This window comes from Luteibacter sp. NPDC104163 (assembly GCF_055584245.1).
In genome coordinates this window covers 124,568-234,127 of sequence record NZ_JBVJMK010000007.1, presented here as the reverse complement: position 1 = coordinate 234,127, position 109,560 = coordinate 124,568, and the positions used below count along the sequence as shown (strand labels likewise).

Below are 109,560 nucleotides of genomic sequence, written 5' to 3'. Positions count from 1 at the left end.
GCGAGGATGCCGTTCACGACCGCCGACCAGAACAGGGATTTGGCCGGGTCGATGTCGAGCACATCGACAGCGCCCCCGCCTCGTGCCGGGCACCCCGGAAGCGTTCATCGCATGGTCGACGTAGCGTGAACGGCTTTCGACTCGGACTCGACGCAGTCCTTGCATCGCGGGGTTCATGGTCGGCGCTTAGCCAGTGGAGAAGCCCATGGGCCAGGAAAACCGGAAGACGAAATCCGATAAGCCGGGGGCGGCCGACACGTCACCCCTTCGATACGACGAAGCCACGGCGAATCGCGTGGAAAAGAAGCCGGCGGGGAAGGAGTCGCCGCAGCAAGAGCATGACAACGAGGACCAAGGCTGAGGAGATTTCCATGACCGACCAGAAGCACAGCGTGGAATCCGGCGATCGCAACCTCAATTACGTCGCCAAGCAGGACAAGCCCCAGCAGGACAAACGCGACGCACAGATTAAAAAAGGCGAGGTGAAAATGGACAAGGCGTCCACGCGCGACGAAGGCGTGCGCTAGGAGGGGGCGCCGATGACACCGCCCAGCGATGAGGTCGCCGCCATCCCGCGCGAGGAAACGGCCGGCGGATGGGGTTCTGTATCCGGCATGGGCAAGGTCTACGCCAGGGAACACCCAAACGGTGCTCTGGAAACCCTAAGGCGGCAGAACAAGCCGCGGGGATTCATGTGCACCTCGTGCGCCTGGGGCAAGCCCGCAAGCCCGCATCTTTTTGAATTTTGTGAGAACGGCGCCAAGTCGACGATATGGGAGCTGACTACGGATCGCTGCACGCCGGCGTTGTTCCAGGCTCATACCGTCAGCGAACTACGCACCTGGACGGACCACGACCTCGAAATGGTTGGCCGACTGACCGAGCCGCTACGCTACGACGCGTCGGCCGACCGGTACGTGGCCTGCACGTGGGACGAGGCGTTCGAAGGCATCGGTCAGGCACTCAAGAAGCTGTCGCCCCCGGAAGCGGTATTTTATGCATCGGGCAAGGCGTCGCTCGAAGCATCGTACCTTTACGCACTCATGGCGCGCGTCTATGGCAACAACAACCTTCCCGACAGCTCGAACATGTGTCACGAGACGACATCGGTGGGCCTCAAGAAGGTGACCGGCTCGCCCGTGGGAACGTGCGTCCTTGAAGATTTCGAACATTGCGATGCCATCTTCTACTTTGGGCAGGACCCAGGCTCCAATAGCCCACGCTTCCTTCATCCACTGCAGGACGCCGTGAGGCGCGGTTGCAAGATCATCACCTTCAATCCGGTGCGCGAAGCCGGCCTGCTGCATTTCATCAATCCGCAAAATCCAATGCAGATGGTGGCCCAGACGCCAACGGAGCTATCGCACATGTACCTCCAGGTGCGGCCCGGCGGTGACATTTCTGCACTGATGGGCATCTGCAAGCACGTGTTGGCGCGGGACGCTGCGCTACGTGACTCGGGCGGCGAAGGGCTTCTCGATCGCGCTTTCATCGAAGAACATACCTCGGGGTTTCATACCTTCGCCGAGGCAGCCGCGCAGGCATCGTGGGAAGACATCGAACGGCACTCGGGACTCAGCCAGTCCGACCTCGAGGCCGCGGCGGACGTCTACTGCGAGGCGGGGAATGTCATCGGTGTCTACGGCATGGGACTGACCCAGCATGTCCATGGATCGCAAAGTATCGGCATGCTGGTCAACCTGCTACTGCTGCGAGGCAATATCGGGCGCGAGGGCGCCGGGATCTGTCCGGTGCGCGGCCATTCCAATGTGCAGGGTCAGCGCACGGTCGGCATTTCCGAAAAGCCCGAGTTGGTGCCGCTGGATCGCCTCGCGGAACTATTCGCGTTCGAGCCGCCGCGCGAGAAAGGTCGGACCACCGTCGAGGTGTGCGAGGGCGTGAAAGACGGGTCGGTTAAGGCGTTCGTCAGCCTCGGCGGCAACTTTGTGCGCGCGATACCCGACCGTGATGCCATGGAACCGGCCTGGCGGAGCCTTGACCTCACCGTCTACGTCGCCACCAAGCTTAACCGTAGCCACGTGGTGCACGGCAAGGCCAGTTACCTGCTGCCGTGCCTTGCCCGCGCCGAGACCGACGTCCAGGCGGGTGTTCCGCAAGCCGTGTCCATCGAGGACAGTTTCAGTCACATCCACGGTTCCATGGGACACGCCACACCGGCGAGCCCGCACCTGCGTTCCGAGACAGCCATCGTGGCCGGTATCGCGAACGCTGTACTGCCTGCGCATCCGAAGCGCCCCTGGCTGACCTGGAGCGGCGATTACGCGCGCATCCGGACATTGATCGAGGCGACCTACCCGGATATGTTCCGCGACTACTCGGCGCGGATGTTTCATAACGGCGGCTTCTACCGGGGCAACCCCGCCCACGAGCGCCAGTGGAAAACGGAAAGCGGCAAGGCGGAATTCACCACGCCCACTGTCCAGACCGCCCTGGGCATCGGTGATGCGGAAGGCAGGCTGCACCTCATCACTATGCGTTCAAATGACCAGTTCAACACCACAATCTATGGATTCAGCGATCGCCTGCGTGGGCTGGACGGCTCGCGCATGGTACTTCTGATGTCGCCGGACGATATCGCCGGTCAGGGCCTGCGGCCCGGCGACGTGGTGGCCCTGGTCACCGATGCAGGCGATGGCGTGACGAGGGAAGTCGAGGGCCTAACGGTGACGGCGTTTAATCTTCCCAGGGGCTGCGTCGGCGGCTACTACCCCGAGATGAATCCCCTGGTCCCGCTCTGGTATCACGACGAGGCGTCGAAGACGCCAGCGGCGAAGGGCGTGCCGGTACGGATTCGTCGCGCGGGCTAATTCGTCCGGAGCAGAAAGTCACTGAGCGTCAGCATGACCAGGATGCCGACCCAGATGAGGCCAAAGGCGAGCGCAAAGCGGGCGCTCGGCCCGCCTTCGCCGGGGCGCATGAATACGATCACCACAATCGCAGCCTTCGCCCCGGCGATCCCTACGGCCAGCACGGGATTCCATGGTCCCAACCGCATGCGTGACAGCACGACGCTGGCCGTGAGCAGGGCCGCCAACGCCAGGAGGGCAACGACGAACCGCCGTACCTTCGGCACGACCGCGCTCACGATCGACCCACCTGGTAGTAGAGCGGGAAGACAAAAATCCACACGATGTCTACGAGGTGCCAGTACAAGCCCACCATGTCGAGCGGCGTGTAGTATCCGGGGCCGAAGGCGTCACGCCGGACGCGGACGGCCATCACCGTCACTAGCACGACGCCGATGAAGACGTGCAGCCCGTGGAAGAGCGTGGTCACGTAATACAAGAGGAAGAACAGTTTCTCGTGCACGCCGGTGACACCGGGTTCGTCATAGCGCACACCCGGGATGACGCCCGCATGATAATCGTCGGCGTACTCGACGCTGTGGATGACAAGGAAGGCCATCCCAAGCAGCGCGGTGGCGAGCAATAGCATCGATGCCCCCCGAGGTTGCGCGAGCTGCACCGCCCGGATCGCCATCACCATGGTAAAGCTGCTCACCAGCAATATGCCGGTCTCGAGGGCGCCCAGCTCCAGGTCCGTATGCCGGCTCGCGGCGGCGAACACATCCCCCCACAGAAGGCGCATCACCGCGTAACCGGCGAAGAGCACCCCGAAGAAAAGAATTTCCGTTGCCAGAAACGCCCACATGCCCAGCGTCGACGCCTCGCGTTGCTGCGAGGCGTCGTCGAACTGCTCAGCGAGGTGGCTGGGACGGGGTGTCATGGATGCTTATACGCATAGGGTCCGTCGGTGACGACGACGGGAATGTCGAAGTTGTGCGTGGGCGGCGGTGACGCTGTCTCCCACTCCAGACCCGCCGCCTCCCAGGGGTTCGCCGTGGCCTTCTCCCCGTAGCGCAACGACCACAGGAAATATCCTATCGGCAGAAGGTACGCCGCGGCCAGCAACACGGAGCCGGCGGACGAGAGCACGTTGAGCAGGGCATACTCGGGTGGGTACTGGTAGTAGCGCCGCGGCATCCCTTCGGCGCCCGCGATGAACTGCGGAAAGAACGTCAGGTTGAAGCCCAGGAACATCAGGATCGCGGCGAACCGGGCCCACGCCTCGGAATACATCCGACCGGTGACCTTTGGCCACCAGAAGTGGATGCCACCCAGGTAGGCCATCACCGCGCCACCGACCATGATGTAATGGAAGTGGGCCACCACGAAGTAGGTGTCGGTCAAGGTGACGTCGAGCGCGGTGGCCGCCAGGAAGAGGCCCGTGAGCCCGCCGATCATGAACAGGCCGACAAAGCCCAGGGCATAGATCATGGGCGCTCCAAAGGCGATATCGCCCTTGTAGAGCGTCGCCGTCCAGTTGAACACCTTGATGGCGGAGGGCACGGCAATGATGAAACTGAGGATCGAGAACACGATGCTGGCATACATGGACTGGCCGGCCACGAACATGTGGTGTCCCCAAACGAGGAACCCGACCACGGCAATGCCGATGATTGAGTACACCATGAAACGGTAGCCAAAGATGCGGCGACGCACGCTGGCGGTGATGAGTTCGCTCACGACGCCCATGGACGGCAGCACCATGATGTACACCGCCGGGTGGGAGTAGAACCAGAAGAAGTGCTGGAAGAGGACCGGGTCACCCCCGAGGGACGGGTCGAAGATCCCGACACCGAAGAGCCGCTCGGCCGCGAGCAGGGCCAGGGTCATGGCGAGCACAGGCGTGGCCAGCATCATGACCAGGGACACACCATACATCGACCAGACGAAGAGGGGCAGCCGGAACCAGGTCATGCCGCGGGTACGCATCGTATGGATGGTGACAATGAAGTTCAGGCCCGTGAGGATCGACGAGAACCCCACGATAAACACGCCGACGACGGCCAGGACGACATGGGAATTGGAGAACAGGGTCGAGAAGGGCGTATAAAACGTCCAGCCGGTATCCACCCCTCCCAAGAGCAGACACGCGACGGTGAACAAGCCGCCGACCATGTACAGGTACCAGCTGAACAGGTTCAACCTCGGGAAGGCGACATCGCGCGCACCGATCATCAGGGGCAGGAGAAAGTTTCCCAGCGTGTTGGGAATCGAGGGAATCAGGAAGAACCAGACCATCACCACACCGTGGAAGGTAAAGGTCTTGTTGTAGGTTTCCGCACTGATGACGTCGCCCTGCGGCGTCGCCAGTTCCAGGCGAATCAGCGCGGCGGCCAGGCCACCGAGGATGAAGAAGAACGTAATCGCCACCGCGTAGAGGATGGCGATGCGTTTGTGATCGTGTGTAAAGAGCCACGAGCGCAACGTCGAGCCATCCACCAGGTAGCTAGGTGCAGCGTGTTCAGCGGGCATGGGCAGGCTCCTGATCCATGCCGCGGACTTTCAGGTACGCGATGAGGGCGAGGATGTCTGCCTCGCTGATGCGGTTCTGATAACTGGGCATGATAGGCGCATAACCTGCCGCCACCTCGCTGGCAGGCAGGGTAATGCTGTCGTGCAGGTAACGGTCGTCGGCACGGACCTGGCGGCCATCGGCAATCGGCACAGTGCTGCCGAACAGGCCATTCAGTGCCGGCGCATGCACGGTTGCCCCTTCATCGTGGCAGCCGGCGCAGCCGTAGCGCGTGAACAGCGCGCGGCCCTGCATCGCCAACGTCTGTGATCCGTGGCCGGCCAGCCAGGCGGCGTGATCCTCGGGGCTTTGCACGACCACGGTTCCGCCCATGTGCGAATGATCGGTCCCGCAATATTCGGCGCAGAACAGGTCGTAGGTTCCGGCGCGGGTGGGCGTGAACCACTGGTCCGTGTACCGCCCCGGCAGCACGTCCTGTTTGACGCGAAAGGCTGGAATGGACACGTCGTGGATCACGTCCTGAGAGGTCATCACCAAGCGGACCGGCTGGCCACTGGCCAGATGCAGCGTATTGATTTCCCGCTGGCCACCGGGATGTTCGAACTCCCACATCCACTGTTTGCCGATGACGTACACCACCTCGGCATCGCGGGGCGGTGTGCGCAAGTCGACCCAGAGTCGAATGCTCCAGACGAAAATACCGACGAAGAGCGCAAAGGGGATCAGTGTCCAGGCCAGTTCGATGCCCAGCTGGCGGTGCGACTCGCCGCTTCGATCCACGTCACGGCCCCTTCGGAATCGCACGGTGAAGACGAGCATGGTGATAAACACGGCCAGGATGACGACGACGCTCAGCCCAAGCAAGGCATTAAACAGCAAATCGATCTCCGTGCCGAAGTTGGATGCACGCGGCAGCAGCATCATGCCGATCTCCTGCGCAACCCCCACCACAGCCAAGCCATGGCGATGACAAACCCGGAGCCCAGCAGCATCATCAATCGTGACACCAGCAGGCTGTAGCGACCCGTCGCGGGGTCATACCCGCAGCAGAAGAGCACCAACTGGTCGATGACCGTGCCGAGCTGGCCTTGCGAGGCTTCGATCAGAGCGAGCGACAGCGAACGCGGCGGGTAACTCACTCCGAAGAAATACTGTGCAATGCGCCCCTGGCCTGTAAGGATGATGGCCCCCGCAGGGTGGGCGAACTGATCGTTTCGCGCGTCGTAGAAATAGCGAAAGCCGGCGGCATCGGTGAGCTGGCGGATCGCTGCGTCCCCTGCCGTGGCGAACGTCCAGTCCTCGACGTGACCGCCGGGTCCCATGGCGGCGAGCATGTGCCGCGCCTTGCGCGCGTCAGCTGGCGTTTCACGAGGATCGATGCTGATGAAGAGGACGCGGTAGTCGTCAGCCGGTGATAGCTGCATTCCTGCCACCGCGCGAGCGAGGGCATGCAAGGTGACATCGCACAAGTTCGGGCAGCGGTAGTAGCCGAAGGCCACGACAAGTGGCTTCCCGTCCGCTATCGCGGCGACGTTGGTGGGGTGTCCTTCCGCATCGACCAGTGGCGCATCGACGGGCATGCGGGTCCCAAGGTGCTGCTCGAAGGCGACGCGCTGTTTGAGGTCCGCCGGCGGCGGCAGTGGCTCCGCGTGGGCGGCGAGGGCGGCCAGAGCGAAGACCCCCCAAGCCAGAAGGCGACAGCTGATCACGGCCGTTTCTCCCTGGCCAGGAGTGCCATGGCGCGCTCCACCGGAACGCGCGCCACCGTGTGCTGCGCGTTGACCCAGCCATAGCCATCCGCACGAGCCTGATTCGCCCTGACCGCCGCAAGGTCGGCGGCCGGATGGGCTTGCAGCCGCGGCGAAGGGACGGGGGGAATGGCTTGAAAGGGCGCCTGGGCGTATCCGTGCCAAAGGAACCAGCACAGCGTCATGACGACCAGCACGCCTGCGCCGAGGGCGCCGCCGATCACCGTCAGCGCGCGGGCAGCAATGTGATTGGGTTGGTGATTCATGGCAGGACCATCCAGGCGACGTAGCAGGTCTGGCCTAACAGCATCGATGTGGCGGCAAGGCGTAGTCCTCGGGCCTGCATGCGCCACCGGGCCGGAAGCACGGCAAGGATCGGCAGAATCACGTGGAGCACGAGCGCCGCGTACGCGAGGGCCGCCCACGGCCCTCGCGTACGCGGAAGGTACCAGCGCGCTTCGTTGGGAAGGTCGGCCACCCAGGCGGTGAGGTAGTCCATGCCGGCAAGGTAGACCCAGGCCACCGCCAGGCAGACCATGAGGCCAGCCGCATCGGTTGCAAGCGCCTTTCCGCACTCCCTCGTCCTGGGCAAAATGCTGGCGACCGACAGGGCGAATGCCGATGCCAATTGAGCCGTCGCCACGATCATCCCGATCGCCGTGGACGACCACGGTATCTGGGGCGCCACGATCCAGTCGGTCGCAAAGAGAAGACAAGCAAAGCCCCAAGCGATCAGGACAGGTCCTGGCATGCGAGACGCGAACACCGCGCCGGCACCCCACACGACAAAGACTCCGACCGTGCGACCTACCAGCCACGTCACGGAGACGTGCGCCTCCGCCGGGAAGAGTCCGCCAGAGCACGCCAGGCAGCCCGCCGCAGACACGGCGCCGGGAACCAGTAGCCATGTCATCCGACGCCAGGCGTCGTTAAAGGAGGCGCCCCAGGCGCCGCCCGCTACGGCGGCGATTGCCCGCCAGGCCACGCTGCCAGCGCCCATGCCCGCGAAGAGCACCATCGCAACGATGAGCAGACGCTCGGTCATCGGCGGGTCTCCGCGGCATCCAGGGCCTTGAGCCGTTGGAGATCTCGCGGTTCAAGACGGTCCACGGGCACCTCGCGACTGAACTGCAGTGCGCGGATATAGGCAACGATCGCCACGCGGTCCGACGGCTCGACGCGATCGCCGTAGGGATACATGATGCCCCACCCGTGCGCGATCACATCCTCGAGATGCTGATCGTCCGCTTGGCGAAGCCGGGGTTGGTGATACGACGGCGGGGCGGGGAAGCCGCGCCGCACCACCATGCCGTCACCGTCGCCCGCGGTGCCGTGGCAGGGCGCGCAGTAAATCGTGTACCGCTCGCGCCCCCGTTCCAGTCGTGCAAGCGGCGACGGCACCGGATCGGATGGCTGACTCACCGGAACGGCACCCGCCGGCACCTCTCGCGCCGCGACGGCGTCCTTAAAGAGCGGCGCCTCGGCACCTCGCTTATAGCGAGGCTGGTCATACATGTCGTGCATGCCGCGTTCGCAGGCCGCCAGTGCAAGCAGTACGCCAAGCAGCATCAGGCGAGGCGCAGTCATGCGGGCACCAGCGCGTAGCGCATCGGCTGCAACGCGGCGATGTCCCGGGTGCAGCGGTGCTCATCCCAGAGTGGGTCGTTCGCTCGCACGAGCAGGAGAAAGCCGGCGCGGCTGGCTTCGTCGAACCAGGCGACGTTGAACTCCGGTCGATAGAGCCGTGGAAGGCCGGTGCGAAGGCAGAACGTCGCCAGCGCCGCCAGCGCGGCGAAGAGCATGCCCATTTCAACGGCCGCAGGCGCAAACGCCGGCCAGCTGGCCGGCGGCCGGCCGCCGGCATCGATAGGGTACGCGTGGACGGCAGCGATGTACTGCATGCCCAATCCCAAAGCGATGCCAGCGATGAACGCGACAAGCACGGCGCGTGACATGGCGTCCGTGCGCCGCACCGGCGCATCGTCGACGGGCCACGGGGTAAACGATTCCAGGGAGCGATAGCCTTGGGTCGATAGGGCGGCCCGCGCCGACCGTAGCGCGTCGACCGTCGGGAACTCGGCGAGCATCCCGTAGGTTTTCATGGCGCCCGCTCCCTGCGCAGTTCGGCCAGCGATACCACTGGAAGCAGGCGCATGAATACGAGGAAGAGCAGCGCGAAAAGCCCGCATGAGCCGAACAGGAAGACGAAGTCCCAAACCGAGGGATGGAAACTTCCCCATGCAGGTGGCAGACCGCTGCGATAGAGCACGGTGACGATTAGCATGAAACGCTCCATCCACATCCCGACCAGGACAAGCGCCGACACGGCCCCCAGCGTCCACGGCGAACGTCGCAGGCGCCGCGACCACAGCAACTGGATGGCGAGCACGTTGCACCCCATCGTCAGCCAGAACGTCCACGCGTACGAGCCCGTCATACGGTTGTGTATCACGGCCAGCTCGTCCGGGGCGCCTCGATAGAAAGCGAGGAATATCTCGCTGGCATAGCCGTAGATGACGACCCAGCCGGCCGCGAGCAGCAGTTTGCCCAGCTTGTCCAGGTGATCATCGGTGATGACGTCCCGCAGGCCGTAGCCATGGCGCAATGGCAGGCTGAGCAGGGCGACCATCGCCGTGCCGGAGAAGAGGGCGCCGGCGACAAAGAAGGGCGGGAAGACGGTAGAGTGCCAGCCCGGCAGGTAGCCTTCGGAGAAATCCAGCGCCACCATGCTATGGACCGAGAACACCAAGGGCACCGCGATGATCGCGAGCAGTCGACTGAGCTGGCCGTGCACGCGCCATTCGCGTGCCTCGCCGCGCCAGCCCATGGCCAGCAACGCGTAGAACACCTGTTTGCCCCGTGTGGTTGCCCGATCGCGCACGGCCGCGGCATCGGGCACCAGCGAGACAAAGAAATAGATCACCGAGACGATCACATACGTGCCGATGGCGAAGAAGTCCCACGTGAGCGCGCTGCGCCACTGCGGCCACAGGCCCATCTTGTCCGGGTAGGGCGCGAGCCAGTAGGCGAAGTAAGGCCGTCCCAGATGCAGGACCGGGAACAGGCTGGAGACGAAAAGCGCAAACAGCGTCATGGCCTCGGCATGCCGAGCCAGGGCGGCGCGCCACGGTTGCGAGGTAAGGTAGAGCGCGGCGGAAATAAATGTGCCCGCCATGGCGATGCCGATCCACCAGACATAGTTGGTGATGTCGAAGGCCCACGCCACGGGCATGTTATTGCCCCAGATGCCGACCCCTTCGTGCAGGAGGACGACGATGCCTGCGACCAACGCCAGAGTAAGGGCGAGTGCCACGGCGAAGACCGACCACCACACCTTCCCGGCGCGTCGGCGTAGAAGCAGGCCGGTCACGTGGTCGGTGAGAGCGGCGGGGCCCATGAATGCGAAACGGCTCATGTCGCGGGCCACTCAGGGTGACGCTGCCGGATGGCAGCTAGATACGTGGTTCGCGGGCGCGTATTGAGCTCTTCAAGCAGCACATAGTGTCGGTCCGACGCGCGTGCCCCGGCCAGCTCGGGGTTGGGCTTCTCCAGATCGCCGAAGCTGATCGCGCGCGTGGGGCAAGCGTCCTGGCAGGCGGTCGTCACCTCGGCGACATCGCGATGATCGCGGCTCGCCGAGGCATGCGCCCGCTCGATGCGCTGGACACAGTAGGTGCATTTCTCCATCACCCCTTTATTGCGCACCGTGACCTCCGGATTGCGCATCGCCTTCAGGCTTTCGCTGACCAGGTCCGCATACTGCAGGAAATTGAACCGACGGACCTTGTACGGACAGTTATTCGCACAGAAGCGCGTACCGATGCAGCGGTTATAGACCTGCAGGTTGAGGCCCTCGCTGTCATGCACGGTGGCCTCCACCGGACACACGACCTCGCACGGCGCGTGCTCGCAATGCATGCACGGCACGGGCTGGTGGAACGCCTCGGGCGCGACAGCGCTTCCCTGGAAGTAGGCGTCCACGCGAATCCAGTGCATGCGTCGTCCACGCGACACCTCTTCCTTGCCCACGACGGGAATATTGTTTTCGGCTTGGCAGGCGACCGTACAGGCATTGCATCCGATGCACGCGGCGAGGTCGATGGTCATGGCCCACCGAGGCCCGGCCGGCGCGGCGTCGGTGTACAGCGTCGGTGGCGTGTGCGCGGGCTCGGTGGCTTCACCGAAAGCGACCGCCCGGATGGCGTCGCGGGTTCCCATGTCCTGAAGCACTTGCGTGACCGCCAGCAAGTCGCGCCGGCCCACCTTCTGCAATGAGGCACCTGTCGCTTGCCACTGGTCATCGCGCCCACGGAACGCGAAGCCGTTATATCCGTAGCCACTTCCGAGCCCCTCCGTGCGCCCGTTACCCAGTACCACGGTCACCGTCCGGCGGGCCTGCCCGGGAACGACGAGGACCGGCCCTTCCAGCGATCGACCGTCCAGGCTCAGGCGGATCACATCGCCGTCGCGAAGGTCGCGGCCGGCGGCGAGCTGTGGCGAAACGAGCAGCGCGTTGCCCCAGGTGATCGCGGTGATGGCGCGTGGCAGCTCCTGTAGCCAGGCATTTCCCGCCTGGCGGCCATCCCAGAGATTGGGGTCGGGGCGGAAGACAATATCAATCGAGGTGTCGCTCGACGCACCCGGTGACGGCATCGACGGCCCGGGAGACAACGGTTCGTCACGAGGCGCTGGCGTGCTGACCGTCTCCAACGCAATGACACCGTTCTGAAGCGATTGACGCCAGCTCGCATCGTCGAGGCCGGGCCACGTCTGCTTCACGCGCGTGAGGGCGTCGGTGGCCACCGCGCCGGTCATCAGATCAAGCACATCATGGATGCTTCGCCCGTCGACGATGGGTGCGATGACCGGTTGCACGATGGTTGCCGTGCCATCAGCGGCGCGCAGGTCAGACCACGTCTCCAGCGGATGGAGCGCCGGAAGGTGCCATGCAGCCAGTCCGGCCGTTTCGTCGCGGTAGCGGCCCAGGTGAATGAGGGTGGCAGCTCGCGAGGCGGCGTCAGCAAAACCGGGTAGCGTATAGGCGGGGTTGCCATCCAGGACCAGCAGGGTGTCAACGAGGCCGGCGCGCAGGTCGTCAACCAGTGACGGCGTCACGGCGGTGCCGGCGAAGGGCAGGATGGGCTGGCCGAGTGCGGCACGTATGAGGTCGACGTGCCGGCGAACGTCGGGGCTCGCCCATGGGCCAGCGACGACCAGCGAGCGGTCGCGGTGCGCGCGCAGGTCGTCGGCCATGACGTGGATGCGGTGCCGATCCGCATCAGCCAGGCCGGGCGCCTTGTCGCCTGTCAGCGCCGCGAGTAGCGCCGCGCTTATCGACGCCATGGCGGACACATCGACGGGCCAGGCATGGTCAGCGTTGCGGCCGGTCAGCGAGGGTGTGGACTCGATGGCGTATACGCGCGCGCCGCGCTTTCGCGCCGCGGCGAAATCGCGCGCGACGCCCACGTGGCCAGGCAGGGTGCCGAGGACATCTGCGTCGAAGGCGATGACGATGTCGCGGTCGGCGAGCGAAAGGGGTAACCAGGCATTGTCCACGGGTTCGTGGATGTGCCATGTGGCAGCGGGGAATGCGCGCATGAAAGCATCGCGTTGGCGCGAAAGCGTCGGTGAGCCAACGCGGCCGGTAACCACGTGTAGCCCATGGGCATCGCTTGCAAAGCTATCGCGAAGACCCGCCATCGCCTGTTCGAAAGCACTCCAGCTCCCGGGCACGCCGTGCCGCCGCGGCGCGTCGGATCGCTGGGGATCCCACAGATCGAGGATCACCGCTTGCAGCCTTGGGCTGCTTCCTCCGCGCGTTAGCGGGTGGCGCGGATTGCCGTCCAGCTTGATGGGTCGGCCGTCGCGTAGGGTCGCTACCACCCCGACAATATCGCCGCCGACGTCGAGGGCCGTGGCATAGCGTGCTTCCTCCGGTACGCCCCTGCCATCACGGTCCGGCTCGGCCACGATGTTCTCCGGCGGCGGCCCAGAGCAGGCGGCCAGTCCGGCGAAGGCCAGGGAGGCGCCGAGCAGCCGGAGGAATCCGCGGCGATCCATGCCCGGTTCCATGAGTGCAAACTGGGGGAGGGCGTCCGCGAGCCGCTGCCGCTGCACCGGATCATCGGTAAGTTCATCCAGCGCACGCCAGAAGCGTGGGCTTCCTGCTGCCGGCAGCGCTATTCGCGATGCGTTCCAGTCGTTCATCGGTGGCATACCGAGCAATCGGTGAGATGCTGCCGGTCGATTCGGAATGCCTCCACCAGATGCATTCCGAGCCCATCGTCTTTTGGATCCACCGGCTGCATGGCAAACACCAGGCCAGGCGTCCGGACAGCACGCTCAGGATGGCGGTGGCAGTCCAGGCACCACTTCATGGTGAGCGGTGCTTCGCGACGCATCAGCGGCATGTGCGCCACATCGCCGTGGCACGAGATGCAGCCGACGCCGTTGGCCACATGCGCGGCATGATTGAAATAGACGAAATCCGGCAGATCGTGGACTCGCGTCCAACGCAGTGGAACGCCCACCTGCCACGCGTCACGAAGCGGCGCGAAGAGGGGCTGGTCCGCAAATAATTGCGAGTGACAGGTCATGCATGTCGATAGTGGCGGCATGCCGGCAAACGCGGAGGTTTCGACGCTTGCGTGGCAGTAGCGACAGTCGAGGCCGACCTCGCCCACGTGATGTTGGTGGCTAAAGGGGATCGGCTGTTCCACGGCTTCGTCCATCGCATTCGGTTCGGCGATGATGCCCCGCCAGATAGCGGCGCCGGCCACGATCACCACGACCACCGCCAGACACGCCAGCACCGCGTAGAGGCCAGAACGTGGGCGGAAAACCTGGGCCATGTCCCTCGATGCATCGCCTTAACAGATTCACGCTAGCGGCCATTGCGTGCGCTACGCGTGAAACCCACTCCGCCCTCGGTCTCGCGCGTCTACCCCAAACAAGGCTGCCGTCCAGGAGGCGGGCTGCTGGTCTATCGCAGGACATATCGCCGATAAACCTGTGAGCTGATCTTCTGAAGGCCCGCGTGCATTTTGGCCGGGCAGCCGACCCGATTACGGCACGATCGCAGCGTTCTGCCGCGGACGTGCGCGTACTTCCTGCCGCGCATGCCTGGCGTTCGCCCGGCAGTAAGCAGGGCTTAGCGTGCGTTTACGCCACGAGGCTCGCGTTGGCCAACGGCTCTAAGCGACTCACCGGCAAGGCCGCGCCTCTCGGCATCCATCTCGAGAGGCGGGCGCGTGATCAAGACGCTATGTCGCTGCCAAAGCGTCCGTGGTCCGGGTAGAGGGGCACCACGTTCGCCCTAGGGCCCACCATGCTGCTCCGTGACCTGACGCCGGGCAAACGTCCTTCGTGGCTCGGGCGCCTCGCTGTCGCGCCATAGGGGCATTGCAACAGCGGCCGGGTTACGGGGTAAGAACGACCTTTCGGCAATCTTCTTCCAGACCGGCGCGCATTCGACCGGCTGCCCGGGGCGCTTGAGGGGCACCTGCGAGCCGAAATCCTTGAGCTTCTCCATGGGCTGCGGTCGTTGTCGCCCGCGCTGGCGTCCAGCGCCCGTTCGAAAGTCACAGTCGGTGGCCACCTTGGCGGGGTCGACCTCGGGCTGGTCTGCAGTCTGGGCGATGGCGCCCGGCCATCCGGTCAGCCATTTCCGCCAGTGAAAGATACTTGCAGTACGCCGTGCTCGGTAAAGCCAAAGGTTCGGGTAGGCCAATCCATCGCGAGCACGTCGCGTTAGCGACGCAACCATCGAGGCCGCCTGCATACAGGCCCATTCACTCAATGGATCTTATGAAGCGTACCCACAGACGAATACGGCAGAATTTCCCACTCTGGCCGAGTGGATGGGACAGCGCGTCCCGTCCGTTCTGCGCTTTCGTCAGTGGCACTGTAAATGACCTCCCTCGCAAAATGACGTCAAGCGCAGCCCCTGCACAGGAGCGAGACGGGCTCGTTGATTCCCAAGCGGGGTCAACGGCAAGCCAGCGCTACATCAACAAGCTCGATACTTCACGCCTATGCGTTGGGAAGGGAGCGGGATGCGGCATAGCCACCCAGGGCGTCACCGAGACACGCGACGGCATCGATGCGCACCTCTACAGCGCCCACGATGCGGCGTCGGTGGTCCATTGCTCGCTCTGCCGACGCGCGCATCGATGCCGTGCAGGGGACGATTTGAAGATTCCGCCGGCAACCCGGGTCGCATCCCTGGGTTCATCCCCAGCCGGGCGGCCAAGACGTCGTCAGGAACGGCGTAGAAAGGTGATTTTCCCGTTGGGCTCAAGACGGGCCAGGAGGATGCTGGCCTCTGACTCCAACCCTGCGGCGTGGAGTGCACGGTCCAGGGCAGCATCCGGGATGTTCTCCCGTCTCATGGTCTCCGTTTGCCGCTTTCCGTTTCTTACAAGCAGGGCAGGATAACCTTCCATCATGCGGTTGAGCCACGCCGACCGTGTGCACAGCCACGCCACCATCCGGTCCGTGGCGAGGATGGCCGCGACCCCGATGAAGGGGCCAAGTGCGCCTTTGTCGTCCCCGATGATGGCGGTCCGGAGTGCACCACCGGCCAGGACAAGTACGATGACGTCAAACGCGGTCATCTCGCCAAACGCCCGTTTGCCTGCAAGGCGCATGAGGACAAGCAAGCCGACGTAGGTGGCCACGCCACGACACGCGTAGGCGTACCACGGCATCGACAATTCAAGAATATCGTTCATGGGAGCCTCACGTGCCGGTCTTGGAGTTGGGTTCGTCCATTTTTTTCGATTGCGGGGAGTCCTTTTGGCGCAGGAAAATCGACAGCACAATGAGTGAGAAAACCGCCAGGAACTCAGACTGCCAGTTCTGGAAACTTTCGAACCAGAACGAAGCGTCCACAGCGTATTGGCCCAGGGTTTCCGCAGGCTGATGGTGCAGTTGAGCGGTCTCAAGGGATTTTCGCCAGCTGCCCAGAAGATGCCCGCAAAAACACAACAAAAACAAAAACAGGAACGCGAGCGACAGGGAATTGGCATACAGCCATCGCACGATGCCGCCTTTGCGCCAGGCATTGGGGTAGAGGTGTGCTGGCGCCTCGCTCTTTTCCTCCCCGTCGTCATCCAAAGGCCGGGATTCAGCAGAGCCTTTCTGTCGCAGCCAGACAGTAAGGAGGACATAGACACCCATCTGAAGGAATTCCGATTCCCAGTTCTCGAGGGTGGCAGACCAGAAATCCCCACTGACAAGGTACGCAGCAAATTCGATGGATGGTCGCCCGTGCTCAGTGAGTTCCTCGTTGTGGGCAGCAAAGCCGGTGACGCACTGAGCCGACCATGCCGCAAGCATCATGAGCAAGACCACGATGCCCAGGCCATTTTTGCGAAAGAAGGAATCATGCATGTCGGGCTTTCCGCCTGAGGGTTTCAATGAGCGATGCACCATGGATGGGCGTCGCGACACCATACGATTCCCGAAGGTGCAAAAGGGTCCGCTGCGTGCGCTCTCCCGATTGCGACGCCGTGGTATCGGCCGGCACCACGGTGGAAAAGCCCCGAACGTGGGCGTCGAGCACGGTGGCAAGCACGCAGGAGTCCGTTGCAACCCCGCACACCACCAAGGTCCTTGCACCGAGGTGCGTCAGAAGGGAGGGGAGGGGTGTTTCGAAAAAGGCCGAATGCCTGGGCTTGAGCATGCGGAAATCCGACGGCACGGGAGATAATGCGTCGACCACGTCCCTACCCCGTGGACCGGACCGCTTGACGTGGCCGAGCATGTGGTCAAAGTCGTCTTGCCATCTGCCGAAGTTGTCGTTGGCAAAGACCACAGGGCGCGCATTGGCACGGAACGACTTCAGCGCTGCCGAAATGGCCGGGGTGGCCGCCATGAGCTCCGAATGGAGGTCTTCCCCACCGGGAAAGTCAAACGTGGAGAACACATCGAGCACCAGAAGTGCGTGGTTTTCAATGGTGGTCGTGTCTAAACGCCTGTTTGTCATGGGCTGCCTCCTTCCCGCCGGAGTCAATGGATCGCCTGCGTGCGCCACAGTCAATGCATGCCTGAGTCTCGCCCCGGAATGTTGAAGAAGAGGTGTGCGCTCACAGATGTTGTATCGCTTTCACGTCCCTCAGGATGTCTCTCGACGCGCGAGTTCCAAGCTGGTCGGAGCCATCTCCCGCGGAGCTCTCCCATGGCTGGGCGGCGTCGAAGGCCTGTTAATCCATCAACTGCCGGACATGTACAGTGCCGAAGGACAGCTGATCAGGGTCCTGCCGTGTCTGGCACGTGCTTCATCGAGTCCCGACCTTGCTGCAGCATTCGAATCGCACCTGGAGGAGAGTCAAGGTCAGGTTGAGCGAATTGATGAAATCGTCGAAGTCCTCAGCATCCGTCTCAACCGCATGAAATGCGCCGCGATGGAGGGACTCGTTGAGGTAGGCAAGGAGGTCATCGATGAAATCGAGAAGGGTCCGCTGCGCGACGTCGCCCTTATCGGGGCGGCAACAAAGTGGAGCATTGCGAAACCGCTTCCTACGGCACCTTCGCGGGCCTGGCCAACCGGCTGGGTTACGTCAGGGCTGTGCCCCTGCTGCAGGCCACGCTCAAGGAAGAAAGCGGCGGACGAGAAGCTGACCTTGCTTGGCGAGCAGCTGGCCAAGCAGCAATCCGCCGAAGCGCACTGACCTGGACTCGGCAGCACCGTGGCCCGGGCGCGGACGCTCACCACTGCCGCGGTTGGCACCCGCTGGCCTCGCGGGGAAGCGGCTCGCGTGTTACGGGAAGCGTTCGTCTGCGAGAGACATGGGCGCTGTGACGGTATCGGGCCGTGCAATGCCGAAGCTTTGCGTTGACGATTGCGGCTGCTCACGGACGACGGAAAATTCCTCATCTTGTGGGGTGAAAACAGCAGGGCGACTTCGCTCCGGTGCCCCCAGCTTCACGTCAGTGAAGACCCTCACCCTGCTGTAACGTTCGGAACCCGGCACCGTCACGGCCCTCGGCGCCTCAATACCTTCCCTACAGCGGCGGAGATGTGCCATGGGTGAGCAACAAGGGTCGCGCGACAACCAGCAGGGTCAGGAGCAATCGGGCCAGGGAAACCAACCCGACAAGGGCCAGCAACCGGGTCAGGGCGGTCAACCCGGCAGGGACACGGGGCAGGACAAGCCGGGCCGGGAAGACCAGTCCGGGGGCGGTCAGAAAGGGAAAGAGCCTGGCCAGGAAAACCGGTGAGGTCACGAGCGCCCGCGGAAGCGGGCGCCTTCTTTCGTCGCTGTCCCAAGACTGGGCGTCGGCCCTTGATCGACTCGATGCTACGCACAGGGTGAACGCCCGGACGGGCATCGATTGTCCCAATCGGGGGGGGCAGGCGGCGTCGAGGACCGAGTGCCACTCGACGTCGTAGGGCCCGGGTCCCCTATACCGTGGCGAGCGCCTTCAGGAATGGTCGCAGGACCCGCAGCGCTGGACGGTTTGCCAAAGCGCGCACCATGGGAACGCTCGGGCAGGCGAGGGCAACGACAGGGGCCGGATTCGGATGGCATGTGATCCATCGTATGGCATGCCGCGACTGTGGCGCGTGCGATTGCCAGGGTTGCCGCAGACGGCGTGTACAGGCGCGCTGCATGGCTGATCTTTGCAAGTACCGTTCACTCCGGCGGGTTGACGCCTGGGAAACTGCCGTCTCCTCGCGATCGGTCCCGCCTCGCGCCAGCGCCGGTCGGGGGCCGCAAGTTCAGCGGCAAGGCCACCGCCGCGGGATGCGCTCGACGGTGTAGCGCATCGCACCCCGCGGAACCTGATCTTGACCCGGATCCCGATGGCAGCCTCGTCGCGGCTGGCCACGCACGGCACTTCCATCAGGAAGACGCGCCATGAGCGGGAGCCCATCCAATCCCATGAGATGGCCCGCCCCCGTTTCCGGGCGCGGGCCGGTGCACTCCATTGCCAATAGGGGGAGCCTCTAGAGAGGCCCGGCGATTCTCACGAATGGCAAGAATAGCTTACCAGGGTCGCTGTCACGAAAAGGTGTGGCGAGGCTTGATGAACCGGCGATCGCATTTCGGCTCCTCAGTGGAAGCGAAACGTGTGCTGAACGTTCCCCCTTGAAGAACCCATGGCGATCCCTATCTGCTCATCGCCGGGGCATCCCGGCCTGGCCTGGACGACAGGCGAGCACCCATTCCATTTCCTTGCGCAGTTGGAGGATTTGTCATGCGTACTCTTCTCAACATCAACCCCCTCGACCGTTCCAACACGGGTCTGGATCGTGTCTTTGACCTCCTTGAGGCAACGGCGCAGCGCCACGGCGATGACTTTCCACCGTATGACGCCATCCGTCTTTCGGACGACCGGTTCCGCCTGCGCATCGCGGTTCCCGGGTTCCAGCAAGATGAGCTGGCGGTGAGTCGGCTCAAGGGTACGCTTATTGTCAGTGGTGAGCGGAAGGAAGAGCCTGAGGGCGAGGTTCTCCACCAGGGCATCCCGCGCCGCGTGTTCAGCCGCCGGTTCCAGCTCGCCGAGCACACCGAGGTCACCGGTGCAACGCTGGCCCATGGCCTCTTGTCCATCGATCTTGCACGGGAAATTCCCGAGGCCGACAAGCCCCGGATCATCCCGGTCAGCGTCTCGCCGGATCGGACCGAGCCAATGCGCCAGATCGAGCGCGACGTTGCCTGAAAAGGCATGCCCGCCCCCGCCCGGGGGGGCGGGCCCTGTCCGATGAAACATCCCACGGAAGCAACACAGCAATGGCTTGTCACGGCGGCGGACCTTGGTTGGGCGGAGAACTGGCGTCCGCCGCCGAGTCCCGCGCCCCGGGAATGCGTTGCCTGCATCTATTTTATCCCCGATACCGTCAATCCAGAGGGCGGACTCGGCCGGTGCCGCAGGCGGCCGGACGTAAGCGTGTTTCCCGGCGTCGACATGCGGTGTCCATCGTGGAAAGGTTCGGGGTAGGCAGGGAATAAGGGAGGTTGGAACTTGTCCCTCCTTCTTTACCCGCGGTGTCCTGCCCTGCATGCTGTCGTGTCAACAGGCCGCACCAATTGGGAGACGCCATGGAACAACGCATCGTGGTCAGTGACGAGCACGGCCAGCATCTGGTGGCCCTCGTCACGCATGACTGGCTCGGTCGCGAGGTGATCTGGTCTGCAGAAATCGAAGGGAACGTCCTGAGCGTTCCCCTGACCGGCACCGCCGCGGACGAGGGGAGCGTCGCTGCGGCTGTCCAGATGACCGTCCTGCGCTGGGGCATCCGCGCGCTTGACGCTTCTTAGCCAGCCCGCTACGACAGTTGCCAGGCGGAAACCGTCGGACTTTGCGATATCACAGGCTATCCTTTGCAGTTACGCCTGTACGAATCCGTCTTTCTCGTGTTGCAACCCGCTGTGGCCGGCTCGGGACGGAAATCGCAGGCCGGCATGTCCTTCGTTTCTTGGAGCTTGACGGTCATGGCCGGCAGTCCAGGACGGACGACAATCCGGATACAGGCGGCCAAGGGGTTGACGCGCTCGACCGGCTGGAAGGACGCCCACTCAACGGCGCGACAAAGCGGCGAACACGTGTCATACCGTCTTGTCGCAAGCAGGCCCATCTGAATTGTCAGGGTCGACACCATCAGGCGCAGAGCGTGCAGATACGCACGTCAGGCACGTCTTCCGGACTTGTCCTTCTCCGCCTTCGGCGTTGTTGGTGTCGCAACGTCGCGGGGCGCCACACTCCGCCTCTTGTGGGTTCGATGGTCGATGCCGGCTTCGAGGTCCGCACAACCGGGACACAGGCGGTTTCCTTCGATCAGGTCGCCGAGGGGCGCTCCACAACGGGAGCATATGCCGGTTGCTTCGATCATTGGATGGGATGCCTTTGAGGGAGTCAGATTGCCTTGGTGATGGTGGACATCTGCTTTGCGATCGCGAGTCCACAGGTAGATGCAGTCCCGGCCTGCACCGGTCACGCTCCAGGCACACCAAGCGCCAATTGCCGAGCCAGCGACCTTTTATGGTGCACAGCCGGAGACAAGGGCGCGTGGAGAGCGACTGCAAGGTCCACAATCACGAATGTGAAAGAACGGCTCCTCAAGCATTGGTGCGGGACGCCGAAACGATGAGGGCTGGCGCTCGCCGGCGCAGCGGGGCTCATTGATGTTCGGAAAGGTCATCTGGTTTCACAAGGATCTCGGGATGGGGCTGATCGAGCGCGCTGGTGGATTTACCGTGGGTTCGGTGGAAAGCGGCACGCTGACGCTTGGCGGCCGGGTGGAAGGAGATTTTCTCGGTGAAGGGATGACGGTGATTCAAGACCTCGAATCGTGCGCGCAGGTGACGTTTTTCGTGGAAGCGGACGCGGTCACGGAAGAGGAGGCCAACGAGTTGCTGGGCATCGTTCGGGGCTGAACGTGTCGCCCAGCGTTGATCTACGGAGGCACGCTAAGCCGGCGTCCAGGCCCCTGCTGCCAGAGCCATCCGCGTTCGCCCGCAGGACATGGCAGGCCCCCACTGGCAATCGGCGGAGCAACGGCTTGCCCGTCCGCGCCCGCCGCCTCCCGGCGCACAGTCCCGTCTCGGGTCGTGGAGCATCAGACGCGATGCTGCACATCGTCCTGTGCCCCGAGCGAATCCAGGATGAGCCGCCCGGCCTCGGTAATGCGCCACCACCCCTCGCCATCGTCAAGTGCAAGGCCGTGGGCCTGCAGGTCGCGGCAGGGCGCCTTGTCCAGCGTCCGAACGGCGAGGAAGGCGGTGTCGGCAAGCTGCCGCAGCGTGAGCAACTGCGTTGGGGTGAGCTTCGGCGACATGGAGAATGCCCTTGGTGTGGCGTCCATCGAATCATGACGGGCAAGTCAGCGACTAGGGCGTTTTTCGGCAAATTGCCGCTCTGGAGCTAGGGTAAACGGGTCGCAGGACGGGGCAAGGCAAGGATGGGCAACCCGTCCTGGAGTCACCTGGTCGGCCGTTGCGCCTGCCTGTCCTGGGGGCCTTGTCGGGATCCCGCCGGTAACGGCCAGACCGCTGGCAACCGCCTCTTGGAACTGGGCCAGGCCGCCTGTCGGGCGATATGTTCCTCCGGCCGACAAAGTCGTCGACGAAGTGGCAATGTGCCGCCGACGTATTGTTGATGCCCGGCCCCGTTAACTGGCTCCCCAAGGTGGAGCATGCCATGAGCGACGACACGAAAAAGCGCGGCCCCGCGGACGCAAAGCGCATCAATGTCAACGAGGATTATGAACTCGAGTACTGGACCAGAGCCCTCGGCGTTTCCCCCGAACAGCTCAGGCGTGCCGTCCAGCGAGTCGGGCCCATGGCTGACGACGTCAAAGCCGAGCTGCGGCGCCGCCGCTGAGGCGGTGTGCCCATATCATTGCCGCGGTTTTCGTCCTCGGCGGACGCAATGTAGAGTCGCTCGTCGCGAAGGCACAGCGCAGCTGTCGGCCGGCCAAACGGGATGGGTTGACGCATCCCATGCGGCCTCGGCCGATGGTGAATGCAGGCGGGGGTGACCCTCACCGTTTCTAGGAGCGCTGCCTCACGTCCTGCACCCGGTGGCCGCAGGTACGGCTGCCGTGCAGAAATGGACGTGGACTCAAGGTTTCCGGAGCGCTGCCGACAACGATAGGGTGGTCGGCGGTGCACCAGCTGCCATCCCGGCTGAGCGTGGGGCGCGAACACTTGCCGCAACCCGCGTCAGGCAAGGAGTGGGATGGCACCCCGTATCCCGTGAGGGGAAGCCCTGGCCCAACCGGTGCGGCTCTTGGGGACGCAGAAAAACTGAAGGGCTGGGCGACTCGCTTCTCGGCTTGCCGGGGCGCTGGTGGGCGCCCTTAAACAGGAAAGCGCAGTGCACGAACTCAGGTTAAGGCTTCAGAATCCGGTGATTGAAGGCATCAATGACCGGGGGCGACAGACGTACCAGATTTCCTTCAACGGCACGTTGGCCGACGGAACAGCCATCCGGACCACCAGGGCGCTGCGAACATTCCACGTCACCGCGCACCACGCGCACTCAGATGGGGTGGTGCATCCGAACGGCATCAGTGTTGAAGACCACCGGACGGATGAGGCTTGCGTGGACGTCACATTTGCACCGGCCGTCGTCGCCCGGCTGATGGCAATGAGTGGCGTCGAGGAAGCGATGCTGACCCTCCGCTTCAATGACGGCGGAACGCGCGATGAGCGTGGGCCGGTCTTCGAGTCGAGCGCTTCGCCGGGCGGCATTGAGTGGAATGCAACGCGCATCACAAGGGTCGAACCGGCCGCATCCACGGTCCGCATCGCCCGCGTGCAGAGTCCTGACGGAGCCTGATCAGAGCCACCGCTTAGCGGGGCCATCCTCATCGGATTCCAGCGTCCTGGCTCTCAGAGCCCTGGCTGAGGCGACACCGTTGTCGCGCGCGACGTTGACGGGAGAACAGGCGAGACGCAATCGCTGGGGCCACTTCGCCCCGCTCACGCGACGGCTTGTGCCCCTGCGCCGTGTCAAGAACACTCAGGTCGATTGCAACGGCTCGCCAGGTCTTCACGGGATCACGGCACGGACGGGCCTAGCGTGCATGCCTCAAGAAGCGAGGCGACCATGACCATCGCGTTTCTCGTTCCCTGTCTCAACGAGGAGGCCGCACTGGGGAGCGTCCTCGAGGACCTCGCCGCGTTTGGCCTGCCGGTATTTGTCGTCGACGACGGCTCAACAGACAAGACGGCAGAGATAGCGTTGGCCCATTCGGCGCGGGTCATCCGTCACGTCCGACGCCGGGGCAAGGGCGAGGCACTCAAAAGCGGCTGGGCCGCGGCGCGAGCTCGCGGGCATCACGGAATAATCACCGTGGATGGCGATGGCCAGCACCGTATCGATGACATCCGCCAGGTGCTGGAAGCCGCCCGTCAACTTCCAGGAAGCATCGTCATTGGCGCACGCCTGAAGGACCGTCAGTCCCAGCCCCGGCTGCGCAGACTGGCCAACGGGTTTGGGGACTGGGCGGTGACGGTGGCATCCGGCCAGCCCATCACCGACTCGCAGAGTGGCCTTCGCTACTATCCTGGAAGCGCGTTCGATTGCTCACCTCCCTCAGTCGGCCATTTCGCTTTCGAAAGTGCCGTGCTCGTCGAAGCGTCGCGAAGGTTGGGAATGCGCATTGCCTACGTGCCCATCCACGCCCGGTATGGACTGGGATTGCGCGGCAGTCATTTCCGGCCGGTGCGGGACATCGCACGCATTGCGCGCTACCTGACAGCGGCCGTTCTTCGCCATGTCGTCCTTGGTCGGCTGCGCGGCGCCCACGTTGGAGCGGGGCGCGACGGGCGGCCGCACTTATAGCCGGCCGGGGGCGACGCGGCCGGGGATCCGAACGGCCCGTCGCGCGCCACGCTCGCGGCGAATTGTATGCACATGCTATGATAATTGAATGTGCATCGGAGAACGCCATGACCCAGGAAGCGCGGACCGCCCGGTTGACCATCCTCATCGATCCCCGGAAGAAGGCGGTTTTCGAGCGCCTTTGCGAAGAGCAAGACACCACGCCTTCGCAGGTGGTGCGGCAACTCATTCGCGACTACATCGAGCGGGTCTCGGGCCGCCCGTGGCACGTAGACGGTCCCACGCCGGCGGCAGACGGTGAGTAACGCGGCGCACTCGCCGTCCGCCGGTGCACTACCCGCTGCCCAGGTCGCCGTGTGGGCGACCTCGACCCGATCCCCGGCGGACTCGTCAGATGCGCTGCGATCGATTCGTGTCTTTTGCTGGCCCGAGGTCGCTCATGCCTGGTCCCGTCTCGGCGAGGCCGTATCGGCGGCAGAACAGCGCTTCGGTCAACAAGTAACCGCGGGCAACCGCTCATGGCTTGCGAAGGCCGCACCACAATTTTTCGCGTCCCTCCATGCGGACGAGACCATCGCAGAGGCAACGCTCGCTGCCATGGTTATGCGGCTGCCCGTTCGCCTGACCATGGCCCGGCTCGACAGTCCGGTCGGGCGCCCTGTCAGCATCGGCACACGGTGCCGCTCGCTCTTTGGTGAGTGCATGGCCCCGTATGCCGCCTACCTGAAACGGACCAATCAAACGGCACGGATGGCTGCTGTGGCTGCCGAGGTCGATGCCCAGACGCGCAAGGCACAGGCAGATGCATTCAGGGCGGTACTTCCCCTTATGGAAGAGGGCGATCGGCTTGCGCCCATGCAATTGCGGTACTGGGCGGGTGGACCCCTGCCGCTGCCGTTGGAACTCGCACATGTGATGGCGGAGGGCGTCGCAAGGCACCTCGACGACCCCCAGAAGGCCAGCCCGCTTTGGGACGCGATGCGGACAAAGCTTGTCGGTGAGGTGCGCTGGGTCGGGTCAAGCGGCCGCCGCAAATAGGCATGGCGGGGCGGTATAGGCCAATCATCGCCCCGATCGTCATTCAATCGCTTCATTCTGGAAAACGCACCATGGCAGTACGTGACACCAACGGAAACGAACTCGCGGAAGGCGACAGTGTTCTGGTCATCAAGGACCTGAAGGTGAAAGGTGCGTCCCTTACGCTCAAGCGTGGAAAGCAGTTCAAGGGAATTCACCTCACTGACAATGAGATGGAAGTCGAATGCCGCGAAGGAAAGAGCGTGCTGGTGCTGAAGACCTGCTACCTGAAAAAGGCATAGCGTTGCCTGCAGACCGTCGAGTCCGGTGCTTCCTCCGGAGCCGCCAATGTGCTGGACGCGGAACAAGGAGGCCGGCAACGTAGGGCTCGACCTTGCCGTCCCATCGGCAATCTAAACAGGGAACCAAGGCCCGGCAGGCACGATGCCCCCGTTTTCCAGGGGGCCACACTTTAATCGACCTGTGCGTCGTCGGTTCGCAGACGGCCCCATGCGGCCGGACTGATATCGCGGCCGCCTGTGGCCACCTGCCTGGGTAGCGCTCCCAGGCAGGCACGTACTCCATCAGACGGAAAATGCGTCCCGACCGTTCGGACAGGTGCAAGACTGCCACCGATGCATCAGGCTCTCACAACGGGACGCGCCCACTACCCGACGGCTCGACACGGGATGGCAGCGGCCGTCAGGTGAGCCGGTATCGCATAGCGTTTGTCCAATGCGCGGCTGCGATGGCCGGCAGGACGCGCGACGCGCCCGAACTCTTGGCGACCGGAGGAGACCCAGAGGCACTCTTGGTTGAGCGACTTGGTGCCATCCCAGAACGGAGTCGGGCGCACCTTTCCCACGGGAACCGAGTCGAGCAACGCCAACAGTCAGTGCGCCGTCTTGGCCCGACGACGCAGGTAAATGACTTGCCCGGTCACGCCCGCCACGAGGAGTGCCGCATTGCTCACGATGAACACGGGATTTTTGACGAGGACGCTGTAGGAAAGGTACAGCGCGGATGCTGCCATCTGTCCGATAAACAGCCATTTCGAGACGGCTTCGACCGTTGGGGCATGGGCTTGCCGCCAGATCTGTCGTCCAATTGTTGACAACAAAATCAGCGAGGCGAGCCAACCCAATGGCTCGGGGCTGATGAGGTGGTTGAGAAAAGTCATCGGCTGTCCCTGGTGAGTCTTATGGATAGCACCACAAATGTGTCGATCCGATGCACAAGGGCTCAAGTCTTGGTCTGGCGCAGCGGGGAATCGGCGTCTGCGAAAAACGGGACCTCCCGCAATGCCCAAGGCCGGTGGGTCTCGTCGTCAAGGCCAGCCCTCGTTTACCTCTGCCTCCTAGTCACGCGGTCGGGGTGACGCCGGATTGCCTGGTGCTCGTCGCGTTCGGCACCCGGCGGGTCGGAAGTGACAAATCACGGGCCTGCCCGCGCCACCTTTGAGCGGCGCTCCATCCCGGCGAGGGACATTTCGCAATATCGTCGACGCGCCGTCTCCGGTTGCACACGTGGCACCGTCTCGCCCACTGGATCACCTGGGGATCAGGTGATTCGCCCGACCTGCAGTTCGCCTTTGTCCCCTGTGCTGGACAACCGACGGGGGGCAGGGTTCGTGCGGGGCGGGGTATAGTAGGGTCACGCATACGGACCCGCCAGGTCACGCGCGCTCCGGCATGATGTGGAGAGGGCCATGGAACTCTACGAGATAGTTGACCATGCGCATGCCTTGGCATCCGCCATTGAGGAAGGCCGAATCGATGAGGCCATCGACCTTTCCGAGCGGATAGCGACCGTTGCACGCGCGTCCTCGCGGCCATCAATCGCTGAGGCTGCCGAACGCCTTTCGTCCATCCTCCGGCTCACTGATATGGGTTCGGACAACGCCTGGTGGCCAGCATTGACCCTGCTCGCGGATGCGCTTCGGGAAGCCATCGACCGTCGTAATGCGATGACGGATCGTGCGGCGGCGGATTCTGTTCAGCGCGCGCGCCACGCGCGCTTGCGTGAGGTGCTCGATGAGATGAGTGGGGATGGAATCACTGCTCTTGCGGCTCAGGCGCGGGCACTTCGCACCAGCGCCCGCTGGCTGGACGCGATGTTGAACGGCTTGCGGGTGCCGGATGTCTTTGCCCGCGAAGTTGAATGGATAAGGCGCAAGCGCCCGTTTTGGATGGATAGTGAAGACGTCTAAGGTCGACCTTGACCGTTGGCGCGAGGTTCCGGACTGATCGCGGGTCAGACGCTTCAATCTGCCATCCAATGGGGGCGGTCCGAGCGCGGCTGGCACCCGTCGACCGCACCCCCCGCGAGGTACGGCCTCGGAGTCGCAGCGCTTGACGGCGCTGGCGTAATACGGCGCCTAGAAGAACAAGCCCAGGGTCTCGGCGCGGCGAATGAGTTCCAGGGTTGTGTGAACATCGAGGATTTGCATCATCGCGTACTTGTGTGCCTCAACCGTACGCAGGGACAAGCCCATTTGCGCAGCGATCTGTTTCGAGCGCAGGCCGGAGCCGACAAGGCGAAGCACCTCCCGCTGCTTGGGCGTGAGTTCATGCAGATCAACCAGGTGGTGCCGTAGATAGCTCGCGCCAAGCGAGGGGGACACATAACTGTGACCATCCATGACCAACTGCAGTGCACCCAGCAAGTCATCACCGGCAGCCAGCTTGAGCACATAGCCATTGGCGCCCGCACGCATGGCCGCGACAGCCAGCGCAGGCTCAGCATGCATGGTGAGAAAGACATACCGCACGGCATTGCCCTCCGCACGGAGGGCCTTCAAAACATCCAGTCCATTCGGGCCGGGCATATTGATGTCTGCAAGGACGAGGTCCGGTTTGTGGAAGCGAACCTTGTCAAGCAAGGCATTTCCTTCCTGGGCCAACGCAGCGAGTTCATAGGACCCATCAATCAGCCGGATAATGCCTTCGGCAACCATGCGGTGATCGTCGGCAAAGACAACGCGTGGACGATGCACGTTTCTCCGTCCGGTACCCTCGGTTGCCTGAGCCATCTGTGCTCCCGACCACGTTCCAGTTCCCGCCCTGGTGCCTGCGCGTATGCATCTATTGCAGATGCGGGGCCCCGAGCTGACGGGGCGATCGTGGCGCGCCCGGCATGGTCATGGGCGTTTGCATGGAATCAAGCGCAACGACAGGGACTTTACACCGAAACCATTCCCCACACGTCGCTGTCATGCACAGATTTATCTAAGTAAGTCTGCGCAGTTGCGTGCAAACCCCGCTGTATCCATTGCCGCCCGGAACCGCGGCCACCCGTTGGCGGGGATAGAATCCCGTCGCTTGAGTTGGCATCGTGCTGCTTTTTAACCATGCCATGATGAGGAATGGAGGTCCTTGTTCGGCTTGAGCGCCTGCCGTGGTCGATATAGCGACAGGCCGCCGACGTCTCGGGGCACCTCGGCCTTTTGCCACCGGACTCATGCGTGACCACACTCGCAGAGGTGTCCAACCCGTTTCTTCAGCCGGCTTTGGCCCCGCTGGTCGTGGATGCCCGGTTCGGTGGCCGACGCGTCCTTCATTGACCGCGGGACGGTGCGCATGCGCGGGGCTTGGCCAGTGGCCTATGACCGTGGGCATTGTTGGCCCGTCGGAACCTGGGATGCGGTTTCTGACAAGAGGGCCGACGGCGAGCCGGCGTGTATCCGAAAGACGGGTCCCATATGCCCATCATTCGGACGCTGGCCGGTGAGGAGCGAGCCCGGCAGTGATCCGGCGTTGATAACCTCCTTCTTCTGGCACAGGTCGACACCCGGAACGAAAACGCTGGTGCAGAGGGCACCGCGTGTTAAATTCAGGGGATTACCTACAAACGATCCTCCCATGACGAAGCAGTCCAGCCATTCCCCCCGTCGCACCCGGGCTGATGCCGGGACCTTGGTCGCCCTCGTGGTGGTGGTGGTGTTCTTTGTGGCCAGCGGGCTTCTTGCCGGGGCCAACATCCGTACCATCCGTGCCGACAATGCACAGGTCATCCGCTCCCAGGAAACGGTCGCAGCGCTCGCGGACATCCTCTCGAGCATCCAGGATGCCGAGACGGGCCAACGTGGATTCCTGCTCACGGGCAATGATGCGTATCTGGACCCATATCGCACGGCGCTGTCGGTCATCCCCACCCGGGTTGACACCATCCGCCTGGCGCTCGACGGGGACGCTGGCCAGCAGGCGCGGCTGCGGGAGCTTGGCGCGCGGGTGAACGACAAACTCGAAGAACTGAAAGAAACCATCGAGTTGCGCCGCGACAAGGGGCTCGATGCCGCCCTTGCCGTTGTCTCCTCCGACCGCGGCAAGGTCGCGATGGATGACATTCGTGCGCGTCTGGCAGCGATGCGGGCAGTCGAATTTGACCAACGCACACGTCGCCTCGCCGAGATGGAGACCGCCTACGGCACAGCGCTGACCAGCGGGGCAGCCAGCGCCTTGCTTGGGGTCGGACTCACCCTGTTTGTGGCGGTCCTCATCCGCCGCAATGCCCGTGCGCAGGCGCGGGAAGCGTGGTTGCAGATGGGACGGCTGGAGTTGGCGTCTGCCATGAGCGGTGACAAGGACATCGAAGAGGTCGCAGCCGCCATCCTTGGTTTCCTGGCGCGCTTTGCAAATGCCCAGGCGGGCGTCCTCTTTGCCCGGGCAGACGATGCGCTGCGATGTGTCGGCGCTGTGGGGCTGGCCCCGGCCGCAGGCATTGCAAGCCGGGCGGCAGGGGGCACCCTCGTTGCCCGGGCCGCTGATGAAAGGGAAGTCCTGGTTGTCTCCGACGTGCCAGCAGGCTATGTCACAGTCGGGTCCGGCCTTGGCCAGGGAGAGCCGAAGCATCTGGTGATTGCGCCCGGGGTGGTGGACGGTGAGGTTCACGGCGTCATTGAACTCGGCTTTTTCAAGGCCGTCGACGCCGATGTCGTCGCCTTGCTCGAACAGGCGTCGCCGGCGATTGCCGTGGCGCTTCGGTCAGCCGCCTACCGTGCCGAGCTCGGCCGCCTTCTCCAGGAGACGCAGCGCCAATCCGAAGCACTTCAGGTCCAGCAGGAGGAGCTTCGCGTTTCAAACGAGGAGCTCGAGGAACAAAGCCAGGCGCTGCGTGAGTCGCAGCACGAACTCGAAGAGCAGCAAGCGGAGCTCGAGCAGACCAACGCGCACCTCGCTGACCACTCCCAGCAGTTGAGCGCGCAGCGCGACGCACTGTCGGCCGCAAATCGTGCCATTGAAGCCAAAGCGGAAGAAGTCGAGCGGGCAAGTCGCTACAAGTCAGAGTTTCTTGCAAACATGAGCCATGAGCTCCGGACCCCGCTCAACTCTGCGCTCATCCTCTCAAAGCTCCTGGCCGACAATGCGCCCGGAAACCTCACCGATGAGCAGGTCAAGTTTGCCCGGACCATCCACGCGTCGGGCAACGACCTGTTGACGCTCATCAACGACATCCTGGATCTGTCCAAGATTGAGGCGGGGCATGTCGAGACGCACCCCGAACCGGTGTCCGTCGACGCGCTTCTCAGTGACCTTGCCGCCCGCATGTCCCCGCTGGCTGCAGAAAAGGGACTGAGCTTTGCCGTGACCGTCGAATCCGGCTGTCCGCCCGTGATCGAGACGGACCGCCAGCGACTCGAGCAGGTCCTCAAGAACCTGCTGTCGAATGCGGTGAAGTTCACCGAGACCGGCGGCGTGACGGTGTCGGCGCGTTCCGAACGGGGTGGCATGGTTGCATTTGCGGTGACCGACACGGGCATCGGCATCGCGCCCGACCAGCAGGGACGCATCTTCGACGCGTTCCAGCAGGCCGACGGGTCCATCAGCCGCAGGTACGGCGGCACAGGACTCGGTCTGTCCATTTCCCAGGAGCTCGCGCGCCTCCTTGGAGGCGCCATCCATGTGGCAAGCGAGCCGGGCATGGGGAGCACGTTCACCTTGACGGTGGCGTCGGCATTGGATGGGATGACGGTCGGGCAGGAATCACGTGCGCCAGCGCTACCGGAGCCTGTACGCCGGCGCGTCGACGCGCCTGTACCGGTCCCCGCCCTGACCCCCGCGCCCGCTGCTTTTTCACCCTCGGTTCTCCCCGGACGCGATTCGGAGGCAGGGCGCCTCATCCTGGTCATCGAGGACGACGCGGCGTTCGCGGAGATCGTTGGCAGTCAGGCGCAGGGGATGGGGTTCCGCACCATCCACGCCAGCACTGCGGGTGAAGCGCTCATCATGGCACGCGAGCAGCTTCCCCAGGCGATTGTTCTGGACATTGGTCTGCCGGATCAGTCGGGCCTCCACGTGCTCGATATCCTCAAGCACGATGTACGCACCCGCCACATCCCCATCCATGTCGTCTCCGGTACGGACCATTCGCGTACAGCGCTGTCGCTCGGTGCGGTGGGATATCTCGTCAAACCGGTGAGCCAGGACGACCTTGGCAGTGTCCTCGACTCGCTCGAGGCCCGGCTATCGCAACGTCCGCGGCGCGTGCTGGTGGTCGAAGACGACGCGGTCCAGCTTGACGCCATCCGCCATCTGCTGGCCACGGCAGACGTGGAAACGGTGGGCGCGGCAACGGCGGCCGAGTGCCTCACCGCGTTGAAGACCCAGACCTTCGACTGCATGGTCCTTGACCTCTCGTTGCCGGACACGTCGGGCCTTGCCCTTCTTGAAGCAATGAGCGCCAGCGACGAGCACGCCTTTCCGCCGGTCATTGTGTACACCGGCCGCGTATTGTCGTCGGCGGAGGAAGATCGCCTGCGGCGGTATTCGAATTCCATCATCATCAAGGGGGCGAAATCCCCTGAACGCCTTCTTGATGAAGTGACCCTGTTCCTCCACCAGGTGGTGAGTGAGCTGCCTGAACCCCAGCAGGGCATGGTCCGCGCGGCACTGCATCGTGACTCCGTTCTCGAGGGGCGACGCATCATGCTCGTCGAGGACGATGTGCGGAACGTCTTTGCCCTCATGAACGTCCTCGAGCCGCATGGATGTATCGTTACCGTCGCCCGGAACGGTCAGGAGGCGATCGACCTGCTGGCGCAATCGGGCTCTGGCGGCCAGGAGCCAATCGAGCTTGTCTTGATGGACATCATGATGCCCGTCAAGGACGGGCTGACCGCCACGCGGGAAATCCGTCAGGACCCCCGTTTCGGAAAGCTGCCCATCATTGCACTCACGGCCAAGGCCATGCCCGACGATCGCGCCCAGGCCCTTGAAGCGGGTGCAAGTGACTATGTGGCAAAGCCGCTGGACGTCGACAAGCTGCTCTCCCTCATCCGCGTCTGGCTGACTGATCGCCGCTAGAAGCTCATATCTGTTGCGGAGCCCATGCATTCCCTCGGTAAGGCCACCGTGGTCGTGCTGGGCCACTGTTGCGTGCTGACCGCGGCGATCCTTTAAGGGATACATGGGCTGCCAGTCATCCAGGACGTCCGGGTGAGGAGGGCCAGCAGGACGGCGTCCGGTGCTCTTGAAGGACCGGACCTGCCTCCACTGCGGCCAGGTCCACTGACGCCTGATGTGATCCGACGGTGCGAAGCGCGGCCCCGACCAGGGCGTCTGGTCGGGATGAGGCAAGGACGTCCGCCTATTCGCGGGCAGAGCGACTGGGAAAATCGTTCGTCGCATAGAGGCTTTCAGACGCCGCTGAGGAGGACGAACGTATGCGGACGGTCGAGGACTAGTCCGGCTCTGCAGGAGGCAGTTGGCCTGACGGCAACGGTAACGGAAACAGTCTTGGTCGACGGGCGACGAGCGCCGGCCTTCAGATCCGTCAATTCGACCGTCGGCTGACCGCAGGAAGTTGCGTCCTCACACGATCGCCTCTGGATTTCGTATATGTGACGCAGGTCCATTCAAGATATCCACATGTCAAACCCCTCCTTGTTCAACCGCCTGACCACATGGGCGGCCAGTGCCTCGGGCACGCCTGCGGCATCCATCGGCGCTGCGGTCCTCGTCGCCATCTGGGGCGCATGTGGCCCGGTGTTCCATTACAGCGAAACCTGGCAATTGGTTATCAACACCGGCACGACGATAGTCACGTTTCTCATGGTCTTCCTGATTCAGGGCTCTCAAAACCGCGACTCTTGCGCGGTCCATTTGAAACTCGACGAAATTATCGGCGCGCTCAAACACGCGAACGATGAATTGATGGATCTCGAGCATCTGGACCAAGCGGCACTAGACAAGATTCGCGACGAGTACGTGCGCCGGGCCGAAAGGGCACGCCGGTCCGGTGAGGGCCGTGGGATCTCAGCCGACCCGGGAGTCGGGATGACATGACCCTTGACAGGGTAGAAGCGGACTTCCCCGCGGTGTCCGCAGACCAGTCCTGTCAGGAAAGGTGAGGCGGCGCAGGGCGTCTCCAGGGGGATGGGGCCGTGTTGCGTACCGACACCGATGAAGGCAACGAAGGCAGGTCGTTGACCAGCAGGGCAGGGTCGCCGGGACGAACTTGGCCTCGGCGGCGCCGTGTACCCTCTCACCTTCAGGTCGTGTTGGCCGATGGCGCTTTGCTATATCGGCGGCAGGCCTTGCGGTGGCCCGCGGGAGTCCTGGCGGGCACTGAGCGGAAGGCCGTGCCAGAGGCCATGGGTACGTCCCTTGGCGAGGCCAGGACGTCCCAGGCGGGCTTGCGCCGCTAACCGATCCTGCCGGCAAGACGACAAGTCGGCTTGCAGTGGTCCCCGAGCCGTCACCATTGTGCATCACCCGGTCCGGGCCAGGCAGACGCATGCCCACGGGGGACAAGCGGCTCCGACGCGCATCACTGTCCTGCAAGGCGAAGCGCCTGCTGGATGCGCGTGGGCCACTGCCCTCATCAGCGCTCACCAGGACGCTCCGCCAACGCTCGGACCCTCGGCCACGGACCCAGCTTCTGGCGCCTGCCACTGCTTCGCGCCTTCTTGATCCGTCCCTCGTAACGATGGGCCATGCCCACCCTCGGATGGTTCCTCTTTGCCGCTGGCCTGCTCCTGGTCACCTCCTTTTTGTCGGGGTGGATTCGTCGGGCACCGGTGACCACGTTCGCCATTTACCTGCTGGCGGGCATCGCTGTGGGACCAGGACTGTTGGCGCTGACCCGACTGCCCCTGACCGCTGATCACATTCATTGGCTCAGGTCGCTCTCCGAGGCGGCCATGGTCGTTTCCCTGTTCATCACGGGGCTGAAACTGCGGCTGCCTTTCTCCCACGGAGGCTGGCGGATGGCGTTGCGTCTTGCGCTGGGCGGCATGGCCCTGACGGCGGCAGGCGTGACCCTTCTCGCCATGGTCGCTTTGCAATGGCCCCTGCCGTGGGCGCTGGCGCTTGCCGCCATGGTCAGCCCGACCGATCCGGTCCTGGCCTCGCTCGTATCGGTCGATGACGCGAGGGACGACGATGCCCTCCGCGTGGCAATCTCCGGAGAGGCCGGCCTGAACGACGCTACCGCGCTACCGGTGCTGGTCCTCGCGTTGGCGATGATCCCCGGAGTGACATTCGGTCAGGTCTGGGTGCACTGGCTGTCGGTCGACGTCTTCTGGAACTTGACCGGTGGGGTAGCCATTGGCTTTCTCGGCGGCTGGGGGATGGGGCGCCTCGGTATCCATTTGCGCCACGCTGCACGGGATGTGGCGCCGAGCGACTTCCTGGCGCTCGGGATAGTGATTGGGGTGTACGCCGTCGCCGAGTCCCTTCACGCGTCGGGCTTCGTGGCGGCCTTTGCCTCCGGCGTCGGCCTGCGCAGGGTGGAACTCCGGGTCAGTCAGCAGGCAGCCAAGGATGTCCGTGCGGACCCGGCCGACCTGGCGCCGGCTGAGACGCGGGTCAACCCGAACGAGCGGGCAGGTGCAGCCATCGAGCATCCCGGTCATGTCGCGGGTTGGGTGGTCTCCGATGCCCTGTCATTTGGCGAGACGGTGGAGCGTCTCATTGCCGCCGCCTTGGTCATGGCGGTCGGCGTCGCGGCGATGCCAGCATTGAGCTGGACTGGGATAGGGGTCGCGGCTTGCTTGATGGTGGTGATTCGACCTGCCTCCGTCTGGCTCTCGACCATCTGGAGCGGAATCCCCTGGCAGCGACGGGCCATGATCGGCTGGTTTGGCATCCGGGGACTGGGCAGCCTGAACTATCTTGCGTTTGCTGTCGGGCATGGGCTGCAACGGGACCGCCTGGGCACATTGGAGGGCATCGTCATCACGGTTGTAACCGTGAGCGTCCTGGCGCACGGCGTCAGCGTGACCCCGCTGATGCGGTGGAGATCGCGCGCCCTGGGGGCTGGGGCATCCGGGCTCCCTGCGAAGTCGCCGCGTCTACAATGACCATGACCCCGGGGCAAAATTGCTGCTAAAGCCTCAATCCCGCGGCCGAACGCGCCACGCGTCCCTAACCCTCAATTGCCCATGCACGACGCTACGTTGCGGCAAAGGACACATGATCGCCTTTCTGGAATTTTCTGTTGCCGGTCGCGGGCAAAGTGGGGTTTGCGTCGGCCGCCATGTCAGCGTCGTCGGCGGTGCCGACCCGGACGGGCTGCGTCGAAAGGGCGGCCGCCACTCTCGTCCGGCCCGACATCAGGCGGTTAGGCATCGACGATGTCATCACGAGGTTTCGGGCCATCCTAGGTTGTCCCAATGAGTGCCTTGTCATGACCCAGTTCGCTCCCTATACCGTGGACATCGCCGCCCAGCCAGTTGTCGGCAAGGGCTACATTGCCAGCTTTTCCATCGGCCGGGTGGACGGAGGGGTCCTGTGCCAACGCACCCTCCCCGAGTTTCTACCTTCGTACAGTCAGGCGCTTTCGCACGCGTACGACATTGCCCGGGCTGCCGTGGACGCGTTCAGGCTCGAGGACGTGGAGCGGTTGGGACAGGATGTCATTGCCGCAGCATTGGTGGCCGCAATCCCGGTATCCCGTCCCTGATCGATACCGACGCCTCATGGCAAGCCCGCCAGCGAGCGGGACGGGGGCGCTGGCCCGGCGTTGTTGATCTCCGCTGGACGTTGTCGGTATGGGACATTATTTCGATTTCCCGGCGTTGAAGCAGGGTCGGCTTCGCCGGCTCGGGGATCGGTGTGACTGCCCGTGACTTGCGAGCCGCAGCGCCGTAACGGCAGCGCAGCAAGTCCTGGGGTGACATCGGCAGGACGCACGCTGCAAACGGGCTGTCAAAGTCCCTGGTCCACCGTGCGGGGTCGGTGCGACAGGGGACAGGACACAATGGCAACAGGGCGGGTCGACACATGCATACAACGCGCTACAGGAACTTCATGGTGCTCGTTCGTGAACTGCGCTCGGAGGGCGCGGGAGAGTCGGCGTTGCCGGGCCTCTTTGGAATGACGCGCGCTGAGCTCGACCGAATCTTCGGCGGGGGAACCATTGGGGATGCCACCGCAAGGGACCTCGAGTGGTCCATGAACCGCCCCGCGGGATGGATGGATCGCGCGCATCCGGACGATGTGGATTGACGACTCCTTGCCGGACGCTGGCAAGCAATTCGGCGCGGCGACCTTCAGCGCTGTAGGGATCCGGCCCTGTTCACGTCACGAGACCTGTTCGAAGGGTTTGGCGTCCCGGATGGCCGCGTCAAAGAAACGCCCCTTGGAAGGCGCTTGCATCAAACGCACATGAAGCAGCGGCTCAACATTCGAGTAGCGATAGACCGCGCCCGAGAGAAATTCGATTTCAAGGATTCGATGGTCCGGATCATAGCCGACCGAGGCAAGAACAGAAGAGCGGACCGGTTCGCGCAACACGGGGACACCTAATAGGCGATGGGATTGCACCATACCGCGATTCTCTCCCTTTTTTCAGCAGGGGATGTTGTGCGCGAGTGCGCAGGTCAGGCGGCATGGCATGCTTCATCAATCGCACGGTTGAGCGCCTGGCGGTCGAAAGGCTTGATCAATCGCGCAGCCGTCAAAGGCGCGTCCTCGGTGGGCTCGTCGGGGTCCGAGAGCATCACCACAATGGCCATGCCGGGATTCTTCAAGCGTGCCACGGCCAGGTATGAGCCGGAGCGATCCTCTCCCGGAGCGGGAACGGCAGCAGCGAGAAAATCGACCCGCTCGCGGTCAATGACAACGGCCGCAGCCCCAAGGTGCGTGGGGACACAAAGGACGTCGTAACCATGGTCACGCAGGCAATCGGCAACGGTGTCGGCCACAATCGGATGAGGCTCGATGACCACGGCAAGCGGTCTGGAATGAGGGGAAGTCAAGGAACACCTCCTGTTCAAGCCCCGACGGGCGTCCGACCCCGCTCCAATACGCCCATCGCCCCGCCTGGTCAAGCCATCCGCTCCGGCGAAAAAAGCCATAGTGCGACGCGCGCTCACGCTGCTGTTCGCCTCGACATGCTCTTAACACTGAATTTTCTAGTGTTTCCGCCGATTTTTTCGATCGGAGCGCGCCATGGAGACCGTGCTCCGCAGGAGCCTCCTTCATGACGACTACTGGTTCGATGGGCGAAGCCAACCCTCTGGCCCAAAGTGAGACCCAGCTTCGACTGCTCATTGATGGCGTCGTTGACTGTGCGATTTACATGATTGACCCGCAAGGATACGTTGTCACGTGGAATGCGGGGGCCCGCCGCATAAAGGGCTACGACGCAGCAGAAATCATTGGCCGGCATTTTGCGCAGTTTTATACACCGGAGGACCGCCAGGCCGACGCTCCTGCGGCCAACCTCGCTAAAGCTGCGAAGGAGGGCCGATCGGAGGGGGAGGGATGGCGGATGCGCAAGGACGGGACGCGCTTTTGGGCGCATGTCATCATCGACAGGATCAGCTCTGCGGAAGGCGAGGTGCTGGGGTTCGCCAAGGTCACCCGCGATGCCACCGAGCAACGAAACGCGAGAAGGGAACTCGACGAGGCCCGTGAAGCCCTGTTCCACGCTCAAAAAATGGAGGCCCTGGGGAAACTGACGGGCGGAGTGGCGCATGACTTCAACAACCTTCTGATGGCCATCCGGGGCAGCCTCGACTTGATGAGATTGAGGCTGCCGGATGATGAGCGCACCGAGACCCTGGCTCGAATTGCAACGGCCAGTATCGAGCGCGGTACGAACCTTACAAGGCGCATGCTGGGATTCGCGCGCCGTCAGACGCTTCGCCCCGAGCCAGTCGATCCAGCGAAGCTTGTTCATGGCTCGCTCGAACTCCTGCGGGCGACGGCGGGGCCGGGAGTGGACGTTGCCACGCAGGTCGCTCCTGATATGCCCCCCATCTTTGTCGACCCCCATGAGCTCGAGCTTGCGCTCATCAATCTTGTCCTCAACGCGCGCGACGCGTTGCCCGGCGGAGGACACGTTGTGGTGGGCGCCGAGCCTTCCGACGTAGCCTCGCCGGGGCAGGAGCAGGGGCAGGGACGTTATGTGTGCCTGTCGGTGACCGATCACGGTGTCGGCATGGATGAAGCCACGCGAGCCCGAGCGATGGATCCGTTTTTCACGACCAAGGAAACAGGCAAGGGTGTTGGTCTCGGCTTATCGACGGTCCACGGGCTCGCCGCCCAGTCAGGTGGGTGGGTGACGCTGCGCAGTGAACTCGGTCATGGGACCAGGGTCGAGTTGTGGCTGCCCGGCATGGAGGGTCAGTCGGGAGGTGTTGTCGCACCATCTGCCTTGTTAGGGGCGTCCGCGTCCCCTTCGCTTCGCGTCCTGCTCGTCGACGACGACCCCTTGGTGCATCAGACGGTCGCAGCGATGCTGGAAAGCCTGGGGCATGCGGTATTGAGCGCACAGCATGGGCAGCAGGCCTTGGACCTCCTGGAGGGCGGAGCTGCATGCGACGTCCTCCTGACGGATTACGCCATGCCGGGAATGTCCGGGCGTGACTTGGCACTGGCGGCACACACTTTGCGTCCGCACCTTCCCATCATCGTGGCGACGGGCTATGCCGAAGTTGACCCGGCGAATCTGCCTTGGGTCCGTAAGATGACCAAGCCGTTCGACCGGGAGGTCCTTGCAGGAGCGTTGCGGTTCGTCCTGCCGGGGACGGGCCCGGCACGCTCCGGACCATGGCAGCCCACTGGTCGTGATTCCTGACATCAGTTCGCCCTTTGTCACGAAACAACGACGTGCTGTGCACGATCCTCGGCCAAGGACAGCGGCTCGCCACCCCGGGTCCCGTTGCCGATGCCCCTGTTGATCAGGGGCTTTTTTCTGTCGCCACGCGTCGACTGGGTGGCGGTTTGGTGCTCTGGAGCAGCAATGGCGCATGTTCGCATCTACATCATGTATCCCGCCCACAATTCGCGTACGTGGCACGTTTCAATCAACGGTGCCGACGGTGAGTCATACAGTGACGGACTCCTTGCGCTACAGGCCGCTTGTGACAGGGCCCGGGTGATGGAGCAGATGGGCGATGAGGTGACCGTCCTGCAGGAAGACGCTGCCGGCGTGTGGCACGTGGCAAGGGAATGAACTTCGGCGCTCCTTCGCGTTTCGTGCGAAAATCCCAGTTGTTTGTCCCGGGCGCGGCCCGGACACCACCGCTGCCCACCTGGAGCGAAGATGCCAATCAGTCGCCACCCTCGCATCGTCGGCTTCGACGTCCCGCCGCTCAAGGAAACCGTTGACGTCGTGCGCGACGCGCCGCTGGTAGCAATGCTCGACATGGTGCCTGTCCCGTCGTGGACAGATGCGTTTTTGCTCGAGACGGCGTCGATCAAGGGCCCTCTGGCTTCAGCCCTGCTTTCGCTTGAAGGGGATCGCATCCTTTTTTTTGCAAGTGCGCAAGGCAGCCGGGCGTGTTGCGATTCCGTCCGAACCCTTGTCGAGAAGGTCAATGCCCGAATGGCCGCGGGCGGCGGTCCGCGGCCCTCCCTGGTTCGAGAGCCCCAGCGTGTCAAAGCCGGGCTTAGACACGTGCTCGTTGTCGAGGACGACGAGGCCCTGCGGGAGGTTGCCTGCGATGTCCTGAATGTCGCCGGCTGGCTGACGACTCCGGCGGCCAGCGTTCCGCAGGCGCTGGAAGCGCTCGATGACGGCGTCTTTGACGCAGTTCTGACCGACATCGACCTCGTCGAACGGGGGGATGGACTTGCGCTCGCACATACTGTGCGCAAGTCTTGGCCGCGCATGGCGCTCGTGGTCGTCACGGGGCGTCATGCCGAAGGTGCACTGGAAGTACCAGAAGGAGCGATCTTCCTGGCCAAGCCCTACCAGCGCCGACAGCTTCTCGCGGTACTCGACCTCCTGGCCGGGCCGGTCTGACAGGTCAGGAGATCGGTGACCCTCTGTGGGACGACAGCGGCCAGCAACGGTTTCGCTACCGGTCGGGGTCGCGCGCCGCGTCGCGACCGGACATAACAGCCGGGCCGTCGTAATCAATGCCACGGACGGGGCTCATCGGCAGTATCGGCTTTCGGGTGGTGTGGGCCCCGAGGGCGGCCGCGCTGGCCCTGACCAATGGTTCCCCATCTGGTTGCTTGATGCTGCCTGGGTGATCGTCCAGGCGCGCAGGGTTGAACACAGGTAAGGGTACTCTGGAGTCGACAGGGACCCGTGAGCCATGGAGACCATCGGGGCCCCTCCGCCTGCCTGATGGGGACGGCCTTTCCGCCCTGACGTCTCCCTTGGCGGTGGTGCATTGGGCGCGTCCGGCCCCGGGCCCGCCGCATGGCCACTTTGTTGTTCTAACTGGCGAGACCCGGGTTCAGCTGCATTCTAGGCATCGAGCAGGCTGGGGAGCGTGGCGACGACGTCGGGGTGCGGCGCGACGCTATCCGGGGATTCCGTGCGAAGGGCCCGTTCGACCAGGAGATTGCGTGCGGGGCCGTCGACCGTTTCATGCAAGTCATCGAGCCAGTGCCAGGGTACGCCCATCAAATGTTCCACCGAGCGGGCGAGGAAATCCGGCATTGGCGAGCCCGCGAGCAGGGCCCTTAGCCGTTCGGGCGTCATGGACGGTCCGAAGGCGGCCGCCAGACGGTGCGAGCCGGCGAGGCTGCGGCTTTCGAGCGCCGCGCAGAGCGCTCTGAGGTTGGCGGTCCGGTTGGCCCCGGAAGAATTGGTCATGGCAGAAGAAGAGCTGTTGACACAAGGTGCATCTGTTAATCGGCCGCTTCCGGCGAAACTTGACATTCGGGCCTACCATTTGCCGGGCACTGCTGTCTTGTGAGGTTTTGCACTGCCCTTCGAAGGCTGACCGGTCGACCAAGGGGCTGATGGCAGGGTTTCACGCAGGACCGACGTCGGCCGTTACGTGCTTGCCCCCGGCCGCGCACCGCCGAACGCCCCGCCCTGGCTGGTTCAGTCGGGTGGCGGCGACCTCCGTGACTTCCTGTGAAGTGCGTTTACGGTGTCGGACAGCGATGCAAGGGCAGATGCACTTGCCGGACGCGGAACCTGACCGTGTTCTCGCAGATCGTCGGCCAAGAGGGCGGCGGCCGCCTCGACTTCGGGCAACCCGAGAATAACGGCCAGTTCCTGGATCCGAAGAACGCGGAAGCGCACTTCGGCGATGTCGTAGACGAACAAGGCGTCGCGCAGGCTCGCGCCCTCCTGCACCAGGGCAGCGGTATCGATGACGGCACTGTTGTCGGTCATTGCGGTTCCGGTGCAGACACTCGGCGGCGGTACAGCGTGCGCCCCTGGAGAGCGGACTGTCCAGATCAAAGTGCAGGCCGGACCCGCCAGTGAGCCGGTGCATCCCACGCGTCTCGGGGGCAAAGGGAAGGGTGGGCGCAGTCACCCCCCGGCTACGCCTCGCGGTTTGCCAGGCTTTGGGGCGGCATATCTGACGCGGTCGCGCATGCTCGACGGGTCCGCTCGCGCGGGTTTCACTTGGCATGCGCACTGCCTGCGATCAGTCCAGGGTCGTCCTCACCGCCGGACTGGTTTGTCTCGCCCGCGACAGACCCGTGGCAGGTCTTTTGATACGGTTCAGGCGACCGGTGCCACGGTTCGCTCCTGCGCGGAGGGCGTGGCCGTTAGCGCTGGCGGCCTGGTCAACAGAGGCAGTGCGGAGCCCGGGCGCGATGGTTCCTGCATGGCCTAAGCATCCGGCGCCGAGGCACCAGATTGGCGGTCAGACGCATCCTGATGGAGAGGAAGAGTCGATGCCCATGGACAAGCAGTTGTCATTCGGGAGTTATCTGCAGCGAAGGCGGCTCGGCAGGGGTGGCGTTGGACGATTGGTCGAGAGCCTCCGAACTGACATGGAGCTACCCGACATCGAAACGTGGATGCAGTTCGAGAAATATCTCGCCTCTCGCAATCCAGAAGGACTCGACCGCATGGCCGCGATGACATTGTGGCAAAGCTACAAGAGCTGGATGAGACGACATGCGTAGCACTTCGCGGCGCCATTATTTGGAAGTGCCGCCTGTCCCGCTCGTGGGAGAAGACGCGGCCTTGCGGCAAAACATGAAAGAAGTGGTTGATAATGCAAAATAAGAACACAGGAATTTCCATCGTTGCATTGCTGTGTGCTTTTGTAATTCACTACTTTGTATATGCGTACCGCTTTATGTGGTATCTCGATGATTCCGGTCTCGTCAAATTGCTTTCGGCGTATGCAGCCTTCATTTTGGCGATGGTCGTTGTTTTTTTGGTTCTTCCAAAGTGGTGGGTCATGGGGCCGCTCGCGTTGCTCGCCATGTTCGCTCCGGCGATCATTGGCGTGCATTATCTGGTGCCCATCGGATCGTTGTTCGTTTTCGTGACCATTGCTTGCTCAGCACTGTTCGCGGGCGTGGCCATGTTGAGGTCAAAGAGCGTCACGCGTTCCAGGGATCGGCATGGAAGGCCGTAAAGGCCAGGTTTTTCGCGCAAGTTACAAACGCGCGGAATGAGCAGCGATGTCTCAAGATTATTGAGGCGCTTCGCCCAGGAATCCCTCTTTGGAAAAGTCAGAGGTTCACCCAAGGCTGGATGCATCAAGACGAGCGGCTTCCGCGGTTGCGTCGGGCCTGCAGGCATTCTGAACACGACCACCGATCTGCAGAACTGCCACTGAGGCGACCGGTGCACGATGAGATTGTCACAACGAGGCTATTGCCGCTGACGTAACCGAGTTCGATCGGGTGACAAAATCGGCGCCGCAAGATCGATTCGTTTATCCACCGTCGGTAGCGGCTGCGTGTAACGGTCATCGGGCAGCCTTCGGAGACGAAAAGGCATTATTGCCCCTTCGTAGAGACTGCGATACCAATGGTGCACCTGACCCCGTCGGCGCCGAGTTCATAACTCGTCTCGGCATCGAATTGGTACGGCAACGCCCGCTCAATCAGCTCTCTGCCCTGACCGGTGCCCTGCGGGCGACTGCCTTCGGGCGGCATGAGCACGCCACTTTCCTGCCACTCGATGTGCAGCCAGGGAGCATCGGTGTCGCGGGAACCGAGGCGCCATGTCACGCTCAAACGCCCTTGGGGTTGGGAGAGCGCGCCATATTTCACCGCGTTGGTCGCCAACTCATGAATCGCCATGGCCAGGGTTTGGACCGTGGACGAGCGCAGCCGCACTCCGAGTGGACCACTTAGCACGATCTGATGCGCCGTTCCGTCCATGGCTGAGAATTCGGTGTTGACCAACTCGTCGAAAGTGACCCGGTCGTGTTCATGGAGCCTCGACAGCAAGCCCTGGGTCCGCGCTAGGGCATCCAGACGCTCGCGGAAGAGATGAGTGAAATCGTTGATATCTTCGCTGGCTGCAGCTGTCTTGTCAGCCATGGCCTGCACCACACCGATCAGATTGCGTGTGCGGTGCTGCAATTCGGCCACGAGCACCCGCTGACGTTCCTCCCATTCGCGGCGCTCGGTGATGTCCCGCATGGCGCCGACCATACGGGTGGGCGTGTCGTTCTCATAAAAGAAGCGGCCACGGCCGGCCAACCAGTGCACCGACCCGTCGGGATGGATCGAGCGGAACTCGTGGATGAAGTCGGAGTGTGTTCGCAAGGCCTCCTGCAACGCGGCCTCAGTCGGCGCGCGATCGTCCGGGTGGACCCGGTTCAGCCAATGGGCATAACTCGGCCGCACCTCGCCAGTAGCGTATCCAAGGAGGTGGAAATGCTCGTCCGACCAATGGATTTGGTCCGCAGCCATGTTCCAGTCCCACAGACCGAGCTTGCCCACGCGCACGGCGCTGCTCAGACGCTCCTCGCTCGTCATCAGCGCCTGCTGGACGCGCTTCTCCTCCGTCACCTCATGCCCGATGCCGCCAATAAGGGCGATCCGGCCATCAGCGTCGGTGATCGGGAAATCCGTGTTGCGCAGCCAGCGGATCTCGCCGTCGCTGGGCCGCTGGATGCGATACTCGAAGACCGTCTTCTCCCCCGCGCGCACTCGGTCGATCATGGCGGCGGCGTGGGCGCGGTCTTCCGGGATGATGAGGTCCAGCCAGCTTCGGAAGTTGTCGCCTTCCAGCGCCTCCACCCGGCTCATACCGTAGATGGTCTCAAATGCCGGCGTCAGGTATACCCATTGGAGGTTGCCGGCGTCTCGCAGCCACAAGACATCCTGCGCTGCCTCGCCGAACTGGCGCAGGCGGTCTTCGATCTCTCGTCGGCGCTCAGCATCCGCGCGGCGCGCGGTGATGTCGGTAGCCACGCCGAACCACTGTGTGATCCGGCCCGTATTATCGAGCATGGGAACGGCCCGCGAGAAAACCCAGCCAGTTCCACCGTCAGCCAGTAGCACCTGGTGCTCCAACTCGAAGAGCGACTTGGTCCGGATCGCGTGGTCGATCGCTTCGACCACTAGGGATCGCGCTTGCGGTGGGATGTAGCGCTCCATCCAGGTGTCGAAAGGGGCGAGGGTCTCGACCAGGGTGTCACTGTCGAGCTGGAACATAAACTGCCAATCGGCGCTCATTCGGTAGATCGAATAGGCCCCGGCGGTCACCAGCGCCTGGTAGCGTTGACGACTCTCCCACAGCGCCTACTCCTGGCCCTTGCGCGCACTGATGTCGTGGAACAGCGTGCCGAGCCGCCCATCACTGGGCGCGCCCACGGGGAATGCATAAACGTCGTACCAATGGCCCAGCGCCTCGGCGCGCTGTTCGAACCGCTCGGGCTGTCGCGTGGTGGCAACACGTCCGTAGATCTCAAACCATGCTCGCTCATGGGCCGGCACCAAATTCCGCATGCGTTTGCCGACCACGTCCTTCAGCCCGGTCTGGGCTTCAAACGCCGCGTTGACCTCGAGGAACTCATAATCGGCAACTTTACCGTCCGCGGCAAACACCAGCTGGAGGGTGCAAAAGCCCTCATCGATTGCGTCGAGAATGGCCCGGTAGTCGGTCTGGTCGCTGCTGGTCCCTGATACTTCGGGGTAATCGAGGCTCGTACCCGGCTTCGGGATTTGCCGCGTGCTGTCACCCATAACGCGATCCCCGGCGATATGATTCAAAGCTCCCATATCTTCGGCGGACACAGTCCATGCGTTGCTTACGCATGAGGCCGGCCATCGCTCGCGCGTGGAAGTAACCGTTCCACCGCGCCCTCCAGAGCATTCATGCCCATGGGCTTTTGACAGACAGGTACGTCGTTGAAGGCGTCCGGCAGGCTCGAATCGTCGTAGCCGGTGGCCAGCACAAAGGGAATCCCTGCGGCCTGCAGATGCTCAGCGACAGGGGTGCATAGCTCGCCGCCGAGATTCGCGTCGAGCACGGCCACGTCGATAAGCGGGCTGGCGCTGACCAGCCGGATCGCCTTGGCGACGCTCGGTACAGGGCCAATCACCACGGCGCCTCGCTGATTCAGGTTCGCCACCAACGCGTCGGCGAGAAAGAAGTCGTCCTCGACCACGAGGACGTATAGACCTTGGAGTACTGAGTCGGTCGCCATCGTGCGCCCTCGGTTCCACGTCAGCTGGTGGTAGACCCGAACTCGTGACGATCGGGTAGGCGAAGCGCATGCAACCTGCGCTGTTTGTGGCGCATAGCGCCGAGGCAGCGCCGCAAGAGGCGGGCGCCTCGCTCCGGTACGGGTTGTTAACCGTTGCGCCGCAGCGCCTTGACCCCCCACGGGACCTTGGCGGCGATTGTTCAGGGTTGTGAGGGCCAGGCGTCGCGTGAGTCCGTCGGAGGCGATGGCGTCACTTCTGTGGACCTTTACGGTGTGCACGGTCAATCGCCCTATGGCACGTTTCCCGAGCCGAAGACCACACGCTCCGAGGCGCTAAATGATGGCGAGATGAGCGAGTTTCCGGTGCGTCATCGAAGCAGAGCCCCCATCACGGCCGAATTTCGGATGCTGAGCGTGCGCGGGTGGATGGAACAGCAAAGAAAATTTTGCGAAACGACACATGTGCCTCGCCCGGCACCGCGCGCCGTCGCTGCCTGGGATGGCTGCCGATCGGCAAGACCCAAGCCGGATCGGACGGCATCCGTTGAGCGGCCTTAGCCCAAGCACTGCGCCCTTCTACCAGCGCTCACAATCGACTGAAGCGTTGTGCGTGGATGAAGCCATACCCAGTGCGACACGAAACGACGGGGATCTGCGGTCGCACGCGGCCTGTCAGGGAAAGCTTTACTCGCACGGGTCCGGGTCCGGGTCCGGGTCCGGGTCGGGGTCGGGGGCGTGGACGCGGCGCGCGGCCTCGACAGCGTGCCATAACGCCGTCCAGGACGGTCTTCCGTAGGCTTGGGTCCACGGTGGCCGCGTTCGGCGTTGCGTACTAGGATGAGCCTCGTGACATCGGGGCTCGGTCATGACGCTCGAAGATGTGATTGCCACCGCAACGCAACTGGCGGCCGCCGTCGAAGCCGGCGACCACAAGGAGGCCCGCCTGCTCGCCGCTGACGTCTTCAACTTCGCTGGCAGGGCCGAGCTCCAAACGGTGGCGCAGGCAGCGCAACGCGTGGTCGATGCCCTAGAGGAAGACCTGAGCGAGCAGGGCGACCTGGGCCTGGCCATGATCGTGCTGGCCGATGAGATCGCCCTGGTTATCGATGGTGCGCGCGAGCCCGACGAGGAAGGCTAAGTTTTCTATCTCATCCGCCGCAGGGCGGCGGACTGGCCGGGGCCACGTTGGCAAATCGTTCCGTCTCCGTTACCCTCGCGCCGCCATGCGTGAGCATCGCACGATGCCGGCGCCTCCTCCCGGTTGCGCTGTCGTCCCTGTAACTGTAGTCAAGGATGACAGGTCCTTCCGCCTGACCTGACGGGCAGGCGGAAGGATTTTCGCCGTAAAGGCTCAAGCCCAACCCCCGTATTGGCATTCGGCATCGGCGAGCCGCTGGGAGCGGGAGCGACCGCAGTCGCGTTGGCCCAACGCCTCCTGGACCCGTGGACCGCCCATGGCCCCCGTCGGTGGGGCGGCGCTGTGTTCATTGAACCCCGCCGCGCGGCGGCCCGAACTGGCGAGGACCGGCAGCAACCCGATCCCCGCCCCCGCTGATGTCAGCCGGCCCTTCGGACACCCAGGCAGCCGCGCGAACGACCGCATGGCGGACGTGCCCCAAGTAAGTCACCAGCCGCCCACGCCTCCCGGCGAAGCGGACCAGCTTGCCCCCGGGATCGACGGGAAAACAGCGAAAGCCGGGAACGCTGAAAGGGTGTCACAGGCGACGCGGTCAGGAAAAGCGACCCTGTTGGCAAATCGAAGGCTTTTGACCGCGCATCATCAAAAAAAGTAGCAACCTTCGCTCAGCCTGAGCAGCTGTCGGATGCAGTGAGTGCAGAATCCTCGCCATGTGTGGCGCCGGGCCCGGTGAGCGACGGGCCACGATGCCTTGGCCATCGGTCTGTGCAAGTCAGGGCATGGGGCATACCCGACGCGGCGATGTGGGAGAGCTTTTCGAGGGGCGTGCTCTGTCGAGCGCCGCAGATACTCGCGAATCGACGGTGGTGAGAGACCGCGCCATAGCGAAGTAGACAAACGATTCAGGAGCTTGTTTAACAATTTCGTCGGGTCGGCTCCATTAGGTGCCCCTTACTTCTATTAGCCGTTGCGACTCACTGGCTGGCGGACGACGCGACAGGGCAGAGAGGGGCGGGCTCTGTCCCGGCAGTGCACTGCGTCATCCCATGCGGACATTGGGTATCGATGACGTGAGCGGGCATGCCCAGGCGGGCGCATTTCCCGCAGGGTCGCAGCAGGGTGAATGAAGTTGCCCCATCGATGCGTGAGGGATACCTAGTCCGTGGGCGCTCTGGCCCATGCGGTAGGCAGATGCTCGCCGTTACAACCCGACTGACAGATGTAAAAAGACTCGTGTTTTATAAACGTGAGGACCGATCCATCGGCCAGCGTCACGCGCAAGGGGCCCTTTGCAGCGCCGCCGGACTTCATGGCCCGCGTCTCTTCCACCGAGGTCACCGCCTGCTTCACCTCGTTGGAGCCCCAGTTCCACGAAGCCGTCCCACGTTCCCCCTGAATGCGGATGTCGGCGCTCGCAGCCGTCTCCTGGGCGACGAGATGCAACTGGAAATCATGTGAACAGGCGGGCAGGAGTGCGACCAACATGCCCGAAAGCGCCACGCCTCTCAAGTTCACATGCAACTCCCGTTGTCCCGTCGCCGGTGTATCGGCCCGGCAACCGGAAACTTGAGAACTATGTACGGGTCGGCGGCGAGTAATGCACCGCCGGCGCAACCCTCATGTGCCGCCGGTTTTGCGGGATCGGTGCGATCGTTCGGCACGTCAGCCCAACGTGACATCAGCCGCCCGCTTGTGGCATTGCACGCCTGTCGAGGGCCGTCCCGCCGCGTGGGTCCGCAAGGCACCGGGGGCACATCGCGAATTCGGGAAGCGCATGGGGCGAGGACTATCCGTGCATGCAGGCAGCCATGCCAGGCATGAGCGCCGGACATCCGGCCAGAAGACCGGGAAGACGCATGGGAGATTTGCGGCCAGAAGGAGACCAGGCTCGATTGAAGGATGTCTGCGGTTCATCCGGGACCGCGAGCCGTCGGGACGGAGACGCCGGCACGTCCGCGAGCAACTGGGGGATGCATCCCGGCAAATGCGTCACGGGCCTGCACCCAAAGCGGTCCGCCCAAGGCACGAGTGCCGGTCACCCGGCACACGAGACCGGCAGTGTCGGCTAGAGGGGGCCCCGGAAGGCAGGCACCCTTAGGAGAGCCAGCAGGCGCCGAGCGGCATCAATTCTCCCCTCATGCGGCGCATTGCGGCGGCAGGATCTCACCAGGCGTGCTGCGTGATCGATCACGGTCTGGTCCGCATGAATGCGGGCAGCCGACTCAATCCGATGGGCGAGGAATTCCACCTCCGCCCAGTCTTCGTCCGCCATCGAGCATTGAAGATCGGCAGCGTCGGCCAGGAACCCGTCCCGACCGGATTGCTCAGCAGGGTGCATGCCAGCCATGCGCGCAATCATTCCAGTCCAGGCCTCGTGGCGACGTTCAAGGCGCCGCCATCTGCCGCCACATTGCTGAACGGTTGGACGGCCCGAGTACGTGTTCGGCGTGCCACGAGGGTGCGTAGGCACCGCGTTCCAGGCGGCCGCTCGACCCGACCGCGACGGCGGCATCCGCGGCACGGCCACCTTCTGGCAACGGACGCCAACCTGGTCATGTTCGTGGCGCAACCAGATGACATGCCGCACAACGCCATGCAATCAAGCCCGCGCTATCCGACACAACATCTTCACGGGGCCGAACCAATTGCGAGCCTCTTCTCTCAAAGCCACTGAGGATGTATCGATGTCTAGCCGAACCATGAACCTTCTTGTTGCTGGCGCTATCGCAACCGTCGTCGGCAGCTTCGCCTGCGGGGCGGCTTCCGCCGAGGACTTCACGCCCGCGCAGAAGAAGATCCAGGGGGAACATACCAAACTGGTCAAGTCCGGAAAGGTTGAGCCGTGCTTTGGGACTGCCCTGAAGGGACAGAACGACTGCTATGCCGGCGCGGGCACGACCTGTGCTGGTACCAGCACGCAGGACTATCAGGGCAACGCGTTCAAGCTCGTGCCGAAGGGCACCTGCACGGCGGTGAGCACCCCGAACGGCCCCGGAAGCCTCTCGCCGAAGGTCTGATGCCAAAGCCCATCCGGCGGTGCCCGCGCCGGATGGGCTCCCCAAGGCGCTTCCATTCGCATTCAAGGCGACACCGTGTCTATGGTCTGCCCAGATCCCTCGATTATCCAGGCTGCGCCGCGTGCCATGCCGGTGGAGCGGCGGTGCGGCGTGAGCCTCAAGCCCGAGCACTACCGCGCCATCCTCGAGACCGGACCCGCCGTGGCCTTTTTTGAGGTACATGCCGAGAACTACATGGGCGCGGGCGGGCCTCCCCATCGCTACCTCACCGCCATCCGGGAGCGTTATGCCATCTCCGTGCATGGCGTAGGCCTTTCGCTCGGCGGCCAACTTCCCCTGGACCGCGCACACCTGGACCGCCTGAAAGCGCTTGTGGATCGATACGAGCCCGCGTTGTTCTCCGAGCACTTGGCCTGGTCCACGCATTCGAGGGGTTTTCTCAATGACCTCCTGCCATTGCCGTATACGGTCGACACGTTGCGCAAGGTCTGCGAGCACGTCGACGAGCTGCAGAGCCACATCGGCCGGGAAATGCTGCTTGAAAACCCTGCGACGTATATCCGTTTCGAGGAGAGTACGTTCGAAGAAACGGACTTCATCAATGAGATTGCCCGCCGGACAGGCTGCGGTATCCTGCTCGACGTCAACAACGTCGTCGTGTCGTGCGCGAATCATGGAACGGATCCGCTGGCCTATATCGGGCGCATCGACGCCGGCTCTGTCGGCGAGTTCCATCTCGCTGGCCATCAGCGGGAGGACGCGGGTACCGGCGACGAGGTGCTCATCGACACGCATGATCGCAGCGTAGGTCAGTCGGTCTGGGCCTTGTATGAAGCCGCGCTCGCGCTCACCGGTGCCCGACCGGCCATGGTCGAGTGGGACGCAAGTATTCCCGGGCTGGATGTGCTGGTGGCCGAGGCTGCGCATGCAGACGGTATCGCAGCGGGCGTGCTCGAAGCCGCAGCCCATGCGCGAGCGTCCGGGTGCCGCCGTGGCTGAGCGTCGCGTCTGCCTTTATTTTTCCTGGAGCCGGCCGCTCGAGACGGGCGCGGCGCTGGGCGAAATCAACAATCGCTTCCCCGCATTGTTCGAGACGCGCCGTATCCACTATCCACGCTTCGAGCACCTGGCGTGCGGGCGGGATATCGACCAGGGCATAGCCGGGTTTCTTGATCACATCCAGCTGCCCAACTTCCGCAACTTTCTCCAGCTGGCGAAGGGCATCACCCGTCACCAAGTCTTGCTGCTCGAGCGTGTCAGCGACAACTTCGGGACGCTCGAACTGACCGATGCGCTCCTTGGCGAAATCGATACCCTGATCATCATCAGCTTCGATGCCATGCAGACAAGGCAGCGCCCCTCGCCGGCTGAGATGAAAGCCCTCCGCCGCTTTCTCCGGACGCCGGACAACATGCTCTTCGTGTGTCCGCACCACGACATCGGGGATACCGCCGGCGTCGCTCCGAACCTGCGGGACCGGCACCAGGAAACGGAGTTTCACCATCACGGTGATCGCTCCATTCCGCCTCAGCAACGGTTCGGCGGTTTCGGGCGCGCCGTGCTTTCCGGCCTGGGTGTGCCGGTGGAAAATCGATTCGGCCTGCGGCCGCGGCTCGATAGCCATGGGACACCCTGGCCGTTCCGGGCCGCTCGTGCCCTGGACCGGTGGGGGTTGTTGAAGGACGTAGAGACCTTCAACGCGCATCCGCACTTGCCGCATTTCGAGCGACTGGGCCCGGCGCGGGAGAGTCTCGATGTCCTGGTCCAGCAGCAGGTCGAGCCGACGGCGCTGCCGCACCCGTTCTGCGACGACGGTTGGCGCGACTTCGATGCCATGCTCCAGTCACGGCCTGGCGTGTTCCATGGGACCTTGCTCGTGTGCGACTCCACCCTGTGGAGTTCTACGGCGGGAGGCCTCGCCCAGCTCCAGATGTTCTGGTCGAACGTCCTTCATCGGTCGAAGGCGATGGCGGCTCTACCGACACCGTCGGGTGCAAAGCCGTGAGTGCCCGGCTTGAGACCGGCTGGCAGTCGCGTTTCGGCGACGCCGTGCTTGATCCTTCGCTTCCCGTTCCCCGTGGAATCACCGGCGGACCACGTGCCAGTGTGGCGCGGCGCTTCAGTGTCTACCGGAACAACGCGGTGATGGGGCAGGTGCTTACGCTTGAGGATGCGTACCCGGTCACCGCCAGGCTCGTCGGCACCGAATTCTTCCGCGCCATGGCGTGCGCATATTGCGTCGGTGAGGTCCCGCATTCCCCTGTAATGGCGGAGTACGGCGGGTCGCTGCCCGCTTTCGTCGATGGTTTTCCTCCCGTGGCTTCGCTCCCGTATCTCGGTGATGTCGCCCGGCTGGAACGGGCCTGGGTCGAGGCCTATCACTCGAGCGAATCCCCGGTGCTCGAGCCAGGTGCGCTCATGGCGGCCATCGGCGGGGACGCGCACGCGCGGTTCGTCATGCATCCTTCCGTGAGGCTCCTCCGTTCGCCGTACCCGGTGGTCTCCATCTGGGAGGCGAACACGGACCCGTTGGCTGCTCGGGTCGTGCATTTGGGTGAGGGCCCGGAGAGCTGCGTCGTCGCGCGGCCGTACCACGATGTCGAGGTCTACCGGCTTGGGAGTGGAGGCGTCACGTTTCTCGCCGCCTTGATACGCGGCGAAGACCTGACGGCTGCTGCGGCGCTCGCGGTCAGGGAGGCCGACGACTTCGATCTCGTTTTTCATTTACGCCTGCTGGTCGAAGCGCGCCTGGTCGTCGCATCGGGCATTGGCGCCCAAACCATGGAGATTTCCGGTGATTGATAATGTGAGTCGAGGCTCGCGCTTTACCTGGCTGGCCCGCATCCACGCAGCGCTTGCCGGCATCGGTGCCGCGTTGGCGCCGATCGCGGTGCGGATCGCATTGGCCTTGCCATTCCTGCGTTCGGGATTAACGCGTTGGGAAGGATGGTTCAGCTTGTCGCCGGCGACCACCTATCTCTTCGAAGAGCAGTTCAAGCTCCATCTGTTCGGTGCGCAGGTCGACATCCCGTGGCCGGACCAGGTCGCTTGGCTGGTCGCGTGTGCGGAGATCGCATTGCCTCTGCTGTTGCTTGCTGGGTTGGCTACGCGCGCCGCTGCCTTTGGCTTGCTCGTCATGACGGCCGTGATCCAGCTCGTCTTCCCCGACGGTTGGGCGAACTTCCATTTGTACTGGGCTGCGCTCGCCCTGGCCGTGATGGCACTCGGGCCCGGCCCCGTGTCACTTGATCGGCTCTTGTCCCACAGGTGATGGGCACTGCGAGCTGACGGCCTCGAACGGGAGGAACCATGGACGCCGTTATAATGACAGTCCTCCTGCTCTCCACCGTGGTGGTGAGCGCGGTGCTGACCCGCGCGCTTGGCCAGCGCGTGCCGCTGCCGCTCGTTCAGATCGCGCTCGGGAGTGCATTGGACCTGGCCCATCCGGTGGACATGGACCTGTCTCCGGACACCTTCTTCCTGCTCTTCCTTGCGCCACTGCTCTTCCTGGATGGCTGGCGATTGCCCCGCGAAGGGTTGTTCGCGGACAAGGGAACCATCGTGTCCCTCGCGTTCGGGCTGGTCTGCCTGACGGTCGCGGGCGTCGGTCTGTTCATCCACTGGCTCATCCCGACCTTCACCATGGCAGGCGCTTTCGCGCTGGCAGCTATCCTGTCGCCGACCGATACGGTGGCGGTGACCTCCATGGCGGCGCGGTCACCCATGCCGCCGAGGCTGATGCTCATCCTTGAAGGCGAATCGCTCCTCAATGACGCCTCTGGCATTGTCTGCTTCCGGTTTGCGATCACGGCTGCGGCGACGGGAACGTTTTCCGCGGCCCATGCGCTTGGCACGTTCGCCTGGGTAGCGCTGATCGGCCTGCTGGTAGGGACCGCCGTCTGCCTCGTTGCGAATGCCGCGAAGGATTGGGTGGCGCGTTCGCTGGGCGAGGAAGTGGGCGTGCAGGTCCTTGTGAGCCTCATCATCCCCTTCGTGGCATACCTGGTAGCCGATGCGCTGCATGCCTCGGGCATCCTCGCGGCCGTTGCGGCGGGCATCACGATGGGCGTTGAGGAGCGGGCGGGGCGGGCGTCAGCGTTGACGCGCGTGCGCAGGCGCGCTGTGTGGGACGCCGTCGCGTTCGCGGGAAATGGCGTGATCTTCGTTGTGCTTGGGCAGCAGCTACCGGCGATCATCAGTGCAGCGAACCGGGCACTCGGCCAGGCGGCCAAAGCCGAGCTCTGGTGGCTCGCGATATACGTTGCTGCCATCTGCGTTGTCCTGACGATGATCCGCGCGGTCTGGGCGTGGGTGGCATTGCGCTTTCGCCAGCACCGCGCGTCCCGCTGGCGTGGCGCGTTCAGTCTCGCTGAACTGCGCGTCGTAGGGATCACCGCGGTGGCGGGTGCAAGGGGCGCCGTGACACTCGCCGCCGCCATGGCGATTCCGCTTCAGACCGGATCAGGAGAGCCCTGGCCGGCGCGTGACCTTTCCATCTTCCTGGCCGCCGCCGTGATCGTCGTCTCGATGGTCTGCGCATCTGTCGGTCTGGGGCTGCTCACGAGGAGTGCTGAAGCCCCGATCGGGCACGCTCGACGTATGCCTTGAGTTGTGCGTGCATCCGCGTGATCTCCCTGGCGAAGAACCAGGTGATGGCTCGCCCGCCGAAGCGCACCGGGCCGTGGGGCGTTACCCGAAGCGTACGGGAAAGCTCCGTATTGGCGCCAAGGTCGGTGAGGGTATCCGTGACGTCAATGTCCAGTCGTCCCAGCCAGCTGGGCCGGAGAGACATCGGCTGGTGGTAAGCAATGCATGAAGGTCGACGCAGGCTGACGACGACGCCTTCGCGGACGCCGAACAGGCTCCGCTCGGTGTAGCGCGTCCCTTCTGTTATGGGTCCTTCGGAGATCGCCTGCGTTCCCTCGAACACCGCGGAATGGGGTAGCCAGTCACCATACCGGCGCAAGTCGGTCAGCACATCGAAAATGGCTTCGGGTCGTGCGCGGATGGTGATGATGAAGACGTGCTCCGGCATCCTGGTGCTCGCTGACGGTGGGTTATCGTTTTCCGGCAAGGAGCGCCTTCAGCCGCGCGTTCTCTAGCGCGAGTTCCGCATACATGCGTTTCAGTGCGCCGAGCTCCATTTCCGTGTCCCGCAGCCGCCGCACCGTGGAAATGGCCGTACCCACGTAGCGGCTACGCCAGGCCTCCAGCGTCTCGCGCGTGATATGCAGCTCATCGCAAACGACCTGGGGGTCGCGGCCGCTCGCCAGTTGGGAAAGGGCGTTGGCGATCTGCTGCTCGGAGAACCGCTTCGTACGCACGCGCTTCCCTCCATTGGACACCGGATACTACGTCCGTGCGCGGGGCTGGGGCTGGCCCCACGTTGCGGAGTATGGGCGTCGGTTGCGCTCAGGATGACCGCACGCCGCGCGATCGGCGGGGCCCGTACTCACGTGCGAAAGCACCCGGCGTGGCCCCTACGTGGAAGGTGAACCGACGGGTGAAGTGGCTCTGGTCGGAGAATCCCGCGAGGAGGGCGATGTCGGCCAGCGACAACGCAGTCTCGACCATGAGCTGGCGGGCGCGGCGGATGCGGCACTCTTCGACGAAGGCGAATGCAGTCACGCCCATCGTCTGTTTGAACACGCGGCAGAAGTGGAATCGACTCACGCCGACGATGGCGGCCAGTTCCGCCAGCCCGATCGGGCGGTGCAGGTTGTCTTCGATGTAGTCAGTGAGGCGGGCCACCTCGGCGCGGCCGAGGCCGCGCGTTCGCTGCCGCTCGACCGGCCGGAAGACGTTGTAGCGCCGGAGCAGATGCGCCGCCAAAGCGCTCGAGAGGGCGTCGATGATGAGCCGCTGGCACGGATGGGGCGCCAGGTCGAGTTCGGCGACAAACGCCTGGGCGAGGCGCGCGATGGTGGGGTCGAAGGTATCGAATACATTGACCACTTCCAGCCGCACCGGCCCCGCGTCGCCGAGCTCGTCGGCCGCGTGCGTGACGAGGGAGGTGGGGATGCGCAAGCGCGCCGAGGGCGCCGCATCGCCGTCCCAGGATGAGGCATAGCCCGCCGGCATGATGAGTGTGTGGCCGGCCCGAACGGTCCGGGTGTCGACCGCACCCGCCCGGATCTGGGTCAGGCGTGACGCGCCCGACGTGCAGAGGTGCACCATGTGGTGATCGAGCGGAGCGTAAGACTCGGCCACGTTCGGATAGCTGCGGTGGACGTCCAGGGTTACGCCAGCCCAGCCCCGGCCCCTGCTCGTGGCGATGGGCAGTTGGGGCCGGGCATGCAGGATCGCGTCAATGGAGAGCGCGGTCGGGGCCTGTGGCGGGTTCGGGGTCAGCTGGGACATCGTGCTGTGTCCGGTAGATGGCGTGATTGTGCCCGCGCCGGCGGGGATACGTTCTTGCGCGGTATTGCTGTAAATAGGCGCGCCTTGCTTCTCGCGGGCGCGGCGGGCGTCGGGAGATTTACCCAATTTCCATTGGTGAAATCCCCAATGCCATTGGCGGTGTCTTGCCGCCAAATTGTTCTTTTAACCGGATGGTTGATGGCGCAATGCAGCAGTCGTTGATGGATGTGCAGCCGAAATCGTCGCCCCGCCTGTCGGGCATACATGGGAAGGTGGTGATTGACTACATCGAGCAACATTTGGGCGAACGCGTTGACATGGCTGCGGTTGCAGGCCTGCTGAACATTTCGGTCGGACACTTCTACCGAAGCTTCAAGGCAACGTTCGGCGAGCGGCCTGGGCAATACATCACGCGCCGGCGCATGGCCTACGCGCAATACCTGATGCTCACGACGGACATGTCGCTTGCAGATGTCGCGCTGGCATGCGGGATGTCGGACCAGTCGCATTTTTCCAACGTGTTCAAGCGAGTGATCGGGCGCCCGCCAAAGCGCTGGCGTAGCGAGCGAGGCGGCAAGCCAACTGTCCTCGCGCCCGGGCGATAGCGTCACCACCTAAGCCTGATCCAGGATGTCGGCCTTGCGCAACCAGATGTAGAGACTGCCGGCCTTGATGGAGAGATCACGCGCAACGGCGGCGACCGGTTCGCGGGCCTCCCGCACCCGCCGCACGGCTTCGGTCTTCACGTGGGCAGGGTATCGCCGTTTGGTGCCGTGTTCCCTGGCCGGCTGCGGCGACGGCCCACTCACGGGGCACCCGAAGCAGGGCCCGCTCCGCCCGTAGCGAGGGCCAGGCCCGCCGCTGAAGCGAATGCGTCGGCGCGCGCATCTTCCTCGTCCGACTCTGCCGCGGCCAGCGCGTTACCTTCAGCCGAAAGCTCGTCGAACGTGGCAAGCCCGTGGCGGTACGCGCTGAGCGCCGCGTCATGCGACACCGTCGCCGCCAGGGTCACCGCGTGCGCAGCTTCGACTTCGGCAAGCGCCGTCTCCAGCGCATGGAAGGCGCTTGCGACCTGCTTCTCAGCCTTCCGCCTGGTCGCCTCGAGGCTGTCCTGTGCGGCATCCCGGGCCGCCTCGGCGGCAAGGTGTGACGAACGGCGCAGCCCTCCGTCGTAAAGCGGCCAGCTGAACTGGACGAATAGCGCGCCGCCGGGGCGATGTACGGATGACCAGTTGCCGCCATCCGAGCGCAACCGCCCATTGTTGAGGAAGGCCTGGCCGAGCAACGAGACGGTCGGACGGTCGTCGGCTTTGGCTGCGCGCACGCCCGCCTCGGCGGCCTCCAGCTTCCCCTGGGCGGCCAGCAGATCGGGCCGCCGGGCGAGGGCGTCGTCCACGTATCGGGCCACGTCCGAGGCGGGCGGCAGCGGAAGGGTGGCCATGTCGTCAGGCGCCAGGATAAGCGCTGTGTCGGGCGGCAGGCCGATGTCGGCGAGTAGCGTGGATAGCGCGACCGTTCTGGCCGCGCCTGTCCTGACCAGCGCGAGGCGGGCTTGTGCCACCTGACGCTCGGCGCGCGCCACCTCTACCACGGTGGCCAGCTCGTGCTTTCGCCGTGCGGCGACCGCCTGCTGTTCGATGGTTGCCGTTTCCAGCCCCTTTTGCGCTGCCCGTTCCTTGCCCTGCGCGGCGCGCACTGCGTAGTAGTCGCGGGTTACGGTGAACACGAGGGTCTGGTGCGCGCCGGTGAAGGCCGCATTGGCGACAAACAGGGTTGCGTCCGCGCGGTCGCGGGCCGCGTCGCGGCGGCCAAAGTCGAACAGCAGCCACTTGATCGTTAACGAAGGGATGAATTCCCGCGTGTCGGAGACGAAATAGCCCTTGGGAACGACGCTGGCTGGTGCCGGCAGCGGGGTACGCTGCGCGCCCGCGAGCGCCTCGACGGCCAGTTGCGGAAGGTAAGCGCTGCGTGCGAGGCCGGCGCCAGCGGCAGCAGCCCTTGCTTCGTCCCACGCCTGGCGTGTTTCCGGGCTGATGCGTTGGGCCAGGTCGATCAATCCGGCGAGATCATATGTCGCATGTGACGTGTCGATTGCTGGGCGGTGGGCGACGGGCGCCGCGTCCGGCAGCGGCCAGGGCCGGGTCGGCGACGGTGGCGCGATCGGCGGTGGCGCACACAGTGCGGTGGCTGGGATGAGCAGGAGCAGCGAGCACATCAGGTTACGAGACACGGACCGGCCTCGCACCGAGCGTGGCGATCGCCGCCACGAGATCGTCAGGGAACGCACCGGGGCGCGGCGCGGGGAACACCTCGGTACCCATGTGATCGTCGGCGTCACGCGCCAGCCACCCGAGTGCCGAACAAAGCCACTCGCGATCATCGCGTCTCACGGCCAGGTCCGGCACTGTCAGTGCCCACGCCGCGATCCGGGTGAGCCCGTGCAGGCGGTCCTGTTGTTGGGTTGGCGTCATCGTGTCGCGGGCTGGCTCAAACGATGCGATGACGGCCAGGCGCCCCATGTCTTCCAGGTCTACGCCTGTCCTGATGACATCAGCCGGATGCGCTGGCATGGCGCTGGCGACGACCTGACGAAGTCGACCAAGCAGGCGGGAAGCAACGCGCTCAAGGTTACCTTGCGTGCTGACAGGCCAGAGTGTTGCAAACACGACACTCATGGCGATGTTCCCGAGCAGGATGCCCACCAGTCGGTCGCGCAAGACCGTCAGGTCGTCCGTCGGGCCGGTGTCTTGAAGCACCCCGAGGAAGAAGGCGAACGCCGTCTGGAGCCCGGCATAGGCGATCAAGGGCCCCGCTGTGGCGATCCAGGTGCAGCCCAGTGTGACGAGGAAGAAAAGGACGATGAAGCTGCCTATGTCGTCCATGACGGGGAACAGGAAGACGATGCTCACGCCAGCGATGAAACCTCCGACTGCCGCGCCGGCAAGGCGTAGACCAAGCTTGTGGATGGTTTCCCCGGTGCTTGCGAGCGCGACGAAGAAGCAGGTGATGATCGACGTGCGCAGGCCCGACCAGTCGAGCGCGGAATACAGCACGTAGCACGTCATGGCTGCGAGCGTTGCCTTGAGCGCAAACCGGATGCCTCCCATGTGGTCGAACGACGTGCCTTCGTTCGTAGGCGCCGCCGTGGTAACGGGCGCCCGGCGGCTGAGGGATGAGCGGAGGGCCTCGGCGCAGGCAAGAAGCCGGGTGCCTTTCGTACCGGGCATCCTCCGTGCCACCGCCGTGCAGGTGGCGATCTGCCATGTCGTGCCCAGTCGCGTCGCGGCATCTTCACCGAGCCGGGATGCCAGCGCCGCCAGCTCGCGCACTGAGACGTCCGCGCGCGCAGGGCCGATGGGTGGTGCTCGGAGCGCCGCATCCAGGCCCTCTTCGAAAACCGCGCTCGCGGACCGGCCGAATACCGCCTCGACGAGAGGAACCAGCGCACAAGCCGTGCCCAGGATGAGCAGCAGCCACAGCAACAGGTGCGTCAGCGCTTCGGCATCCGGTATCTGGTCGACCAGTGTCTGCGTGACCACGAGAAGGAACCCGCCGAGGAAGACCACCGGCCCGATCCGCTCCATCCGCGAGGCGAACATGGCCAGGAACATGACCAGTGCCATGAGCGGAATGCGCAGGGCCGGCTCGCCGATATCCAGCATGTAGAGCAGGAGGCTGCCCGATATCGATACCAGGCCGGCCACGAAGGCCCCGGCCGACTGGATCGCTGACGTCGACATGTCGCGCTGGGATGCCATGAGCACGACGTACGCACCATAAGCGGGTAGCGGCACGCGAAAGACGAGGAAGGCCGTCGCGACCGCGGTCGCGCAGGCGGTCATTCGTACCATGCGGCCCCATCGGTGGCGGTCAATGCGGAGGTCGGCACGAGCCATCGCCAACCACGGCGTTCGTGCGTCAGTGGCCACCTTGCCTCCGGACGACAACGGTGACCGTGGCCCCCACGCGCATGAGCTCGGCGGGTGGGTGGTCGAGTTCGATTCGGACCGGATAGCGCTGGGCGATGACCACCCATTTCAGGGAGCGCTCGACCGAGGGCAGCCCCGGTCCATCGGTGGCTTCCCCACGCACGCCATGGCCAAGGCTGACGACATGACCGGGCAACGCGTGCGTCGTATCGCCGATCACCCACACCGAAGCCTCGTCGCCGGGTGCGATGCGGGGCAGGTCGGTTTCGCGGAAGTCGGCGATCGCGTACCAATGGCGCGAATCGATCAGCGTGAAGAGTGGGTGGCCGGCGGATGCGAACGTACCCTCGGCGAGGGCCAGGCCGGTGACGATGCCGTCGAACGGTGCGCGGAGGGTGGTCAGCCGCAGGTCGCGTTCGGCCAGCTGCAGCGAGGAACGCGCACCATCGAGCTGGGCCTCCAGGCTTAGCGTGTCGCCAATACCCGAGCGCGCCTGGTCGGATTGTTTGATGGCTGCATCGAGCGCGGCCGCGGCGGAGCGCTGGTCGGCCTCCGCCTCATCCATCTTCTGGCGGGTGACAAAGCCTGGACCCACCAGCGGCGCGAGGCGCCGGACCGTCTCGTCGGCGAGCTGGAGTTGGGTGCGCGCGCGCGCGATGTTCGTGGCAGCCGCGTCCGCCCCCGATCCCTGGGCCCTGACCTGGCGGGTGCCGACGCCCAGTTGCGCCTCGAGCGCAGCGACCTGCGCACGCGCCTGCCGCACCCGGAGATCGAAGGGTTCAGGGTCGATCTGCGCCAGGGGTTCCCAGGCGTGGACGCGTTGGTTCTCGCGGATGAAGAGCGTGGTCAGCCGCCCCGTGACCTCCGGGGCGACCGCGGTGCTCTCGGCATAGAGGGAGGCGACGTGCGTGCGTGGCCGTGCCGCGAGCCGGCTGACAACGAGGCCGAAGAGTGACGCCGCCAGGACGACGGCGATGAGCGTAGCGACCCAACCGGCGCGGTGTCCTGCCTTCATGCGAGGCACGCGAGGTACGCGCTGAAGACGAAAATAGCCGCACACGCGGCGTAGAAGAGGACGGGGACGGGCAGGGCCTCATGCCACGAGGTCAGTGTGCAAACCAGGCGCACCGCCACGGCAAAGATGATGCCCAGGAGGACAAGCAGCAGCCAGGTGGGAAAGAAGGAGCCGAAAATCGAGATCGTGGGAGAAAACGTCATGGGAGACCCGCCGTACGGTATTGGCAGGTTTTAAAGCGGAGGGAGCATGCATTCCATTGTGCAAACCCACAGTCCATGTGGCGGTTTGCACAGGCCCCGTCACGCGTCGGGTGGTTGCGGGTCGCGCCTCATCGACGGGTCGCTGCCGTTACGCAGCGCAAGGGCGACCTGCAGGCGAGCAAGCCAGGTGGCGTCAGAGAGCGAGGCGCCCAGGATGTCCTCGATCCGGGTGAGCCTGTAGTTCAGCGTGTTGGTGTGGATCTCCAGACGCTCGGAGGTTCGTTTGCGGTGTTGGCCCTCATGCAGGAACGTCGACAGCGTCAACAAGAGGTCGGGATCGTGCGACAGGCGCTCGACCACCGCATCCAGGTAACGGAGCGCCGCCGGGGAGCGCATCACGCTTTCACTGAGCACGATATCCGCATAGGGGAAGACCATTTGGTGGCCGCTGCCCGGTACGCCGCCCTGAAGCGCGCGCGATGCCTCGGCGAGGCTCTCCGCCCAACCGTGGGGCCCGGTGTTCGCGAGGCCGATGCCGATGCGCCGAATGCCAGGCAGCGTCTTGAGAAGCAGCGCGGCGCGCTGGCGCATGGATCGGTCGGCCGCGAGCACGGAGTCGCCACGAAGCGCAGGCATCCAGAACACCAGGCGGTCGCGGTACAGCGCACGAACCACGGCATCCGCGGGCAGTTCCAGCGCGCGTGACGCCGCGAGCACGAGCCGGTCGAGTTCGCCTTCGAGATGTGCCGGGGATGTATCCGGCAGCGGCATGTCGAGCACCAGGCAGGCGTAGGGCGCCGCGGGCTCGATGCCCAACGCTTCCGCTGCGCGGCGGAACGCTGCCTCGTCATCGGGGAAACTCAGGATGACGTTGAGCAACTGGTGGCGCGACGCATCACGCCAGCGCGCACGCTGGAACTGCTCGTCCAGGTAGGCCGACGCGATGCGTTGCGCGAGGTCGTCGAAATAGTCGAGCAGGTAGACGGAGAACACATCCAGCAGTGCATGGCGCTCTTCCCCCGGGCCCACGGTATCGAGCAGCTCGACCCACAACTCACGGGAGCCTAGCCGGCAGGCGTGAAGCACCGCACCGAGGCTCACGCCCTGGTGCACGCGCCGTCTTGCGCACGCGTCGACGACCGCCCAGTCAGCATCCGTAGGCGGCAACCCGTCGAGCACCGTGCGGAACCACACGCGGGCCGAGAAATGCATGAACTCGCGCACGTCCTGTTTCACGTGCGGTGAAAGCGCGGCATAGCCGGGCTCGGTGGATTCGAGCCGCTCGTTCAGCCGGGCGACGATATGTGAAGGATCCCGGGCGAGCTGCTGTCCCAGGTCGATGAGGCGGCCGTGCAGGCGGGGAATGGTCATGCAGGTCATTGTCCTTTGTCGCGGCGGTCACGTGCGGCCGGTCAGCGCGGCGGCTCTCGGTGGATGTCCACAATGGATACCGCGTTTTTGACAATGGGGATTGTTTCGATGCGCTGTTACAACCATGGCTGTTCGGGTGTTGCAAGGGAGTGGGTGTGGCTGAGGTGCAGTGCATCCCGTTACTGGATGCGAGATTGAGGGTGGCGACCGAGGGTCTGGCACGGGGGCAGGAGGCGATCGTGGATGCCGTGCACGAGGCGATCATCACGTCGAACAGCGACTACGCGGACTTGCCCCGGGCACTGGCAGCCGAGGTGCGCGGCAATATCGGTCGCACCGTCGCAATCTGGTTCAAGACACTCCTGACCGGGTGCGGGCCGAATGAGGATGACATCAACGCGATGGCCGAGAGCGGGCGTCAGCGCGCACACCAGGGGCTACCCCTACCATCCGTTCTCGCAGCGGTGCGGGTCGGGTCACAGGCGCTCTGGCGTAGCACGCTGGCGGGGCTGGCCGATGACGCCGACCTGCGCGATGGGCTCCTGTATACGGTTTCTCCCTACCTGCTCGAGCACTTCGATGCCGTGGCGCAAACCATGAGTTCTGCGTATCTCGACGAGCAATACCGGCGCACCCGGGGCCAGGAAGCCCTGCGCCGTGAGTTGCTGGGTCTGGTGCTCGGCGCGCCGGGTGATACCGCTGCATTCCAGCGCGTATGCGAGGCGCTCGGTATCGACCCGACCATCCCGAGGGTTGCCCTTGTGATGGGCGTTGGGTTGCCCGATGTGTTTCCCTCCCGGACCGATGCCCTGCTGGGCCAGGTGGTCCTCGGGATCGCGCGGCAACTGAAGATGGCCAGCGACGAACTCGTGTACATGATGCACAGGGATAAGCTGGTGGTCTGGGTCCCGACGCACCGGGGCGACTCGGTCCTTTCGACCGAGCGTCACTTGCTTGGCCTTGCGCAAGGCATCGTCAGGTCGGTTCCCGAGGTCACGTCGGTCGGCGTGGGACTGTCGAATGCGGGCGCCTCGGGTTGGGCCGATTCGGCCGACGAGGCATTCAAGGCACTGGATGCGGGCATGCGCAGTGGTGGCGACGGCGTCGTCTATCCTTACTCGGAGATTGCAGTGACCGATGGCGTGCTTCGTGCCCCGAACGTCCTGCGCTATCTCAACGCGTTGCTCGAGCGTCTCTCGCTGGAGCCTGAGCTCCTCACGACGCTGACCACCTACTTCGACCAGGCCCAGCACCGCCGGCTGACGGCGGCGGCACTGGGGATTCACCCGAATACACTCAACTACCGTCTGGATCGCGTCGAAAGCATGCTTGGTGCGCGGCTCGACGAGGCGGGTTGGATTGCCCGGCTCGATGTGGCGATGCGGTTGTTCCGGCATAGCCATATTCCGCCTGGGTGATGTGCAGCCTGCACCGCCGCTCCTCGCTTTGGCATTCCTGTTCAATCGATGGCGTTCTTTCGAGCGATTGGCCCCATCGTCGGGCACGTGGTCAATCACCGGAAGGATCGCCGCCTCAAACGTCAAGGTGGCGAGCAGCGCTTAGCAACATCGGGCGGCACAGCGCGTGATTACCTTGGACTGGTCTGTCTCACGTCTCATCCAGCCGGAGTATGTTCGCCCCGATGGACGGGTCGACCGTTCGGACCAGGCGGCGGTCACGTTGCCTTATGACGTCGATGGCAATTTCAACCGAGCCCGTCCCGACCTCAAGGGCGAGCAAGTGTCCCCCGTGGCTGGCAAAGGCAGCATCGCAAGCGACGCCATGCGCGTGGATGGAGGGGGCATCATCCTTCCAGGCGATGGTGCCGGTCATTGACGCAAGCTCGCACGCCTCGAACGTCACCGGCTTGTATTGGCGGGCCGAGAAATCAAAAAAGCCAAACGTGACCGTGCGGACGAAACCGAATCCGGTGAAGGTGGCCGCACCGATATCGCAGTCCCGGGCCAGGCGCTCGAGATTGCCAAGGACATCATCGCCCTCGGTGAGGACCATCAGGTATCCGGTGGGTGTCGGGACGAAACGGGAAGGGGAGGTCATAACAGTGCTCCGGAGACGGTGTGTGCCGATGCCGGCCAGATGCCGGTTGAGCGTCGACGATAGGAACACACGCGGAATAAATGGGACGTCAAGCGACAACGGGCGTGCGCCGTCGCGCGCATCCGGCCTTCCTAAGCCTGAGCGTAAAGCCAAACCATCCCATTAGCGCGTCGGGTCGGTCTTGCCGTGGGCCACTCGTGCCTTGAAGGCAACGGCGCGCGGTCCACTATCGATGCCGCCAGTGCGTCCTTTCGCCAATGATCCACACCAGGCGTGGGCAGTTGTCGTGACGACAGACAGCATCGGCCGCGTTACAACGCTTAGCGGCGGATAGGTGGCGAGCTCATGCGGAAGCCGGTGGTGGTGGGGACATTCAAAAAACCGCCCCGAGGGGCGGCCTTGTCGACGCAGCATCAGCATCAATCTCTAAACCACCTGACCGGTGGCAAATGGGCTACGTCTGAATTCAACTTACCCTGGTCTGGGAGTTCGTCAAGGGGCCGGCCGGGATCTTCTTTTGGATTGCTTGACAGACCGGGCAGGGAAGTTACGATCCGGGACACTTCCCGGTACACCCGGAATGTGTCCCGAGCCATGGGAGAGAGAGCGTGATCTGAGTCCCACTCTCTCCGCCAACTAGGCTTCGTATCAGGTCAAATCAATAAGCTAGTGGATTATTGAGAAAGCCAGTCGGGACATATTCGTGGCTGCGCCTCCTACGCGAGGATTGCTATCATCGACCTTGCGCGCAGGGGGCTGCCGCGCCGGACTCACCAAAGGCATGGCTCGATGGAACTGAAAGACAGCAAAGCGCGCAAGCGCCTAGTTAGCGTCCTCGCTAACCCGCCGCAGGAGATGCGTGCGATGCTCGATCTGCGAACCGCGCAGGCTCGGAACATCGCGGCCAGGCCAGATGTGCTCTGGTACCTGCTTTTGCAAAGCATGTCGACATTGCAATCGTCGGCGGGGCACAAGCGCATATTCCCAGACGGTCGGGAGCCACAGCCGACAATCACATGGCAGGCATTGAGTGGCCTGCCGGCGTCTTCTCGCAGGGCCGCGCTCTGTGCGGCGTTCGCAGGCGTGCGCATGGGAGAGCGGAAGGCAGCCTTCCTGGTCGCCAACCACGAAAAAATTGAGGCGATGGGCGGGCTTGGGGCGGCCGCGACAGCCATGCACCGCCTCGCGGGCATCGAGGCGAAGACCGCGTGGATTCGGCAGTTCGATGGCATTGGAAAGAAGTACGCCCGGAACATCTGGATGGACATCCGGGACGAGGACTTCGAGCAGTCCATCGCGGTTGATTCACGCCTTGAAAGTGTCGGCCGTCACATTGGCATGGGGCGGGGGAAGTACGAGACGAAAGAGGAGTTCTTCCTCGCCGTTGCGCATGAGGCCGGCCTAAGCGGATGGGAGGCGGACCGGCTCATCTACAACTTCCGCGACCAGTTGCTTGAACTGGCCGGCATTTCCCCATTGCCGAGCCGGGTTTCGGACGGCCGGTCGGACCGCTGCCCATTGGCTTGAGTCGGAAGAAGCGTGTCGTCAGGCTGCATGTTCCGGCCGGCGAGAACGACACTGCAATGTGGGCGCGTGACCAAGCGGGAAACAGGGCGGCCAGCCTAGTTCAGCGACACCGGCGGAGAGGGCGGGAGCCGAAGCCGCGTTAAGCCCGGTTCGATGGACGCGGCGAGCGTGGGACGACCAGAGCGTTCCAATGCGTTTTCTGTGCCTGGGCCAAATGTCTCATCTGCGGCTTGCTGACATTCTGCGTGAGGCAATCAGGAGTGCGGTGCATGGAAGGAAAGGGAATCATAGTGAAAGTGGCGACCCAAGTGGTCGATTACCATTCTTTTCTGGCCGACCTGGCCGTCGTCGCCAAGACGCTTAGGCATCAGGATGCCCGCAAAGGCTTCCGTCCGAAGGTGCCGCTGCCCGCGAACCTCGGCGAGCTCGGTCTGTGCCTGAAAGAGGCTACGGATGGCGCCCGTAATCGAGCAGCTCGGCTGGTGGCCGCCGAACAGGAACGGCATCCCCAGAGCCCGCTTTTTGGTGCGGTATCGCTGTTCGACGCAACCGGATATGTGCGATACGAGACGGCGCACACAAAGTCGCTGGCGTGGCTACTGTCACCCCACAAGCCACATGGTTTCGGCACCTCGCTCCTTGATGCATTTTTACGTGCAATCGACTGCTCAGCAGACGGTAGGCTCGAGGCCATCCGCAATCGAATCGTTACCGAGCGGGTTGGGAACCCAACAGTGGCCGCTGAGTACTTGATGAAGAAGGGCCGCGTTGACCTCTATGCAGAGGGACTTCTGGCGGACGGTGGAGGCCGGTGGACGCTGGTCATTGAGGCGAAGCTCGATGCACGTGAGCACGATTCTCAGCTGGATAGGTACTACATCGACGGCGTGAACGCGTTGCATGTGTTCCTTACGCCCAAGCGGAAGGCGCCTGAGACAGCCAAGCCAGGCCGTCCTTGGGTCGCGATGGGATTTCTTGATCTCGCGACGGCCTTCCTTGACGAGCATGCCGCTCGAGCTTCCTCTAACGCGACAGCCCCGACGTCCTCTTCGGCGCTTTCCGGCGCGCCAGGCATGCCTTTTCTTTCACTGTATCTAACTGGCATTCTCCAGAACGTATGCAACATCGTTTGCAGCCCGGCACCCGCGAAGATCGTCAGCCGGAACAATCCGTACCACATTGAAGCGCTTCTGGGAGGGCGTCATGCCGACATTCGCTGAGTCGTATGGGCAATCCCTCGCCCTAGGCTTTTGGACGGCGCACTGCGAGGTAATGGAAATGCTCGCCGAACTCAAGGAAGCTTCGCCAAGCAAGCAGCGCGAAATGCTCGACAACGACGCGACGCTGAAGTCCATCTGGCAGGGACAAAAGAAAAATGATGTCGAAGCCGTCATGCTCCACGCCGAGGCAGACTCCAAAGCTCTTCTTTCCGGGGCTCTGACCGTCGTGGTGGAAGTGCTCAATCGGCCGGGTTCACCGTTTTCATTTGGCAAAGCGGAGTTCGCCGACGACTGGAATGTCTACTCAGTGATGACGCCAGTTAGGTCGGTTCCGGGAAGAAAGAAGAAAAGAGCGATGAGCGTCGGTCTTAGCATCGACGCGGATACCGAGTCTGGACTGTCGCTCTATGCCTATTTTTGCATGGATGATGACGACCTTGGTGCTCTGGAAATGGTACGCGTCCTTGCGGACGCGAGCCGGGGTTCGGATCGTCCGAATGAGGAATGGGACCCCGGCTACGCCGTTGCCACCGTCATCGCTTTCAGAGACGCCATGGATGAGACGACAGGCATTGTTGATTTCGATCGATTCCTGCCGCCGCTTCGGGCCGGGTTCGAGCGGCAGTCTGAGCGCATCATGGCCGACCTGGCAGAGCTCGCCACGACCTGATAAACCGAGCTGGGCAGCCGGACGTCCAGCGTCGCCGACGACGCGCAGGATATGTGTTTGACGAACGCCCACCAGTTGTCTAAAGGAGCGCGACATCGCGGCGATGAACTGCCTTGCAAAGGGCGCCGCTGTCCGGTCGTCAAATCGGAACAATGAGTCAAGGCGTGTAGTCGAGAAGCGCGGGCGCGGTTGCCTTGACGACGACCGTTTCCCTCGCTAGCACATGAAGCGCGGCGTCGGCGGCTGACGCGGCAGCGCGGTGGGAAACCACGAGTGCCGCCTTGAGTCCGGATGGGCTGAGAAGGCCGAATTCTTCAAACAGGCAAATCGGAAGCTGGCGGTTATTGGCAAAGCGCCGGTCGGGACCACCGTCCTTTCTTGGATGTTGCCAGGTGTGGCCCACAACCTCGGCATCCCGTGGCGCGCTTTCGACAATGAAGCGACCAGGTCGGGTGGCAACTTGCAGTTCCTGGTATGACACCGATCCGTACCGCGTGCCGTCCCTCACCAGTACGCAGTCCGGCAGGAAGTATAGGGTCTTGCTCTGTACGCGGATCGACGGAGGCGTCACGTTCGAGAGCACTCCTGGCGGCAACTCGTAACGCACGCTGGTCGGCTTCTTGCTCACCAGCTGGCTGGCCCCGGCGTTTCGCTTCCAGGCGGTGAGATTTGTGATGGCGCCCGTCGCCTCAACGAACCAGAGCCCCTGCGCGCGGCCAACGGCATCCATGGACTTGGTGAGGCTCTCGAACGTCGCCTGCGCAGCGTCGCTCAGGTCATAGGCGAAGACCACACCACGTCGCCCCGCGTCGATGCGATGGGTAAGTGCGCAAAGGACGGCGAGGAGGGCCACCGACAGCAGCGCCGCCGTCTGACCGAGATTGGCCACGGCAAACAGACTCGCAACGACTCCGAAGACAACACTGGGGCCAAAGAGGGGCAGGCGACGTCTGGCTTCGTTGAGGCTGTCGACCGCTTCCTGGCGTGACCCGCCAGACATGGACTCGACGGTGTCCGACACGACCGTTCGCATCACCACGCCATCCTCGGTGATCCATGCTTCGGGCATCGGGGTATCCCGGTGCGGTTCGTGCACTGGATGGGGTGTCGGCGGCTGGGCCGGCTTTGATTTCCGGAACTGGCCCGTCTGCTGGTAGTAGATCCCGTGGGCGCCCGCACGAATGTAGTGGCCCTTCGGTCCGACCCCCACGCGAAATCCGCGGACGCCGACGGATAGGCCTACGCCGGACTTCGACAGGTTGACCCGGAAGGGGCCTGCTTTGATGGATTGCCTGAAATAGAACGGCATTGCGATGGTCCCTCAGCGCAGGTTGGGGCAGGCGGGATTGTTCCGGCGGCTGAGCACGGTCGGCCGACGACTGTGTGGTGTGTCCAATGGTTAACGGCAGGCCAGGGAATTTCTTCACCTCGCAGTGATTTTGGACATACGAGGCCTCGAGCACCTTGCGTCGCACGGCGAAACGGTCGGGCGATTCGAGGTCGGTATCCCATGGCCAGGCCCGGACTGTCGGTGTGTAAAGCGCTTCAGCGCGCGCGGAGCGGATATATGTGGTACCGCAATCCGCCCATGTGCTCGACGACGACCTCGTCCCCAGCCTTCAGTCCGTGACTTCTGAAGAACGCTTCCTCCCAATCCCGGGAACGAAAAAACTTCTTCTTCTTGTCGATGTCGGTTATCGAAGGTGCGCCGGTCCCGTGATGAAGCTCGATGAGCTGCCGTGCGCGCTCGAGTTTCGAATGGCCCCCTTTGACAGAGTCGGGGAAGAGGTCATAGATGCGGGTGACGTAGATGTGGTTGTAGTCGATATTGGCCTGGGTCAGGCGAACAATGCCATAGCGCAAGGAGTGGCTCTGAAATGGGTGGGGTGCGGAATCTACCCCGAAGCGCTGCGGAATGCACACGTTGGCCCGTATTCCTGGTGCCCGACGTCACACTATCTGCATCCGCTAACTCGCGCCTTGGCGTGGATCGGGCTGGACACCTGCGGTCGGCCTTCTTGCCCGTCGGCTCGAACGAGTTCGCGCCAAGCAAAGCGATGGGTCCATTCCTGACCGTATCGAAACTCGGAAAGATTTCGCCTGATATTCGCTCGGCGAGCACCGTGGCATAGCCTGCTGTCACCCCAAATCTGTCGGTACCAGCGACGCCGCGTCGCATCTTGGGGAGGAAGGGTTAATTCGGAGACCTTCCTGGGGTTCTTTGCCTAGACGCGCGCCATCTGTAAGGGTCCGATGAAAAGCGACCAGAACAACTCGGCACCACCCTCCATCGACAACTTCGTGTCACGGCTATGGGCCATGTGTGACATGCCAAGGGGCTTTAGATAGAGCATGTGGTCATCGGCGTCGACGGAAAGGGACTCGTTGTAGCCGTTGTTGTCTCGGCTTTCGCCCTGCAGATAATAGATGCCACTTCCAAATGCGCCTCCCTCAAACACCGTGCAGCGCGCCACGGCGTTTCCGTTGCGGTATATGGTGGCAAAGAAACGACTGTCGTCTACCCGGCGGAACTTGCATTCGACGCCGGCATTACGCTTGCCGAGTTCCTCGAGGGAGTTTTCGAAATAGTGCGACACGTATGCAAAGGCATCGGTCGCGAATTGGTCCTTGTCCCGTTGGGAGAACTGTTTCGGAAGTCGCAGGTTGCTTGACCGGGGGACACCGGCTGATTGGGAGGACGCGTCAGGGCTGGCAAGTATCGGTGGGTGTGCTGGCGATGCCGGGCTTGTGGCCCCGCCGCGCTGGCCAGCGAACGCTTCTGCCACGCGGCGGATGCCTTGCGCGATATTAAGGAACGCTTCGTCCCGGTCTGGCCAGTTGGTCACCGGTCGGCCATCCTTAGGCAACGCAAGTAGCTTGCCGAAGGGGGCGCTGGTCCAATCGCAAGGTCGTAGAATGATGGGAATGACCTTCGCTTCCCCGGCTTCATGCCGCTCCATGGCGCGCTGAAGTTCGATGTCGAAGCAATAGCGCGAATTGAGAAAGGCCGGACTGACAAGCAATAGGATGATGTCGTCTTCATTGATGCGCCGGTCGATGGTCGAGTCAATGTCCTCGCCCGGCTCGATGCGACGGTCATGCCATGTGTCGATGAGGCCAGTGCGCTTGAGCATCGCAAGGTGTTCCTCGAGCGCGTTGCGTAAATCTTCGTCGATGTGCGAGTACGAGAAGAACACAGAAGTCATCGTTCGGATTCCATGTGCCCGGTGGGCTCGAGGGTACCCCGAATCCTGCGTCGTAGATAGCGACGGGGATGCCGAAAGCATTGCAGATATTCTGTAGCTCGACAGCATCACGACGTGTGTCATCTTGTGCATCACAGATTGTGTTTTGGGCAGAAATTCTGCCCAAAACGTCAGCATTCCTGACGTTTTCCATCCGGTAGTGACTGTTGTTACGTAGCGTGACGCTCAATTTGTGACGCTGCGTGACAATTGTCACGCTCCGTCATAATGATGGTCTGTTCAGTTGTCACCCCGGTTGGACCTTGCGCCTCGCGCGAGCACAGGGCGTGCCTTGACAGTAACTTGGGCTGGTCCAGCATGGGCTCCACGTCAAAAGGAGAATCGGCATGCATCATTTTTCAGTCGGTAAGGCTAAATCGGTTGACCTCACTTCCTTGACCAACGGGGACGTCTTCATTTGCAGCGCTCCCGACGGGCACGGTTACCGGACTGGCTTGGTGTTCGGCGAGCGGGGCGTGCTGTTTCTATCCGGGCCCGAGCGGTTCGTGGCCATCCAGAGGGCATTTCTCAGGACTCCGGTCGTCGGCTGTCCGGCGTGGACGAATCTCGCCCTCCGCGTCCCGCCGACATCCGAGGCAGCCGGGTGGCAAAGCGCCAAGGCTGGGCGCATCGTGCTCGACGACCGGGGCGCGCACCTGGTCTTCCAGTGGAGGGATGAGGAAGGCCGGCCAGGCGGCTTTTCGGCGCTGTCTTTGGTCACATGGACCCACGGCGGGGTCCCGCCGGGCATTGCGCTCGACACTTGGTCACTCGTCCGGATCGACGACGCCGGACGTGACGCTGTCCTCGTCGACGGTCCGGACTGACATTGGATGAAATGATTTGCAAGGCGGGACGCGAGGTGCTGGAAATCCGGAAGCATCCCGCAGCCGGGTGCTGAGCTCCTCATGGATAATCGGTTGGTGAGGGCCCTGAGGGGGCAGGACGGAGTCGCCTCCGGCCGCGGAGACTACGAAAGACCCGGCATTCCACGCACTGGCCTGACGTTGCGTGCCTCAGCTATTCCATTCAAGCGCGTGGTTCGTAGTGGGGCCGCGAGCCGACGAGAAGCGTAAGCCTGTCAGTCGACCGTGCTTCTTCAGGAAATTGGCATCCCTGCCGATAAAGGGGCCGGGCCGGATTGATTGAACTACTTCGAAGAGATTGCCGCCATGGATGCAGGTGATAATCAGATCGTGCTCTCGGGTTGGCGGTCATGGCGACTTCGCCGAATGAAAATCACCCCACCGGTCGCTGCATGGCCAATTCTTGCGACCGTAATGGCCGGAGTGTTTTTCTTGACCGGACGCGTCTATCGTCTCGGATAAACAACGTCACGCGCACGGCCGTGCCAACGCGCTCGTGTGGACGATTTGGCGCAGTGTCTTTCCCGTGGGATCAGTGGCACTTGAATAGGCCAGCGGCGCCACACCCCAGGTGCCAACCCAGGGGGCGAGCACACGGGCGGCATGGACGGCAGAAGACGTCACGGCGAGGAGACAGGCAGCGCTCAGTGCCTTGGGGAGGAGACGTGTCATGGGCGAGTGGGCTTATGGGGGAGGGGAGCGAATCGTGCCATCGCGCATCAGGCGCAACGCGAGCAAGCGATCACATTTTCCGCATCGGTTGGCGGCTTTTGACGGTGAACCGTTCCATCCGGGCGGGTGCCGGTTCTGTCGATCCGCGGTGGAGTGAAATCATTTCACCCATTTGGAGTGATCGTGGGGCAGTGCAGTGTGGCGCGCCCGAGCATCCCGGACGTGCAGGCCGAAAGAGTTGCGATGGCCGGGATGGCGCCGCGCGGAAAGTGTGCGATGTTGGGTATCATGTGACGAGGGGCGTGCAACCCGACACGGCATGCGAGAGGGGGCAATTTCGGTGGTTTGCGGCATTTTTGGTTTTTCTGGGATCGTACATTCCCCTGATCGTCGTCTTGCTGGTGCAGGACATCGGCAAGGCGTTTTTGAGGGCGGATTCGCTCTGGTCACCTCCAGAGGTGTAGGGCGTGGCAATACTGGCGCAAGACGCTCGCCCATGCCGGGTCTGTCAGGCAAGCAATTGGGGTCAATCGTCAACCGAATCGTGTAGCGTCCATGTCAGACACCATCTACTGTCCATACACCGACCAGGACATCGACCGTTCGTTGTCGAACAATGAGCACATCTTTCCCCTCTCACTGGGCGGGTCGAATGCGTTCTGCATTCCGGTATCCCAGGCCTTCAATTCCCAAGCGGGGGCGACGATTGATGGCGCACTCGCGAACGATTTTCTGGTGTCGTTCCGCCGCCGTCACTTCAATACAAGGGGGCACAGCAATCAGCCGCCTACTGTGCGAAGCAGGCACTCCACCATCGGCGAACCAGGCAGGCCAGTCCAAGTCGAGTTCAGGGGCCAAGACGCGCCCGGACTATTCGACCCGGTCGCAAGGCGTCTCTTGAGACCGGAAGAGGCCGCCGGCTTGGCCCTTACCAGTTCATTTCGTATGCAGCGTTACAGCCGGATCAACTTCGCCTCGAAGGTGGCCCTGTCAGCGGGCTATGCCGTGTTTGGGGAGTGGTTTCGCCGAAACGTCAACCATGCTTCGGTACGTGCACTGATGAACTTCCGGGGCGGCCTCAAATGTCTGGACATCTCATCATTCCCCCTCGGTGTCGTCGACGAATTCTCGTCGCCAACGGCCGAAGACGCGGCGCAACTTGCCGTTGAGAAGGCCTTCTGCAGATCGGTGAGGGGCTCTTGCGTGTATTTCGTGCCCGGCCCTTCGAACATGGGCGTGACTGTGGGCGTCCTCGGCCAGTTCGCCGCAACGTTGAACATCGAGGCAGATACCGATGCCTTCCCGTTTGATCATCCTGTTGCCGGTCAAAATGACCTCGGCCACGCGGTGTTGATTGAAAATGCGGTCGTTGAGCGGATGTCTTACCGTGCCCTTGCGTCGCTGGTGCACCGTCGCGACCAAGGGCGCGTGGAGGTCGGGCCGCGTGGCATCTGAGGCGGGAATGAGCGCGAGGCGCGGCGTCCCTACGCCCGTACTGGCGCAGTGCACAGTATCATTGCCATACGTTTAGTGAAGCAAAGTGCTTCCGCGTGAAGGGACAAGGATTCCATGAAGCTCGTACGGATATCGCTGTCAAATTTCCAGTCATTCGGGCCTGACCCGACGTCGGTGGAGTTGGGGGCCTTGACGTTTCTCATCGGCCCCAACGGCTCGGGTAAGACGGCCGCACTGACCGCGCTCTGCCGTATGTTCGGCACGGACCCTTCGCTCCGGCAGGTGGTGCGTTCCGACTTCCACGTGCCCAAGGGACATGCGCCCAAGGATGGTGAGGCCGCATCCTTGTGGCTAGAGGCGGAGTTCTCGCTTGATGAAGCCAAGGAAGGGGCCGAGACCGGCGCGGTGCCGGTTTTCTTCTCCCACATGCAGCTCGCCGATGCCGAGGATGCCCCCCGCCTTCGCGTCCGGCTGACGGCAGTCCTCGACAGTGCGGGCGAGATTGACCAGAGGCTCGAATACGTCCTGGTCGCCGATGCCCACGGCGTGCCAGTGAATGTCCGGACCATGCCAAAGGCGGACCGTCAGGCCATCCACGTCCATTACCTACCGGCACGGCGAAACCCGGCCGACCACGTCTCCTATGCGGCGGGCTCGTTGGTTGGTCGGCTGCTGCGGGCCGCCGACTGGACCCACGAGCGTCAGACTGTGACGACCCTCGGCGAGCAGTTGGAGGACGCGGTCGTTGCCAACAAGGGCGTTGCTGCGTTCGGCGAAGTCCTTGGCAAACAGTGGGCCGGGCTGCACAAGGGCGAGTTCTACACCGCTCCTGGCATTTCCTTCGGAGGCGGCGCGCTCGATCAGGTCCTCCGGCAGGTGTCGGTGAGTTTTGGCCCGGGCCATGGTGAGCCATCCGTCGCCTTCCATCGCCTGAGCGACGGTCAGCAGTCGCTGTTTTACCTCTCGATGGTCCTCACGAGCCACGCCATCGGGGCCGCGGTCATCAACCAGACGGAGGAAGCCTTTGACATCGACCGCCTGCGCCCACCAGTGTTTACCCTCATGGCCGTCGAGGAGCCCGAAAACAGCCTCTCTCCGCATTACCTCGGCCGAGCCCTCTCCGCGCTGCGCTCCTTGGCTGCCGCCGGAGACGGCCAGGCGTTGGTGGCGACCCATGCACCGTCAATCTTGAGGCGCGCGGAGCCGGCCGACATTCGTTACCTCCGGCTTGATGCCGATAGGCAGACAGGCGTCCGCCGCGTCGTTCTGCCTTCGAAGACCGATGAGGCGCACAAGTTCGTGCGTGAAGCAGTCATGGCCTTCCCTGAGCTCTACTTCTCGAGGCTCGTGGTTCTTGGTGAAGGTGACAGCGAGGAGATTGTGTTGCCGCGCATCCTTGCAGCGGCCGGGGTCGAAGGGGACGGCGCATCGGTGTGCGTAGCGCCGCTCGGCGGTCGGCACGTCCAGCATTTCTGGCGCCTTCTCCATGGGCTCAGCATTCCCTACGTGACCTTGCTTGATCTCGACCTTGGGCGGTATGACGGGGGGTGGGGGCGCATCAAGGTGGCTCACAAGCACCTGCGGCAGTTTCCGGTGGGCCCCGGTGGGAAGGACAAGGCGACCGTCAGCACCATGCCAAAGTGGGACCATGACGACGAGAACAGTAACGAGATGGTTGCCGAGCTCAACGACCTGGAGAAAGCCAACGTCTTTTTCTCCACGCCGCTCGACCTCGACCTTGCCATGCTCCGTGCGTTTCCCGCGGCGTATGGCGTAACCGACGAAGAGCGGAAAGAGCCGGACGATGCAGCCCTTCGCGCGGTGCTGGGGAAGAGCGGAAAATCGATGAAACTTCTCGGGAATACGGTCAGTCTCTTCGACGCCTACCATACCCGCTTCAAGCTCAGCAGCAAGCCGGCAAGCCACCTCGATGCGATGGCAAAGCTTGATGACGAGGCGCTCCTCGCCGCGTTGCCGACACGACTTGGGCATCTTGCAGCACGAGTCATCGAGTTGCTGAAGGACGTCCCGGAATGATGGCCCCTGCACAGTGGGCGCCAGCCGATGGCCTTGAGCTCGAGCCCAATGCCCGCATTGCTGTGCTTATGGAGAAAGGATCATCGGTCGTGATTGCCGGGCCTGGCGCCGGGAAGACCGAGCTCCTCGCCCAGCGCGCCGATTTTCTGCTACGGACTGGGCTATGCCGTTATCCGCGACGCATCCTCGCCATCTCGTTCAAGACGGATGCGGCCCGCACATTGGGGGCCCGTGTGCGCAAGCGGTCCGGCTCTGAGCGGGCAGGGCGGCTCGATAGCATGACCTTCCATGCCTTCGCCCGGCGTCTCCTTGAGGTCTTTCGTCCAACTCTCACAGGGTCTGATGCTCTGGACGCCGGGTTCACGGTTGGCCAAAAGCGCATAGGCCGAACGCAGGTGTCGTTCGACGAGCTCCTGCCCTTTGCGCTGAAGGTCATGAAGACCGAGCCAATGGTTGCCCGCGCCGTGCGGATGACGTACAGCCACGTGTTCCTCGACGAGTTCCAGGACTGCACGAAGGAGCAGTACGCGCTCGTCAAGTCGCTTTTTGCAGGGGCCGGCATCGATCTGACAGCTGTGGGCGACACCAAGCAGCGCATCATGGGTTGGGCTGGTGCGCTTGAAGGGGTATTCGACAGGTTCCGCGTGGATTTTGATGCGAAGGCGGTGACGCTCTTCCAGAACTTCCGGTCGAAGATGAGGCTTCGCCGTGTCCAGAATGCCATGGTGAGGGTGATGGAACTGGCGGCCGCGCTCGACGACGAGGTGCTTGCCGGTGAGGACGGATGGGTGGATGTCAGTGCCCACGCCACGTGCGAGGCAGAGGCAGAGGCCATTGCGGACCGCATCGCGCAGTGGATGGAAGGTGGCATTCCCGCAGGCGAGATAGCCATTCTGGTGCCGCGCGAGCCCCACTTTCTCTGCCAACCGCTGACCCGGGTGTTGACGGATCGAGGCATTGCGTTTCGAAACGAGCAAGACCTTCAGGACTTGTCGACGGAGCCGGTCGCCGAACTCATGATCGACTATCTTCGCGCGCTCGCCGACAAGCCTGCGCCGGAAGCCTACGCGGCGCTCATGCATGCCTTGACAGACAGTGGGGACGGTGACGATGAAAAAGGCGGGTGGGTGAGGTTCATCGAACGGCAGCGACAGACGCTCCGGGCGGCGAAACCCGCGCGGCGCGCCGCCGAAATGCGCAACGCTGTCCATGCTTTTCTCGACCGCTTTGGACCCGCCAACCTCCTAGGGCTCTCACCCGAGTATGCCGATGCCGTGCACGTCAATGTTATCGCCTCGACGGTGTGCGACCACCTGGAAGTGCTGCTTGACGAAACGGGCGACCTTGCATTGTCCCTAAGCCGTTTTGCGGCCGAGGGAACGGTGCGCATCATGACCATTCACAAGTGCAAGGGCATGGAGTTCGAGGCGGTCGTGATGCCAGCCACCGAAACGCAGACATGGTGGGGAAATCGGGAAGAGGCACGACAGTCGTTCTTCGTGGGTGTGTCCAGGGCAAAGACGCATCTGCTCTTGACGTCCGCAGCGCGCCGCGACAAGCCGCCGGGGTTTCCACGGCAGTGGAGCGTGACGAGGGACGCGGACACGGAATTCACTGGGTACGCACGCGCCGAAACGGGAGGAGTGGATTCGGGCGCGCCATGATGCGGGTCGTAGGGACAAAATCGGCCCTTGGATCGAGTGAATGCGTCGATCAAGGACGATTTTTCTAGACCACCTGACCTTACTAAACCACCTGACCGGCGGGGCAGATGCGATCCGGTACACATCCCGGTACACCCGGAATTGCCCCGAGGCCTCGGCGGAGAGTGAGTCCGCCGAATCCCACGCTCTCCGCCAACCTCGGTTCGCCTTTATTTTTCAGGCTCTTAGCGAGCCCTGAACACCGCGTTCTGAGATCCTAGGTTGGTCGCATTTTATGCGTCTAACCCATCATTTGCTTCGCTACCCCAGCGGAATGTGGCATTTCCGCATCGCGGTCCCCCGCGACCTTCAGTCGACCTTTGGTGCGCGCGTCATCAAGCGCAGCCTAAAAACCCATGATCCCGTTTTGGCCACGCGTTTCGCATACGTCTTTGTAGCGCGGTATGCTCAGGCCTTCGCGGAGGCGAGAGGGAAGGGAGCATGGGAAGCAGTTTCGACGACTACCTGAAGGGCCTGTGCCGGTTCGAAATCGAGCCGAACACCGACTGTGGCTATGCGGTGCGCACGGATGGATCGAAGCAGGACAATACCGCCGCATTAAAGGCGTTGGATATCGTCACGCGTGTGCGCAGTCCGGGTCTGCAAGAAAGGCCGACGACGGCTCCCCAGCCCACGGTGGGTGTCGACACTGACGAAGACGTTCCGACGCTAGGCGAGGCTCTGACTACCAACACCGAGGGGGGCTCCGAACCTGCGCCCGGATACATGGCAGCAGCGGGAGCGTGCGGGGCTATGGGGAGCCATCTCGAAGGTAACCGGCGATAGGCATTCGAACGGAAACAGGGGGAAACTATGTTATGGCACTCAGTCCAACAGGGCCTGACGGTCCTGCTTCATTGGCAGACCTACGTTGCCATGCTGGAGTTCTTGCTCATCACGATGGCGCCGCGGACCCTGATCGGATTGACCGTGGAGCGATACCCAACGGTTGCCGCCATTGGCTGCCTGATGCCGCTGCTATTCACGATGATCCAAGTTCTTGCGGTGATCGCATTTGTTCTAACGCTTGCTCCACTGATTTTTGGCCGGACCGATGGCGCGGCGTGGTCCTTTCCTTGGATGTTTATGGCTACGGAGCCCGGCACCTTCATCAAACTTTTTCTGATGACGGCCGTAGCGGGAATATTGCTGTCCTTGGTACGGCTCGACCTCTTTGCTAACGCGCTCATGGGATGCGTCGTGTTGGCATTTGTCGCCAAGAACGTTGGAAGTCAGGTAGGCGTGTCTGTCGCAGTATGGCCAGGATTTTGGTTTGTAGTGGGCATTCTAACTGTGTCAGGTGTCCTGTTTTACGTTGGCCTATTGCTGACCGCGGGTATCGCCAGTCCGTTCGGCGAGAACTCAGCAGAGATAGGGGAAATGGTGGCATTCCCCCTCAGCGCAGTTCTGATGTTCTTGCCAGTTTTCATCTACGGTGGCTGGTTGCTACAGCGGATGCGACCAGCTTAAATCTGCATGATCTTCAATCAGAGTATCGGCTCAAACAACCAAAACCTATCACCCTAAGGACATGGAAAATGGCCGCGTCGAAACAGGCAACGAAGAAAGCAACGAAGAAAACTGCCGTTAAAGGGGAACGCAAGGCGACTGCATCCGTAAAGCTCTCGTCTAAAGAGGAGGCGCCTCAAGTAAAACGTGGCTATCTGAAACAGTCCGATGTTCCGGCCGCATCACTAGACGAAGCATTGAGAGTAGCCGGCGCTATTCTGGAGCACTATGCCGGCAAACCCTCGTCGCCCCTCCACTTGGCAAAAGCACTGAACGTAGATCCAAAAGGATCTCAATTTCGCGTGCTAACTGGTGCGTCCATTGCATTTGGCTTGACTGAGGGTGGCGCTCAGGCGTCCACCATCAGCGTAACGGACCTCGCCCGCCGCATTTTGCGTCCAACGGTGGAGGGAGGCGCGGACGTTGCCAAGAGGGAGGCGGTGCTTACCCCCCGCGTGTTTGGAGAGTTCTTGCGGAACTACGATGGCCATAACTTTCCGCGAAGTGATCTGGCGATAAACGTCTTGGAAGGAATGGGCGTACCGCGGGACAAAGCGGGAGAGGTGTTGGAGCGCATTGAGAGCAGCGCCCGCGGCGTGGGTTACATTGAAGAAATCCGTGGCAAGTTTTACGTTCATCTGACCGGTGCGCAGAGCACTGCGGTGCCGCCGTTAGTAACTGTTACGCCGCCCCTTCCGACTGAGGACTTTTCCTCATCCGAGGGCGAGGTGGTTGGGCTGGGTGGTGACGTTCATAACGGCCCGCCTCTTAAACCTGCATCTCCACGCAGCCCAATGGCGACAGCCATTGCAGACGATGCACGCCGTCGCAAGGTATTCATTACTCACGGGAAGAACCGAGATTTGGTGGATCCCATCAAAAAGCTTCTGGAATACGGAGAACTCGTTCCCATCGTATCGGCTGAGCGACAATCGGTGTCCAAGCCCGTGCCGGAAAAGGTGATGGATGATATGCGCAACTGTGGTGCGGCGATCATCCATGTAGACGCAGAACGCACAATCACCGATGACGCTGGCGTCCAGCACGTCATCATTAACCCCAATGTCCTGATTGAGATTGGTGCTGCAATGGCGTTTTATGGACGGCGCTTCATTCTTCTAGTGCGAGACGGCGTCAAGTTGCCCTCAAACCTTCAGGGTCTTTATGAGGTGCGTTATACAAACGAGACATTGGATGCGACGTCGACAATCAACCTCTTAGACGCGATTAAAGATATCAAAAACTACGCTCTACCAACGGATGTGGCCGAAGATTAAGCCGACGTCGGGACTTGTTAGTTGTAAGGCAAGAATTCGCCACATTAGAGACGCTGTCGGCAGACGGACCATCGTCGCTGCCGGGGCTCGCCTAAGAGTCAGCCGCAAGGCAGGCACTGCGGCGTGGTGCCTGCTTCCAGCCGGGCCACGCGCATGACCTGCCAGGCGATGACGCCCGTGGTGATCAACGTACTCAGGCCGCCGATGACCGGGGGCGCACCGACCTGAGGGGAGGCAGGCGCACCGAGGCGGAGCGGCAGGTTGGCCAGCGTCGTGGCGACCCATACCGCCAGGCCCGCGGGCCAGCCGGCAGCAGGCCGGTGCGGCCAGCCTGAGGTGCGTACGCGTTTCGCTGGTCATCGTTCCCTCCACGTTTGGCAGGCAGGATTCCGTCTTGTCGTCGCATGAATTGAGACCACACGGGCGCTTTCCGCAAAAGCAACATCGAATAGCAAGCTCTGAAAATCGAATGCAAGAGCGCGTCTATGTGTGGTGCCTAACATCGCCCTTCAAAGCCAAGCTGAGTCACCAGCGAAAGCAAACGTCACTGGCGATGGCGCCCTACAGGATGCCCGCCGGAGCCACGGGCAAGGTCTGGACGAACGCCAGGACCTGGCGCTCGTCCTCCCTCGATCGGGCCAGCACTACCAGTTGGGCGATGTTGCTCCGGGTCAGTAGGCGACGGCCATGGGCGATTGCCTCGCTGGCCTCCGTCAGTGCCGGTTCGATGTCCTGGATCGCCCTGGCCATCTCCCGGCGATGCTTCTCTGGCAGGGTCGCCACGTCCACGACCTCCAGGGCCTTGATCACGTTGCCCGACCGCTGGACCAGGAGGGTCCACAGGTCGTTGCGAGGGTAGAGCGCGGCCAAGCCTTCCACGTGGCCCTTGTTCTCGTCGACATACACCGGATCCGGGCCCACCTTCAGCCCTTGGGCCCGACGCTGGGCGATCTCGGCCGGGGTGGCTTCCCGCGCCACCATGATCGCGCCGTTCTGCCGGCGCACCATGCCATTGAGATGGGCCAGGACGGACTCCGGCAGGCCCCGGGTTCGATCCTTAAGAACGGCCAGGGTCTGCTTGATCCAGGTTCCGCCGCCTTCACCTGCCTTCATCGCCTCGATACGGGCCAGAAGGGCCGGCACTTGGAGTTGGAGGGAGGTCAGTTCCTCCCGTTGCTCCTTCGCTCGGAGATCCCGGTGGAAGGTCTTGGTCAGTTGCTTGAAGTTGACCGAAAAGTTCTTGGCCCCGCACCGGTGCCCAATGTTGGTGATCGCCCCCTGTTCGGTCTGGACCAGATAGCCCTTGCCATGGCCGGTCCGGCAGTGCTTCAGGCCGCACGGGTGGTAGTCGGGAAACGCATAGTTGCCGAGGATGCTCTTCAGCGGTGACGCCTTGGCGTCCAGGATCGCCACGAAACCCGGCCAAGTTTCAATCTCTTCCCACGACTGAATCCGGACAAGGCCCTGGTCGGTGTTAAGGGTGATCATGCCTTTTCTCCTTGGATGGTGGGCGCATTCTGACGCGTCCAAATCTCAGCCCATGAGATGAATGAGAAAAATCCGGCTAGGGAAAAAGTGAGGAAGCAGCTCTGCGGCTGTGCTGAGCGGGAGGTGTGCAAGGCGAGGGGCAGACACGCATCGGTGCAGAGGGCTGAAGCCGAGTGTGGCCATTCAACTTGGCCCCTCGGGGCCGAAGGACGCGATCTCCGTGGTCCGACGGACAGTCAGCCCGGCCGACCGGAAACCCGCCGGCCTCTATAGCGCATTCGGATGTCTCTTCACAAGGCGGCATGAGCCGCACGGCGGGCTTATGATGGGGCCGCTCCCGGGGGAAGGGGAATGCAGTTGCTGTTTCGTTGGACCGCGTCGTTTTTGTCGGGGCGGCCTTGCTCGCCTTAGTTCCAGAACCACTATGGTGACTCCAGTGACTGATACACCACTCCATAAGATTTCCGCCCTTCGCCACGACCTCCAGAACCCGTACGCCTACATCGAGGATATCGATGGGGGCACCGAGCGGCTCCGGCCTTCGGGTCTTCCGACATCCCCCAAGCAGGTTCAGAAAGGGCGCCGGCACACGGAAGAAGCGATCAAGGCGGCCGCACGCGAGGTCCACATCGAGCTTTGGACCCGGCGGGCCGAGTTCTGGGGGACGCCGCCGATTGACCCCATCGAGGTCATCGATGCCAAAAAGGCCATTGAGCTGATCGGCTACCGCCTTGAGATGTCCGACGGTCTCGGCTTCCGGCAGGTCCAGAAGGGTCATCAGGAAGTGGCCGGACTCATTGATCGGACGGAGCGCGTTATTCGTCTGTCCCGTCAGTTTCCCGGCCCGGCGATGGCGTTTACTCTGGCGCACGAATTGGGCCATGCCGTCCTCCATCCGAATGGCGGCGGAATTCACCGCGACCGCTCGCGCGATCGCTCCGGAGCGTCGAGAAGTACAGCGGAGTTTGAGGCGGACCGCTTTGCAGTCCACTTCCTGATGCCCGAACGTGTCGTTTGGGCGCGGTTCGAGGACCGCTTCGGCGCGGCGCCGTTCGTCCTCAACGACGAAACAGCGTTTGCACTTCGCATGAAAAACCTCGACGTTGCAAGCGAGCGCTTGCCGACGGGCCGATCACTTTCGCGACATCTCGCCGGCTTGGAGCAGTACAACACGCGCCATTTTACGTCGCTCGCCTCACTTTTCGGTGTCTCGGTAGCCACGATGGCCATCCGCCTGGAAGAACTCAAGCTGGTGTAGGGTCGTAGGACGGCGCCTGACGTCGGCCGATTGCATGTAAGCCGTCCGCGTTTGCGAAAAACTCAGTGATCTAAGAGCGGCAAACGGATAAACGATGAGCGACAGAGCAATGGATCGCCCTACGAGTGTGTCAAGCGGGCGTGCAGCGAAGACCGGATCGCGAGTAAGCGCAGTAGCATCGGCGCACTGAAAAGGACGGAGAGTTCACACATGGCGGTTTCCGACTGGTCGGCAGGAATTTCGGCGGCTGCTGCCGTCGTGCAGGCGATCTTTAGCGTCGTGGCTATCCGAGCTGCTGCGAAGATAGCTAGTAACCAACAGTCTCACGCGGCCAACGTACGTGTTGCCGAAGCGCAGCTTTTGGCGCGAGATGTCGCCATTCAGATCGCGCCAGGCATGACTAAATGGGCTGAGCGCGCGAAAACTTGGTTGGCCGGAATCAATGCTGGTGGTGTGCCGGCGCTTGCGCCACTGGCAGCCATTGCGGACAACGTCGATCTGATCGCAATACCGAAAACTGTTCTCATCATGAACGGCGAGTACCGCCAGTTGGGCCCAGCCGCGCATGCGGTGCAGCGGGCCGTGGTTGCCCAAGCGAACCTGCGCGAGGCCGCGCCATTTATCGCCACGTACTGGGCCCAGGCAGCGCTCGGAAGGGGGGATCCGGCCGCCAGAGACCAGCATTTGCAGGCCGTGCGCGTGTACTGTCAGGCAGTTGTTGACGCCGAATCGCAGGTTATTGCTGTGAGGGATAGCTGACGGTCTCACGGCGCCTTCTCCGTTTTACTAAGAACTCGCGCGTCCTTAGTTGGTGACTAAGTGCGCGTTTTCTGCGAGCTCCTGCGTCGATGAATTGATGCGAATCAATATCATGATTGAGAAATCGCAGGCAGGATGGGGAATTCTCGAAAGTCAGTTGACAACACGAGGTAATGTCGTTGAATCTCTCGCCGTGAGTTTGGATGGATATCACGTCGTGTACTGACGATTAGCTCGTTCCGTCATACACAAACGCATCGCACACGATGTCGCTGAAGTGATGAATTTAACTTCGCACTGAGAGGCCGCTCGTTCCGCCTTGAACTGCTCTTTCGTCGCGATCCAAGGATGAAACGTGAGGTTGATTGTCTCAGGATGGCGACGGCCGCGACCCGGGTGGACTTGGCGAGGTACGTTGATTGGTGTCGTCGCGGGAGTGCACTTGGGATTGGTGTTGGCCATCCATTCGATGCATCCAGTCCAGTTGATGGCACGGGACCACGCATGGCTCGACGCGATCGACGTGCGGTTCATTGACGTGGCCCGCCATCGCATTGCTGCCCCTGCGGCCACAAAGGTGATAGCGGACGCGGGTAAGCCAAGGCCCCCCACGCGCAAACCCGTCCGGCCCACCACCACAGTCCCCCCGGTTGAGAAGGTCACGCCAGCGAACAAGGTGAGTGAGAGTGCTCGCGCCGGTGTGCCGCAAGCCAAGCACGACCTTCCCGCACGCCAGTCACAAGTGAGCGACTACATGCCTGGAGGCAACGGACTCCGCGGCCAAGACTTCACCGCAGCACGACAGATCCGCCTACCAGGCGCGCCCACAGTAAAGGGCGCACCCCGCATCCGCATGGCCGACCCACGCACCCAAGGCCTGGCCGGCGTAGTCCGAATCATCGGAAGCATCACTGGCGCCGTCGACAAACATTGCGTGGATCTGGACACCTGGGAAGGGATGTCCGCAGAGGAGCGCATCGAACATAACGTGACCGAAGCAGACATGGCCCGCGCCCGCGACGAACACGGTTGCAGCGACCCATCATTGCGCTCTCGCACGCCACCGGGCCACACGAACCGATGAAGTGATGCGAGATATCGGAGCGACACCAGGCGGCCAACTCGCGCAAACAAACAGCGCAAAAAACATGGCCAACATTCTCAAACACAACGCCAGCCAGATCTGCTACGTTGCTTCCGTTGCCCGCGTCAACGTCGAACCGCCCAACGCGGACAACCACCGCCTCGACGGTGAGAGTCGCGAGCCAGAGGTGTTCGAGCACCCCTGACCCGCTAACCAAACGCAACTTAAGGAGAGTTGATTTGGCTACCCCAGATCATACGGCACTCGCTCGCCCGCCGGATCCCCCCGGCGACACCCCACCGGTTAACGGGCCGCCTGGCTAACGCACAGGCACGGTTGAAGAACCGCGGCGCGACCGTTTTGAGGCAATTCTTGATCGAATGAGGCAGGCATCCATGCCTGGAGCGCCTCACCGACGGTCATCGCCGCACCCACTTCATCAATCAAGCCACCCGGCGCCCGGGCACGGGCAGCCGGTGAACCCGCGAACCTATGGTCCGTGGCACGGCGGGTCGTTGCCTGTCGTGCCACGTTAGAACGCGGATCGTGGCGAGAGGAAAGCGAGATGACGATCATGAGCGAGACTTTTGAACACGCAGAAGACCAGAGCCACACGGAAGGTCTTCAATCCACGAACGACCTGTTCAACGAAGCAACGATGTGGCTGCAGTACGCACGCGGTGTCACGGCCACGTTGGCCGATCTGATTCATGAAGCGGAGGATGTGGACACGGGGCGCCTTTCGCTATCGCTGGAGGCCGTGGCGGCCATGATGCTTCTTAGTGCCAGGCAGCTGGGGGAGGCGAGGGCGCGGGCAAGTTGGGACGCGGTGAAGTCGGCCTGATTGATGGCCTCAAGCCCGCGCCGACGAACGATCCAGCCAGGAGCCTCTCGACGTAGCCAATAAGGTCGCTCAAGCGGCTTTTGCGTCCCACGCATCGACGATGTCAGGGACCTCGAAGGTGAGCACTGGACGCTGGCGGACCACGGCCACCACAGTCGGCTTGAGGAACTGGTTGGCAAGGGCGTGACGCGCCTTCTTCTCACCATAAAGCGTCTCGAGCATCTTGGGAGTGACCACCTGCGCAAGATTGGCGTTGACGTTGTCGAGCTCGTTTGCCGTAAGCATGAAAGTGCGGGCGAGGTATTCGAGCTGCTGACTGACCACGCGCATCATGGCTGAGCGATCGTCCTCACCCAGCGCCGAGGTAAACGTTGTCGCCAGGGCGCTGGCGACAAAGCCCCCGGCGATTCCGCCTGCGATCCGGCCCGCAATGGCGCCCGCTGGACCGAGGGGTGACATGACCACGCCTCCAACGATGGACCCGATGGCGCCGCCAGCGACGCCCGATGTAGTCACCGTGAGATTCTTGAGGAACTGCGCCTGTGACATCCGTCCTCGGAACAGCTTTATGAGATCAGGCCCGGTCGTCACGGCTACGAGAACAACGGATGTCACGACCATGCCCCGGAGCGCATGGTTGGCCTGATTGACAGTCGAAACACCAAGACCTTTCTCGAAGAACGCAAGCGTGGTCGAGGACGAGCCTGCGAGGTCTACATGCTTGGCGAGGGTCTGGACGAAGGCGAGGCGATGAAGCTGCTGGGTAGATACGTGGACGAGCACGGCGGTGCCGAACGTCTTTGCGCCCTGAATGGAGGCGGCCCGTAGCGCGGCTTTGTGGTCACCGGTGCTGACGTAGCAGAGCGTCGCCGTAATTCCAAAGCTGATACCGCCCGCGACCAATCCGCTGATGCTTCCCTCAATCAAATCGTACGAAAGGGACTCCATCGTGCCGAACTTGACGATTTGCTGCGCCTGTTTGTAGGTCAGGTGACCCTTCCGGAGATACTTTTCGGCGTGCTCGGGCCCAATCGGGTTTCCATTCGCGTCAAGGACCTTGCCTGCCCGCATTTTCTCCTGCATCGCCTTGAGCGCCTTGTCGTACTGGTCCTTCGGCACCTCCAGCACCATCGGGCCGCCGTCGGGGGCCCTGTACCTGTAAAAGCCCTCTTTGTTAAAGGCCTGTCCTACGGATTTGCCCGACGTCTTGCAGTACTTGGTCTGGATGTGCTCCGTGCCAACCATGCGATCGGCGCCATTCTTCGCGTTATCCGCGCCAATATGTTGCGCCTTGCGCCCGAGAAGGCGATCAATGCGGTGGTTGGCGACTTCCGCCGCAATGCCGTGGCCCTGGCTTCCAGTCGCCACGATGCCATGGTTGGTCCGCCATGCCTGCGCGCCGGCCATGAGGATGAGTCCGGACGACGCAGCCTCACTGATGAACTGGGCATTGGACTTCTGGCGGATGGACGCGCAAATGGCCTCGGTCGATGCGCAGATCTTCGAGCAATACCATTCGCCCCCCTCCGGAGCCCCGCCTACTTCAGCATGCCCACACGAATCACAGGTGCGGATATCCGAGGAACGCCGGAAACTGACGAAATGCACACCGTCGACAAACGTATGCTGCTCGCCAAACTCCAGGTGCCGGTCAACGAGGTCGTCATTGGCCGCCTGTGGTAGTCCGAACCGGTGTCGCGTCAGCTGCGTGAGAGCCGGGAGGTCGAGGCGCAGCGTTTCGGTGGCGATGTCGTCAATCCAGGCCATCTGCTCGTCGTACCACGCCTGCCGGAAGAACCACCGCGACCCGGCCAGCTCCATTTCCCGGAACCGGCCCTCCAGCACGTTCAAGGCCGCGATGCCGTTGAAGATTTCGCCAACCTCGGTGGTCCCAAGGACGTGGGCCTCGGTCAGTGACGCGATGACCGCGCTGGCCTGGACGTGGTTTGCGTCAGCGAACCGCGAGGCGACATCCTGTGTGACACCAGTTCGGGCAGTGAGATGCATGGTCAGCACCACGCTTGTGAGGATGCCACCGGCAAAATACAGCCAGCACACATAGCGCACGGTGTCGGGATCAACATCGAGGGCGGCAAATGGCAGGGGGCCGGCTGAGCCAAATGCAACCATAAGGGATGCGCCAATCGCCAGGGCGTAGGCCTGGTTCGTTTTCCTGGCGAAGTACGGAGCGTTGGCGCTGGCTGCAACGTTCTGGCGCTGGCGAAGGAGGTGCCGCAGGCAGGCGAGCCCTGAGATGACGAAGACCCCGGTCAGCGTGATGCTCGCCCAGTCCGGGCCAAGGCCACCGGACGCGCGATGCTGCGTTCCTGCGATGAGGAGGCCGACCGTCGCGCAAAGGCCGCAGGCGACAGCAACGGCGCGAAGCCGCAGGGGCCGCAGGACTGCTTCGACGACGAACCCGCAGAGCACCATCGGCGAAAAGGGGAGGAACACGCCAAGCGCAAGCAGCACCCCGGCGAGCCGAAGCACAAAAACAACGACCGGCCTGAGGATCGCTATGACCGCCAGTAAGACAATAACTCCAATGACAAATCCCATCTCGAGATCCTCTCTTTTGTGTGCAGGCCGCTTAGCGCTTTCGCAGCGCTACTTGCTTTCGAATCACATGGAACAATCCCACAAAGGCAAAGCCATACACGACCGTTGCACCGATAATGCGGAACATGGGGAACTCCTTAGCCGTCAGCAATCGAGGTAAGCGCGAAGCTCGTTGTCCAGCTCGGCGACAAGCCAGGCAGGTTCAAGCACGCGGACGTGAGGGATCCAGGCGCGCACAACGGGCGCTATCTGGCGGACGTGGACCGGAGCGCAACGAACCATGAGCGATCCGTCGAGATTGCGCTCGATGACTTCCTGGCGGGGCAGGAGCGAGCGGGCAAGGAAGAAGCGTGCTGCGTAGGCCCCAATCGAGAGGCATACATCGAACCGTTCACTGCCGTACCAGATGTCGTCTTCGTCCGAGATGGTGTCGACGACGTGCGGATCGGCCACGAAGTGGTGCCCTTCAATGGAAAGGCCTTCAATCTTGCTGACGACATATGACCGCAGTTGGCCGCATTCGGTGGCTGCGAGGTACCAGACGCCACTTTGGTGGACCAGCCGATAGGGGTGGAGGACGCGGGTCCGCCCGTGGTAGCGAACGGTGATGACGGATCGCTCGGCCACGGCTTGGCTGAGCATCGAAAACGTGCGTCCGCCGATGGGCATGAGCTCCACCCTGCTGCCGTTCAGTTTGAAGACGTTGCTATGCGCGGCGGAGGGAACGAGGTGACCGCGGGCGAAAGCGGCGGTGGGCGAGAGACCAAGGGCATCAAGGAGCTCTCCCGTGTTGCTTCCGGTCTTCGCGGGCACGGCACTGACAAGGCGGTAGCGGCCATCGTCCATGCACTCAACCGCTGCGCCCAGTCGGTTGAGGTCGCGGTAGATGGTCCGTTCCGTCACGCCAAACTCGGCTGCCAGGCCGGCTCGGTCTACGGCCTCGCCGCCGCTCAGCCGCAGCAGGATCATGGTGAGGCGAAGTGCCAGCGTTTCGTGCGAGGCCAAACGTCCGTTCCCTACGAGGTGATGACGCGAGCCTGATGGGTCGCACTGACAGGGTGTGTCAGTGGCGGGGGCGCGAGCCGATTTTCCATTCAATGGTTATCGGCAGGTATCGAAGGTGCTTTAGCGTTCGTCGCATCCACTTCCGGCCCACCCTCTGTCAGGTGGGCTGGATCCATTTGTCCCGGCCAATATCACAGTTCTTGGCCCTATTGGATGGTGCAAGACACCCTTATGGTGAATGCTTCTTTCCGGAGGAACTGACCCATGATGACGCCATCCAAACGCTCCAGCGTGCTCGTCGCAGGCGCGACCGGAGCCATCGGCCGACGGCTGGTCCCTCAGCTTGTGGACGCCGGCTACCGCGTTGTTGGGTTAACACGCGACCCGGCCAAGGCGGACAGTCTGCTCGAGGCAGGAGCCATCCCCGTCGTCGCCGATGTCTTCGACGCCGAACGCCTGACCAGGATCATGATGGCCGCGCGTCCGGACGCCCTCATCCATCAGCTCACGGACCTGCCAGGCAACCTCGACGCGTCGCGCATGCAGGAGGGTATCGTCCGCAACGCCCGTATCCGAGCAGAGGGTACCCGCAACCTCATGGCGGCAGCCCAGGCCGCAGGCGTAACCCGCGTTATCGCCCAGAGTATTGCGTGGGCCTATGCCCCCGGCCCAGCACGGTTCTCCGAGACCGATGCGCTCGACGTAAAGGCTGAGGGCATGCGCTCGGTGAGCGTCGCCGGCGTCGTGGCGCTTGAAACGAGCGTGCTGGAGTCGGGCGGTGTTGTTTTGCGCTATGGACAGCTCTGGGGCGAGGGCACGGGCGCCGATACGCCAGAAGGCAAGGACAGGCCCCTTATGTCGATGGCGCGGTCAGCGCTGCGATCATGGCGCTCGACGTGGGCACGGCCGGCGTCTACAACATCGCCGACGACGATCGAGTGCTCGACCTGTCGAAAGCCCGCGAGATCCTCGGATGGATGCCTGGTCTGCGTGGCCATTAGGAGAAGGAATTTTGAGGAGATCTCGCGTTGTCATTGCACTTTTGGTGCTCGGCCTCGCTTACGTGAGCCACCGATGGGTGGATGTTTCAGTCTCGTACGGCTATGCCTCATCTGGGGAGGACGAAGCGCTTGCTGAGAAAAGGCGCTTTCCGCTAGGAGCAACTATCTCACGTCATGATTTCAGGTCGGAGCTTGACCGGATGACGGGCAGCATGGTCCGCTGATACCGTCGACACAGGGTATGGAAAGCAGGCTGCACCCGAAGCGGGAGCATTGCTCGGGTAGCGCGACAGGATCATCCCCATGCGTTTCCCGACCCGAACGGCCGAAAAATCGGTGGATGCCTGCGCATCAGACAGGAAGCGATGCACGCGTTCCATCAATTCCAGAGTGGGCTGCGAGTAGATGCCGCCTACTGGTCTCGGTCTGGCCGCGACCTTGCTTGTCGACGTACTCGCCACTACGCATGCCTCTGTGACGACATCTGCGGAGAACGTGGCGTCCGCTAATCAGCGGATCCAGAGTTCCAGTTCAATAGCCGCTGCGCTGTTGGACGTCAGCAAAAGCCGTTCGAGTACGACGAACTCCTCCGCCATTCGCGTGAACTAGTGGGCGGCGCGGCGGCGGCGGGGGCCATTATCTATCGGCTCCATGATCGGCCCTGACTCGGACCGGCATCAGCCCGAGTCGAAGCCGACCTAGTCGTTTCTTGAGCTTTTTCGCCTGCCGGCGTGCGATGGCAATATCGTCGATGCTCAATTGAAGTGAATAATCGCTCAGTGTCCGTTTGCCGAGTGTTTCGTAGAGCATCGCTGCTGTGTGCTTAGAGAAACCATCGACATCATCCGTGGCAACTCCATTTTTCGACGCTGCATGCCTGATGGAGGCCATGGTTACAAATGGCAGCCGTTCGATTCTCTCAACGAGAGATGCCATGCAATCGGGCGGATAAAGATATTGGCCATTCTGAAATCGTTCGAATAATTCAAGGGTAGCTGCCTTCTCGTGCTTGAATTCGATCACTGTAACTTGGGGAATGTCTTCGAAATTCACGCTGGGATGCAGCTCGAGCGTCCATGCGTGTTGTCGAGCTGGCCTAAGTCCCGGGCCGAACCCTATAGGATTGAATGCCTTCGAATAGCCTGGCCCAAGTTCGACCCAGTCCATGCGGTAAATAACGCCTTTACCTTTGTCCATGGGTTCGAATTTACGTAAGCCGGAGTTCCAGCGAGCGACTGCAAAGAATGCCGCGATCTCTACGTTCGAGGTCACATCGAGAAGATGCGTCTTTATTCCGTAATGCTGAGCAAGCGCATGGTAGTCAACATCGAATCCCCATAGGTCCGCTACCTCCTTAAAGGGATGAGAACGCAAGATGAGCTCGAGCTCGGCCACCCTTACGTGTTCGAGGACGCTAAGTGATCTCAAGTTTTGTAGGTCATCGTTGGCGTCCCTGACAAGGGATGCTTTGCAGACCGGAAATCTTTGGATCTGACCTCTGTACATGAATGACCGTTGAGCGACACGTCCGGGAAGGTTCAGAGCTTCACTCGGGACGACTCTGGTTATTCCATTCCAGGTCATGATTTGAAACTCGAGAAACCTCCCGTAGGTGACCGGTTCGTCTCGGCCCATCAGGGGGAGAGGAGGATCGTCCTCCCGCAACGCGCGTATCACTTCGAGAATGTTCATTCGAGTGGTTCCTGGAAGGTCTTGTTCCGATCTATCTGTGCGAAAGGCCGAGATGAGTCAGTGCCGGAGAAGTGTCGGACACAGCGGTCGCGGTCAAACACAGTCAGCCCCTCTTGCCTCGGATTCTATGCACGGCACTTCGTCCGCAGGAAAGTGCGATCAATATGTTGCATCGCTGATACATGTTTCAGCGAAACGTTGCCGCTTAGGGCCGTATGAGGTCGCCTTTCAATCATCCATGGTTGGCGCTTCAATAGGATGCGATGCTCTGGTATCGCACCGCCTAAGGTGGCCTGTTGCACGCCGGGGATATACACATCGTGGGCCATCCGAGCTCTTTGCCGATTTTGCCCTCAGGACGACGCCTTCTTTTTTCAATCGAAAGGTCATAGAAACGTGCGTAACTCGATGCGAACAGTAATGTTTTTGGTCTTGATTGTTTTAATTGTTGGCGCATGTTTCGCCTACGTTGTCCCCGTGCGACCACTCGAGCGACGAATTGCCGACGCCGACGTTGTCTTTACTGGGACCGTGAGAGGCGTGGCGCCTAATCCTGATCGTAACGGGTTCCTCGAGTTCGCTACGTTTGACGTAAACAACGTGTTGAAAGGTGAGCTTGGGCCATCTGCGCGCCTGGTCTCGGTGGACTCGATTCATGAGATGAGTCCGAGGTGCTGCGTTGTTGGTCATACATACCTGGTTATCGGTAAACGCACTCCGACAGAAGACCTGCTTCGTAGTGTCGACGGGCCATATGGTGTGTTTGATGTCTCGGCTGAAGCCGGTAAGGCCAATTCGTTAAACTGGCCAGGCTCCACGTCCGACAGTCGAAAGGATTGATTCATGGCCCTTCCTGACGAATATCTAGATCTGCTCAACGAGCACGGTATCGATCTTCGAGAAACCTTCTGCATTGCCGACATTGCGTTAACCCGAGAGGCAACTCTCCAGGCGATCGACATTCTGGAGGGCGCTAGCGCCGTCATCCTGGGCGGCGATGTGTACCTGATGACCGGGGCAGACCTTCGATTTGCCTTGGCAAATTGGTCGACAAATCGAAACCCCGGGGAAACGGATCAATCGCTGGTTGCCCGGTCAGTCAGCGATAGCCGCAACTACATCACGCACTTCGAAGACCCACAGGGCAGCTCAGCTTACTTCTCTCTGGTGGTTCAGAATGATTGAAGGATTGAGCTGCTACGGGCGTCGGTAAGAACCTGAGTCCATGAGGTCAGCATGAGGCGCATCACGACATCCGACGAATGGTCATATTGGAACTCGCTAGCGCGTGATGAAGCAGCTGCGCCCTTTGAGACCGTGGTTGCGAAGCACTTTCCCAAGATGGTCGCTGCTGGGTTCTCTTCTCTATTCCGTCCAGAATCGATATCCGCTGTCCGTACGTGGTCGTGGAACAACAGCCACTGTCCGGTTGCCTTTTTCTTCACTATCCCGGATGCCGGAGAGTACTTCGATGAATCAGGCACTTTCGGCGGTGTGGTTGTCACTGGCAACGATGATCCGGAGGAGATTGAGTCGGCTCTTTTCGCCATGGGTGCGAAAGGATGGCCCATTTCCATCTATGACGTAGCCCATCGCTTCATCGTCGTCCCAGAAGATGTTAGTTGGATCATAGTTGGTGATCGCGACGCAGACGTTGCGCTCTATGGGTTTCCCGATGAGGCGTCGGAGCGCGCTTTCATGCTCAGTGGACCGGACTTGGTCGTGTTCGAATCCCTTGACGACGCGGCCCGATACGCCAAGGGTTTCATGAACTACGACCTTTCGCTCCCACGCGCGGCCGAGACCGAAATCCCCGAACAGTTCAAGCGCGCGGCAGCGCTAATCCCAGTCGCTCATGCCTTGATGCTTCGCGACGGCGTTGAAGTTCTCCTGAAGTTCGATGGGCAGCGCGATAACGGAAGGTTGTACACGTTGGTTATTGGTGCGGGCAGGGGAGACCAGGCTGCGTTCCGGGCTAATGCGTCGTGTCTCGAGGAACTGCTCGGGTGCCTGCATGACGACGACGTAGAGCCCGTGCCGAGGTCAGGTGCCGATATGGCCAGTGAGCTCGCACGCCTCGATGCGTTGGCGCGCCGCGGGGACGTCATCACGTTGCGCATGGGGATACAGGAAGGCACCGCGTTCTACGAGGGGACGAGGTTGCCGGCAGACGATCCGAAGCTATCCATGGCGTTCAGGGGATCGTCGTGGAACGAGGTCGCCCACGCGATTCTCCACCATCAAAGGACGGGCCAGGCCAGATGATCCCTCCCGGACCAGCTTGTAGCCGCACACTCCAGACCAGAGAACGTCTGAGCCTCACAAATGTGAAGACCCCCGATTAAAAAGACCACGCCCCGTGCCGAAAACCTCAGAAGCGCCGGTATCCCCAGCCGGACTTCACAGGTGTTGCATGCTTGGCAAGGTGATCTGGTTCCACGAGGAGCTCCGCATGGCGCTCATCGAGCGCGCGGCGGGCTTTACCGTTGGTTCTGTCGAGGCGGGCTTTTTGACGCTCGGCGGCTACGTTGAAGGAGCCCTGGATCAGGAGGGGCCAACGGTGCTGACCGATACGGCCAATCAGACCTCGGTGGCATTCCTGGTCGAAGCACATACCGTGACCGAAGAGGAAGCCAACGAGCTTCTGGGCATCGTGCGCACCGACTCCCTGGACAGATAGCCGGCGGGTTTCGACGCTTCCCGCCATTCGCGGGACCTTGATCAACCAACGGCAACCATAAGCCATGCCGACCCTCGGATGGCTCGTCTTCGCCGCGACGCTCCTGCTGGTCACCTCGTTCCTCTCGGGGTGGATCCACCGCGGGCCCGTGACGACGTTTGCCATCTACCTCCTCGGCGGGGTCGTGGTCGGGCCGGGCGTGCTCGCGCTGACCCATTTGCCGCTCACCTCGGATCACATCCATTGGCTTCGCGTGGCGTCCGAGGCCGCCATGGTGGTCTCGCTCTTCATCACCGGGCTGAAGCTCCGGCTGCGCTTCCGCGATGGAGGGTGGCGGATGGCATTGCGCCTGGCGCTGGTGGCCATGATCCTGACCGTCGCCGGGATGGTCCTCGTGGCCATGTTCGGCCTCGGCTGGCCTTTGCCGCTCGCCTTGGCCCTGGCCGCGATCGTGAGCCCCACCGACCCGGTGCTGGCCTCGCTGGTGTCGGTGGACGACGCACGGGACGACGACGCCTTGCGGGTGGCCATCTCGGGCGAAGCGGGCATGAACGACGCCACCGCGCTGCCCATGCTGGTGCTGGCCCTGGCGCTCTTGGCGCCGGGCGCAACCTTCGCCGACGTCTGGTCCCACTGGCTGACTGTCGACGTGTTGTGGAGCCTGGCGGGCGGCGTGGTCGTCGGCTTTCTGGGTGGTTGGGGCCTAGGGCATCTGGGAACCCACCTGCGCCATGCCACGCGTGATGTGGCGCCCAGCGATTTCCTGGCCCTGGGCATCATGATCGGGGTGTACGCCCTGGCCGAAGTCATCCATGCGTCGGGCTTCCTGGCAGCCTTCGCCGCGGGTGTCGGGCTGCGGCGAGTCGAGCTTCGCGTGAGCCGGCACGTAGCGGATGAGGGGAAGGCGGATCCGGATGACCTTGCTCCGGCGGAGACCCGTGTGAATCCCAACGAGCGGGCAGGGTTTGCGATCGATCACGCTGGCCAGACCGTGGGTTGGGTCGTCTCCGACGCGCTGTCGTTCGGGGAAACCGTGGAGCGTCTGATCGCGGCGGCATTGGTGTTGGCCGTCGGTGTCGCGGCGATGCCTGCCTTGAGCTGGACCGGCGTGGCGGTCGCCTTGGCCTTGATGCTGGTGATCCGTCCGATAGCGGTGTGGCTCGCCACGATCGGTAGTCCCGTTCCCTGGCAGCGCCGGCTTCTCATCGGCTGGTTTGGCATCCGTGGCTTGGGCAGCCTGAACTACCTCGCCTTTGCCATCGGCCATGGCCTCGGTGGCGATCATCTTGGCGCGCTGGAGGGCATCGTCATCACGGTGGTGACGGTGAGCATCCTGGCGCACGGGGTGAGCGTGACACCGCTGATGCGCTGGCGGGCTAACGCGCTGGCCGCCAAACGCGACGCCGCTGCTTCGGTGGGCACGCGCGGCACGAATAGGTGAACGGATGAGCGTCCAGCGTGGACGCTAGAGGCACGTGTCACTCCTTAGGGTAAGGTTTTTCTCGAGGAGCACACCATGAGCCACGGCACGAAGAACAGCCCAGTCCTGGTCAACCCGGTCACCCGTTTTCCCGGACCGCCGTTCGATACGCCGAAGCAGTCGGCACCCGGCACCGTGCACGATCTCCAGCCGCCCGCCGACCATGGTGAAACCAGCTACCAGGGTCACGGCCGACTCGCCGGGCGGCGTGCTCTGGTTACCGGTGGCGATAGCGGCATTGGCCGCGCGGCGGCCATCGCATTCGCCCGGGAAGGCGCCAACGTCGTGATTACTTACCTGCCTGAAGAAGAGCAGGACGGAAAGGAAGTCGTTGCCCTGCTCGAAAAGGAGGGTGTGGTAGCGAAGGGGATTCCCGGCGACCTGAAGGATGAAGCGTTCTGCCGTTCGCTGGTGAAGCAGGCAAGCGAAGCAATGGGTGGGTTGGACATCCTCGCTAATGTGGCGGGTAAGCAAACCCACCAGCAAAGCATTGCGGATATCAGCACGGATCAGTTCGATGCAACGTTGAAGACGAATGTTTACGGTCTCTTCTGGCTGTGCAAAGCCGCACTCGAAATCATGCCTGCCGGCAGCACGATCGTGAACACCGCATCGATCCAGTCCTACGATCCATCGGACATCCTGTTGGACTACGCAACAACCAAGGCCGCCATCGTGGCATTCACAAAGTCGCTGGCGAAACAGGTAGCGGAGAAGGGTATTCGCGTGAATGCAGTGGCACCGGGCCCGGTGTGGACCGCACTTCAACCGTCCGGTGGGCAGCCGATGGAGAAGATCAAGAACTTCGGCGCCCAGGTACCGCTGAAGCGACCGGGGCAACCCGTGGAGTGTGCGCCGCTCTACGTGCTGCTTGCCTCGAATGAATCGAGCTTCGTGACGGGCGAGACTTACGGGGTGACTGGCGGCAATCCGTTGCCGTGATGGAGTCGAAGCATCCGGCGACGGGTGCTTTGATCGGAACAAGAACCTACGAGGCCGGCATGGGCAGCAAGAAAGGCCCGCCGGCCCTCACTCAGGCTTCTCCAACTCATCCCGCCCGATGTCTTCGATCTTCCGTTGCTCGAACGATTCAATTAACGGCCGAAGCTCGAAGTCGAAAACATCCTGTTCAATCTCCGACAGGCTGCCGGGACCCTGGTCCCTCACTTTGACCGCGACGGAATACCCGGGGTCCTCAGCCGTCAGATAGCCGCTGGCAATAGCATCCCTCAGCGACTCGGTCAGTTCGTTCCTGATGTGATCGTTCCAGCCCATCGAGCATTCCTGTGGTTCGTTTTCTGGTCGGCCGGGCCGGCGGCGAACCGGGTGAACCCACAAGGACCGGCCGCCGCCAACTCCGCCGTAATCACAGCGTCCACCTTGGTGGGTGACGCCGATGCATGCCGCCGGATCGCCCGGTTGCACGGTGGGTTCACGTCTGGAGGCGGTTAGGGCGTACCGGTCACGACACCGCTACGGCCTCGTGTTCGAAAGACTGCGGAAAGCGTGCGAATGGACTGTAGCGCCTGCCGGACGCTCTCGATTCGATAGGGGTGTTCGAATTGCCGTTACCTCAGAGAAAGTTCCCGATGATGAAATTCATGACCGTGCTGGCCAGCGTGGCAATGACTGCGTCGGGAGGGGCGTTTGCCCAGGAGACGCCCGCGCAGGACACGCCGCCGGGCACCAACATCGTAAAGACCGACGTCCTGGTGGACGTACACGTCGACAAGGCGGGCCACGCGACGGAAGCCCACGTTGTAAAGCCGTCCGGTTCGAAGGAGGCGGATGCAAAGGCTGTCGCCGCGGCGATGGCGTGGCATTTCAATCCGCCCATGGTTCGAGGGCAGCCGACGGAAGCGAACGTCAGGGTGCCCGTGGTTATTGAGTCAGAAGGGCGGCCGCACTCGTAGCCATGAACTAAATGCCCGTCCGCAAGAACCGGATGTCGTTATCTCGAGGCGGTTTGCATCATGTAACCACCCGCCCACGGAATTACGACTCCAATGAATCGCCCTCACTCCGTTATCGAACCGCACATCCTCTACCTGGGAACGCCCGTCGTACTGATCAGCACGGTCAACGAAGACGGCACGCACAACCTCGCCCCAATGTCATCGGCCTTCTGGCTTGGCTGGCGAGGCGTCCTCGGCCTGGCGGCGGATTCGCAAACCACGCATAACCTGCTTCGCACGGGCGAATGCGTGCTGAACCTGCCCTCGGTGAACGAGGTAACCGCCGTTGATCGGATCGCGCGGACCACGGGGAAGTACCCGGTTTCCGAGTTCAGGCAGGCCCTGGGTTACGTGTACGAGCCGGATAAGTTTGACCGCGCCGGCATGACCCGGGTGCCGGCTGACCTCGTCGGCGCGGCGCGGGCCCTTGAATGCCCGATCCAGTTGGAGGCGAGCGTCGCCGCAGTTCATGGTATCGGCGAAGACAGCGACGACCTGCGCGGATTCATCAAGCTGTTCGAAGTGCGCGTCCGGCGCGTACACGTCCACCCGGATTTGCTCATGGAAGGGCATGCAAACCGCATTGACCCTGACAAGTGGCAGCCGCTGATCATGAGCTTCCAGAAGTTCTATGGGCTTAGCGGGCAGGTACATCCGTCAAGGCTGGCGGAGATACCGGAGAAGGCTTATGAGGCCCTGGCTCGGGTTTGAAGGAACCTCACGCCACACGCATGCGCCGGGCACCCGGGTTCGCCTGGGTTGCCTTCGGCGGGCTGGGGGCGACAGGGCCAGGTTCCTATTCCCGTTGGATGGGAAGACAGGATAGGCTCCGCTGAGAAAGGTCTGCCGGCGTGGCTCGCATCTTTCTCTGCCATCAATGTGAAGGAGCACGCATGACCGTTGTCCGAAGACTATTAAGGACCGTGGCGCTCGTTGTGGTCAGTTGTGCGACATTCGCTTGCAGCATTTTGAATCCCCCGCCACCGAAGCCAGACGCCACCGGCGCGGTCAGGGTCAGCTGCAGCATGATGACGGGTGGCGGAAGCGATGCTATGGCGTTCTGCGATCAGCGAGCCCAGGAAGCATGTGACGGCCCGGCACTCTTGCTAGAGTCCAGTTTCGGTCCGCCACCGAGGGATCCAAAGACCGGTTTCCCGATTGCCGGCGGGTCGCAATCAGGCGTGGCGCGCTATCAATGTACGCCACGATGAAGAGCGTAACGGTTACGCCCACGCACGGTATTATTTTCGTGCTCGATCCTACAAACAAGGAAGCTGTGATTCCCGAGTACGATCATGACAGCGTCGTCAGTTACACAAGTACGTGTGCGTCGGTCGCAACTCAAGCTTCGGTTGATGGAGAGACGGAACTTTTCCTTGGGCAAGACGTGCCAGAAATGGACGATCTCATCCAGGTGGCCGTTTGCGATATCTCGTTCCCGAGCGGGCTGGTGGCGCTTATGGATTCGGGTGACGATCGATTCCTGGAACTCAGGATAGGGGACACCCGAGCCATTGTAGTGGTATGGGTTGATACGCTTAACGATCCCACTCGAGTGGTGGTCCAGATAGCGACGGGTGAGCCATCATGATTCTGCATCAGCTCGCGTACTGGCTGGATCATATCCTCGCCCCGGTGGTGATGATCGATGGACTCATCTTCTTCAAGGACGGGTCAGAGTCCGAGGCGAGCCTTCGCGAACGCATGCGTCGCCATCCTTCTGTGGAGGTCGCCCAGGCTTTCATGAACACAGTTTTCCTCGAGAGCTTTATTACGGAGATTTGCGGGGACGACTGGGCATCGGACGACCCGTCGGCGCGGGCCATCCTGGCGATCGTCCATAACGCCTGGTGTGCCAGGGTGTCATCCGACTTCCCGGGGATCGAATTCTGGATAGAAGACGTGATTGACGATGAGGTCGGGGATTTTGGCCTTTGCCTTCGATCTAAGGTGCGTGTGTAGAGACGCTCAAGAACCATGGGAAACAAAAGATGGGGTCAGGTGAAGTGACGTCACACACTGATTCAGCATCCGAAGGAATCGATTGGCTGAAGACCGCCAAGCACATCATTTCTGCCGCCGAAATCGTCGAGCGAGAAAAGGTGCTGATACTGGTCAAATTTGACGGTGAGCGAGAGAACGGAAGGATCTACACGGTCGACATCGACGGGAACGGAAACGATTCGCTGAACCTTCGTAGTGAATCGCGGGACCTTCAGGGTGCCGTCTCCAATGCGTTTCCTCTGGCCCCAGCGATTGACGAAACAGAGGCCAGGGCGTTGGGCGAGGTCCTGATGAGATGGGGCGGGTGGGCAAGGGCGGGGTATGTGCTCGGACTACAGATCTTTTGGAACGGCGAATCGGTGTTCTATTCCGTTTATGTCCTGGGTGAGCGAGGTGCATTTGAGCGCATAGGGGTAAGGGGCGGTGCCTTACTCGATGTGATGATCGAAAGCGCGCGGCAGTTTGAGGCGCGAACTTAGGGGAAAGTGGTAGCCGAGATCGCGAGTTACGGCGGATCTTCCCGGGCAGCCCTAGCTCAACCGGTTACGCGCTGGCGAAGGAAACCCTGCACAAAGAGAGCGACTTCGGATGACGCCTGCAACGGCACAAGATGCCCGATGCCCGCCAGCACATGGAACTCAACATCGCCGAGCCGAGGAAGCAATTCATTCCGGTGCGCATCGACCGGATCGACCTTGTCATCACCACCGGCAATGACGAGTACCGGCACGCGGATGTGGCGCAGCTCCCCGCTGATGTCCTCCTGGCTCATCACCAGCGGCCAACCCGCTTTCGCACCAGGAGCCCCTGCGAGGCTGTCAGCAATGACCTGCTCGTGCAGATCGGCGGGTAACGGGGCAGAAACCAGCATGTTCTCCAGGGCGCCCTCGATACTCTCGCGCGTGTCGTAGACATTCACGAAACCGGCGAGCACCTCAGGCGGGAGCGCAAGGGGCGTCGGCGTTGCCGGCGCGACCAGCACGACCCCACGCAGGCCGGCGGGATTCCGGGAGGCCAGCAATTGAGCCACTTTTCCACCCATCGAGTGGCCTACAAGGACGAAATCCGTGAGCCCCTTGTCGCTGATGAGCGCCTCGATATCGTCGGCAAGCACGCCCAATGTGTAACCGTCATCCGGCTTCTCCGACTGCCCCCAGCCGCGAAGGTCGACGGCGATCGTGTGCATGTCGTCGGGCAGGGCGGCGATAATCGGCGCCCATGTACGCGATGAACCACCGTAGTAATGGAGGAATACCAGCGTCGGGCCGCGTGTGCCTTTCTCGCGGATATGGAGGGTCGGACGGGAGGAGAGTGTGGCGGACATGGTGCACCTGCGTTCCGGGAAGGATGGACCTATCCTATGGACGAGGTGTGCTCGCGATTAGTAGCAGGATCGGACCGACAGTCGGTCAGGATCGGAGCGAATGGACTGAGGCGGAGTAGGGCGTTCAAGCACCCTTACCGCATCCTCCGCCTCGCTAGCTATTCACTGAAGCCTGTAGTGCCGCCGCAAGCCCAGCGTCACCTGAAACTACATCCTTCCACGCCAGCTCGATGCCATTGCGCTTCCCCTTCTCGACAAGCTTCAACCCATCAGGGTCGATCGTCAGCGTGTAGGCCTGCTTGCCGATGACCAGTTCACGCTTGAGGGGTTTGTCGAGGGGCGTCATGGCGTGGCTCCGGTATGGAAGAGCAGGAATGTCCAACATTTTTGCTCATTTTGGGGGTATCGGCGACGCGCTCGTCCCGGCCTAATGGCGTACAGGGTGGTCACGCTTGTCGGACGCCCCAAGGGGAACATTCGACCGACGCCAGGGGCAGGAGTGGGTGATGCGGCCAGACATGTCAGTGAACTTCAACGCGCTTCCATCGACCGGTGTACTGGTGATGCCGTCGGAGCGGACAGCCACCGTGCAGACCGGTGCCATGCTCAACCGCCTTCTCGATTCGCTGTGGTCGCGCCAGGCGCTCGACACCATCGACTACGCGGCCACCCGCGGGAAGCCCCTTCTCGTGGCCTATGGAAACGAAGACGGAAGACCTGACACGGGCTTGCTGCTCCAGCCGGTCAAAGGGTGCCACGAAGGGCTGCCTATCGCGTCGAGGCTCGCCGCGATCCTGGTGAAGCTGATCCAGCAGGGCCCGGTCTCCGCCAGCGCATCGCTCGAGGTGGCCCAGGCACTGCGCCTGGCGTCCTCGACCGTTCCACCCGAATCTTCACAGGCCGTGCCCGTGCGGACCCTCGCGCCGTGGCAGCGTGAGCAGGCCGTGGCTTTCATGGACGCGCGTCTCGCGGAGGGCTTCACCACACCGGATGTCGCCGCCCAATGCGGCATGTCATCGGGGCGCTTCTCGGTGGCGTTCCGGATGAGCTTCGGGCGCTCCATCCGCCAGTGGGTCATCCAGCGCCGTATCGAGCTCGCCCAGGAAATGCTCTTGCGGGAAGACGTCACCCTCGAGGCCGTGGCCACGGCGTGCGGCTTCGCCGGGCAGTGCCACTTCACCCGGCAGTTCTCCAGAGTCGTCGGTATCCCACCGGGTGCCTGGCGCCGGCGCAACAGCGTGGCGGCGGCTTGAGCCTTGCGCTCTGCGCGAACGGACGAGTGGATTGGTTCTGATCTAGCCACTATCTGGCGGCTTGCGCTCGTATAGTAGCCGGGTCATGTTGAGGGGAAGCACGATGGATTGGTTAAAGCGCCTCACTGGAAGAGCCCCGAAGGCCAAGCCCGAACGCACCGAAACGCCTGGTCAGGTCGGGGATCCAACAGAGATGTTGGCGGACGCACTGGTGCAGCACGGCATAGAGCTAGGCCGTACTGGCGACATCCTCTTCTTGCCAGGGGATCTTGGGCTTAGGGCTTTCATCCACGATTTGCCTTCGACGAATGAAGGCACCTTCCTCGTTTCTTTCGAACTCGTGGCCGCCAGTCCGCTCACGGCGAATAAGCCGATGTACTCCAGCATGTTCGGCCACGGTGATTCCCGCGAAAAGGCCGTGGCCAACAGCTTCGTCAAGACAATGATCGGCCCGCTCCACGTCATGCTGGAATCCTTGTCCAACCACGTGTGCGACCCACCCCAGGCCCTGCTGGAAACCTGGACATCGGCGATGGCGAGCTGGAACGTCTTCGAAGGGCAGGTGATCACCGAGGAGTCGGAAGGATCAACGCATTCGCTCACGAGGATCTACAGGGAATACGGTTGGCCCGCCCTCCGCCGGATGTTCGAAGCGACGCAAAGCCGCGGGCCCCACGCCATTAGCGTCACGCTGGTCAGCTTCAACGGAGGGGTAAGTGGCATCGATATCCTGCTGGATAACGAGCCGTGGATAGAAGCTGTCGAGCACTTTCGTACACTACCGTGGCAGTCAGGGCCGGGCTATGAATCCGCCCGGCATTTCGCCATCGCACTGGAAAAGGCCTCGACGGCGTGAGTGCGACGGCAAAACGGAGCGGGAGGAACTCATGAATCGCGACGCGACCATCGTTCTGCGCCTGCTCAGGACCGATGAGGGCGGCCGGAAAGGACCGATCCTGCAGGGCATTCTCCGCGGAATGATGACGTTCGATGGCACCCAGTGCCATGATTTCCGCGCCAGGATTGACGAGGATTTTTATCCCGGGGAGGCGCGGGAGTTTGACGTCGCCTTTCTCTGCCCCGACCTTGTTGCTCCAAAAATAGTCGTCGGCACGCCATTCGTTCTGATGGAAGGCCGTCCATCGGGCACGGTCACATGCTCGCGTGCATGATCTGACCCCCGCCACATACCATTGGCCGATACCCAGCCACCGGCGCCAGGCGTACCGTAGTGGTTCCACTGGGAGGCTTGCCATGGTCACGTTCTCCGTGCGGTGCACCGATCAATCCGCCAGCGATTGCCTGAAAACCGTCGATGTCGACATCGGGGTTCCCGAGCTCACGCCGGCGCAGCTTTCGGAGATCTTCAAGGGCGCACCGCTGCGGCCCCCAGCAAAAGAGCCGGAGGCCGCGAAGCTCATGGTCGATTCGACTTTCTTTGTAGCAGTCAGTCTTGACGACACGGTATGTGAAGCATGCTCAAGGGATCGATCTTCGGAAATCCCCGACCTCGACTAACCCTTCACCCCAGGCGCCACGACGGTCTCAACCCGCCCGGTGGTCACGTCATAAACAAGCCCGGAAATCGCAAACCCCGCCGGAATCGCCGGGTTGGCGCGCAACGCCTCGACATCAAGCGCGACCGCTTCATACGGATTGGTAATCGCGAGCGTGTCGAGCTCCGCCTCCGGTGGGCGTGTCACGAGGAAGTGCTGCGTGGCGATCTGGTGGCGCTCCTACCAGAGTGGTCGATGGCAGCCTTGCCGGTGCATGCGTACTTTCCGCTGGGGCGAGCGACGAGGCTTGCGGCGCGGGCGTTTGTTGAGTTCATCACCGAAGCGCTGGATGCTGACAAGCCCTAACCAGCGGAGCTACAACCGAACAAACGGCTGCAACGCCCGGGCCATCCACCCCGAGAACCTTAGCGGCGCATCGGTCGCCGCCACGCAGATGCAAGGCACCCCAGGTGCCGTTACCGGCTGGTGCTCCGTCTCACCATCCAGATCCGCGATATCGCCGGAAGCGAAATGCCCCAGCGTGTCGTCGTAGGCACCGCGGAGGATCATGGTCAGCTCGCTGCCACCATGCGTATGCATGGGCAGGCTGCGGCCGGGGGCGACGCGCAACAGCATCAGGTGATGTTCCGTCGCGCCTTCCGCGCGGATGTGGTGGATGCCGGGCCCGATCCACTTCCACGACAGCTTGCGGTATGAGCGGCCGAAGTAAGGCCACAACGGCGACGGCAGCAGGTCCGGATCGTGGCCCGCGGTCGGCTCGTGCGGCTCGCGCGCGGCAACAGGCGCTTCAACGTGCAGCTTCGCCATGAGCCGCTCAGCGGCACCGGGACTGAGTGGAAGGCCTTCCTGCTGGCTCAGCAGCTGCCCGCCGATGGCGTCGGTTTCCCGCAGACGTTCGCGGCAGGTGCGGCAGATGCTCAGGTGCGCGGAAACGACCGCCGAGAACGCGCTCGACAACGCGCCTGACGAATACGCCATGAGGGTCGTGATGTCGGGATGGTGATGCGGCTTCATGGTGCTTTTCTCAGTGCCGCCTGCAGCTTGGCGAAGGCGCGGCGCAGGTTCGACTTGACCGTACCCAGCGGTTGCCCGAGTTCCCGGGCAATGTCGCTGTGGCTCCGTGCCTCGAAATACGACATCCGGATCATGCGGGCCTGCTGCGGGGGCAGGTCGTCGATCGCGTGGTCCAGGCCGATGCCGTCGGCGAACGATTCCGCACTGGTGGCGCCATCCTCGGAGGGCAGGTCGTCCAGCTGCTCCAGGATGTCCTGGGTATCCAGCCAGTGCGGTTCGCCGCGCACGCTGTCGATGTAGAGGTTCCGCGCGATGCGGAACAGCCACGTGGAGACGTTCGCGCGCAGTGGATCGAACTGACCGGCCCGGCGCCACACGCGGAGCATCGCTTCCTGGACCAGTTCCTCGGCCTGCGAGGGGGCCGCACCCAGGCCGACCAGGTAGCGCTGGAGGCGCGGCCCGAAATGCGCGAAGACGTGCATGAACGCGTCGACATCGTGCCGCGTGGCGACCGCAGCCATCTGCGTGGCCCAATAGACCGGGTTATCGGTGTCCGGGGACGCTGGGCGTGACACGCGCCTTGCCACCTCGAGGGGAGTGATGTCTGGGGAGGGCGGATTGGGTCGGATCATAGCGGATCAGCGGAGCCCACAGGTCAACGGGTACGGTCTTGTTACCGCTTATACGAGCGGCAGGCCGGTTCTGGATGCATGGGGCTTAGCGGGCCGTGGGTTCGGGCCACTGCTGGGGTACCTTGCGCAACGCATGCATGTCGTAGCCCATGGCGGCCACGCGACCGGCCAGGGCGGTGTAGTCGGATTCCGGGATGGTCGGCGTGCGGGCCATGATCCACACGTAATCGTGCTTATCGCGCGCGACGATGACGCTTTGATAATCCGGATCGATCCATGAGATGACGTACTGGGCCTTGATCGGCCAGACGAACTGCATGCCCCATTCCGCGTTCCGGGTTTCAGCGTGCGGAAAGCCCTTCGCATGGATGGTCTTCAGCTCACCCGCCGCATCGCCCTTGCGGTAGCGGAACGTCGTCTCGACCGTCCCGTCCGGCGTCAACCGGTACGATTCGACGGCGTTGGCAGCATCCTTTTCCGGCCGGCTGGGAATGGACGCGATGACATACCAGTTGCCCATGTAGCGGGCGACATCGACCTGGTCCACCCGCGGCACCCTGGGCTGTGACGCCGAACAGGCGGCCAGCGGGAGGATGGCGAGCGCGGTGCGTGCCAGGCGTGCGGTGAGGGTGGTCATGGCGGCGCTCCTCGGGACTCAGCGATTCGGGACGAACCGGTAGTGGGCGACCATCCATTCCTGGCCGCGGGCGTACCCGAACAGTTCGGCGCAGGACATCCAGAAGATGCGCCACCGGTGGAACCACAGCTCGGCCAGAGCCCTCGTCCCATAGGCATCGAACAGCACCTGCATCACCGCATCACGATGCTGGTCCTGGCGGGCGAGCCACGCATTCGCCGTGCGTTCGTAGTGGGTGCCATCCACGAGCCATTGCTGGTCGATGCGCAGGTCGCGCTGGAACCAAAGCAGCGTATCGGTGGCGGGCATCATGCCGCCGGTGAAGAAATGCCGACCCATCCAGTTGTCCTCGCCCTCCGTGTCGAACAGATAGGCCGAGCGGCGGTGGGCGAAGATGTGGACGAACAGGCTGCCGGACGGCTTCAGCCAGCCCGCGATGCGTTTCATCAGCGCCTGGTGATTGCGGATGTGCTCGAACATTTCGACCGAGACGCAGCGGTCGAACGCGGCGTCCGGGAGTCTGAGCGCGTTAATGTCGCAGGTCAGGACGCGAACGTTGGTGAGCCCGCGCCGCAACGCTTCCGACTCGATATGGACGCGCTGCGAGCGCGAGTTAGATACCGCGGTGATCGATGCGTTGGGATAGCGCTCCGCCATCCACAGCGTAAGCGAGCCCCAGCCGCAGCCGAGCTCGAGGATCTGCTGTCCATCGGCCAGTTCCGCGCGCTCGGCGTACAGCTCGAGCATGGCCTCTTCGGCCTGATCGAGCGTCTCCGTGCCTACCAGGAAGTAGCACGACGAATACTTCAGCCGTGCACCGAGGCAATGCTGGAAGAATGCGGTGGGCACTTCGTAATGCTGCGCGTTGGCCTCGTCGGTATGGATGGCCACTGGTGCATGGGCCAATGCGCGGAGGAGGGAGCGGTGGCGCTCCTGCTCGGCTTCCGCGCCACCTGCCTGGCAAGCGCTGAGGCGTTGTGCGCAGAGCCGCCGGATGCCGAGGCGGACGAGCGCGTCGGGCAGGAGGCCCCGCTCGGCCATGCCGAGCAGGCCGGGCGCGGGGCGGTCGGCCGCCAGCGTGGGACGATCAGCGACGGTCGTGTTCATGCGCGCCTCCGGAGGCATGCGAATGGGAGGGAAACCACGGGATCAGCATGGGTGTGCTGCGCTGGTAGTCGCGGTAGTCATCGCCGCGGGTGCGAAGCGCCTGCGCCTCAGTAAACGGAATGCCGCTGACCCAGCGCAGGAAGGCGTACATGACGATCGGGCCCACCCAGGCGAGCCAGCCGATGGGCGAGCCCACCGCAAGCGCGACGTAGGCGAACCAGTGCAGCCATTCGAAGAAGTAGTTGGGATGCCGCGAGTAGCGCCACAGGCCGCCGCGGAAAGTCTTCGCGGGTCCGCGCTGCCGTGACCGGTATTGCGCCAGCTGTCGGTCAGCGATGGATTCGCCGATAACGCCGACCAGCCAGATGAGGACGGCAAGCACCATCCAGGGAGACCACGGTGTCGGATTCGCCGCGGCGGACATGTAGGGCAGCGCGAACAGCAGCACGATGGCCGCCTGGCCCTGGAAGAAAGCGAAGAACTTCCCCTGGTGCCCGTTCCAGTGCGAGCGCAGGTAACGGTAGCGGCCGTCTTCTTCCTCACCGCGTACGCGGCGCCACAGGTGCAGGGCGAGGCGAACCGCCCACGCACCTCCCATGAGACCGGTAAGCAGGCGGGGCAGCAACGCACCGTCACCCGTGCATGCCATCAGTACGGCGGCGAGCCCGAGGCCGCCCGCCCACAGCACATCGACGATGCCGGCATTCCGGCGCCGCCGTTGCCAGAGCCAGCCGGCCGTCATCACGACGACCATCACCGCAGCGAGGAGGATCAGGGCCTTCATGTCACGCCGTCCATCGTGCCGCCGATGGAAGGGCCTGC

116 protein-coding genes and 2 pseudogenes (1 of these 118 running past the window's edge) are annotated in these 109,560 nt (G+C 62.9%); 65 read left to right on the top strand and 53 right to left on the bottom strand.

Going from position 1 to position 109,560, the window contains the following annotated elements; genetic code table 11:
* The first annotated feature begins 205 nt into the window (after nt 1-205).
* From ACZ6YI_RS11370 to ACZ6YI_RS11360, 3 genes are read left to right on the top strand one after another with little or no spacing between them, the layout of a single operon-like run.
* The gene (locus tag ACZ6YI_RS11370; protein ID WP_465778748.1) at nt 206-361 is read left to right on the top strand and encodes a hypothetical protein; all 156 of its coding nucleotides are present in this window, start codon (nt 206-208) and stop codon (nt 359-361) included.
* A gap of 10 nt (nt 362-371) precedes the next feature.
* Entirely contained in the window at nt 372-527 is a 156-nt protein-coding gene (locus ACZ6YI_RS11365; RefSeq protein WP_465778747.1) for a hypothetical protein, read from the top strand.
* Between the two features lie 12 nt (nt 528-539).
* Nucleotides 540-2,828, top strand: coding sequence for an FdhF/YdeP family oxidoreductase (locus ACZ6YI_RS11360; RefSeq protein ID WP_465778746.1), 2,289 nt, complete (start codon nt 540-542; stop codon nt 2,826-2,828).
* Here the strand turns inward: ACZ6YI_RS11360 and ACZ6YI_RS11355 are convergent.
* From ACZ6YI_RS11355 to ACZ6YI_RS11285, 15 genes are all read right to left on the bottom strand, one after another.
* Nucleotides 2,825-3,106 (bottom strand): cytochrome C oxidase subunit IV family protein, encoded by a 282-nt coding sequence (locus ACZ6YI_RS11355; protein WP_465778745.1) that lies wholly within the window; start codon nt 3,104-3,106, stop codon nt 2,825-2,827. The two genes, ACZ6YI_RS11360 and ACZ6YI_RS11355, sit on opposite strands and share 4 nt — an antisense overlap.
* Nucleotides 3,103-3,747, bottom strand: a complete 645-nt coding sequence (locus tag ACZ6YI_RS11350) for a cytochrome c oxidase subunit 3 family protein (RefSeq protein WP_465778744.1) — start codon at nt 3,745-3,747, stop codon at nt 3,103-3,105. The genes ACZ6YI_RS11355 and ACZ6YI_RS11350 overlap by 4 nt, the downstream gene beginning before the upstream one ends.
* A complete protein-coding gene (ctaD, locus tag ACZ6YI_RS11345; RefSeq protein ID WP_465778743.1) occupies nt 3,744-5,339 on the bottom strand; it encodes a cytochrome c oxidase subunit I in 1,596 nt (531 codons plus the stop codon). The genes ACZ6YI_RS11350 and ctaD overlap by 4 nt, the downstream gene beginning before the upstream one ends.
* Nucleotides 5,329-6,264, bottom strand: coding sequence for a cytochrome c oxidase subunit II (gene coxB / locus ACZ6YI_RS11340; protein WP_465778742.1), 936 nt, complete (start codon nt 6,262-6,264; stop codon nt 5,329-5,331). The genes ctaD and coxB overlap by 11 nt, the downstream gene beginning before the upstream one ends.
* Nucleotides 6,261-7,049, bottom strand: a complete 789-nt coding sequence (locus tag ACZ6YI_RS11335) for an SCO family protein (RefSeq protein ID WP_465778741.1) — start codon at nt 7,047-7,049, stop codon at nt 6,261-6,263. Before ACZ6YI_RS11335 ends, coxB begins: the two co-directional genes overlap by 4 nt.
* Nucleotides 7,046-7,354, bottom strand: coding sequence for a hypothetical protein (locus tag ACZ6YI_RS11330; RefSeq protein WP_465778740.1), 309 nt, complete (start codon nt 7,352-7,354; stop codon nt 7,046-7,048). Before ACZ6YI_RS11330 ends, ACZ6YI_RS11335 begins: the two co-directional genes overlap by 4 nt.
* The gene (locus tag ACZ6YI_RS11325; RefSeq protein WP_465778739.1) at nt 7,351-8,133 is read right to left on the bottom strand and encodes a hypothetical protein; all 783 of its coding nucleotides are present in this window, start codon (nt 8,131-8,133) and stop codon (nt 7,351-7,353) included. The genes ACZ6YI_RS11330 and ACZ6YI_RS11325 overlap by 4 nt, the downstream gene beginning before the upstream one ends.
* Entirely contained in the window at nt 8,130-8,675 is a 546-nt protein-coding gene (locus tag ACZ6YI_RS11320; RefSeq protein WP_465778738.1) for a c-type cytochrome, read from the bottom strand. The genes ACZ6YI_RS11325 and ACZ6YI_RS11320 overlap by 4 nt, the downstream gene beginning before the upstream one ends.
* Nucleotides 8,672-9,190, bottom strand: a complete 519-nt coding sequence (locus ACZ6YI_RS11315; RefSeq protein ID WP_465778737.1) for a DUF3341 domain-containing protein — start codon at nt 9,188-9,190, stop codon at nt 8,672-8,674. Before ACZ6YI_RS11315 ends, ACZ6YI_RS11320 begins: the two co-directional genes overlap by 4 nt.
* Complete coding sequence (gene nrfD / locus ACZ6YI_RS11310; protein WP_465778736.1) at nt 9,187-10,503, bottom strand: NrfD/PsrC family molybdoenzyme membrane anchor subunit; 1,317 nt, start codon at nt 10,501-10,503, stop codon at nt 9,187-9,189. Before nrfD ends, ACZ6YI_RS11315 begins: the two co-directional genes overlap by 4 nt.
* On the bottom strand, nt 10,500-13,295 hold the full coding sequence (locus ACZ6YI_RS11305; RefSeq protein WP_465778735.1) for a TAT-variant-translocated molybdopterin oxidoreductase: 2,796 nt from the start codon (nt 13,293-13,295) through the stop codon (nt 10,500-10,502). Before ACZ6YI_RS11305 ends, nrfD begins: the two co-directional genes overlap by 4 nt.
* Nucleotides 13,292-13,939: a cytochrome c3 family protein gene (locus ACZ6YI_RS11300; RefSeq protein WP_465778734.1), complete on the bottom strand. Its 648-nt coding sequence runs from the start codon at nt 13,937-13,939 to the stop codon at nt 13,292-13,294. The genes ACZ6YI_RS11305 and ACZ6YI_RS11300 overlap by 4 nt, the downstream gene beginning before the upstream one ends.
* Before the next feature lie 1,407 nt (nt 13,940-15,346).
* Complete coding sequence (locus tag ACZ6YI_RS11295; RefSeq protein WP_465778733.1) at nt 15,347-15,820, bottom strand: DUF421 domain-containing protein; 474 nt, start codon at nt 15,818-15,820, stop codon at nt 15,347-15,349.
* Between the two features lie 7 nt (nt 15,821-15,827).
* Nucleotides 15,828-16,481: a DUF6766 family protein gene (locus ACZ6YI_RS11290; protein WP_465778732.1), complete on the bottom strand. Its 654-nt coding sequence runs from the start codon at nt 16,479-16,481 to the stop codon at nt 15,828-15,830.
* Complete coding sequence (locus tag ACZ6YI_RS11285) at nt 16,474-17,076, bottom strand: cysteine hydrolase family protein (protein WP_465778731.1); 603 nt, start codon at nt 17,074-17,076, stop codon at nt 16,474-16,476. Before ACZ6YI_RS11285 ends, ACZ6YI_RS11290 begins: the two co-directional genes overlap by 8 nt.
* 238 nt (nt 17,077-17,314) lie before the next feature.
* On the opposite strand from ACZ6YI_RS11285, the pseudogene ACZ6YI_RS11280 reads away from it, so the two are divergent.
* From ACZ6YI_RS11280 to ACZ6YI_RS11260, 5 genes and pseudogenes are all read left to right on the top strand, one after another.
* Nucleotides 17,315-17,761, top strand: a pseudogene (locus tag ACZ6YI_RS11280) (DUF892 family protein).
* A gap of 355 nt (nt 17,762-18,116) precedes the next feature.
* Nucleotides 18,117-18,311 carry a hypothetical protein gene (locus ACZ6YI_RS11275; RefSeq protein WP_465778730.1) on the top strand — a complete coding sequence of 65 codons (195 nt, stop codon included), beginning with the start codon at nt 18,117-18,119 and terminating at the stop codon, nt 18,309-18,311.
* A 981-nt stretch (nt 18,312-19,292) separates the two neighbouring features.
* On the top strand, nt 19,293-19,757 hold the full coding sequence (locus ACZ6YI_RS11270) for an Hsp20 family protein (RefSeq protein ID WP_465778729.1): 465 nt from the start codon (nt 19,293-19,295) through the stop codon (nt 19,755-19,757).
* Nucleotides 19,758-20,137: 380 nt separating this feature from the next.
* Nucleotides 20,138-20,356 carry a hypothetical protein gene (locus ACZ6YI_RS11265; protein WP_465778728.1) on the top strand — a complete coding sequence of 73 codons (219 nt, stop codon included), beginning with the start codon at nt 20,138-20,140 and terminating at the stop codon, nt 20,354-20,356.
* Nucleotides 20,357-21,220: 864 nt separating this feature from the next.
* Nucleotides 21,221-21,472 carry a hypothetical protein gene (locus ACZ6YI_RS11260; protein ID WP_465778727.1) on the top strand — a complete coding sequence of 84 codons (252 nt, stop codon included), beginning with the start codon at nt 21,221-21,223 and terminating at the stop codon, nt 21,470-21,472.
* Between the two features lie 182 nt (nt 21,473-21,654).
* Here the strand turns inward: ACZ6YI_RS11260 and ACZ6YI_RS11255 are convergent, their stop codons facing one another.
* Complete coding sequence (locus ACZ6YI_RS11255; RefSeq protein ID WP_465778726.1) at nt 21,655-21,873, bottom strand: hypothetical protein; 219 nt, start codon at nt 21,871-21,873, stop codon at nt 21,655-21,657.
* Between the two features lie 362 nt (nt 21,874-22,235).
* On the opposite strand from ACZ6YI_RS11255, the gene ACZ6YI_RS11250 reads away from it, so the two are divergent.
* The 6 genes and pseudogenes from ACZ6YI_RS11250 to ACZ6YI_RS11225 all read left to right on the top strand — a co-directional run.
* On the top strand, nt 22,236-22,418 hold the full coding sequence (locus ACZ6YI_RS11250; protein WP_465778725.1) for a DUF3606 domain-containing protein: 183 nt from the start codon (nt 22,236-22,238) through the stop codon (nt 22,416-22,418).
* Between the two features lie 495 nt (nt 22,419-22,913).
* Nucleotides 22,914-23,378: a hypothetical protein gene (locus ACZ6YI_RS11245; protein WP_465778724.1), complete on the top strand. Its 465-nt coding sequence runs from the start codon at nt 22,914-22,916 to the stop codon at nt 23,376-23,378.
* Nucleotides 23,379-23,648: 270 nt separating this feature from the next.
* Entirely contained in the window at nt 23,649-24,386 is a 738-nt protein-coding gene (locus tag ACZ6YI_RS11240) for a glycosyltransferase family 2 protein (RefSeq protein ID WP_465778723.1), read from the top strand.
* Between the two features lie 107 nt (nt 24,387-24,493).
* On the top strand, nt 24,494-24,691 hold the full coding sequence (locus ACZ6YI_RS11235; protein ID WP_465778722.1) for a CopG family transcriptional regulator: 198 nt from the start codon (nt 24,494-24,496) through the stop codon (nt 24,689-24,691).
* Complete coding sequence (locus ACZ6YI_RS11230; protein ID WP_465778721.1) at nt 24,684-25,424, top strand: hypothetical protein; 741 nt, start codon at nt 24,684-24,686, stop codon at nt 25,422-25,424. The genes ACZ6YI_RS11235 and ACZ6YI_RS11230 overlap by 8 nt, the downstream gene beginning before the upstream one ends.
* A 68-nt stretch (nt 25,425-25,492) precedes the next feature.
* Nucleotides 25,493-25,705, top strand: a pseudogene (locus tag ACZ6YI_RS11225) (PhnA domain-containing protein); the annotation flags it as partial.
* A gap of 590 nt (nt 25,706-26,295) precedes the next feature.
* Here ACZ6YI_RS11225 and ACZ6YI_RS11220 read toward each other — a convergent pair.
* Nucleotides 26,296-26,583 carry a hypothetical protein gene (locus tag ACZ6YI_RS11220; protein ID WP_465778720.1) on the bottom strand — a complete coding sequence of 96 codons (288 nt, stop codon included), beginning with the start codon at nt 26,581-26,583 and terminating at the stop codon, nt 26,296-26,298.
* Nucleotides 26,584-27,111: 528 nt separating this feature from the next.
* Between ACZ6YI_RS11220 and ACZ6YI_RS11215 the strand changes: the two genes are divergently transcribed.
* Nucleotides 27,112-27,612, top strand: a complete 501-nt coding sequence (locus ACZ6YI_RS11215) for a hypothetical protein (RefSeq protein ID WP_465778719.1) — start codon at nt 27,112-27,114, stop codon at nt 27,610-27,612.
* 168 nt (nt 27,613-27,780) lie between these two features.
* Here ACZ6YI_RS11215 and ACZ6YI_RS11210 read toward each other — a convergent pair whose 3' ends face one another.
* Nucleotides 27,781-28,434, bottom strand: coding sequence for a response regulator (locus ACZ6YI_RS11210; RefSeq protein WP_465778718.1), 654 nt, complete (start codon nt 28,432-28,434; stop codon nt 27,781-27,783).
* 829 nt (nt 28,435-29,263) lie between these two features.
* On the opposite strand from ACZ6YI_RS11210, the gene ACZ6YI_RS11205 reads away from it, so the two are divergent.
* The 3 genes from ACZ6YI_RS11205 (at nt 29,264) to ACZ6YI_RS11195 (ending at nt 35,703) form a co-directional block, all read left to right on the top strand.
* Nucleotides 29,264-32,704 (top strand): response regulator, encoded by a 3,441-nt coding sequence (locus ACZ6YI_RS11205; protein ID WP_465778717.1) that lies wholly within the window; start codon nt 29,264-29,266, stop codon nt 32,702-32,704.
* Nucleotides 32,705-33,268: 564 nt separating this feature from the next.
* On the top strand, nt 33,269-33,685 hold the full coding sequence (locus ACZ6YI_RS11200; protein ID WP_465778716.1) for a low affinity iron permease family protein: 417 nt from the start codon (nt 33,269-33,271) through the stop codon (nt 33,683-33,685).
* A gap of 650 nt (nt 33,686-34,335) precedes the next feature.
* On the top strand, nt 34,336-35,703 hold the full coding sequence (locus ACZ6YI_RS11195) for a cation:proton antiporter (protein ID WP_465778715.1): 1,368 nt from the start codon (nt 34,336-34,338) through the stop codon (nt 35,701-35,703).
* A 91-nt stretch (nt 35,704-35,794) separates the two neighbouring features.
* Here ACZ6YI_RS11195 and ACZ6YI_RS11190 read toward each other — a convergent pair whose 3' ends face one another.
* Nucleotides 35,795-36,001 carry a hypothetical protein gene (locus ACZ6YI_RS11190; RefSeq protein ID WP_465778714.1) on the bottom strand — a complete coding sequence of 69 codons (207 nt, stop codon included), beginning with the start codon at nt 35,999-36,001 and terminating at the stop codon, nt 35,795-35,797.
* 28 nt (nt 36,002-36,029) lie between these two features.
* Here ACZ6YI_RS11190 and ACZ6YI_RS11185 point away from each other — a divergent pair, with 28 nt between their 5' ends.
* Nucleotides 36,030-36,305 (top strand): hypothetical protein, encoded by a 276-nt coding sequence (locus ACZ6YI_RS11185; RefSeq protein WP_465778713.1) that lies wholly within the window; start codon nt 36,030-36,032, stop codon nt 36,303-36,305.
* 620 nt (nt 36,306-36,925) lie between these two features.
* Here ACZ6YI_RS11185 and ACZ6YI_RS11180 read toward each other — a convergent pair.
* Nucleotides 36,926-37,138, bottom strand: a complete 213-nt coding sequence (locus tag ACZ6YI_RS11180; RefSeq protein WP_465778712.1) for a KTSC domain-containing protein — start codon at nt 37,136-37,138, stop codon at nt 36,926-36,928.
* 86 nt (nt 37,139-37,224) lie between these two features.
* On the bottom strand, nt 37,225-37,602 hold the full coding sequence (locus tag ACZ6YI_RS11175) for a hypothetical protein (RefSeq protein WP_465778711.1): 378 nt from the start codon (nt 37,600-37,602) through the stop codon (nt 37,225-37,227).
* Nucleotides 37,603-37,826: 224 nt separating this feature from the next.
* Between ACZ6YI_RS11175 and ACZ6YI_RS11170 the strand changes: the two genes are divergently transcribed.
* The 3 genes from ACZ6YI_RS11170 (at nt 37,827) to ACZ6YI_RS11160 (ending at nt 40,598) form a co-directional block, all read left to right on the top strand.
* Nucleotides 37,827-39,428 carry a PAS domain S-box protein gene (locus ACZ6YI_RS11170; protein ID WP_465778710.1) on the top strand — a complete coding sequence of 534 codons (1,602 nt, stop codon included), beginning with the start codon at nt 37,827-37,829 and terminating at the stop codon, nt 39,426-39,428.
* Between the two features lie 165 nt (nt 39,429-39,593).
* Nucleotides 39,594-39,806, top strand: a complete 213-nt coding sequence (locus ACZ6YI_RS11165) for a hypothetical protein (RefSeq protein ID WP_465778709.1) — start codon at nt 39,594-39,596, stop codon at nt 39,804-39,806.
* Between the two features lie 90 nt (nt 39,807-39,896).
* On the top strand, nt 39,897-40,598 hold the full coding sequence (locus ACZ6YI_RS11160; protein WP_465778708.1) for a response regulator: 702 nt from the start codon (nt 39,897-39,899) through the stop codon (nt 40,596-40,598).
* A gap of 453 nt (nt 40,599-41,051) precedes the next feature.
* Here ACZ6YI_RS11160 and ACZ6YI_RS11155 read toward each other — a convergent pair whose 3' ends face one another.
* Both ACZ6YI_RS11155 and ACZ6YI_RS11150 read right to left on the bottom strand, forming a co-directional pair.
* Entirely contained in the window at nt 41,052-41,402 is a 351-nt protein-coding gene (locus ACZ6YI_RS11155; protein WP_465778707.1) for a hypothetical protein, read from the bottom strand.
* 234 nt (nt 41,403-41,636) lie between these two features.
* Nucleotides 41,637-41,933 (bottom strand): hypothetical protein, encoded by a 297-nt coding sequence (locus tag ACZ6YI_RS11150; protein WP_465778706.1) that lies wholly within the window; start codon nt 41,931-41,933, stop codon nt 41,637-41,639.
* A gap of 518 nt (nt 41,934-42,451) precedes the next feature.
* Here ACZ6YI_RS11150 and ACZ6YI_RS11145 point away from each other — a divergent pair.
* Together ACZ6YI_RS11145 and ACZ6YI_RS11140 are read left to right on the top strand one after the other, a co-directional pair.
* Complete coding sequence (locus tag ACZ6YI_RS11145; protein ID WP_465778705.1) at nt 42,452-42,679, top strand: hypothetical protein; 228 nt, start codon at nt 42,452-42,454, stop codon at nt 42,677-42,679.
* A gap of 92 nt (nt 42,680-42,771) precedes the next feature.
* Nucleotides 42,772-43,140, top strand: a complete 369-nt coding sequence (locus tag ACZ6YI_RS11140; RefSeq protein ID WP_465778704.1) for a hypothetical protein — start codon at nt 42,772-42,774, stop codon at nt 43,138-43,140.
* Nucleotides 43,141-43,507: 367 nt separating this feature from the next.
* On the opposite strand, the gene ACZ6YI_RS11135 is transcribed toward ACZ6YI_RS11140, so the two are convergent.
* The 3 genes from ACZ6YI_RS11135 to ACZ6YI_RS11125 form a co-directional block, all read right to left on the bottom strand.
* On the bottom strand, nt 43,508-45,199 hold the full coding sequence (locus ACZ6YI_RS11135) for a PAS domain-containing protein (RefSeq protein ID WP_465778703.1): 1,692 nt from the start codon (nt 45,197-45,199) through the stop codon (nt 43,508-43,510).
* 66 nt (nt 45,200-45,265) lie between these two features.
* Nucleotides 45,266-45,709 carry a PAS domain-containing protein gene (locus ACZ6YI_RS11130; RefSeq protein WP_465778702.1) on the bottom strand — a complete coding sequence of 148 codons (444 nt, stop codon included), beginning with the start codon at nt 45,707-45,709 and terminating at the stop codon, nt 45,266-45,268.
* A 65-nt stretch (nt 45,710-45,774) separates the two neighbouring features.
* A complete protein-coding gene (locus tag ACZ6YI_RS11125; protein ID WP_465778701.1) occupies nt 45,775-46,134 on the bottom strand; it encodes a response regulator in 360 nt (119 codons plus the stop codon).
* A gap of 904 nt (nt 46,135-47,038) precedes the next feature.
* On the opposite strand from ACZ6YI_RS11125, the gene ACZ6YI_RS11120 reads away from it, so the two are divergent.
* A complete protein-coding gene (locus ACZ6YI_RS11120) occupies nt 47,039-47,311 on the top strand; it encodes a hypothetical protein (protein ID WP_465778700.1) in 273 nt (90 codons plus the stop codon).
* A 1,155-nt stretch (nt 47,312-48,466) separates the two neighbouring features.
* Here the strand turns inward: ACZ6YI_RS11120 and ACZ6YI_RS11115 are convergent.
* Entirely contained in the window at nt 48,467-48,796 is a 330-nt protein-coding gene (locus ACZ6YI_RS11115) for a hypothetical protein (RefSeq protein WP_465778699.1), read from the bottom strand.
* 1,199 nt (nt 48,797-49,995) lie between these two features.
* Here ACZ6YI_RS11115 and ACZ6YI_RS11110 point away from each other — a divergent pair.
* The 6 genes from ACZ6YI_RS11110 (at nt 49,996) to ACZ6YI_RS11085 (ending at nt 54,936) form a co-directional block, all read left to right on the top strand.
* Nucleotides 49,996-50,328: a BufA1 family periplasmic bufferin-type metallophore gene (locus tag ACZ6YI_RS11110; protein WP_465778698.1), complete on the top strand. Its 333-nt coding sequence runs from the start codon at nt 49,996-49,998 to the stop codon at nt 50,326-50,328.
* Between the two features lie 81 nt (nt 50,329-50,409).
* Nucleotides 50,410-51,327, top strand: coding sequence for an MNIO family bufferin maturase (gene bufB, locus ACZ6YI_RS11105; protein WP_465778787.1), 918 nt, complete (start codon nt 50,410-50,412; stop codon nt 51,325-51,327).
* Complete coding sequence (locus ACZ6YI_RS11100) at nt 51,296-52,333, top strand: hypothetical protein (protein WP_465778697.1); 1,038 nt, start codon at nt 51,296-51,298, stop codon at nt 52,331-52,333. The genes bufB and ACZ6YI_RS11100 overlap by 32 nt, the downstream gene beginning before the upstream one ends.
* Nucleotides 52,330-53,130 (top strand): HvfC/BufC family peptide modification chaperone, encoded by an 801-nt coding sequence (locus tag ACZ6YI_RS11095; RefSeq protein WP_465778696.1) that lies wholly within the window; start codon nt 52,330-52,332, stop codon nt 53,128-53,130. Before ACZ6YI_RS11100 ends, ACZ6YI_RS11095 begins: the two co-directional genes overlap by 4 nt.
* Nucleotides 53,123-53,599, top strand: a complete 477-nt coding sequence (locus tag ACZ6YI_RS11090; protein WP_465778695.1) for a DoxX family membrane protein — start codon at nt 53,123-53,125, stop codon at nt 53,597-53,599. The genes ACZ6YI_RS11095 and ACZ6YI_RS11090 overlap by 8 nt, the downstream gene beginning before the upstream one ends.
* Before the next feature lie 53 nt (nt 53,600-53,652).
* Nucleotides 53,653-54,936 carry a Na+/H+ antiporter gene (locus ACZ6YI_RS11085; protein ID WP_465778694.1) on the top strand — a complete coding sequence of 428 codons (1,284 nt, stop codon included), beginning with the start codon at nt 53,653-53,655 and terminating at the stop codon, nt 54,934-54,936.
* On the opposite strand, the gene ACZ6YI_RS11080 is transcribed toward ACZ6YI_RS11085, so the two are convergent.
* The 3 genes from ACZ6YI_RS11080 to ACZ6YI_RS11070 all read right to left on the bottom strand — a co-directional run bounded on the left by ACZ6YI_RS11080 (nt 54,887) and on the right by ACZ6YI_RS11070 (nt 56,688).
* The gene (locus ACZ6YI_RS11080) at nt 54,887-55,363 is read right to left on the bottom strand and encodes an SRPBCC family protein (protein WP_465778693.1); all 477 of its coding nucleotides are present in this window, start codon (nt 55,361-55,363) and stop codon (nt 54,887-54,889) included. The genes ACZ6YI_RS11085 and ACZ6YI_RS11080 overlap by 50 nt on opposite strands.
* Nucleotides 55,364-55,385: 22 nt before the next feature.
* Complete coding sequence (locus tag ACZ6YI_RS11075; protein ID WP_465778692.1) at nt 55,386-55,652, bottom strand: transposase; 267 nt, start codon at nt 55,650-55,652, stop codon at nt 55,386-55,388.
* 88 nt (nt 55,653-55,740) lie between these two features.
* Nucleotides 55,741-56,688: a helix-turn-helix domain-containing protein gene (locus ACZ6YI_RS11070; protein ID WP_465778691.1), complete on the bottom strand. Its 948-nt coding sequence runs from the start codon at nt 56,686-56,688 to the stop codon at nt 55,741-55,743.
* 206 nt (nt 56,689-56,894) lie between these two features.
* Here ACZ6YI_RS11070 and ACZ6YI_RS11065 point away from each other — a divergent pair, with 206 nt between their 5' ends.
* On the top strand, nt 56,895-57,293 hold the full coding sequence (locus ACZ6YI_RS11065) for a helix-turn-helix transcriptional regulator (protein ID WP_465778690.1): 399 nt from the start codon (nt 56,895-56,897) through the stop codon (nt 57,291-57,293).
* A 9-nt stretch (nt 57,294-57,302) separates the two neighbouring features.
* Here ACZ6YI_RS11065 and ACZ6YI_RS11060 read toward each other — a convergent pair whose 3' ends face one another.
* From ACZ6YI_RS11060 to ACZ6YI_RS11035, 6 genes are all read right to left on the bottom strand, one after another.
* The gene (locus ACZ6YI_RS11060; RefSeq protein WP_465778689.1) at nt 57,303-57,497 is read right to left on the bottom strand and encodes a transposase; all 195 of its coding nucleotides are present in this window, start codon (nt 57,495-57,497) and stop codon (nt 57,303-57,305) included.
* On the bottom strand, nt 57,494-58,918 hold the full coding sequence (locus ACZ6YI_RS11055; protein ID WP_465778688.1) for a TolC family protein: 1,425 nt from the start codon (nt 58,916-58,918) through the stop codon (nt 57,494-57,496). Before ACZ6YI_RS11055 ends, ACZ6YI_RS11060 begins: the two co-directional genes overlap by 4 nt.
* Nucleotides 58,908-60,539, bottom strand: coding sequence for an FUSC family protein (locus ACZ6YI_RS11050; protein ID WP_465778687.1), 1,632 nt, complete (start codon nt 60,537-60,539; stop codon nt 58,908-58,910). Before ACZ6YI_RS11050 ends, ACZ6YI_RS11055 begins: the two co-directional genes overlap by 11 nt.
* A 67-nt stretch (nt 60,540-60,606) precedes the next feature.
* The gene (locus ACZ6YI_RS11045; protein WP_465778686.1) at nt 60,607-61,632 is read right to left on the bottom strand and encodes a hypothetical protein; all 1,026 of its coding nucleotides are present in this window, start codon (nt 61,630-61,632) and stop codon (nt 60,607-60,609) included.
* Complete coding sequence (locus tag ACZ6YI_RS11040; RefSeq protein WP_465778685.1) at nt 61,629-61,835, bottom strand: YtcA family lipoprotein; 207 nt, start codon at nt 61,833-61,835, stop codon at nt 61,629-61,631. The genes ACZ6YI_RS11045 and ACZ6YI_RS11040 overlap by 4 nt, the downstream gene beginning before the upstream one ends.
* 99 nt (nt 61,836-61,934) lie before the next feature.
* Nucleotides 61,935-63,206: a PucR family transcriptional regulator gene (locus tag ACZ6YI_RS11035; RefSeq protein WP_465778684.1), complete on the bottom strand. Its 1,272-nt coding sequence runs from the start codon at nt 63,204-63,206 to the stop codon at nt 61,935-61,937.
* A gap of 155 nt (nt 63,207-63,361) precedes the next feature.
* Between ACZ6YI_RS11035 and ACZ6YI_RS11030 the strand changes: the two genes are divergently transcribed.
* Nucleotides 63,362-64,624: a PucR family transcriptional regulator gene (locus ACZ6YI_RS11030; RefSeq protein WP_465778683.1), complete on the top strand. Its 1,263-nt coding sequence runs from the start codon at nt 63,362-63,364 to the stop codon at nt 64,622-64,624.
* Between the two features lie 190 nt (nt 64,625-64,814).
* Here ACZ6YI_RS11030 and ACZ6YI_RS11025 read toward each other — a convergent pair whose 3' ends face one another.
* Entirely contained in the window at nt 64,815-65,219 is a 405-nt protein-coding gene (locus ACZ6YI_RS11025) for a PPC domain-containing DNA-binding protein (RefSeq protein WP_465778682.1), read from the bottom strand.
* An 834-nt stretch (nt 65,220-66,053) separates the two neighbouring features.
* On the opposite strand from ACZ6YI_RS11025, the gene ACZ6YI_RS11020 reads away from it, so the two are divergent.
* The 3 genes from ACZ6YI_RS11020 (at nt 66,054) to ACZ6YI_RS11010 (ending at nt 68,681) form a co-directional block, all read left to right on the top strand.
* Nucleotides 66,054-66,791, top strand: a complete 738-nt coding sequence (locus ACZ6YI_RS11020; RefSeq protein WP_465778681.1) for a hypothetical protein — start codon at nt 66,054-66,056, stop codon at nt 66,789-66,791.
* A 269-nt stretch (nt 66,792-67,060) separates the two neighbouring features.
* On the top strand, nt 67,061-68,011 hold the full coding sequence (locus tag ACZ6YI_RS11015) for a PD-(D/E)XK nuclease family protein (protein WP_465778680.1): 951 nt from the start codon (nt 67,061-67,063) through the stop codon (nt 68,009-68,011).
* 58 nt (nt 68,012-68,069) lie between these two features.
* Nucleotides 68,070-68,681 carry a hypothetical protein gene (locus tag ACZ6YI_RS11010; RefSeq protein ID WP_465778679.1) on the top strand — a complete coding sequence of 204 codons (612 nt, stop codon included), beginning with the start codon at nt 68,070-68,072 and terminating at the stop codon, nt 68,679-68,681.
* A gap of 157 nt (nt 68,682-68,838) precedes the next feature.
* Here ACZ6YI_RS11010 and ACZ6YI_RS11005 read toward each other — a convergent pair whose 3' ends face one another.
* The 3 genes from ACZ6YI_RS11005 to ACZ6YI_RS10995 all read right to left on the bottom strand — a co-directional run bounded on the left by ACZ6YI_RS11005 (nt 68,839) and on the right by ACZ6YI_RS10995 (nt 71,887).
* Nucleotides 68,839-69,990 (bottom strand): DUF4236 domain-containing protein, encoded by a 1,152-nt coding sequence (locus ACZ6YI_RS11005; RefSeq protein WP_465778678.1) that lies wholly within the window; start codon nt 69,988-69,990, stop codon nt 68,839-68,841.
* A 236-nt stretch (nt 69,991-70,226) separates the two neighbouring features.
* Complete coding sequence (locus ACZ6YI_RS11000) at nt 70,227-70,604, bottom strand: DNA binding protein (protein ID WP_465778677.1); 378 nt, start codon at nt 70,602-70,604, stop codon at nt 70,227-70,229.
* A gap of 302 nt (nt 70,605-70,906) precedes the next feature.
* Nucleotides 70,907-71,887 (bottom strand): toll/interleukin-1 receptor domain-containing protein, encoded by a 981-nt coding sequence (locus tag ACZ6YI_RS10995; RefSeq protein WP_465778676.1) that lies wholly within the window; start codon nt 71,885-71,887, stop codon nt 70,907-70,909.
* Between the two features lie 386 nt (nt 71,888-72,273).
* Here ACZ6YI_RS10995 and ACZ6YI_RS10990 point away from each other — a divergent pair, with 386 nt between their 5' ends.
* The 8 genes from ACZ6YI_RS10990 to ACZ6YI_RS10955 all read left to right on the top strand — a co-directional run bounded on the left by ACZ6YI_RS10990 (nt 72,274) and on the right by ACZ6YI_RS10955 (nt 81,445).
* Entirely contained in the window at nt 72,274-72,753 is a 480-nt protein-coding gene (locus tag ACZ6YI_RS10990) for a hypothetical protein (protein WP_465778675.1), read from the top strand.
* Nucleotides 72,754-74,019: 1,266 nt separating this feature from the next.
* On the top strand, nt 74,020-74,919 hold the full coding sequence (locus ACZ6YI_RS10985) for a hypothetical protein (RefSeq protein ID WP_465778674.1): 900 nt from the start codon (nt 74,020-74,022) through the stop codon (nt 74,917-74,919).
* Nucleotides 74,920-75,033: 114 nt separating this feature from the next.
* Nucleotides 75,034-76,956, top strand: a complete 1,923-nt coding sequence (locus tag ACZ6YI_RS10980; protein WP_465778673.1) for an AAA family ATPase — start codon at nt 75,034-75,036, stop codon at nt 76,954-76,956.
* On the top strand, nt 76,953-78,620 hold the full coding sequence (locus ACZ6YI_RS10975; protein ID WP_465778672.1) for a UvrD-helicase domain-containing protein: 1,668 nt from the start codon (nt 76,953-76,955) through the stop codon (nt 78,618-78,620). The genes ACZ6YI_RS10980 and ACZ6YI_RS10975 overlap by 4 nt, the downstream gene beginning before the upstream one ends.
* 274 nt (nt 78,621-78,894) lie before the next feature.
* Nucleotides 78,895-79,128 (top strand): DUF6538 domain-containing protein, encoded by a 234-nt coding sequence (locus ACZ6YI_RS10970; protein WP_465778671.1) that lies wholly within the window; start codon nt 78,895-78,897, stop codon nt 79,126-79,128.
* Nucleotides 79,101-79,445, top strand: a complete 345-nt coding sequence (locus ACZ6YI_RS10965; RefSeq protein WP_465778670.1) for a hypothetical protein — start codon at nt 79,101-79,103, stop codon at nt 79,443-79,445. The genes ACZ6YI_RS10970 and ACZ6YI_RS10965 overlap by 28 nt, the downstream gene beginning before the upstream one ends.
* Before the next feature lie 90 nt (nt 79,446-79,535).
* Nucleotides 79,536-80,129, top strand: coding sequence for a hypothetical protein (locus ACZ6YI_RS10960; RefSeq protein ID WP_465778669.1), 594 nt, complete (start codon nt 79,536-79,538; stop codon nt 80,127-80,129).
* Between the two features lie 68 nt (nt 80,130-80,197).
* The gene (locus ACZ6YI_RS10955) at nt 80,198-81,445 is read left to right on the top strand and encodes a TIR domain-containing protein (RefSeq protein WP_465778668.1); all 1,248 of its coding nucleotides are present in this window, start codon (nt 80,198-80,200) and stop codon (nt 81,443-81,445) included.
* A 561-nt stretch (nt 81,446-82,006) separates the two neighbouring features.
* On the opposite strand, the gene ACZ6YI_RS10950 is transcribed toward ACZ6YI_RS10955, so the two are convergent.
* Nucleotides 82,007-82,933 carry a hypothetical protein gene (locus ACZ6YI_RS10950; protein WP_465778667.1) on the bottom strand — a complete coding sequence of 309 codons (927 nt, stop codon included), beginning with the start codon at nt 82,931-82,933 and terminating at the stop codon, nt 82,007-82,009.
* Between the two features lie 436 nt (nt 82,934-83,369).
* On the opposite strand from ACZ6YI_RS10950, the gene ACZ6YI_RS10945 reads away from it, so the two are divergent.
* The 5 genes from ACZ6YI_RS10945 (at nt 83,370) to ACZ6YI_RS10925 (ending at nt 86,878) form a co-directional block, all read left to right on the top strand.
* Nucleotides 83,370-84,191, top strand: a complete 822-nt coding sequence (locus ACZ6YI_RS10945) for an ImmA/IrrE family metallo-endopeptidase (RefSeq protein WP_465778666.1) — start codon at nt 83,370-83,372, stop codon at nt 84,189-84,191.
* Nucleotides 84,192-84,401: 210 nt separating this feature from the next.
* A complete protein-coding gene (locus tag ACZ6YI_RS10940; RefSeq protein WP_465778665.1) occupies nt 84,402-84,950 on the top strand; it encodes a hypothetical protein in 549 nt (182 codons plus the stop codon).
* Between the two features lie 454 nt (nt 84,951-85,404).
* Nucleotides 85,405-86,034, top strand: a complete 630-nt coding sequence (locus ACZ6YI_RS10935; RefSeq protein WP_465778664.1) for a hypothetical protein — start codon at nt 85,405-85,407, stop codon at nt 86,032-86,034.
* 64 nt (nt 86,035-86,098) lie between these two features.
* On the top strand, nt 86,099-86,239 hold the full coding sequence (locus ACZ6YI_RS10930; protein ID WP_465778663.1) for a hypothetical protein: 141 nt from the start codon (nt 86,099-86,101) through the stop codon (nt 86,237-86,239).
* Between the two features lie 360 nt (nt 86,240-86,599).
* The gene (locus ACZ6YI_RS10925; RefSeq protein WP_465778662.1) at nt 86,600-86,878 is read left to right on the top strand and encodes a hypothetical protein; all 279 of its coding nucleotides are present in this window, start codon (nt 86,600-86,602) and stop codon (nt 86,876-86,878) included.
* Nucleotides 86,879-86,947: 69 nt separating this feature from the next.
* On the opposite strand, the gene ACZ6YI_RS10920 is transcribed toward ACZ6YI_RS10925, so the two are convergent.
* Nucleotides 86,948-89,437, bottom strand: coding sequence for a hypothetical protein (locus ACZ6YI_RS10920; RefSeq protein WP_465778661.1), 2,490 nt, complete (start codon nt 89,435-89,437; stop codon nt 86,948-86,950).
* 144 nt (nt 89,438-89,581) lie between these two features.
* Nucleotides 89,582-90,442, bottom strand: a complete 861-nt coding sequence (locus ACZ6YI_RS10915; protein WP_465778660.1) for a helix-turn-helix transcriptional regulator — start codon at nt 90,440-90,442, stop codon at nt 89,582-89,584.
* Between the two features lie 264 nt (nt 90,443-90,706).
* On the opposite strand from ACZ6YI_RS10915, the gene ACZ6YI_RS10910 reads away from it, so the two are divergent.
* Nucleotides 90,707-91,579: an NAD-dependent epimerase/dehydratase family protein gene (locus tag ACZ6YI_RS10910; RefSeq protein WP_465778659.1), complete on the top strand. Its 873-nt coding sequence runs from the start codon at nt 90,707-90,709 to the stop codon at nt 91,577-91,579.
* 500 nt (nt 91,580-92,079) lie between these two features.
* Here ACZ6YI_RS10910 and ACZ6YI_RS10905 read toward each other — a convergent pair whose 3' ends face one another.
* Nucleotides 92,080-93,135 carry an FRG domain-containing protein gene (locus ACZ6YI_RS10905; RefSeq protein ID WP_465778658.1) on the bottom strand — a complete coding sequence of 352 codons (1,056 nt, stop codon included), beginning with the start codon at nt 93,133-93,135 and terminating at the stop codon, nt 92,080-92,082.
* A gap of 843 nt (nt 93,136-93,978) precedes the next feature.
* Here ACZ6YI_RS10905 and imm40 point away from each other — a divergent pair.
* From imm40 to ACZ6YI_RS10880, 5 genes are all read left to right on the top strand, one after another.
* The gene (imm40, locus tag ACZ6YI_RS10900; protein ID WP_465778657.1) at nt 93,979-94,320 is read left to right on the top strand and encodes an Imm40 family immunity protein; all 342 of its coding nucleotides are present in this window, start codon (nt 93,979-93,981) and stop codon (nt 94,318-94,320) included.
* 51 nt (nt 94,321-94,371) lie between these two features.
* On the top strand, nt 94,372-95,400 hold the full coding sequence (locus ACZ6YI_RS10895; protein WP_465778656.1) for a hypothetical protein: 1,029 nt from the start codon (nt 94,372-94,374) through the stop codon (nt 95,398-95,400).
* Nucleotides 95,401-95,548: 148 nt separating this feature from the next.
* Complete coding sequence (locus ACZ6YI_RS10890; RefSeq protein WP_465778655.1) at nt 95,549-95,815, top strand: hypothetical protein; 267 nt, start codon at nt 95,549-95,551, stop codon at nt 95,813-95,815.
* Nucleotides 95,816-95,879: 64 nt separating this feature from the next.
* Nucleotides 95,880-97,256 carry a cation:proton antiporter domain-containing protein gene (locus ACZ6YI_RS10885; RefSeq protein WP_465778654.1) on the top strand — a complete coding sequence of 459 codons (1,377 nt, stop codon included), beginning with the start codon at nt 95,880-95,882 and terminating at the stop codon, nt 97,254-97,256.
* Nucleotides 97,257-97,331: 75 nt separating this feature from the next.
* Entirely contained in the window at nt 97,332-98,237 is a 906-nt protein-coding gene (locus tag ACZ6YI_RS10880; RefSeq protein WP_440328999.1) for an SDR family oxidoreductase, read from the top strand.
* An 87-nt stretch (nt 98,238-98,324) separates the two neighbouring features.
* Here the strand turns inward: ACZ6YI_RS10880 and ACZ6YI_RS10875 are convergent, their stop codons facing one another.
* Complete coding sequence (locus ACZ6YI_RS10875) at nt 98,325-98,570, bottom strand: hypothetical protein (RefSeq protein WP_465778653.1); 246 nt, start codon at nt 98,568-98,570, stop codon at nt 98,325-98,327.
* A gap of 317 nt (nt 98,571-98,887) precedes the next feature.
* Between ACZ6YI_RS10875 and ACZ6YI_RS10870 the strand changes: the two genes are divergently transcribed.
* The 5 genes from ACZ6YI_RS10870 (at nt 98,888) to ACZ6YI_RS10850 (ending at nt 101,733) form a co-directional block, all read left to right on the top strand.
* A complete protein-coding gene (locus ACZ6YI_RS10870) occupies nt 98,888-99,208 on the top strand; it encodes a TonB family protein (RefSeq protein WP_465778652.1) in 321 nt (106 codons plus the stop codon).
* Between the two features lie 93 nt (nt 99,209-99,301).
* Nucleotides 99,302-99,961 carry a flavin reductase family protein gene (locus ACZ6YI_RS10865; RefSeq protein WP_440329002.1) on the top strand — a complete coding sequence of 220 codons (660 nt, stop codon included), beginning with the start codon at nt 99,302-99,304 and terminating at the stop codon, nt 99,959-99,961.
* Nucleotides 99,962-100,457: 496 nt separating this feature from the next.
* Complete coding sequence (locus ACZ6YI_RS10860; RefSeq protein WP_465778651.1) at nt 100,458-100,841, top strand: hypothetical protein; 384 nt, start codon at nt 100,458-100,460, stop codon at nt 100,839-100,841.
* Complete coding sequence (locus tag ACZ6YI_RS10855) at nt 100,838-101,212, top strand: hypothetical protein (protein ID WP_465778650.1); 375 nt, start codon at nt 100,838-100,840, stop codon at nt 101,210-101,212. The genes ACZ6YI_RS10860 and ACZ6YI_RS10855 overlap by 4 nt, the downstream gene beginning before the upstream one ends.
* Nucleotides 101,213-101,241: 29 nt before the next feature.
* Entirely contained in the window at nt 101,242-101,733 is a 492-nt protein-coding gene (locus ACZ6YI_RS10850; protein WP_465778649.1) for a hypothetical protein, read from the top strand.
* Nucleotides 101,734-101,789: 56 nt separating this feature from the next.
* On the opposite strand, the gene ACZ6YI_RS10845 is transcribed toward ACZ6YI_RS10850, so the two are convergent.
* Both ACZ6YI_RS10845 and ACZ6YI_RS10840 read right to left on the bottom strand, forming a co-directional pair.
* Nucleotides 101,790-102,578: an alpha/beta fold hydrolase gene (locus ACZ6YI_RS10845; protein WP_465778648.1), complete on the bottom strand. Its 789-nt coding sequence runs from the start codon at nt 102,576-102,578 to the stop codon at nt 101,790-101,792.
* A 154-nt stretch (nt 102,579-102,732) separates the two neighbouring features.
* On the bottom strand, nt 102,733-102,924 hold the full coding sequence (locus tag ACZ6YI_RS10840) for a hypothetical protein (RefSeq protein WP_465778647.1): 192 nt from the start codon (nt 102,922-102,924) through the stop codon (nt 102,733-102,735).
* 160 nt (nt 102,925-103,084) lie between these two features.
* Here ACZ6YI_RS10840 and ACZ6YI_RS10835 point away from each other — a divergent pair, with 160 nt between their 5' ends.
* The 5 genes from ACZ6YI_RS10835 (at nt 103,085) to ACZ6YI_RS10815 (ending at nt 105,693) form a co-directional block, all read left to right on the top strand.
* Entirely contained in the window at nt 103,085-103,831 is a 747-nt protein-coding gene (locus ACZ6YI_RS10835) for a helix-turn-helix domain-containing protein (protein WP_465778646.1), read from the top strand.
* Nucleotides 103,832-103,934: 103 nt separating this feature from the next.
* Nucleotides 103,935-104,687, top strand: coding sequence for a DUF6348 family protein (locus ACZ6YI_RS10830; RefSeq protein ID WP_465778645.1), 753 nt, complete (start codon nt 103,935-103,937; stop codon nt 104,685-104,687).
* A gap of 31 nt (nt 104,688-104,718) precedes the next feature.
* Nucleotides 104,719-105,003 carry a hypothetical protein gene (locus ACZ6YI_RS10825; protein ID WP_465778644.1) on the top strand — a complete coding sequence of 95 codons (285 nt, stop codon included), beginning with the start codon at nt 104,719-104,721 and terminating at the stop codon, nt 105,001-105,003.
* A gap of 82 nt (nt 105,004-105,085) precedes the next feature.
* Nucleotides 105,086-105,349 carry a hypothetical protein gene (locus tag ACZ6YI_RS10820; RefSeq protein WP_465778643.1) on the top strand — a complete coding sequence of 88 codons (264 nt, stop codon included), beginning with the start codon at nt 105,086-105,088 and terminating at the stop codon, nt 105,347-105,349.
* A complete protein-coding gene (locus ACZ6YI_RS10815) occupies nt 105,307-105,693 on the top strand; it encodes a hypothetical protein (protein ID WP_465778642.1) in 387 nt (128 codons plus the stop codon). The genes ACZ6YI_RS10820 and ACZ6YI_RS10815 overlap by 43 nt, the downstream gene beginning before the upstream one ends.
* A gap of 9 nt (nt 105,694-105,702) precedes the next feature.
* Here ACZ6YI_RS10815 and ACZ6YI_RS10810 read toward each other — a convergent pair whose 3' ends face one another.
* The 6 genes from ACZ6YI_RS10810 to ACZ6YI_RS10785 all read right to left on the bottom strand — a co-directional run.
* Entirely contained in the window at nt 105,703-106,362 is a 660-nt protein-coding gene (locus ACZ6YI_RS10810; protein ID WP_465778641.1) for a ChrR family anti-sigma-E factor, read from the bottom strand.
* On the bottom strand, nt 106,359-106,937 hold the full coding sequence (locus ACZ6YI_RS10805) for a sigma-70 family RNA polymerase sigma factor (protein WP_465778640.1): 579 nt from the start codon (nt 106,935-106,937) through the stop codon (nt 106,359-106,361). Before ACZ6YI_RS10805 ends, ACZ6YI_RS10810 begins: the two co-directional genes overlap by 4 nt.
* Nucleotides 106,938-107,079: 142 nt before the next feature.
* A complete protein-coding gene (locus tag ACZ6YI_RS10800) occupies nt 107,080-107,631 on the bottom strand; it encodes a lipocalin family protein (protein ID WP_465778639.1) in 552 nt (183 codons plus the stop codon).
* 18 nt (nt 107,632-107,649) lie between these two features.
* Nucleotides 107,650-108,672, bottom strand: a complete 1,023-nt coding sequence (locus ACZ6YI_RS10795) for an SAM-dependent methyltransferase (RefSeq protein WP_465778786.1) — start codon at nt 108,670-108,672, stop codon at nt 107,650-107,652.
* Nucleotides 108,673-108,718: 46 nt separating this feature from the next.
* Nucleotides 108,719-109,522, bottom strand: a complete 804-nt coding sequence (locus ACZ6YI_RS10790; RefSeq protein WP_465778638.1) for a DUF1295 domain-containing protein — start codon at nt 109,520-109,522, stop codon at nt 108,719-108,721.
* 1 nt (nt 109,523) lies between these two features.
* Nucleotides 109,524-109,560, bottom strand: partial view of a class I SAM-dependent methyltransferase gene (locus tag ACZ6YI_RS10785; RefSeq protein ID WP_465778637.1) — the 3' end only. 1,241 nt of this gene lie beyond the right edge of the window; the window shows 37 of its 1,278 coding nt (coding positions 1,242-1,278); its start codon lies beyond the right edge, outside the window — the gene reads right to left on this strand; its stop codon occupies nt 109,524-109,526.

Excerpts from the sequence above, each read along its gene's own strand:
- ACZ6YI_RS11170 (WP_465778710.1), top strand. The coding sequence starts at position 37,827 with ATGACGACTACTGGTTCGATGGGCGAAGCCAACCCTCTGGCCCAAAGT.
- ACZ6YI_RS10925 (WP_465778662.1), top strand. The coding sequence starts at position 86,600 with ATGACGATCATGAGCGAGACTTTTGAACACGCAGAAGACCAGAGCCAC.
- ACZ6YI_RS10865 (WP_440329002.1), top strand. The coding sequence starts at position 99,302 with ATGAATCGCCCTCACTCCGTTATCGAACCGCACATCCTCTACCTGGGA.
- ACZ6YI_RS11130 (WP_465778702.1), bottom strand. The coding sequence starts at position 45,709 with ATGGGTGACAGCACGCGGCAAATCCCGAAGCCGGGTACGAGCCTCGAT.
- ACZ6YI_RS11265 (WP_465778728.1), top strand. The coding sequence starts at position 20,138 with ATGGAACAACGCATCGTGGTCAGTGACGAGCACGGCCAGCATCTGGTG.
- ctaD (WP_465778743.1), bottom strand. The coding sequence starts at position 5,339 with ATGCCCGCTGAACACGCTGCACCTAGCTACCTGGTGGATGGCTCGACG.
- ACZ6YI_RS11240 (WP_465778723.1), top strand. The coding sequence starts at position 23,649 with ATGACCATCGCGTTTCTCGTTCCCTGTCTCAACGAGGAGGCCGCACTG.
- ACZ6YI_RS10870 (WP_465778652.1), top strand. The coding sequence starts at position 98,888 with ATGAAATTCATGACCGTGCTGGCCAGCGTGGCAATGACTGCGTCGGGA.
- ACZ6YI_RS10890 (WP_465778655.1), top strand. The coding sequence starts at position 95,549 with ATGCTTGGCAAGGTGATCTGGTTCCACGAGGAGCTCCGCATGGCGCTC.
- ACZ6YI_RS11150 (WP_465778706.1), bottom strand. The coding sequence starts at position 41,933 with ATGACCGACAACAGTGCCGTCATCGATACCGCTGCCCTGGTGCAGGAG.
- ACZ6YI_RS11315 (WP_465778737.1), bottom strand. The coding sequence starts at position 9,190 with ATGAAAACCTACGGGATGCTCGCCGAGTTCCCGACGGTCGACGCGCTA.
- ACZ6YI_RS11215 (WP_465778719.1), top strand. The coding sequence starts at position 27,112 with ATGGAACTCTACGAGATAGTTGACCATGCGCATGCCTTGGCATCCGCC.
- ACZ6YI_RS10990 (WP_465778675.1), top strand. The coding sequence starts at position 72,274 with ATGCATCATTTTTCAGTCGGTAAGGCTAAATCGGTTGACCTCACTTCC.
- ACZ6YI_RS11235 (WP_465778722.1), top strand. The coding sequence starts at position 24,494 with ATGACCCAGGAAGCGCGGACCGCCCGGTTGACCATCCTCATCGATCCC.
- coxB (WP_465778742.1), bottom strand. The coding sequence starts at position 6,264 with ATGATGCTGCTGCCGCGTGCATCCAACTTCGGCACGGAGATCGATTTG.
- ACZ6YI_RS11015 (WP_465778680.1), top strand. The coding sequence starts at position 67,061 with ATGGAAGGAAAGGGAATCATAGTGAAAGTGGCGACCCAAGTGGTCGAT.
- ACZ6YI_RS10885 (WP_465778654.1), top strand. The coding sequence starts at position 95,880 with ATGCCGACCCTCGGATGGCTCGTCTTCGCCGCGACGCTCCTGCTGGTC.
- ACZ6YI_RS11200 (WP_465778716.1), top strand. The coding sequence starts at position 33,269 with ATGTCAAACCCCTCCTTGTTCAACCGCCTGACCACATGGGCGGCCAGT.
- ACZ6YI_RS10875 (WP_465778653.1), bottom strand. The coding sequence starts at position 98,570 with ATGGGCTGGAACGATCACATCAGGAACGAACTGACCGAGTCGCTGAGG.
- ACZ6YI_RS10810 (WP_465778641.1), bottom strand. The coding sequence starts at position 106,362 with ATGAAGCCGCATCACCATCCCGACATCACGACCCTCATGGCGTATTCG.
- ACZ6YI_RS10835 (WP_465778646.1), top strand. The coding sequence starts at position 103,085 with ATGCGGCCAGACATGTCAGTGAACTTCAACGCGCTTCCATCGACCGGT.
- ACZ6YI_RS11275 (WP_465778730.1), top strand. The coding sequence starts at position 18,117 with ATGGGTGAGCAACAAGGGTCGCGCGACAACCAGCAGGGTCAGGAGCAA.
- ACZ6YI_RS11145 (WP_465778705.1), top strand. The coding sequence starts at position 42,452 with ATGGACAAGCAGTTGTCATTCGGGAGTTATCTGCAGCGAAGGCGGCTC.
- ACZ6YI_RS10880 (WP_440328999.1), top strand. The coding sequence starts at position 97,332 with ATGAGCCACGGCACGAAGAACAGCCCAGTCCTGGTCAACCCGGTCACC.
- ACZ6YI_RS11050 (WP_465778687.1), bottom strand. The coding sequence starts at position 60,539 with ATGGTACGAATGACCGCCTGCGCGACCGCGGTCGCGACGGCCTTCCTC.
- ACZ6YI_RS11110 (WP_465778698.1), top strand. The coding sequence starts at position 49,996 with ATGTCTAGCCGAACCATGAACCTTCTTGTTGCTGGCGCTATCGCAACC.
- ACZ6YI_RS11065 (WP_465778690.1), top strand. The coding sequence starts at position 56,895 with ATGCAGCAGTCGTTGATGGATGTGCAGCCGAAATCGTCGCCCCGCCTG.
- ACZ6YI_RS11165 (WP_465778709.1), top strand. The coding sequence starts at position 39,594 with ATGGCGCATGTTCGCATCTACATCATGTATCCCGCCCACAATTCGCGT.
- ACZ6YI_RS11370 (WP_465778748.1), top strand. The coding sequence starts at position 206 with ATGGGCCAGGAAAACCGGAAGACGAAATCCGATAAGCCGGGGGCGGCC.
- ACZ6YI_RS10795 (WP_465778786.1), bottom strand. The coding sequence starts at position 108,672 with ATGGCCGAGCGGGGCCTCCTGCCCGACGCGCTCGTCCGCCTCGGCATC.
- ACZ6YI_RS11140 (WP_465778704.1), top strand. The coding sequence starts at position 42,772 with ATGCAAAATAAGAACACAGGAATTTCCATCGTTGCATTGCTGTGTGCT.
- ACZ6YI_RS10950 (WP_465778667.1), bottom strand. The coding sequence starts at position 82,933 with ATGATCACCCTTAACACCGACCAGGGCCTTGTCCGGATTCAGTCGTGG.
- ACZ6YI_RS10845 (WP_465778648.1), bottom strand. The coding sequence starts at position 102,578 with ATGTCCGCCACACTCTCCTCCCGTCCGACCCTCCATATCCGCGAGAAA.
- ACZ6YI_RS10920 (WP_465778661.1), bottom strand. The coding sequence starts at position 89,437 with ATGGGATTTGTCATTGGAGTTATTGTCTTACTGGCGGTCATAGCGATC.
- ACZ6YI_RS11305 (WP_465778735.1), bottom strand. The coding sequence starts at position 13,295 with ATGAACGACTGGAACGCATCGCGAATAGCGCTGCCGGCAGCAGGAAGC.
- ACZ6YI_RS10855 (WP_465778650.1), top strand. The coding sequence starts at position 100,838 with ATGATTCTGCATCAGCTCGCGTACTGGCTGGATCATATCCTCGCCCCG.
- ACZ6YI_RS11005 (WP_465778678.1), bottom strand. The coding sequence starts at position 69,990 with ATGCCGTTCTATTTCAGGCAATCCATCAAAGCAGGCCCCTTCCGGGTC.
- ACZ6YI_RS10790 (WP_465778638.1), bottom strand. The coding sequence starts at position 109,522 with ATGAAGGCCCTGATCCTCCTCGCTGCGGTGATGGTCGTCGTGATGACG.
- ACZ6YI_RS11320 (WP_465778738.1), bottom strand. The coding sequence starts at position 8,675 with ATGACTGCGCCTCGCCTGATGCTGCTTGGCGTACTGCTTGCACTGGCG.
- ACZ6YI_RS11115 (WP_465778699.1), bottom strand. The coding sequence starts at position 48,796 with ATGTTGGTCGCACTCCTGCCCGCCTGTTCACATGATTTCCAGTTGCAT.
- bufB (WP_465778787.1), top strand. The coding sequence starts at position 50,410 with ATGGTCTGCCCAGATCCCTCGATTATCCAGGCTGCGCCGCGTGCCATG.
- ACZ6YI_RS10800 (WP_465778639.1), bottom strand. The coding sequence starts at position 107,631 with ATGACCACCCTCACCGCACGCCTGGCACGCACCGCGCTCGCCATCCTC.
- ACZ6YI_RS10815 (WP_465778642.1), top strand. The coding sequence starts at position 105,307 with ATGCTCAAGGGATCGATCTTCGGAAATCCCCGACCTCGACTAACCCTT.
- ACZ6YI_RS11135 (WP_465778703.1), bottom strand. The coding sequence starts at position 45,199 with ATGAGCGCCGATTGGCAGTTTATGTTCCAGCTCGACAGTGACACCCTG.
- ACZ6YI_RS11025 (WP_465778682.1), bottom strand. The coding sequence starts at position 65,219 with ATGGTCCTCACCGAGGGCGATGATGTCCTTGGCAATCTCGAGCGCCTG.
- ACZ6YI_RS11350 (WP_465778744.1), bottom strand. The coding sequence starts at position 3,747 with ATGACACCCCGTCCCAGCCACCTCGCTGAGCAGTTCGACGACGCCTCG.
- ACZ6YI_RS10895 (WP_465778656.1), top strand. The coding sequence starts at position 94,372 with ATGAGGCGCATCACGACATCCGACGAATGGTCATATTGGAACTCGCTA.
- ACZ6YI_RS11260 (WP_465778727.1), top strand. The coding sequence starts at position 21,221 with ATGTTCGGAAAGGTCATCTGGTTTCACAAGGATCTCGGGATGGGGCTG.
- ACZ6YI_RS11205 (WP_465778717.1), top strand. The coding sequence starts at position 29,264 with ATGACGAAGCAGTCCAGCCATTCCCCCCGTCGCACCCGGGCTGATGCC.
- ACZ6YI_RS11040 (WP_465778685.1), bottom strand. The coding sequence starts at position 61,835 with ATGACGTTTTCTCCCACGATCTCGATTTTCGGCTCCTTCTTTCCCACC.
- ACZ6YI_RS11190 (WP_465778714.1), bottom strand. The coding sequence starts at position 36,001 with ATGGCCCGAAACCTCGTGATGACATCGTCGATGCCTAACCGCCTGATG.
- ACZ6YI_RS11185 (WP_465778713.1), top strand. The coding sequence starts at position 36,030 with ATGACCCAGTTCGCTCCCTATACCGTGGACATCGCCGCCCAGCCAGTT.
- ACZ6YI_RS11160 (WP_465778708.1), top strand. The coding sequence starts at position 39,897 with ATGCCAATCAGTCGCCACCCTCGCATCGTCGGCTTCGACGTCCCGCCG.
- ACZ6YI_RS10860 (WP_465778651.1), top strand. The coding sequence starts at position 100,458 with ATGAAGAGCGTAACGGTTACGCCCACGCACGGTATTATTTTCGTGCTC.
- ACZ6YI_RS11365 (WP_465778747.1), top strand. The coding sequence starts at position 372 with ATGACCGACCAGAAGCACAGCGTGGAATCCGGCGATCGCAACCTCAAT.
- ACZ6YI_RS10910 (WP_465778659.1), top strand. The coding sequence starts at position 90,707 with ATGATGACGCCATCCAAACGCTCCAGCGTGCTCGTCGCAGGCGCGACC.
- ACZ6YI_RS11295 (WP_465778733.1), bottom strand. The coding sequence starts at position 15,820 with ATGAACGATATTCTTGAATTGTCGATGCCGTGGTACGCCTACGCGTGT.
- ACZ6YI_RS11020 (WP_465778681.1), top strand. The coding sequence starts at position 66,054 with ATGGAACTGAAAGACAGCAAAGCGCGCAAGCGCCTAGTTAGCGTCCTC.
- ACZ6YI_RS10940 (WP_465778665.1), top strand. The coding sequence starts at position 84,402 with ATGGCGGTTTCCGACTGGTCGGCAGGAATTTCGGCGGCTGCTGCCGTC.
- ACZ6YI_RS11210 (WP_465778718.1), bottom strand. The coding sequence starts at position 28,434 with ATGGCTCAGGCAACCGAGGGTACCGGACGGAGAAACGTGCATCGTCCA.
- ACZ6YI_RS11360 (WP_465778746.1), top strand. The coding sequence starts at position 540 with ATGACACCGCCCAGCGATGAGGTCGCCGCCATCCCGCGCGAGGAAACG.
- ACZ6YI_RS10985 (WP_465778674.1), top strand. The coding sequence starts at position 74,020 with ATGTCAGACACCATCTACTGTCCATACACCGACCAGGACATCGACCGT.
- ACZ6YI_RS11290 (WP_465778732.1), bottom strand. The coding sequence starts at position 16,481 with ATGCATGATTCCTTCTTTCGCAAAAATGGCCTGGGCATCGTGGTCTTG.
- ACZ6YI_RS10850 (WP_465778649.1), top strand. The coding sequence starts at position 101,242 with ATGGGGTCAGGTGAAGTGACGTCACACACTGATTCAGCATCCGAAGGA.
- ACZ6YI_RS10820 (WP_465778643.1), top strand. The coding sequence starts at position 105,086 with ATGGTCACGTTCTCCGTGCGGTGCACCGATCAATCCGCCAGCGATTGC.
- ACZ6YI_RS11045 (WP_465778686.1), bottom strand. The coding sequence starts at position 61,632 with ATGAAGGCAGGACACCGCGCCGGTTGGGTCGCTACGCTCATCGCCGTC.
- ACZ6YI_RS11285 (WP_465778731.1), bottom strand. The coding sequence starts at position 17,076 with ATGACAAACAGGCGTTTAGACACGACCACCATTGAAAACCACGCACTT.
- ACZ6YI_RS11270 (WP_465778729.1), top strand. The coding sequence starts at position 19,293 with ATGCGTACTCTTCTCAACATCAACCCCCTCGACCGTTCCAACACGGGT.
- ACZ6YI_RS11250 (WP_465778725.1), top strand. The coding sequence starts at position 22,236 with ATGAGCGACGACACGAAAAAGCGCGGCCCCGCGGACGCAAAGCGCATC.
- ACZ6YI_RS10970 (WP_465778671.1), top strand. The coding sequence starts at position 78,895 with ATGCGTCTAACCCATCATTTGCTTCGCTACCCCAGCGGAATGTGGCAT.
- ACZ6YI_RS10930 (WP_465778663.1), top strand. The coding sequence starts at position 86,099 with ATGGCCAACATTCTCAAACACAACGCCAGCCAGATCTGCTACGTTGCT.
- ACZ6YI_RS11070 (WP_465778691.1), bottom strand. The coding sequence starts at position 56,688 with ATGTCCCAGCTGACCCCGAACCCGCCACAGGCCCCGACCGCGCTCTCC.
- ACZ6YI_RS11300 (WP_465778734.1), bottom strand. The coding sequence starts at position 13,939 with ATGGCCCAGGTTTTCCGCCCACGTTCTGGCCTCTACGCGGTGCTGGCG.
- ACZ6YI_RS10980 (WP_465778673.1), top strand. The coding sequence starts at position 75,034 with ATGAAGCTCGTACGGATATCGCTGTCAAATTTCCAGTCATTCGGGCCT.
- ACZ6YI_RS11330 (WP_465778740.1), bottom strand. The coding sequence starts at position 7,354 with ATGAATCACCAACCCAATCACATTGCTGCCCGCGCGCTGACGGTGATC.
- ACZ6YI_RS10960 (WP_465778669.1), top strand. The coding sequence starts at position 79,536 with ATGCTGGAGTTCTTGCTCATCACGATGGCGCCGCGGACCCTGATCGGA.
- ACZ6YI_RS11195 (WP_465778715.1), top strand. The coding sequence starts at position 34,336 with ATGCCCACCCTCGGATGGTTCCTCTTTGCCGCTGGCCTGCTCCTGGTC.
- imm40 (WP_465778657.1), top strand. The coding sequence starts at position 93,979 with ATGGCCCTTCCTGACGAATATCTAGATCTGCTCAACGAGCACGGTATC.
- ACZ6YI_RS10995 (WP_465778676.1), bottom strand. The coding sequence starts at position 71,887 with ATGACTTCTGTGTTCTTCTCGTACTCGCACATCGACGAAGATTTACGC.
- ACZ6YI_RS10825 (WP_465778644.1), top strand. The coding sequence starts at position 104,719 with ATGAATCGCGACGCGACCATCGTTCTGCGCCTGCTCAGGACCGATGAG.
- ACZ6YI_RS11010 (WP_465778679.1), top strand. The coding sequence starts at position 68,070 with ATGCTCGCCGAACTCAAGGAAGCTTCGCCAAGCAAGCAGCGCGAAATG.
- ACZ6YI_RS11085 (WP_465778694.1), top strand. The coding sequence starts at position 53,653 with ATGACAGTCCTCCTGCTCTCCACCGTGGTGGTGAGCGCGGTGCTGACC.
- ACZ6YI_RS11255 (WP_465778726.1), bottom strand. The coding sequence starts at position 21,873 with ATGTCGCCGAAGCTCACCCCAACGCAGTTGCTCACGCTGCGGCAGCTT.
- ACZ6YI_RS11035 (WP_465778684.1), bottom strand. The coding sequence starts at position 63,206 with ATGACCATTCCCCGCCTGCACGGCCGCCTCATCGACCTGGGACAGCAG.
- nrfD (WP_465778736.1), bottom strand. The coding sequence starts at position 10,503 with ATGAGCCGTTTCGCATTCATGGGCCCCGCCGCTCTCACCGACCACGTG.
- ACZ6YI_RS11120 (WP_465778700.1), top strand. The coding sequence starts at position 47,039 with ATGACGCTCGAAGATGTGATTGCCACCGCAACGCAACTGGCGGCCGCC.
- ACZ6YI_RS11080 (WP_465778693.1), bottom strand. The coding sequence starts at position 55,363 with ATGCCGGAGCACGTCTTCATCATCACCATCCGCGCACGACCCGAAGCC.
- ACZ6YI_RS10975 (WP_465778672.1), top strand. The coding sequence starts at position 76,953 with ATGATGGCCCCTGCACAGTGGGCGCCAGCCGATGGCCTTGAGCTCGAG.
- ACZ6YI_RS10965 (WP_465778670.1), top strand. The coding sequence starts at position 79,101 with ATGGGAAGCAGTTTCGACGACTACCTGAAGGGCCTGTGCCGGTTCGAA.
- ACZ6YI_RS11155 (WP_465778707.1), bottom strand. The coding sequence starts at position 41,402 with ATGACCAATTCTTCCGGGGCCAACCGGACCGCCAACCTCAGAGCGCTC.
- ACZ6YI_RS10905 (WP_465778658.1), bottom strand. The coding sequence starts at position 93,135 with ATGAACATTCTCGAAGTGATACGCGCGTTGCGGGAGGACGATCCTCCT.
- ACZ6YI_RS11100 (WP_465778697.1), top strand. The coding sequence starts at position 51,296 with ATGCGCGAGCGTCCGGGTGCCGCCGTGGCTGAGCGTCGCGTCTGCCTT.
- ACZ6YI_RS11220 (WP_465778720.1), bottom strand. The coding sequence starts at position 26,583 with ATGACTTTTCTCAACCACCTCATCAGCCCCGAGCCATTGGGTTGGCTC.
- ACZ6YI_RS10830 (WP_465778645.1), top strand. The coding sequence starts at position 103,935 with ATGGATTGGTTAAAGCGCCTCACTGGAAGAGCCCCGAAGGCCAAGCCC.
- ACZ6YI_RS10840 (WP_465778647.1), bottom strand. The coding sequence starts at position 102,924 with ATGACGCCCCTCGACAAACCCCTCAAGCGTGAACTGGTCATCGGCAAG.
- ACZ6YI_RS11325 (WP_465778739.1), bottom strand. The coding sequence starts at position 8,133 with ATGACCGAGCGTCTGCTCATCGTTGCGATGGTGCTCTTCGCGGGCATG.
- ACZ6YI_RS10955 (WP_465778668.1), top strand. The coding sequence starts at position 80,198 with ATGGCCGCGTCGAAACAGGCAACGAAGAAAGCAACGAAGAAAACTGCC.